Genomic DNA, 115,343 nt, shown 5'->3' on the forward strand with positions numbered 1-115,343 from the left:
AGTAGCGATTAAGAGGGTGAGATGCCCTCTCGCCGAAATTCCAAGGGTTCCTGCTTAAAGCTAATCTGAGCAGGGTAAGCCGGCCCCTAAGACGAGCCCGAAGGGGGTAGTCGATGGGAACCACGTTAATATTCGTGGGCCTGGTGGTGTGTGACGGATGCCGTAAATTGTTCGGGCTTATTGGATTGCTCCGGGCAGTGAAGGGGTCCCAGGAAATAGCCCCACCGTATAGACCGTACCCTAAACCGACACAGGTGGAATGGTAGAGTATACCAAGGCGTTTGAGAGAAGTATCCTGAAGGAACTCGGCAAATTGCCTCCGTACCTTCGGAAGAAGGAGGCCCCATCTTAAGGCAACTTTTGATGGGGGGCACAGGCCAGGGGGTAGCGACTGTTTAGCAAAAACACAGGGCTCTGCTAAGTCGGCTTCAAGACGACGTATAGGGCCTGACGCCTGCCCGGTGCCTGAAGGTTAAGAGGAGGAGTGCAAGCTCTGAATTGAAGCCCAGGTAAACGGCGGCCGTAACTATAACGGTCCTAAGGTAGCGAAATTCCTTGTCGGGTAAGTTCCGACCTGCACGAATGGCGTAACGACTTCCCCACTGTCTCCAGGATATGCTCAGCGAAATTGAATTCTCCGTGAAGATGCGGAGTACCCGCGGTTAGACGGAAAGACCCCGTGCACCTTTACTGCAGCTTCAGAGTGGCATTAGGAAAGAACTGTGTAGCATAGGTGGGAGGCTTTGAAGCATTGACGCCAGTTGATGTGGAGCCATAGGTGAAATACCACCCTGTTGTTTTCTGATGTCTAACCTCGCACCGTTATCCGGTGCAGGGACCCTCTGTGGCGGGTAGTTTGACTGGGGCGGTCGCCTCCTAAAGAGTAACGGAGGCGCGCGATGGTGGGCTCAGGACGGTTGGAAACCGTCTGTTAGAGTGCAATGGCATAAGCCCGCCTGACTGCGAGACTGACAAGTCGAGCAGAGACGAAAGTCGGTCATAGTGATCCGGTGGTCCCTCGTGGAAGGGCCATCGCTCAACGGATAAAAGGTACGCCGGGGATAACAGGCTGATGATTCCCAAGAGCTCATATCGACGGAATCGTTTGGCACCTCGATGTCGGCTCATCACATCCTGGGGCTGGAGCAGGTCCCAAGGGTTTGGCTGTTCGCCAATTAAAGTGGTACGTGAGCTGGGTTCAGAACGTCGCGAGACAGTTTGGTCCCTATCTGCCGTGGGCGTCGAAATTTGAGAGGAGTTGACCCTAGTACGAGAGGACCGGGTTGAACATACCTCTGGTGTACCTGTCGTCACGCCAGTGGCGCAGCAGGGTAGCTATGTATGGACGGGATAACCGCTGAAAGCATCTAAGCGGGAAGCCTCCCTCAAGATAAGATTTCATCGAGCCGTCGTAGACCACGACGTTGATAGGCTGGATGTGGAAGTGCGGTAACGCATGGAGCTAACCAGTCCTAATTGCTCTGTTCGCGCTTAAGAGTCCCACCATCAACGACAATGCTGGAAACAGCAAAAACGCTGATGGCGTGGTGTTAAGCCAGCCCAGATATACGAACATCAAACACACAAAGTTCTTGTTGTTCACTTTCCCAAGTGAAAGTGAATAGTGCACGGTATCGATTAAAAACCCGCAGTTATGCGCCTGCTTCATTGCTTGGTGACCATAGCGTCTGTGACCCACCCGATCCCATCCCGAACTCGGCCGTGAAACCAGTCTGCGCCGATGGTACTATTGCTCAAGCACTGGAAGAGTAGGGCGTCGCCAGGCATTGAAGCACGCGCATAGCAACGGATCAAAAACCCATCACAATGTTACAAAACAGGGCGGCCCGCAAAGCCGCCCTTTTTGCATGTCAGGGCCACACAAAAGCCCAGTGTCGCGGGATGGAGCAGCCCGGTAGCTCGTCAGGCTCATAACCTGAAGGTCGTAGGTTCAAATCCTACTCCCGCAACCACATACTAAAAGACCAAACCGTCTCGGATCATTCCGCGGCGGTTTTTTTATGTCTTTTTTGGCGGATTTGCGTGGTTTCTTGGGGATGCAGCGCCGCCCATCGGATCGCGCCTGATGCCAGGACGTCGATTTGCTTTTGGGGGTGTTTTGGAGGGTAATGCCTGTGCCCAGCAGGAGATACCCCCTATGCCGCTCAAGGAACTCGAGGTTCGCTACGCCAGCCGGCGATCGAAGGATTACAAGCTCGGCGATGGCGGTGGTCTCTATCTACTTGTCCGGCCAACGGGCTCGCGCCTTTGGCGGATGAAATATCGGTTCGACGGCAAGGAGAAGCTGCTCTCCTTCGGTCGCTACCCGGAGGTTACGCTTGCTGAGGCGCGGCTGCGCCGCGCTGAGGCCAAACTTGCTCTTGCACGGGGCGATGATTCCGGCCCCAAGGCTGCATCTCCTGTGACCAGCGACCGAAAGCGCCAACAGAATCCAGCAGGGCCAGAGTGCAATGCCTAGCAGCCCATAACCGCAGATGCGTAGTCCGATGGCGCGTCGGGTCCCAATCCGGCTTCAAATGCAGGTCTCGCCGATGACGCGCCATCGATAAGGCAAATGCCATGAAACCAGCATGAGCCAGAAAGAATGCGAGCAGTATCATAAGCTACTTCTCTGCCTGCATTTGCGCCAGGAGAAGCTCCGACTGCGATCATGCGGCAACGCGCCTGCACTGGGATTTTCGGCTGGAGATCGATGGCGTCCTCAAAAGCTGGGCTGTCACCAGGGGGCCAAGCCTCGATCCGGCCGACAAGCGCCTGGCCGTGCGGACCGAGGATCATCCGCTCGACTATGGCGCGTTCGAAGGGAACATCCCCAAGGGCGAATATGGCGGCGGCTCGGTCATGCTCTGGGACCGCGGTACCTGGGAACCGATCCCCGGCAAGCGTGCCGACGACCTGAAGGATGGTCATCTCCACTTCATCCTGCATGGCGAGCGGATGAAAGGCGAATGGCTGCTTGTGCGGATGAAGGGGCGCCCGGGCGAGAAGCGCGAGAACTGGTTGCTCCGCAAGGTTGAGGATAGCCATGCCAGCGACACCGAAGATCTGGTCGGTCATGCACTGACCAGCGTGCTGACCGACCGCTCAATGGCCCAGATCCAGGCGGACAGCGGCGGCACGCAATCGCTCAAGGGCGCAAGGGGCAAGGCCTTCGCCAACAAGATGCAGGCGGCCAGCGCCCATAACGCCAGGATCAGGACCCGAACGAAAAGCGGCAAGGGGGAGGGGGCATCGATCCCGCGCTTCGTCAAACCACAGCTCGCCATCCTTGTGGACGATGTGCCCACCGGCAACGACTGGTTGCACGAGATCAAATATGATGGCTATCGCGCCATGATTGCGGTCAAGGGCGGGGCGGTGAAGCTGTTCACCCGCAATGGCCTCGACTGGACCGACAAGTTCGGGCCGCTGGTGGAAGCGATCGCCGCGCTCGACCTTCCGCCCGCGCTGATCGACGGGGAGATCGTGGCCTTCGGCGAGGATGGCAATCCCAGCTTTTCCGCCCTTCAGTCCGTGCTGAAACGCGGCCATGGCACGCAGCGGGCGGACACGCCCTTCCATCTTTTCGCCTTTGACCTGCTGTCGCTCGACGGCATTGACCTGAAGCCGCTGACGACCATCGAGCGCAAGGAGCGGTTGGAAGCGCTGCTGGCGGATGGGGCGCCCCCCATCCATGTCGCCGACCATCTGATCGGCTCGGGTGAGGCGCTGTTCCGGTCGATGTGCGATGCCCGGCAGGAAGGCATCATCGCCAAGCGGTCGAGCGCGCCCTATCGCAGTGGCCGAACGCGAAACTGGGTGAAGGTGAAATGCACCCGGCGACAGGAGTTTGTCGTCATCGGCTGGACGAAGAGCAAGGCCAAAGGGCGCGCCTTCTCATCCTTGCTGCTCGCCCAGAATGAGGGCCGCAGGCTCATCTACAAAGGCAAGGTCGGCACCGGGTTCGACGCGACCAGCATGGCGGATCTGGCCGAGGCGATGGCACCGCTCGCCACCGACGTCGCGCCAGCTGAAGTCCCCCAGGCGGAAGCACGTGGTACACAATGGATTAAGCCCAAGCTGGTTGCGGAGGTCGCCTTTGCCGAATTCACTAACGATGGACGCGTCCGCCATGGCAGTTTCCTGGGCCTGCGCACTGACAAGCCGGCGAGGTCGGTGAAGCCGGAGAAGGTCGCGCCAGCGCCCCCCTCGGCCAGCCATATCAAGATCAGCAACTCTGACCGCATCCTGTTTCCCGGCAGCGGCCAGACCAAGGGCGACCTGGCTGATTATTATGCCGGCATTGCGCCCCTGATGCTGCCCTTCGCTGCAAACCGTCCGATCAGCCTCGTCCGCTGTCCGCAGGGACGGGCAAAGAAATGCTTCTTCCAGAAGCATGACAGTGGCGCTTTTGGCGAGCATGTCCGCCAGCTACCGATCCGGGAGAAGGGGGGCGGGGTGGAGGACTATATCTATGTAGAGGACGCCGACGGCCTGCTTACCTGCGTGCAGATGGGCACCATAGAATTCCATGGCTGGGCGTCACGGGCAGATGCGGTGGAAAAGCCGGACCGGATGATATTCGATCTGGACCCGGACGAGGGCATGGACTTCGCGAGGGTCCGGCAGGCGGCTTACGATATCCGCGATCATCTTGGCGACATCGGCCTCGTCTCCTTTGCCATGCTCTCGGGCGGCAAGGGCGTGCATGTCGTGGTGCCGCTGACCCCCGGCCATGATTGGGACACGCACAAGGATTTTGCCGCCCGCTTTGCCCAGGCGCTTAGCACGGCTGAGCCCGACCGCTTCGTCGCGACCATGAGCAAGGCGAAACGCAAGAACCGCATCTTCATCGACTGGCTACGCAACCAGCGCGGCAGCACGGCGATTCTGCCCTATTCTGCGCGCGCTCGGCCGGGTGCCGCGGTCGCAGTCCCGATCGACTGGGGCGAGCTTGCCGACATGAAGGACGCGCATCCCTTTGACATCGACGATGCTGTTATCCTCTTGAAGAGGGCGAAAGGCTTGAAGGGGTGGGGGTTCGCGGCACAGGGCCTCCCGGAAATATGACGGCGGTGGCTGCGAATGGCCAGTGGCGCCGCCTTCTGCCTTGGCGGCGGCGCCCAAATCTTCGCGCGCTAGTCAGAATAGTTTTCGCAGTAGTCCGGCATTGGTCTTGCCAAGTTCGATGATGGCATCGCCGCGGCCGCTCATGATCGCCTTGGCCATATAGAGGGTGAAGCCCTTCATCTGTTCAAGCGTGACCTTGGGCGGGAGCGACAGTTCGGTTCGCGCGGTCACGGCATCCAGCAAGGCCGGGCCGGGATGGGACAGGACGTCCCGCATCGCGCTGTCGAGATCGCCGGGATCGCTCACCCTTACGCCATGGATGCCGATGCTGCGGGCCATGGCGGCAAAATCCGGATTGTCGAGCGCGACACCTGTCTCGACGAGACCGGCCGCCTTCATTTCCATCTCGACAAAGCCCAGGGTGCCGTTGTTGAAAAGGATGATCTTCGCTGGAAGGTCGAGCTGCCGCAGGGTCAGTAACTCGCCCATCAGCATCGCCAGGCCGCCATCGCCGGACAAGGTGACGATCTGCCGATCGGGATAGGTAACTTGCGCGCCGATGGCCTGCGGCAGCGCGTTGGCCATCGATCCATGGTTGAAGGAGCCAAGCAGTCGGCGACGGCCATTCATCTTGAGATAACGAGCCGCCCAGACCGTCGGCGTACCGACGTCGCAGGCAAAGACCGCGTCGTCGCTTGCCTGTTCGCTCAGAACCCGCGCGACATGCTGGGGATGCAGGATCCCGCCCGGCTTGCCATCGGCAAGCTCGTCCAGTCCCTCGCGCGCCCTGGCATAATTGTCCCTGGCTGAAGCAAGGAAGGCGGTGTCGCGATCGCCTTTCAGCAAGGGCAGAAGGGCTTCGATCGTCGCACCGACATCCCCTACCAGCGCCAGATCGATCGGTGTCCTGCGTCCCAGATTTTCAGGGCGCATGTCGATCTGCGCGACCTTCGCCTTCGTCGGATAGAATTGACGATAGGGAAAATCGGTGCCGAGCATCAGCAGGAGATCGCAGGCCATCATCGCTTCATAGCCCGACGAGAAGCCGATCAGGCCGGTCATGCCCACATCATAGGGATTGGCATGTTCGACCCATTCCTTGCCGCCCAGCGCGTGAACGATCGGGGCCTGGAGCGCGCCGGCAATTTGCAGCAATTGGGTATGGGCATCCCTGCAGCCTCGCCCGGCAAGGATCGTGACGCGCCCCGCATCGTTGAGCAGGGTTGCCAGTTTCTCGATCTCGCCGGGTGCAGCCTGGATCAGGGGCCTGGCGGGCAGGAGCGCGTCGATTGATCGCGCGAGTTTTCCCTCGGCGGCCTGCAGCGCCACGTCGCCCGGAATCGATACGACCGCAACGCCACGATGCCCAACCGCAGCACGTATAGCTGTCTCGAGCGTCCGCGGCATCTGGTCAGGATCGGAAATGGTCTCGCAATAGACGCTGCAATCCCTGAATAGGGCTTCAGGCCTGGTTTCCTGAAAATAGTTGGAGCCTATCTCGGCACTGGGGATCTGGGCCGCGATGGCAAGGACGGGAACCCGAGTGCGATGGCAATCATAGAGACCGTTGATCAGATGCATGTTTCCTGGGCCACAAGACCCCGCGCAAACGGCCAGTTCGCCGGTCAGCTGCGCCTCCGCGCCGGCGGCAAATGCACCGGCTTCCTCGTTACGGACATGTATCCAGTCAATATTGCCCTGACGCCGCAGGCTTTCGGTGATGCCATTGAGGCTATCGCCTACCACGCCATAAATGCGTTTCACCCCAGCCAGATGGAGCGTCTGGGTGAAGAGGTCGGAAACGGTCATTTTGGACATTGGCGAGCTCCGGGCAAGGCATCAGGATTTCGGGGCCTCTCCTGGCACGGACCGTTGCATTGGATGTCCCCGCCTCGCACCCGCGCCGTCCTTCCAACACCTGAACGAGGCGATCGTTGCGTGGCTCGACGGGCGATGCGGCCATCATGCCGAGCCAGGCTTCCAACTTGTATCATTCCGCCAGCGGCGGGCGGCTCCATCCGACCTTTTCTGTGGGATGCCAACCGCCCTGGCGGCCATGCCGGCGTCGCCCTCTCATTCGGTCAGGTCGCTTCGCATCTGCCCATGGGCCAGGACCGCGAACAGGCCGCTGCCACCGATGATGTTGCCGATGAGCGCAGGGAGGGAGAAGCCGAACCAGGCCTGCTGGAAACTGACCTCCCCGCTCAGCCAGAGGAAGCTGATCTGGGACGAACCGGTAACGACATGCGAAAAGCCGCCAAGGCCGATGACATAGGTCAGAAGGAAGATCACCCAGAATTCGCTGCCCCTGGCATTGGGCAGGGCCCAGGCAATCGCGGCCATGATGAAGCCCGCCGGAATGCCGAGCATCAGGGTTTTCGACCAGTCCTGCCATTCGAGCTTGGCGAGAATATCCAGCGCCACGATGCGCTGTTCATGCGTGATAATGACCTCACTGGCCATCAGCGCGCTCACGAGCGTGACGCCGACAAGGTTCCCGGCCAGCACGCAGGCCCACAGGCGCGCGAGCCGGCCCAGATTGCCAAGGCTCGGACGGGTCGCGACCGGCAGCACCGCTGTGACCGTGCTTTCGGTAAAGAGCTGCAGCCGTCCCATGATCACGATCAGATATCCGACCGGATAGCCCAGCAGGTAGATGAGGGGCGCCCAGTCTGTGTCGGGCAGCCTTGCCCGCAGGAAGAGTTCTGACATGAGCGACAGGGTGATCGCAAGGCCGGCGGCCAGGCCAGAAAGCATGAGCGCGAGGATCGGTCGATCCAGCTCCTCCTCGCCCTGGAGCCGCACGACCTCATGGACGACCTTTACCGAACCCGTGCTGCGCTCCTCGACATGCGCGGCCTCTTCCTCGTCAAGATCGGGGTGCGGGCTATCCTTGGCTTCATGCATCCGGTCCATTCCCCTGTCTGCCGAGATGACGTCTGCCCTGGTCGCCGCTTTCCTGTCCTTGCTGTCCGGTACTGCGCAGGGCCCCCAGGATGAGCGCACGGTAGCTATGCTCCCTGACGCCATGGGGCGCATCCAGCCCCATGCGCTCGAGCGCGGCGAATTCCGCTTCGTCGGGCTGAGCACCGCGCAGGCCGCGGGCAAGCAGGGCGGCCAGCTGAGCGGGCCTTGCCGCATGGTCTGCCAGATATTGCATCGCCGGCAGTAGCTGCTGCTCGATCTGCGTAAAGTCCGTGCCGAACGGGAAGGACGGAAATGTCTCGATGGGCATGGCCGCGCCGATCCGCTCGGGCAGATTATCCCTGTGCGCTTCGGGAATGTCCCAGTCGGGCGCTATCTTGTCCGCGAACCCTGCCTTCAGATCAACAGGCGTGAAGGGGCCGCCACGCGCTTTCAGAAAAGGCGTGCTGGCGCCATCGACAATATAGACCGGCCGGCTCATTCGGCAGCCTGCGCCAGATCCGATGCAGTGGGATTGCGCCGCAGATCCTCGGGCGCGAAATCATCGACGGCGATGACGTCCGCGACCGCGCGATCGGCTTCTTCAAGCTGCGCCAGTTCAGCGCTCGACAGCAGGCCGAGCTCGCGCGCCTTGGCCCAATCCTTGATCTGCGCCTTGCGCAGCCGGTCGTGGATCGGCTGGGTATCGACCATCAGGCGGAAGGCTTCGGTCAGGCGGGCGACGGGTTCTTCCGGGCCGCCGATGAACACATTGTCGATCAGCCGTTCGCGCGCTGGGCAGGGTTCCAGGATGATCTGCGCGCACTGACGGATGGTCCGGTCCGTCGGGCCATGACGACGGCGGCCAAAGGGGAGGATGAACAGGCGCAGCATCCAGCCCACGGGACGGGCAGGGAAATTCTCGATGATCTCGACGAACCTTTGTTCGATCGTGGCAAAGCCGCTGTCCATGCACCAGGCGAGCAGGGGAAGATCATCATCCTGGCGCCCTTCATCCTCCCACCGCTTGAGCGCGCCCGAAAGAAGATAGAGCTCCGACAGGATGTCGCCCAGCCGGGCGGACAGGAGCTCGCGCCGCTTGAGCTCGCCGCCCAGGGTCAGGAAGGCAATGTCGGATATGAACGCAAAGGCCGCGGCATAGCGGCTCATCTGGCGATAATAGCGGGTCGCGCGCCCGGCTTTGGGCGCCGGCGCAAACAGGCCGCCGGTCCAGTTGCGCGCGAAGGCTCGGATCGCGGTCTTGAGCGCGTGGCCGACATGCTTCCACAGCACATCGTCGAACTGCGCCAGCGCCCGCCCGCGATTGGCATCTGCGACCGCGCGAATCTCCTTGAGAAGATAGGGATGGGAGCGGATCGCGCCCTGGCCAAACACCATCAGGCTGCGGGTGAGGATATTGGCGCCCTCGACCGTGATGCCGACCGGGATCGCGCGATACTGGTTACCCAGATAATTATTGGGTCCGTCGATCACGCCCTTGCCGCCATGCACGTCCATCGCGTCGTTGATGACGGTCCGCATGCGTTCGGTCGCATGCAGCTTGAGGATCGAGGAAATGACGGCGGGGTGGTTCCCCTGATCGAGCCCCGCGCAGGTAAGGCGGCGCGCGCCATCGAGCAGATAGGCATTGGCCGCGATCCGCGCCAGCCGCTCCTGTATCCCCTCGAACTTGCCGATCGGCAGGTTGAACTGGGAGCGGACCCGCGCATAGGCACCGGTCGTATGGGCCGCAAAGGCGCCGGCGGCTGCAGACAGGGAGGGCAGGGAAATGCCCCGGCCGGCCGCCAGCGCGCTCATCAGCATTTTCCAGCCCTGGCCGACGCGATCCGGGCCGCCGATGATGTTGTCGAGCGGGATGAACACGTCATGGCCCTCATTGGGGCCGTTCTGGAAACTCTGCATCGAGGGGATATGCCGGCGCCCGATCGACACGCCGGGCAGGTTGGTGGGGACCAGCGCGACCGTGATCCCGATCTCCTCCTGCCCGCCCAGCAGATGGCCGGGATCGCGCAGCTTGAAGGCAAGGCCCAGCAAGGTCGCGATCGGACCCAGGGTGATATAGCGCTTGCGCCAGTTGAGGCGGATTCCCACCACCTCCTCGCCGTCCCACTGACCCTTGCAGATGACGCCTTCGTCGACCATCGCGGCCGCATCGGAGCCGGCTTCGGGACTGGTCAGGCCGAAAGCGGGAATTTCGCGTCCATCCGCCAGCCGCGGCAGCCAGTAGCGCTGCTGTTCCTTCGTTCCGAAGCGCAGGATGAGTTCGCCCGGACCCAGGCTGTTGGGAACCATGGCAGTGACCGCCGCAGATACGGATCGGGTCGCGATCTTGCGGACAATCTCGCTATGAGCGAAATTGGAAAAGCCAAGGCCGCCATGTTCCTCGGGAATGATGATCCCGAAGAATTTTTCCTGCTTGAGATAGTCCCAGGCTTCCTGCGACAGGTCGTGCGTTTCCCAGGTCATGCGCCAGTCGTCGATCATGCCGCACAGCTGTTCGACAGGGCCATCCATGAAGGCCTGCTCCGTATCAGTCAGCCTGGCGGGCGGCACGGCAAGAAGCTGATCCCAATCCGGATTGCCGGTAAAGAGGGCAGCATCCCACCAGCTGTTGCCAGCCTCGATCGCTTCGCTCTCCGTAGCGGAAAGGGCGGGCAAGGCTGCCTCGACGAGGGAGAAGATCGGGCGGGTGAGGATTTCACGGCGGGCGTTGGCAAGCATCATCTCTGTCCTTTTTGCTTGCCCCATGAACGCGGAAGACCCCGCACATGATCCGTCGTCTGTGGAAGTCGTTGCTGGACGCTGGCCGCAAAATGGCAGTCGCCAGCCGGAGGCCGGCTAGCGCTGTTGGTGATGCTATCGACAGGTGCGTCGGCTGATTGGTCGCGGCTTGCAGGATCAGGGAAGCATATCGCCAATTTTCTTGGCCAGCGCGTCCATCGCGAAGGGTTTGGTCACTAGCGCCATGTTCGGCGCCAATTGTCCGTTCCCGATGACGGCATTTTCCGCATAGCCGGTAATGAACAGGATCTTGAGATCGGGCAGGAGGCTGAGCGCGGCATCGGCCACCTGGCGACCGTTCATGCCACCAGGCAGCCCCACATCCGTGATGAGCAGATCGAAGGCCGCACCATTTTGCAGCAGCCGCATGGCGCCTGGACCATCCATTGCCTCCTGCACATCATAGCCCAGTTCCTGCGCAATCTCGACGACGAGGAGGCGCACCGTGGGTTCATCATCGACCACCAGGATGCTGCCCCGTTTCGTCGCCTTGTCGGCGGCCATCGCGGGCAGGAGAGGGGGCGGCGATGCATCGTCACTCCCTTCGTCCTCCATGAAGTGGCGGGGCAGATAGATGCACATGGTCGTGCCCGTGCCGATCTCGCTATAGATCCGCACATGCCCGCCGGACTGGCGGGCAAAACCATAGATCATGGACAGGCCAAGGCCGGTGCCTTCGCCCATCGGCTTGGTCGTGAAAAAGGGATCGAAGGCGCGCGAAATCACCTCGGGCGTCATGCCTGTGCCGGTGTCGGTCACGCAGATCGAGATATATTGGCCCGGTTCAAGATCACGCTCGCGCGCGGCTGCGTCGTCCAGCCACTTGTTTGCGGTCTCGATCGTGATGCGTCCCCCATCCGGCATCGCGTCGCGCGCATTGATGCAGAGGTTGAGCAGCGCATTTTCAAGCTGGTTGGGATCGACCAGGGTTGTCCAGATACCGGCCTTGCCGACGGTCTCGACCTCGATCTGTGGCCCCACCGTGCGCCGGATCAGCTCTTCCAGATCGAAGATCAGCCGGTTGGAATTGACCGGCTTGGGATCAAGCGTCTGTCGGCGCGAGAAGGCGAGCAGGCGATGGGTGAGCGCCGCGGCGCGGCGCACGGCGCCCTGGGCGGCGACGGAATATTTGTCGATCTCGCCGACCCGGCCCTGCGCGATACGTATCTGCATCATTTCCAAGGCCCCGGAAATGCCCGTCAGCAGATTGTTGAAATCATGCGCAAGGCCACCCGTCAGCTGGCCGACCGCTTCCATCTTCTGCGACTGGCGCAGCGCTTCCTCCGCCCTGTCGCGCTCGGCCGTCTTGGTCTCGACCTCCTCGGCGAGCCTGCGGCGATCCTCCTCGAGCTGACGCTCGATCGCCTTGCGGGCGGACATGTCCTGCATCGCACCGACCATGCGCAAGGGCTCTCCGGCCGTACTGCGTAGGACATAGCCTCGATCGAGGACATCGGCATAGCCACCGTCGCCGCGGGCAAAGCGATATTCGTCGGTCCAGTCGGTGCCTTCGCCATCGATCACCGCATGGATGCTGTCATTGATCCGCTGCCGGTCATCCGGGTGGATATGGTCCAGCCACCATTCGCCGGTCGGTTCGACATTTTCGAGCCTGTGGCCATAGGCATGCTCGAGGGCGATGTTCCAGGTCACATGATCGTCGCGGAAATTCCAGTCCCACACCGCATCATTGGTGGCCCGCCCGGCAAGGCGCAGCCGCTCCTCCACTTCCCGCAAACTGGCCTGCGCCTGACGGTCGGCGGTGACATCCTGCACGGTGCCGATAAGGCGGATCGGGGCCTGGCCCTCGAACATTGCCAGGCCCTGGGCATGGATGTGCCGCTCGACGCCATCCTCGATCCCGATCGTGCGATACTCGGTGTCGAAAATGCCGGTACCGGCCGGATCGAGCGCGGCGCGCACCGCTGCATCGGCCCCTTCCCGATCATCGGGGTGCAGGCCGGCCAGAAAGGCGGTTTCATAGCTGACGGGCGCGCCGGGATGCAGGCCGAAGAGGGCGCGACAGCGATCGTCCCATTCAAGCTGTCCGGTCTGTGGCCAATAGTCGAACTGCCCAAGGCGGGCGGCGCGCGTGGCGAGTTCCAGCTTCTCCCGGCTTGTGGCCAGGGCTTCGCGCGAAAGATGCGATGCCGTCACGTCGGTGGCCGTACCGAACCATTCGAGGATTTGCCCGTCATCGTCAAGAATGGGCACGGCGCGCGACGCGGTCCAGCCAATGGTGCCATCGGCCTGGCGAACCCGATGCTCGAGCACGAAGGGCATTCTGGTTTCGATGGCCTTGGCAATCGCATCCTTCACGATGGCCTGATCATCGGGCGGAATGTAAAGCTCCAGCCAGCGAACCGATGGCGCCTGCGTATCGATCAGGAAACCGCGGCCATCAAGCTGGCGCATTTCCTGCCAGTCGGCGCTCATCTGGTATATGGCGTCGGACGTTGCGCCCACCAAAGCGCTGAAGCGCGCCTCGCTTTTCTCCAGCCGGGACTGTTCTTCCGCGATCCGACGGGCATCGGTAAATTTCTGCGTGACGTCCACCGCGACGTCGAGAACGCCTGCAATCTCCCCCGCGTCGTTGCGCAGCGGGCTGTAGCAAAAGGTCCACCAGGTGTCCTCGGCATAGCCATTGCGGGTCATGACGAGATGCATGTCTTCGACCGAGACCGTCTCGCCGCCAAGCGCCCGGTCGATCAGGGGCGAAAGCTCATGCCAGATCTCGGGCCAGACATCACGCATCGGCTGGCCAAGCGCCGAAGGATGACGGGCTCCGAGGAAGGGCGCATAGGCATCATTGTAAAGGAAGAGCTGTGCTTCGCCCCAGGCGATGAACATCGGAAAATCCGATGCGAGCGCGAGTTCGACCGTGGTGCGTAGCGAAATCGGCCAGTTGGCCCTGGCGCCCAATGCCGTCTTCTCCCAGGGGAAGGAGGACAGCCTCGTCCTGAGCGATTCTGCGTGCGCAGGCGCCGGAGAAAAAATGGAAGCCATGACATCGGGGTAGGGCGACTTGGCTATGCTCTCATCGGGCACGATGGGTGTGCTTCCTTTCATTTCGCGCCCTTAACGTAATCGCGCCCGATTTGATCCATGGATTCAATCTTGTCGGACGGCGGATCGTGCGCTGTTGTCGCTATTGACCTCGTCTGCGCCGGTCTGGTCGGCCCTGAAATAGCCGATCGCAACCACGATGAGCAGAACCGCGATGACCAGCGCAAGGCTTGTCACCAATATCGATCGGGTCACGGTCGTTCGCGATCCGCTGCGTGCCTCGACTTTCGAGAGATGGGTTACCGTTTCGCCGTCTTCCTGTCGTTTCTCCATTTTCTCTCTCCTTGCCCTTTGCCTCATGTCAGCGACGGGTTGGGGCTATCCGCCAGACGCTGTTGGACAGGTCATCGGCGACCAGCAGCGCGCCATGGACCGGATCATAGCTTACGCCCACCGGACGTCCGCGCGCATGTCCATCCTTGATGAACCCGGTCAGGAAATCCTGGGGTTTGCCCACGGGGCGACCATCGGCGAAGGGGATGAAGACCACCTTGTAGCCGGCCAGATCTTGCCTGTTCCAGCTGCCATGCTGCCCGACGAAGGCGCCCTGCGCATAGGCGGGGCCAAGACTAGCGCCGGTTGCGAAGCTGATGCCGAGGGCCGCGACATGGGATCCCAGGGCATAATCGGGCCGGATCGCGCGTCGCACCATATCGGGCTGCTGCGGACGCACCCGCGGATCGACATTCTGTCCCCAATAGCTGTAGGGCCAGCCATAAAAGGCTCCTGGACGAACCGAAGTCATATAATCGGGCACCAGTTGCGGTCCGAGCTCATCGCGTTCGTTCACCACGGCCCAGAGCCGGCGCGTCTGCGGCTCAACGGCAAGGGCTGTCGGATTGCGGATGCCCGAGGCGTAGGTGCGATGCATGCCGGACTGGCGATCAACCTCCCAGATGACGGCACGATCTTCCTCCACCGCCATGCCGCGTTCGCCGACATTGCTGTTGGAACCGATACCGACATAGAGTTTCGATCCGTCCGGGCCGGCTGCCAGTGCCTTGGTCCAGTGATGGTTTATGCGCGAGGGTAATCTGGTCACCTCGACGCCCGGCGTGGTGATGCGCGTCTCGCCCTCGCGATAGGGGAAGCGCAGCAGCGCGTCCGGTGTCGCGACATAGAGCTGGCCCTCGACCAGGGCGAGGCCATAGGGCGCATTCAATCCGGTGATGAGCGCACTGCGCAATTCAGCGCGGCCATCGCCATCGGCATCGCGCAGCAGGGTGACGCGATTGCCACCCTTGACCGATGTCTTCCCCATGGCCTTGATCTGGGTCGCGATGACATCCTTGGGCCGCAGGGCAGGGGCCGAACCGCCCGACCCTTCCGCCACCAGAATGTCGCCATTGGGCAGCACCAGCATCTGGCGCGGGATGGCGAGCCCCGTGGCAAAGGCCGTCACGCTAAAGCCGGCCGGTGCCGACGGCTTTTCATTGCCCCAGCCAGCGGGCGTCGCGATTTTCATCGGCGGCAGCAATGTCTGGCGCTGATCGGGCAGGTCCGGCCGGTCGCCGGTCTGGTCAAGGCCGGGCTGGCTGCGCCCGCAGGCGGCAAGCGCCAGGATACCGGCGCCCAGGATGAAGGCACGCACGGTCATGGTCGAACCTCCCGATAGCCGGCAAAGGCAGTCCAGCCTGCGGCAATGGCTGCCAGGCTGCTGAAGAGGGAAAGGATGAGACCCATAGTCCCGACCGAACTCCAGCCGTCGCGGCTATGCTGAAAGGCGTTGATGAGCCCGCAGACCCACATCAGCGCCAGCAGCAGCAGATAAAGGCCATGCTGCCGGCGTGCAGGCCCTTTGGCGCGCGCCAGTGCGATCAAGGCCCATAGCAGTACCAGCCCGCCGCCGATCAGCGCGCCGGTGATCAGCCAGGCCGAAAAATTGCTCCACTGGATTTCCGCGCTGTTGAGATAGGTGATGTCCGACAGCAGGGCAGCGGGAAAAAGGGCGACCGGCCAAGCGAGCAGCAGGCCGTGAAGCGGATGGAGCAAGGGCCGGGTGCGCGGCGGGGCGCTGGGCAAAACATGTCTCCTTGTCGAAGAATGATCCCTCGCCAATGCGCCGGATGGCTTTTGGTTTCGCCGACACCGGCAATTCATCCACTTGTTACGAAACAGAAATGTTTGAACCTGATGCCGCTTCGCGTGTTGGCACGAAGACGCTGCACACCGGATGCGGCGCGAAAGGGGTGACGCGGGCGCAATGCGCAATCCATGGCTCTGGACCATTTCACTGCTCGGCCTTGGCGCCTGCAATGCGCAGCAGTCGGCCCTCCATGCCTTCGGCGCCGAAGCGCGGCAGGTGCGCGAGATGGCGATCCTGTTGACCATCGGTGCGGCGATCATCCTTTCGATCATGGTCCTCATCTATGGTCGCGCGCTTCGCGCTCCGGAAGGGGCGCTCAGCCATCGTAGCGGCATGCGGATCATCTTGTGGCTGGGCGCCATCGGCCCGGCCCTGATCCTTGGCGCGCTGCTTCTCTATGCTTTGCCTGCCATGCGTCCGCGCGACACGGCGCCTGGCGACCTCACCATTCGGGTCGAGGGCGAGCAATTCTGGTGGCGGGTCGCTTATGGGGCATCACGCGCGGGACCTGGACTTGTTTCTGCCAATGAGATCCGCCTTCCCGTGGGGCGGACGGTGATCCTCGAACTCGGCGCGCAGGACGTGATCCACAGTTTCTGGATTCCCGGTCTTGCCGGCAAGATGGACATGATCCCCGGACGGACCAACAGGCTGGTCGTTCGCGCCGAAAAGGCCGGCCGCTTCAGGGGCATTTGCGCGGAGTTTTGCGGCCTGTCGCACGCGCTAATGGCCTTCGACGTGATCGCGATGAACCCGGCGGATTTCGACGCATGGCTGGCGGGCGCGCGCGGGGCCGGCAGGGGCCTGGGCTCATCGAGGGGCCAGGCCCTCTTCGATGCGCATGGCTGCGGCGCCTGCCATGCCATCCGGGGAACCGCGCATGATGCGGCAATCGGGCCTGACCTTAGCCGTTTCGGGCAAAGGCGGACGCTGGGGGCCGGGATATTGCCACCGACCACCGCCAATATCGCCGCCTTCATCCGTGCGCCCCAGATCGCAAAGCCAGGCGCGCGCATGCCCGCCTACCCGCAGCTGTCCGAGCAGGAGGCCATTGCCATTGCCCATTATCTTGAGGGGCTGAAATGAGCCTCCATGATCAGGATGACCCGGTGCTCCGCGCGGCGCAGGAAAAAAGGTTGCGCGCGGTGTGGGCGCCGCCCAGGGGGATCTTCCTGCGCTGGACCGACTGCAACAATAATCGCGTCGGCGTCTGGTATGTGCTGACCGCCTTCGGTTTCATGCTATTTGCCGGCGTGCTCGCGCTCATCATGCGCACCCAGCTTGCCGTGCCCGACAATGATCTGGTCGGGCCTGGTACCTTCAACCAGCTCTTCACTCTGCACGGCTCGATGATGATGTTTCTCTTCGCCGTGCCGATGTTCGAGGCGGTGTCGATCATCCTGCTGCCGCAATTGCTGGGCGCGCGCGACCTGCCATTTCCCCGCCTGTCGGCCTTTGGCTACTGGTCCTTCCTGATCGGCGGGCTGTTCGTCGGGGGATCGATCTTCTTCAATGCCGCCCCTGACGGCGGCTGGTTCATGTATCCTCCGCTGACCACCCGCACAGACCTGTCGGGGCTCGGAGCCGATATCTGGATGCTAGGCCTTTCCTTCATCGAGGTGTCGTCGGTCGCGGCCGCAGTCGAACTGATTGTCGGCGTGCTCAAATGTCGACCGCCGGGCATGCGGCTCAACCTCATGCCGCTATATGCCTGGTATATCCTGGTCGTGGCGGTGATGATCCTCTTTGCCTTTCCGCCGCTCATCGCCGGCGACATATTGTTCGAAATGGAAAGGCTGCTGAACTGGCCCTTCTTCGATGCGCGCCGGGGCGGGGATCCGCTCCTGTGGCAGCATCTGTTCTGGATCTTCGGTCATCCCGAGGTCTACATCATATTCCTGCCCTCGATCGCGCTGTTCGCGATGCTGGTGCCGACCTTCGCCAACCGCCATCTCCTGGGCTATCCGTGGATCGTGCTGGCGGCCGTGGGTACTGCTTTCCTGTCCTTCGGCCTGTGGGTCCACCACATGTTCACCACCGGGCTGCCGAAGATCAGCCTGGCGTTTTTCTCGGCCGCCTCCGAAGCCGTGGCCATTCCGACCGGCGTCCAGATCTTCGTGTTCATAGCAACGCTGTGGGCGGGGCGGGTCACTTGGTCGACGCCCCTTCTCTATGCGACCGGTAGCCTCGCCATTTTCGTGATCGGTGGTCTTACCGGCGTGATGGTGGCGGTGGCACCGTTCGACTGGCAGGCGCATGACAGCTACTTCGTCGTCGCCCATCTCCATTATGTGCTGATCGGCGGCACGCTGATGCCGCTTTTCGCCGGCCTTTATTATTATTGGCCACTGGTGACGGGCAAGAAGCTGTCCGACCGGCTCGGCCGGATCGCTTTCTGGATGCTGTTTGTCGGTGCCAACCTGACCTTCTTTCCGATGCATCTTTCGGGGCTGATGGGCATGCCGCGCCGCGTCTTCACCTATCCTGCCGAATTGGGGCTGGGCGGGCTCAACATGGCCTCCACCCTGGGGGCCTGGCTGTTCGCCGCGGGGGTGGCGGTGATATGCATCGATCTTAGCCTCTCGCCACGCCGGGTTCGGGCTGTCCGCAATCCCTGGAATGCGGGCACCCTGGAATGGCTTGCCCATCCCGAGGACGAGGATTGGGGCATAAGGTCGGTGCCATTGATCGAGAGCCGCTATCCGATCTGGGACCAGACAGATTTCGTGCGCAAGGTGGATGAGGGCCGCTTCTTCCTGCCCGATGCAGAGGAAGGGCGACGCGAGACGATCGTCACGAGCGTCCTCGATGCCCGGCCAATGGCGGTGATCCGTTTGGGGACGCCGAGCATCAAGCCCATGCTGACGGCGGTCGCGCTCGGCGGGGTCTTTATCCTCACCACCTATCATCTCTATTGGGCTGCGCTCGTCAGTGGCATCGCCACACTCGCGCTCGCCCTGTGGTGGCTATGGACCGGGACGGCTGAAATTCCGGAAAAGCCCAGCAAACCGATCGGACACGGCCTTGAACTGCCGCTATATCTGTCCGGGCCATCGGCGCCGGGCTGGTGGGCGATGTTCATTACGATGATGGCCGATGCGACTGCCTTTTCCGGGCTGGTCTTCGGCTATTTCTTCTTCTGGACCCGCCACGCGGATTTCCCGCCGGTGGCTCTGGCGGACGGACCCGGCTTGGCCTGGCCGATGATTGCGCTCTTCCTGGGCATCGCAAGCTGGCTGCTGACGCTAGGCGCGCGCGAGGTGCATGCCCGCAAGTATGTGGGCATGGCCCGGCTTTTCCTCCTGGTCGCGCTGGTGCTCAGCCTTGCCGGAATTGGGGCGGGTCTGGCCGGACCATGGACCCATGGCATGGACCCGCAGGCGCACAGCTATCCTGCAATCGTGTGGACCCTCGCGATCTGGGCCACGGCCCATGCGGGCGTTGCCGCCATCATGCAGGGCTATGCGCTGGCGCGCAGTCTCGCCGGGCGGATGGACCCGGTGCATGACGCGGATCTGCGCAACGTCACCGTCTACATGCATTTCTACGCGCTGACCGCGATCGTCACCTATGCGACGATCGGCCTGTTCCCGGAGGTCGCATGAGCGAGCGACGCAGATGGCATGAGCGGCTCAAGGTCACGCTCTGGACGCTCATCGTTCCACCAGCGATCTGGGCGGGACATTTCCTGGCGTCCTATCTCTGGGCGGCCATCTCCTGTGCCAAGGCCGGGCGCTTTGCCAGTTTTCCGATGCTGTTCGTCGTCGGCACGATGCTCGCGCTGCTGATGATCGGACTTTCGGGATGGATCGCCTGGGCGCAGGCCCGCCTGCCGGGCAATCCGCCGCCCCATGAGGATTCGACCCGGATCGACCGGCTCCGTTTCCTGGCCAAATCCACCTTGCTGCTGGCGGGGCTGAGCTTCGTCGGCGTGTTGTTCACGGCGCTTCCGGTTATTTTCCTGCGGGATTGCCGATGAAGCGCGCCGCACTTTTCGCCGGTCTGGCGCTGGTTCCGACAGGGTGGCTCCTGGCTGTGCTGCCGCTTGGCATGGTTGGTCATATGGCAGGCCATATGATTGCCGTCGCGATTGCAGCGCCTTTTCTTGCCCTTGGCCTGTCGCAAGGTCGGCTCGATCCTGCGCGTCTCTGGCCCGGCCTTATAACCCCTATGGCGATGATGCTGGTGGAACTTGTCACGGTCTGGCTCTGGCACCTGCCGGCCCTTCGCGCGGCGACAATGACGTCCTTGCCAGTGCTGGGGCTCGAGCAGGTCAGTTTCCTTGGCGTAGGTCTGCTGCTCTGGTCATCGGTGCTCCGCGCCGATCATCGGGCCGCTGGCATCGGTGCCTTGCTGCTGACATCGATGCACATGACGTTGCTTGGTGTCCTGATCGGCCTGGCGCCAAGACCTCTCTACGCGGCCGCGGATCATCATCATCTGGCCGGCATCGACCCGCTGATCGACCAGCAACTGGCTGGTGTCCTCATGCTGCTGGTCGGCGGGGCCAGCTATTTCATCGGTGGTCTTGTCCTGTTGGCGAGCCTCCTTCGCCAGAGGGGGGCGGCATGACCATTCGCATCAGCTTGAAGCGCGCAATTGTCGCGTTGCTCGGACTTGGGATTCTCGGCATGCTGATCGCCTGGTCCGGGGCCATGCAGATTTCCGCTTCGTCGGGCCATTGGCGTATTACCGACTGGTTCCTTCACTGGACGATGCGCAATTCCGTGCGGACTTATGCCTGGCTGGACGCACCGCCCGACCCGCTCGACGATGAGGGCCTGGTCAGTGCAGCGGGGCATTTTCGTCAGGCCTGCCAGGTCTGTCATGGCGCGCCGGGTGTACGGCCATCACCCGTGATGCAGCAGGCAACCCCGCCAGCGCCAGATCTTGCCCGGACCGCAGGGGAATGGCGGGATCGCGAATTGTTCTGGATCATCCGGCATGGCGTCAAATTCACGGGCATGCCGGCCTGGGCGGCGGCTGATCGACCGGACGAGGTGAGGCGCATGACCGCTTTCGTCCGGCGCTTGCCACAGATGACGGCGGCGCAATATCAAGCGCTGACTCAGGCTGGCGAGGAGCGACGTTTGCCCGGCGTTGCTCCGGCAACCTTGTCGGCATGCACAAGCTGCCATGGCGTCGATGGTCGCGGGAGGGGGCAATCCGATATTCCGGTCCTGGCTGGGCAGAGCGCGGCCTATCTGGTTACCAGCATGCGCCAATATATGTCGAGGCAGCGCACCAGTGCAGTCATGCAGACGGCGCTGGCGACGACCGGGCGCGAGGACATGGCGAGGCTCGCGAGCTATTTTTCCGCGATGCCCGGGCTCAAGAATAACGCGACCTCGCCCAGTTCTCCGCGACTGGATCGTTTTGGCCAGCCCCTGCCCGCCTGCAGCAATTGTCATGCAGTCGGCAAGGCGGCGCCCATTCTTGCCGGGCAGAAGCCAGGCTATCTTGCTGCGCGCCTGCGGCTTTGGCAGCAAGACGATAACGTCATCGACGCGCGCCTGCCGCCGGACACCATGGCGATGATCGCAAGACGTATCCCGGTCGATCAGATCGATGAACTGGCACGGACGGTGGCGCAGCCCAGGTCGGACTAAGGGGCTATCGCCCGGTCAGGCGTGCATGTTGACCCAGATGAAAGCCAGGATGGCTGCAACGATGAATGCGAAGACGAGGTAGAGCGCAAGACGACTGGTGGCCTTGCGGGCAGGACGCTCCTTGTGATGGGGCATTTTGATCCTTTCGTGGCGATCTCCTCCTCTCAACGCGTGGAAGCGTCCATGGTGCCCGGTCATGCACGTTGAAGGCTGGAGGGGGGGCATCAACGCTTCCAGTCCTGGCGGTCAGGACAGAGGTTTGGCTGATAGGGCTTGCCGCTGTTCCTTGCGTTCCTTACCGGCCCTCCAATGATGAGCGCAGGATCCATGCCCAGCAGGCCTGAACAGGCAGCGATGAATCTTGATCAGGCGCGTCATCTGCGCGCCATTGGCCTTTCCTACGCCCAGATCCGCCAGAGCTTGGGACTGTCTGCCAGCCAGATCGCCCTGATCCGTCGCAGGTTGAATCTGGCCAAGGCGGCGGAGACCCGCTTGCATCGCAAGGAGCCCGCTATGACGGCGCGAGACCTTCCCATCGGCCAGTGCATATTGCCGCCCGATCTGCGCAAGCGCCTGACGGCAGCGGGCTTTCGCACGCTGGGTGATCTGGAGGCGCGATTGGCGGATCCGGCTCTTCCTGGGCTGGAGACCTTGCCCGCAATCGGCCCTCATCGTGTGGGGCTGATCAGGCGGATGCTCGAGCAGTTCGACCTCCTGCCGGGACGCGACGATCTCAAGGCCGCGATAGAGGATATCTTCCCCGAATTTCGCGATGATGCCGCAACCTCGCTTGTCCTTGCGTCATGAGCTAGGACGCGATCATGGCGAAAGATGCACTTCTGGGCGAACTGGCAGGTTGCGGGTCGGCTGAAACATTGCTTGCGGCGATCCTGAACCACTATCCGGACATCCGTGCGCCCGTTCGTGTCGAGGATATTGCACGGCGCGTCGGGATCACGCAGGTCCGTGACCTGGCGGAGGAAGATTTTACCAGCAGCCTCCTTGTCGATGCGGCAGGCCGAACGGGCATCGTCGGGTGCGCCACGGGCCTGTCGCCCCAGCGGCGACGCGTTGCCATCGCGCATCAACTGGGGCATTTTCTGCTTCGCACCCAGGGCCATGACGGGCATTGTGCCATGCGCGACCTGACTGAGAACCGGCGCGACACGCCGCACCGCAAGCAGGAAGCGCAAGCGAACCGCTTTGCTGCCGGGCTCTTGATGCCCAAACCGTTGATGGCCGCGTCCCTCGACAGTCTTGGCAAGCCCGCAATTGCGCATGTACCCATGCTCGCCAGCACTTATGGCGTCACGATCGAAGCCGCCGCCAGCCGTTATGTCGATGTCACCCCCTCGACCTGCGCCATCCTGTTCATCAAGAACGGCCTCGTGCACTATGCGCGCCCATCACGCAGCTTTCCATCGATGGCCATCGGTCGGGGTGATGCCGCGCCTTCCTCGGTCCCGAGCGCGAAGATCGATGAGCCGACATCCTGGCTTGTCGTCGAGGCGCGCGACTGGCTCGTCCAGTCCCGGGACGTTCGCAGCCCCAAAGTCTCGATGCAGGTGCTGGCCAAGAAGAATGGCCTGCATCTGGTCATGCTTTTCATCAACGCTGCCGCAGAAAGGCGGGCGGATGAGGAGGCCGAGAAATATGCCACCGAGCGCCCGAGCTTTGGCCGTGGATCGGATCGCCGGTAGCACAATCGGGGGATGAAGCAGAACCACCCGCGGTCCTGATCATAGGTCATCGACAGGAGGAACAAGCAACACGGCCAGGGGTTGGGGCACATATTCGCAATCCAGAGGATGGTCCGCTGGCATGACGCTCTCCCTTGCCATCATCCTGGCCTCGGCTTCGACCGGTCCGCAACCGCCCATGGCGCCGTCGAGCGCTGAATATCTGGTTCAATGTGCGATGGGACGGAGCTTCCGGTTTACCGCTGACGCTCGACAGGCGCTGGTCGAGGTAGGCGCGCGTAAGCTGATCCTTGCGCGCACGGACCTTCCCCTGGGCGAATATTTCCGCGGAAAGGACGGCGCCCTGATCATTGATGGCGATTTTGTCGCCTTTGTGCCTCGGGGCGATGAGCGATGGCGCGATTGCCATTTGATGCCTTGAGGCCGAAAATGAGCTTCCCGCGCCACATGTCTCTGATCTTGAGTTGGCAGTCCTAATTCCCGAAATGATGATTTCACTTCTTTCGCCTCTTTCGAAGTAAAGCCTTCCTGAAGCTGACCTCGCCGCAAAGATTTATTGCGATGGGGATTTTCGCCTGATCCAGAAAGATACTGCAACATATGGAGTGCTGATCCAAGATTTGGGCATGTCTGCAATTTCACTGTGTAACATGTCCAATTTTTTGATTTCTTTTCCGAAGAATTGTCCTTTTCCAGAGCCAACGAGATTGACCGGGCACACAGGATGAGCGATTTCCCTTACGGCAAGCGTCAAAAGGCCGCTGCTGGAGAGGATGCCCCATGAAACATGAGCCTCACTGCGTGGCAGTGTTTTTCATCGCCTGTTGCGCGCCTGCTTGTCGGAAACATATCATCCGACGCAGGCTGACATAGAGGCTGTCGCCTGCAAGATATGGCAGGATGGATTCTCATCTATGGAGGGTCGTCCCTGGCATGATCTTGTGCCGGGCAGCGATGACCATTGCAGGATGATCGGGGCAGCACGCATGGCGCTTGGCGTGTAGAACCGGCCCCACCTCCGGGCTGCCGATCCCTGGTCGATGTCATGCATTTGTCTGTGACGGGCAATGTCGCTGACGCATGTCGGAGGTCAGGCTGGTTGAGGCTTCATCCCTGCAAAGATGAACCGGTTGGGCATTCGCTCGTTATGGGGAGAGGAGCTTTCCCATGCGTGCGGACTTCGACATCGTGACGGATCGGACAAATAATCTGGTGAAGGTCAAGCTTTCGGGCTTCTTCACGGTCAAGGATGTCGCCCGCTTTTCCATCGCCTATCGAGACGCATTGCGTCATGTCGCCAATCATGGGCATGTGACCCTGGCCGATATACGCGACATGGCGATCCAGGCGCAGGAGATTGTGGCGGCCTTTTCGGACTTCATGGCGTCCCCCGCAATCCGGTCACGAAAACTGGCTTTTGTCTGCGGCTCCACTCTTGCCCGATTGCAGGCGCAGCGTCTGACGGCACGAGACAATGTTCAATTTTTTCAATCCGCCTTGCTGGCGGAAACCTGGCTGCTCGAATGAAGCCCTGACGTCTGCATGCCTCGCGGCAGACGACCTTGTCAAAAGCACCAGTTCAATGCAGCCTGAAGTCCATGGCCCTGCCGATCCTGCGCCAGGAAGCCCTGATAGGCGAGACGGATGTCAATTCGATCGGCTATCGCCGCATGAATGCCGATATCACCTGCCAGGCTGTCACGCGCGATCGGCAGGCCAGCGACATAGAATGTCTGTCCGACAAGCCTCGCCTCGATGACGGGGCACATCTCCACGGATCAGGCAAGCCGAACTGCCGGTGTCGTCAATGCGGCTCGGTTCCAGGTTTGTCCATCGCTCCTTGACGGAACGGATGCAATGTCCGCCGGTTACCCTTTCCTATGCTGACGATGATCCCATCATGACCAGTGATCCGGCCGCCTTCGACCCGCCGCCAGAGGCGAGGCAATTCTATGCCGATAGCCTCGCAGAGCTGGTGGCTTCGGGTATTCCCTTCATGCTCTCGGGCACTTACGCTTTGGGCTGTCATACCGGGATTTCCCGCCCAACTAAGGATCTTGATGTCTTCTGCAAGGCGGGCGATGCGCCGCGAATCCTGGCCCATTTCCGCCATCTGGGCCATGAAGTGGAATTCGAGGACGAGCGCTGGATCGGGAAGGTCTGGAAGGACGGTAATTTCTTCGACGTCATCTACAATATCTCTTCGGCCAGCCTGCCGGTGACGGAAGAGTGGTTCCGCGACGAATTCTACGCCGAAGTCTACGGGACCCGCGTCCGCATCACCCCGCCCACCGAATTCATCCTGTCCAAGCTCTTCATCCAGGATCGCTATCGCTATGATGGCGCAGATGTCGCGCACATGATCCTCAAGCAGCATGAGACTATCGACTGGCAGCGCATGCTGGACGCGATGGAACTGCATTGGGAACTGCTGCTGATCCATCTGCTCCACTTCCGTTTCGTCTACCCGACCGAACGGCACTGCGTCCCGCTCTGGCTGTTCGAGGAACTGCTTGGTCGACTGGAAACCCGGGCGGAGCTGCCGGTCCCCAAGATCCGCGTCTGCCGTGGACGATTGCTGTCGCCACGCGATTATCTGGTCGACATCACCGAATGGGGATTTGCCGATGTCGTGGGCAAAGGACTGGAGGAAAGCCATGACCGAAACAAATGACACAGTTCCGCCAGGAAAGCTCACCGTGGCCGCGATCGGCGACCTGCATGTGAGCGAGACGTCGGAACATCGATATCGCGAGATGTTCGCGGAAATCTCGGACAAGGCAGATATTCTCGCGCTCTGCGGGGATCTGACCAATTTCGGCAAGACGCGCGAGGCGGAGATTTTGGCAGAAGATCTGCATGCCTGCACGATCCCCACCGTCGCCGTACTAGGAAACCATGACCATGAATGTGGTCAGCCCGAGGAAGTGGTCCGCATCCTTCACAGCGCCGGGGTCACGGTCCTTGATGAACAGGCCGTGGAAATCAAAGGTGTCGGGTTCGCCGGGGTCAAGGGGTTCGTCGGCGGGTTCGGCCGCGGCGAACTTGGGGCATTTGGCGAACCGGCAATCAAGGGATTTGTCGAAGAGTCGATCAATGAGGCGCGCAAGCTGGAAAATGCCCTGCGCACGCTGAGGACGGACCGCGTCGTGGCGGTGCTGCACTATTCCCCCATCTCTGGAACGGTCATGGGCGAGCCGCCCGAGATATTTCCATTTCTCGGTTCCTCCAGGCTCGCGGACGCCATCGACCGGTTCGATAATGTCCGCTTTGCTGTGCATGGGCATGCACATCGTGGCGCATTTGAAGGGAAGACTCCCCGTGGCATACCTGTCTATAATTGCGCACAATTTGTCGTTTCAGAACAATTTGGTCGGCCCTACGCCCTGATCGCGGTCTAGCGCCGATCGAACGGGCCTCCTGAAGATGCGATGCCATTGTCAGAAGATCAGGGCGCTATCTTGTTTCCGGGGATTCGTGGTCGCGCGTGTCGGTCAACCAGCAGCTTGCGCTCAGGCCGACAGGGGCGTGTCTTCCTGCCTGCCAATAATGGCGGTCGCCTCCGCTATCCTCGATTGGCCCTCGATTGGCCCTCGATTGGCGACGCATGGATCTTTTGCGCTGCCGGACGTTATCCGTCAGCAACAATCCGGTAGGATCGCATGGCGCACCCCACGACAGGCCTGAGTGAAGGGCGTAATCTGCGTAGCGGCAGCGTTCCCTGGCGTGAGGCGGACTGGACGCTGCCACCTGCCGGAGGCCTGTCGCGGGACCCCGTCGATATCGCCATCATCGGCACCGGTATCATGGGCGCCATTCTGGCCGAGCGGCTGAGCGCGGGTGGGCGGCGCGTTGCGCTCCTGAATCGGCGGCCGCCCGGTTGTGGCAGCACCGCCGCATCAACCGCGCAGCTCATGTGGGCGATGGATGTGCCGATGCTGACCTTGGCCGGCCAGATCGGGGAAACCGAGGCGGCGCGACGCTGGACCAGGGTGCTGGGCGCCGTGCGCCATCTGTCGGAACGCATCGAGTCAATGGGGCTGAGCGCCCTCAAGCAGGACTGTCCCACACTCTATCTCGCTGGCGGGCTGCTCGATGATGAAGCCCTTGCGGCTGCGGCCGCCATGCATCGTCGCCATGGCCTGCCATCGCAATGGCTTGATGGAAATCAGGTACGCGAGCGCTTCGGCATAGCGCCGCGTGCCGCAATCCTCTCGGACGGTGGTTTCACGGTCGATCCGGTCCGATTATGTCACGCGCTGATAGAGCTGGTCGTGTCGCGCGGTGCGGCCCTTGTATGGCCAATTAATGTTATCGGCATGCACCCGGACGGGGACGGGGACGGGGTCCATATCGAGATGGAGGGTGGCGACAGCCTGCACGCGGGCGAGGTTATCCTTGCCACCGGCTATGAGCGGCCCACATTATTCCTGCCGCCGGCCTTCTCGCTCTTGACCAGCTTTGCCATGGCGACGCCGCCGGGCATGGCACCGCTTTGGAAGGGCAATGCCATGATCTGGGAAGCGAGCGATCCCTATCTCTATCTGCGCACCGACGCGTCCGGCCGGATCATTGCAGGCGGCGAAGATATCGAGGAGGCAGATGCCGACACACGCGACGCCCTGATATCGCAAAAGGCCGGGGTGATTGCCGCCAAGCTCGAAACGCTGCTCGGCGCGCCGGTGACGATCGATCGCCAATGGGCTGCCACCTTTGGCGCTTCGCCCGACGGGTTGCCATCGGCAGCGGATCCTCCCCAAAGTCGCACGCTAAGAAAATTTGGAGCATCGGGCTGAACCCGTAAGGCGATCGTTACCGACCCACCTCGCCAACCAGGAGTGGCCGGTGGGTTGAGAATGATCCCGGCCTGACTGAGAGGGCCTGGGGTGACGATGGCGTTCGACAGTGAGTAGCGCTCAACAGTAGTCCGATCCGTCAGGGATGGCACGATCTGATCGACGACGCGGGCCTCGCCAACGGATGGTATCGCTGCCAAGGCCAGGCAGGCTGATGCGATCGCGATCTTGGGCATGGGATGGTTCCTGTGCTGACTGGAAATGTCGTGCGGTCAATCGCTGGCGTCATGCAGCAGGATTGAAACGGCCAAGAGGGTGGCAATTGAGCCGAACGCCCGCGCTAATGGCACGGAAGAGACGCCTCCAAGCAACGAGGGTGCAAATTTCGCAAGGCATTCTCTCACATGCTGATATCGATAACCTAGTCACCTCAGGGTTTCAATATGCTCTCTTTTCAGAAGCAATGAGATAATCCGCTTTCGATCCAGAAGCGGCTGTCACGCGGATCGTGTTCGTTGTTCACTGGCATTTCGAACAATGTGTCTCCGGCTTGTTTGAATGGCGCAGTGGCAAAGACACTTGACGGACAAACTAGCCGCGAGGATAAGGATATCGATAACAATTTCTGATTGCTATCGCGATCAGCTTGATTTGCGACCGCCTTGGTAGTGGCGAGGCAAACCAGGTTATCGCATCCGTTTGCGATCCTGCCGACGAGTTAGGGGGGGAGGGCGCGAGCTTTGCTTGGTAGCATGACTTGATCAGATAGTACGAAACTAATCAAATCGCATTGTAGGTGAGGAAAATGAACGTTTCTAAATGCTTGGTAAGTTCTGCGGCTCTTATGCTTTCAACGATCGCCGCCTCCGACGCTGTGGCAGAAGTTTCCGATAACTTGCGAGTGTATGATCCCCCACGAGAGTTGATCTATAAAGCGCACAACGATGATTACACCGTTCGCGTGCGCGCTCCAGGAGGGGAGTGGAAAAACCTGTATGAATATCGGATAAAAGTTGACACTGATACATTGCAGAACGCATCGCTCGTATATTTCGACTTTGATGGTAAAGTTGAATTGGAAATACAGAAAAATAACGGAAAATTCGACACTGCCGAGATTCTGCCGCTGAAGCCCGGAATAAGTTTCAAGCGGGATGGAGCGATCGTCCGGTTGACACTGGATAAGCCTGAGCGCTTCTCCGTCCAGTTTGACAATGACCGGCTACACAATCTCCATATTGTCGCGGGCGCCCTGGTACCCGAGCAATCCCAGTCCGACGGAATTACCTATTATGGACCTGGGCTTCACATCCCCGCCGACGGAAGCAATCGGTTTCCGGTGAAATCGGGTGATCGTATCTATCTGGCAGGAGGCGCAGTTCTCCAGGGCTCGTTTGCCCTGGATCATGTCAAAGACGTCAAAATCTCTGGTCGGGGCCTTCTCTACAATCCCGGTAGCGCCATCGACCTGGACGGGGCTAGCGGCGTCGATGTTCGCGATCTGATCATCGTCAATGACGATCGCAGCGATGCAGCTCGCGTCATGAATATCCGGAATTCAGAGAATATTTCTGTCAGCCAGATCAGCGGCTTTACCGCAGGTAAATGGTCGGACGGCTTCAACATCTCCACTTCCCAGCATGTGCGCATTGATGGCGGATATCTGCGCGTGTCGGATGATGGTGTCGTTGTATATGCGACCACAGATTGCCCGATTTGTCGAGACCGACCAATCCGGCCAGTCGGACCGCCCAATGCGCCTCAACCGGCAGATACTTTCGACATCAAGGTCAGCAACCTGACGATCTGGAACGACGTCGCCCATTCATTGTTTGTCGGGCATTTCGGGGACGTGGATGCACCTCGCACAATACGCGACGTGACATTTGAGAAGATCGATATCGTCAATTTCGACGAGGATGACCCTATGTGGGACGGCGCGATTGCAATTTACTCCGGAAACGGGACCGTCACCAAAAACGTGACTTTTAGTGACATCAACGTTCATCGTATTGAGGAAGGTCGGCTGTTCAACATCGTGGCTGGCCAGACCAAGCTCACCATCGCGAGCGCTCAAGCCAATAAGCTTCCCGGTCGCGGTATAGAAGGGCTAACTCTGCGAAATATCAGTTTCGCTGGCAACGGGATGCCACACAACTCGATTATCAGCGGCATGCAGGCTGGCACTGAGGTTAAGAATGTCCGGATCGAAAATCTTCGAATTCGCGGGCGCCGCATGAAATCGGTGGACGAAGCTGGGATCGATGTTGGTCCGTGGGTATCTGATCTCACTATTCAATGAGACGGATCAAATGCTTTGATGGCCTTGCACCGGAATGGTGCAGGGCCATCGTCCTGATAACATGGTGGTAGCCGACGAGATCTCGATACTAGCCGAGGAGGGCAGTACCGGGTGCCTTGCGCCGCTTACCTGTCGACCAGAGGAAGCGGAGCTCCGGGTGCGATCAGCGCCGCGTCGCGAAGCTCACGCCAAAATGCTTCTGGAATTGGAAACTCGAGCATCTGGACGGTTTCCAACAAGCGTTCGGCGCTACTGATTCCAGGGATGACGCTGCAGACAACTTCATGCGCGAGTGGAAATTGGAGAGCCGCTGCCGTGATAGGAACGTCATGCCTGTCGCAGATAGCTTCAATTTTCATGACGTTAGCGTCCGCGCTCGTGGTGTAATTTCCGGTGTAGATTGAGGTGATCGCATGGGGTTGGGCATGCCCAACCCCATGCGATTTCGAACTCGGTGGCCACCGGGCTCATCGGTAAGGTGGAGTTACCACACTTCACACGCCCACCGAGGAGTTGATCCCGATGACCGACGACAGACTACCGCTTGCCGAACTGATGGCGAAGACCGGAGATGGAGATTTCCTGCGTACGATCGCCGAGAGCGTATTGCAGATCATTATGGAGGCCGATGTCGACGGCCTGGTCGGCGCTGGCCGCCATGAACGATCGGGCGAACGCACGACCTGGCGCAATGGCTACCGCGACCGCAGTCTCGATACCCGGCTCGGCACGCTCAACCTCAAGATCCCCAAGCTGCGGACCGGCGCCTACTTCCCCGGCTTCCTGGAGCCGCGCAAGACTGTTGAGAAGGCGCTGGTCGCAGTAATCCAGGAGGCGTGGATTGCCGGGGTCAGCACCCGGCGCGTCGATGAGCTGGTGCAGGCGATGGGCATGACCGGGATATCCAAGTCCTCCGTGTCAAAGCTGTGCAAAGACATCGACGAGCGCGTCCATGCCTTCCTCAAGCGCCCGCTCGCCGGTGACTGGCCCTACCTCTGGCTAGATGCCACCTACCTCAAGGTGCGCGAGGGGGGACGGATCGTCAGTGTCGCCGCGATAATCGCCGTCGCCGTCAACACTGAGGGCAAGCGCGAGATCGTCGGCCTGCACATCGGCCCTTCCGAAGCCGAGCCCTTCTGGTCGAGCTTCCTCAAGGACCTCTCCCGCCGCGGCCTGACCGGCGTGAAGCTGGTCATCTCCGATGCCCACGAGGGCCTCAAGGCAGCGATCACCCGCGTGCTCAGCGCCACCTGGCAGCGCTGCCGCGTCCACTTCATGAGGAACGCGCTCGCCTACGTGCCCAAGGGCCAAAACACGGTTGTTGCTGCTGCGATCCGCCAAGTCTTCCTCCAGCCCGATCATGCGGCCGCAACTCAGGTCTGGCGTCAGGTCGCCGATCAATTGCGCGCCAGATGGCCCAAGCTCGGCGCCTGCATGGACGATGCCGAGCACGACGTGCTCGCCTACATGACCTTCCCCGAGCAGCACCGGGTCAAGCTTCACAGCACCAACCCGCTGGAACGCCTGAACAAGGAAGTGAAGCGCCGCGCCGATGTTGTCGGCATCTTCCCGAACGAGGACAGCATCATCCGCCTCGTCGGTGCCGTCCTGCTCGAGCAGAACGATGAATACCAGCTCCAGCACCGCTACATGCAGATCGAGGGCATGGCCGCCCTTGCCACACCCATAACCGAGGAGGTTCAGCCGCTACAGATTACACCCAAGGCCGCCTGAAAATGCAGCCCGATGGCCAGCACCGAAATTACACCACATTGACGGACGTGACCTTCATGACCCGCTCGAGTATGGCCTGAGGAGCGGGGCCATAATCATACCGTAACTCGCCTGACCGTCGAGTGCCGCCGGCGAGCAGGCCTGAATTATACGGTCCGCCAACGATGATTGCTGTACCTCGGGCAGCGCAGGTCGGAAACAGGGTTTCCATTCCTGCCTGCTCCAAAAGGGTATAGCGACCGGCAAGCAATATGCAGTCAAGGTCCGCATGTTTAAGGATATCATCGCAAATCTCGATCTCATTCACTCCGAGGCCGACTGCAGATATCAGTTGATTTGAGCGTAACTCCTGAAGGGCGCGCATCCCTCCGTCCAGTAACGCAGAGAGATGGCCCCCGTTAGCGCTGCCATGGGCGAATGAACCGATATCATGAACAAGAAGCATGTCGATCCGGGCAAGGCCCAATCGATGCTGGCTGGCTTCGAATGAGCGCATAATGCCATCATAGCTATAGTCGAACTCCGGTCGGAACGACATGCTACTATGAAAGCCGTTTCGGGGGCTACTTGTGTCGAGGCTCACATCCGGAACCATCAATCGCCCAACCTTGGTGGACAAGATTGTCTGATGGTTGCGTATATCTCGAATGGCATCCCCCAAGCGCCGCTCGCTCAGTCCAAAGCCGTAATATGGCGCCGTATCGAAATAGTCCGCACCCACGGCGAAGGCAGCGTCAACGGTGGCTTTGCACTGTTCGTAAGGCAATTTACGGGCGCGGTCGCCGAAGGTGCTGCAGCCAATGCCTAGAATGGGAACAGTCAGGTTCGTTTTACCAAGTGGCCGGCGTTGAAGCATGGTCAATTCCAATGGGAATGATTGAATATAGGAGAGCAGAGTCTCTGGTTCTATCGCATTATGATCGAGGCTGAGCTGGATAGGGCGCGTGCCTTATGCTTTGCCACGCTACCGCTAAGGTTCGTCATGATGATCGAGAGCCTGCTTTTGGCCATCTCCCTGGATGCTGGCTGGCGCACGCATGCGATCATCATTTGACGATTTTGCCTTCTGTGTGATTTCGGCTGGTGTTGGCGAAAGCGTGAACCAGGATGCCAGCCAGAATAGCGAAGCGAAGCCTGCTATCACGATATAGGTGTTCTGAAATCCGATATGGTCATAAAGTAGGCCGGCGATGGGCGACAGAAACGCCAGGCCCAGCGAGTGGCCAAAGCTTACACCAACCAGATAAAGCGTCGACGATAGGCGAGCTTCAAAATGGTATGCGATGTAGCGGAAGATCGATACCAAAAGTATTGGCAACTCCAGAGAATGAAGCATTTTGCACATCGAGATCGTTATGGGGCCGATCGCAAATGCTGATGCAGCGATCCGAACGATCATGATGCCTGAAGCGAGCAGAAGCCCATATGTAGCGCCGGTGCGTCGAACGATGATCGGAGCGACGAACATCATTCCTGCCTCGATGAAAATCTGTGCTGAGTTGAGATACCCGAACATCGCAGTCCCCTCCGCTTTGGTGGGAAACTGCGATGAAAAGTAAAAGGGGAATTGCTGATCATAGACAAGGTACAGGTTCGTGACGCCAAGGATCAGGACCATGAATCCCCAGAATTTTCGTAACTTGAGGATGGAAAAAGAGTCTGCGGGACGCAGCGTCGGCTGAACTTTTTCCTCGCCAGTGGTAGGTTCCTGCGAGCGCGTGGCCAGGATCAACGGAAGAAGAACTATCCCTGCGATCGATGCGAGATAGAAATTGATACCCGGTTCGATGTTGTACAGCCTGCCAGAGAAAAGCGCAGCCGACGCAAAGCCAAGCGATCCCCAGAGTCGGGCGCGGCTATATTCAAAACCTTCACGCCGGCTAATTCGGTCGACGTAGGATTCAACGGCGTAACTGCCGGCGACGTAAGTGCCGCCGAGAAAAATGCCTCCGATTGCAGCCCCGACTATCACGTTCGCTTGCAGCAGTGGCGCATATATGAAGCTGAAGAAAAAGCCTGTCAGCACTACGAGACCGGCGATTGTGGCGGGAACGATGCGGCTGAATCCGAGGCGGTCGGATAGATAGCCAAAGATTGGTTGTGCGATCATCGCCGCGATGAAATTGGCGGAAAATACCGTTCCTGCTTCAACGCCATTAAGCCCAATTTTTTGCGTCAACCATATGGACAGCAGTGAGATCGCTGCAGCCTGAGCGAAAAAGAAGAAAAAAACGAAGGAACTGAGGAGGATGTAATTGCGCCGGTTCTTCAAGCTGAGCATTTTTCCTCTTCCCTTCGTATCTATTTGGCAAAGAAGCGCCGTGCCCGCACGGCGCTTCCTCATCTGCGGCTATCGCGCCAGCCAGCCGCCATCGACGGCGAGGATATGGCCATGGATGTAGTTCGCCGCCGGCGAGGCCAGGAACATGGCGGCGCCGCCAATGTCGCTCGGGTCGCCCCAGCGGCCGGCCGGGATGCGTTCCTGGATCTGGCGGTTGCGGGTCTCGTCGGCCTGCAGCGCGGCGGTGTTGTTGGTGGCGATATAGCCCGGCGCAATCGCGTTGACGTTGACGCCCCTGGCCGCCCACTCGTTCGCCAGCAGCTTGGTGAGGCCGGCGACGCCGCTCTTGGACGCGGTATAGCTCGGCACCCGGATGCCGCCCTGGAAGGACAGCAGCGAGGCGATGTTGACGATCTTGCCGCTGCCCTGTGCCAGCATGTGCCGCCCGGCCGCCTGGGCGAGGAAGAAGGTGGACTTCAAATTGGTGTCGATCACCGCGTCCCAGTCTTCCTCGGTGAAGTCGACGCTGTCGGCGCGGCGGATGATGCCGGCATTGTTGATCAATATGTCGAGCCCGCCCAGCTTGGCGATCGTCTCGTCGACGACGCGCTGCACCGGTTCGATGCTGGAAAGATCTGCCGAGACGATCTCCGCCTTGCGGCCGAGCGCCCGGACCTTCTCGACGGTCTCTTCCGCCGGGGTGCGGCCGACCGCCGCAATGTCGGCGCCGGCCGCCGCGAGCGACAGCGCGATCGCCTGGCCGATGCCGGTATTGGCGCCGGTGACGATGGCGACCTTGCCGGTCAGATCGAAGATAGTGCTCATGTCAGGACTCCCTGGCCCCTCCCGCTCGCGCGGAAGGGGCGAAAAACCGTCAGGCCAGCTGGCAGATGTCCAGCACGTTCATGTCGGTATAGTCCTGATTCTCGCCGGCCATCGCCCAGATGAAGGCATAGGCCTTGGTGCCCGAGCCCATATGGATCGACCAGGGCGGCGAGATCACCGCTTCCTCATTGGCCATGATGATGTGACGCATCGCGTCGCCCTCACCCATATAATGGAAGACGCGGTCGGCATCGCCATCCAGCTCGAAATAGAAATAAATCTCGCTGCGGCGCTCATGGATGTGCGGCGGCATGGTATTCCACACCGAACCGGGCTTGAGGACGGTCAGGCCCATGACCAGCTGCGCGCTGTCGCAGATGCCGGGGATGACGAGCTGGAAGATGGTGCGTTCGTTGGATTCCTCCAAGCTGCCGCGCTCCAGCGCATTGGCGTCGGCGATGCCGAGCTTGCGGGTGGTGAACGCCTTGTGCGCCGGGCAGGAGGCGAGATAGAAACGCGCGCCGGCGCCGGCGAACTCCACGTCCTTGGCGCCCATCGTCACATAGAGGCAATCCTTGTTGCCCAGCGTGAAGACTTCGCCGTCGACGGTCACGGTGCCTTCCACGCCCGAGACATTGACGATCGCCAGTTCGCGCCGCTCCAGGAAGGGATGGCCCGCCGCCGAGGCCGGCTCGGTCTGCGCCGGCAGCTTCACCGGCGCATCGGCCACCGCCACGCCGCCGATCACGAAGCGTTCGGCATGGGTATAGTTGAGCACGCATTCGCCGTCACGGAACAGCCCGCCGATCAGATAGCGATCCCGCAGTTCCTCGTTCGACACGCACTCCATCATGTCGGGGTGGGTCGCATAATAGGATTTGTCGAACATCATCTTGTCTCCGGTTTAAGAGGGTGAAGCGGCGCAATCGCGATGCGAACTGCAGAAAATGATGCGCTTGTAGCGCGTGATGGCCGGAGTACCCCGGTCCCGCACGGCGAGGATCAGGTGCAGGACTGAGAGGCCGTCCTCCGGCATCTTGAAGCTAACTCTGGCGCTGTCGGCCCCAGTAAGGGCCGGAGGGGCAGTATGGGGAGTTCCAGAGGCTTCAGGGTAGAAGAACCATTGGAAGGTGAGGGCATCTCCGTCCGGATCGCTGCTTTCACTAGCGTCCAGCTCCACAAGCTCATCTGGCTCGGCTCGGATGCTCAGTATCGCGTCGGAGTTGTCGCCGCGAACGATCGGTCGTGGTGGATGATTTGCTGACTTGAAGTCAGGTGAAACCGTCCAGGCTATCCGAGCAGCGAAATCATTTTGATATGCCTCTCGCCATCTCCAGATGGTTGCCTGATTGTCGCGATATCGCTGGCCATCTTTTCCCATGACGCTGTCTGAAGCATCGGTAAAAAGCCCGTCGGCGGACGAGATTTTGCCATATCTTCCACCCCATCCGCCCCAGTCGGGATGGGCTGGATCTGACAGGCCGTTGCGCACCAGATTCAGGAATGAAGGCGTGTCTCCTTCCATGGCATAGAGCCAAGGCGGATATTTCTCGCCCAGGGGACCTCGCCGGATATTTGCTTCCAACCAGGCATTCGTCACCAGCCTGCCATCTGGTCCCGCGACCGGCGGGTTGGCTTCATTAGGCTTTCGATAAAGGTCGCCGGACAAGCCTCGCCATGTGGCAAGGGAATAGTCGTTGAAGGCGTGAATGCTGCCTACCCAGAAAAGCTGGGGGAAGTTGCGTCTTATCCAGGGGCCGGCATCGTCCTGATCGGAGATGGCATATATCCGCAGTTTTCCAACTGCGCGCTTGATGGCTGCAGGATCACGTGTTGCCTTGATGTCCCAGAGAGCCTGAGCGAGATCGACCGCTCCTCCCCAAAGCGCGATCCACAAGGGACGCGGATCATCCCGATCAATCGCTGAGATGATCGCACGTGAGCCTTCGGTTCCCCTTCCAGCTCCAACCCCAACCATCCCATATTGGGCAGAGCCCACTTTGACCGCTGCTTTGAACATGTTGGCTTCGGGAAAGCGACAGTCGTGAGTACGTAAGTTGGGGAGGATCTGCGCATATGCATCTATGCGTTCGCGCATGAGTTCGGGGCGCGTGCGTTCACGTTGCCAAACCGATGTTGAAGCCACCAGGCCTTCGACGTCGATCTCGTTGGTGTACAGGAGCAGGCGGACAAGAGATTCTGCATCGTCCGGTTCGTTTCCAATGTCCGAAACCACCAAGAGTCGCGAGTTTCCAGCCGATCTGGTGCAATCCATACCTTGTGCAGACGCTCGGACCGGACTGAGCATCGCCATGGCAGCCAGGACGACCAATGAGCGATGCATTATCCCTGACGTGAATGATTTGAATGTCGATCTACAGAACATCATTGCGCTGTCGCGCCATGATCGGGATGCCATGCTATGAAAAAGTGGGCATCGCCATCCGCGCTGACTACGCACGGAGCGTCAAGATACCAACATTCACCGGCAGACCAATCGGTGCCGTCGACCTTACCCGTTCCTTCCAAGGGAATGAACCAGGCCGGAGCAGTGCTGACCTTGAAGCTCTCACCCTTTGCGAGGGCGACAGTGTCGAGCACGAACGGTGATTGTGTGCGCTCGACAAGGCGCTCGCTCAGCTTGGCAGAAACGAGCTTCTCGCGAATATGGTATGGTGTGGGGAGGGAGACAGCCAGGCCGTCGTCCAGATGCAATTCGCGTGGGCGCCCATAGTCGAACAGGCGATAGGTCACATCGTTGTTTTGCTGGACTTCAACGAGTGTGATGCCGCCGCCGATCGCATGAATTGTCCCGGCCGGGATATAGAAAAAGCTTCCGGGGCGGACGGGCTTCCAATCGATCAACTCTTCGATCGAGCCGTCGAGAGCCGCCTTGCGAAGGTCGCCGATGACCGCATGGTCTCGCAGTCCGATACCAAGCCGCGCATCCGACTCGGCATTCAGGACATACCAGCATTCGGATTTCCCACCGCTAAGACCGACATGCTTGGCTTGTTGATCGTTAGGATGGACTTGAATCGAGAGCTTTTCGCTCGTGAAGAGATACTTCACCAGCAAAGGGAGAGGCGGTGCCGATGCATCGGTGAACCAAATCTCTCCGATCCTACGGTCACTGCTTCCGCCAAAGCGGGCAGGGACATCCCACCGACCCCATGGTTTTTCTACGACCACCGACTGCAGTTTGTGTGCGCTCATGGTCAGGCCCAATATGGCTGCCAGGGACGCCGCAGGCGCATCAAGGCTTCGAGATAGAAGTAATCGCCCCAGATGCAGGCTTCATCTACGCCGGCTTTGTTCGGCATATGATAGACAGCATGAAGCAGGACCGCGTTTGAACCTTCGACTGGCGCCAGATATTGCGCCCCCAAAGTCCGCACGATCGAGGTTGCCCATGCCTCATATGTCTCGCGCATGGTATCGGACAGCGGCAATGCTTGAGCGAGTTCGAGTAATCCGCACGCTGCGATAGCTGCTGCGGAACTGTCTCGGGGCGTTTCTTCCTCATGCGTGAAAATGAGATCCCAACAGCATATCCCGTCGGAGGGAAGGCGATTAAGGAAATGATTGGCCAGCTTCGACGCCAGTTCGAGATAGGTCGGGTCGCCGGTATGCCGCCAAGCCAAGGCGAAGCCGTAGATGCCCCATGCCTGACCACGGGCCCAACTGCTGTCATCCGAATGACCTTGGTGCGTGCTGCCGTACCTGGGCTTGCCGGTCTTGGTATCGACATAATAGGTATGGAAGGTCGATGCATCCGGTCGAACGAGAAGCTTAGCGGCTTGCGCCAGATGCTGGCCTGCAGCAGCAGCAAAGTCCTTGTTACCTGTTTCGCGCGTAGCCCAATAGAGTAGCGGGACGTTTAGGTTACAGTCGATGATCATGCGACCGCGCTGCTTGGGGTCTTTCATGTCGCCCCAGGCCTGGATCACCTGCGCTACCGGATCAAAGCGCTTGAGCAGGAGACGTGCAGCTTCGAGGCCGGACGAGCGCGCCAGGGTATCGCCGGTAAGTTGGTATCCCGCGCACGCCGACAGGGTATAGAGAAAGCCGAGGTCGTGATGGTCAACGTTCACCAGCCGCTCGACGCGCGTCGCAAATGACTGGATGTTGCGATCGGCAACAGTGCGGTATTTGTTGTCGCCGGTGAGCTGCCAGGCAAGCCACAGCATTCCCGTCCAAAAACCGTTGGTCCATTCGACATTGTCGATCGGGGCATAAATGCCGCTCTCGCTCGAAGGCGCCGGAAAATAGTCCCCGAACTGCGGCAGCATCCTATCGACCCGAGCCAGCACCGCGTTGATCTGCAAGTCGAGATCGTGGCTGGTGATAGGCTCAAGTTTGCGCGCAGCCAAAGGTTCATTGTAAGCGCGAAAACCTCCCCACATTTTCGTAGGCGCTGATCTGTCTATGTTTCGCCCCTCGTCTGAGGGGTATCGTAGTGGCTGATGATGTAAGAACATTCGAAACAGGTTTCGAAAGGCAGGAGGGCCAGCGGCCCTCGCGTATGGACGTCATTCCAGCAGGACCGATGCGGCGGCGCTGGTCGGCCGAGGCCAAGGCACGGATCATCGCGTCGAGTTTTGAACCCGGCGCCAACATCGCGGAAATTGCACGAACGCATGGACTGCTACCGCAGCAGCTCTACGCATGGCGGCACGACAGCATTCCGGGCAAGCGGCTGTCCAGCAAGAAGCTGGGCTTTGTCCCGGCGGTGATCGAAGATGCGGGCGGCACCGGCTCCGCTGATGGTGGAGGCGATGAGATCGTGATCCGCACGACCGCCCTCGCGATCCATGTGCCGCCGGGCGCGAGCGAGGAACATATCGCCCGGGTGCTCGCTGTTGTGAGCCGGTCTGGATGATCATCCCGCCAGGGCCACTCAAGGTGATGGTGGCGACAAAGCCGGTCGACTTCAGGAAAGGAGCCGTCAGCCTGGCGGCGCTGGTCGAGCATGAACTCGGACTCAAGCCTTTCTCGGGGGTGGTCTTCATCTTCCGCTCGAAGCGGGCGAACAGGATCAAGCTGCTGGTCTGGGACGGCACCGGCCTGGTGCTTGTGAGCAAGGTCTTGCAGACCGGAGGCTTTCATTGGCCCCGGGCGCACGATGGCGTGATGCGGCTGTCGGCATCGCAGGCTTCAGCCTTGTTCGAAGGGCTGCAATGGTCGAAAATGCACACGCCGCGCACCCAGGTTCCGGTGACGACGCGATAGGTCGCACGCCTGATTCCCCTGATCGAAAGGCCATTGCGGACCGCTCCAAAACTGCCAGAAATGGGGCATGTCCGCCACGGCAGCCGACCTTCCTGACGATGTCGCCACCCTCAAGGCGATGGTCCTGGCCGGCCTCGAGCGTGAAGCTCGGATGCAGCATATCATCGACCAGATCACCCGCACGACATTCGGGAAACGGTCGGAGAAGCTGAGCGAAGATCAGTTGGCGCTTGCCTTCGATGATCTCGACGTCGCCCGTGCTGAACTGGAGGCGCTTGGTGAGCAGGCAGCAGGCCAGAAGAAGGAACGGGCGCGAAGGGAAAGCGGGACAGCGCGGGCGTCGCTGCCGGCGCACCTGACCCGCATTGAGGAAGTGATCCTTCCAGACGAGCAGGAATGTCCCTGCTGCGGAGGCACGCTGCACTGCATAGACAGCGATATATCGAGCCGGCTCGATGTCATCCCGGTCCAGTATCGCGTGATCGTCACGTCCCGACCGAGAATGGCGTGCCGCGCATGCAGCGAGGGGGTGTTCCAGGCGCCCGCGCCTAAGCATGTGGTGCCAGGCGGCCTGCCCACCGAGGCGTTGATCGCCGATGTTCTGGTCAGGAAATATGCCGATCACATGCCCTTCTATCGTCAGGCGCAGGCGCTTGTGCGTCAAGGTATCGAGATCGACCGGGGAACCATGTGCAACTGGGCGGGCCGAGCCGCGGGTTGGCTCGGGCGCCTGACCGGCCGGATGAAAGCGGACCTTCTGACGGGCGCCAGGCTGTTCGTCGATGAGACCACCGCCAAGGTCCTGGCGCCCGGCACGGGCAAGGTGAAGACGGGATATCTCTGGGCGATCGCTCGTGATGATGGCGCACATGGCGGCAGCGATCCACCGGCGGTCGCCTACACCTATATGCCGGGGCGCGGGAAAGTCTGGGCGGAAAAGCTGCTCGGGGACTTCACCGGCATTGTCCAATGCGATGGCTATGGCGCCTACAAGCATATCGAGGCGCCGGACCGGAAGGGCGGCCCGGGAACGCTCGCCTTTTGCTGGGCGCACGTTAGGCGTGGCTTCTTCGACGATGCCAAGGGCGGCAACGCCCCCGTCGCCGATGAGGCGCTAAGGCGGATAGCCAACCTCTACAAGATCGAGGGTCGTATCCGAGGTTCCAGTCCCGAACACAGGTTGGCGATCCGCCAGGCTGAATCCGCTCCCATCATCGCCGGCATGCGCCCCTGGCTCGAGGAGATGCTGCCCAAGCTGCCCCGAAGCTCCAATACGGCCGAGGCCATCAGATACACCCTCAACCACTGGAACGGCCTCGTCCGCTTTCTCGACGATGGGCGGATCGAGCTGGACAACAACACCGTCGAGCGATCAATCAGGCCCATTACGCTCCAGCGGAAAAATGCCCTGTTCACTGGCCATGACCTGGGAGCTGAAAACTGGGCGACCTTCGCCAGCCTCATCGAAACGTGCAAACTGGGCGGCATCAACCCTCAGGCCTACCTCACCGATGTCCTCACCCGTATCGTCCTGCGCGGCGACGCAGATCCGATCGATGATCTGCTCCCCTACAACTGGGTAGATAGCCGCCCCGCCGCCAACACCGTCATCGATCAGGCCGCCTAACGCCTTCAAGTGAGGCTGTTTTAGCGCTTACGGTTCATTGATGATCGAAGTCATTAAAGGATTTCCTCAAAGAGCTAGAAACCTTGCGCGGCTGCACTCGCGCTATTGGGAGCATTTTCTACAACACGCCTCGAAACATGTTCGGGCGGGGTCGGAGCAAGGGCGAAGAATGACCAAATCCAGAACAGCATCGCAAAGCCTGCGATCAGGAAATAGGTATGCTGGAAACCGAACCGGTCGTAACTGATGCCGACAATCGGCGAGAGGACCGCAAGTCCTAGCGAGTGCCCGAAGCTGACACCGACCATATAGACGGTGGCTGAAAACCTCGCCTCGAAATGATGCGCGATGTAGCGAAACAACGATACTGCCAGAATGGGCAATTCAACGGCATGAGCCATTTTGCACATCGAGATTGTTATCGGTCCGACCGCCAACCCGGATCCAGCAATGCGCAGGATCATGATCATGGCCGCGAGCAATAGGCCGCGCGTAGCTCCGATCCGTCGTACAATGAGAGGAGCGATAAACATCCCTCCTGCCTCCACGAATATCTGGGCGGAGTTGAGATATCCGAACATTGCGTTCCCTTCCTCAGGTGAAGGGAAAAGAGAGGAAAAGTAGAAGGGGAACTGCTGATCATAGACCAAGTAGAGATTGGTCACCCCGAGGATCAGGATCATGAATCGCCAGAATTTCGGTTGCGATAGCAGCGAAAGCGAATCCTTTAGCGTCAGCCTGTCCGCAGCTGCCTGGGCATCTGGATCAGGCTCAATTTTCGCGAGCCTGATCAGTGGAAGCAAGAGTAGGCCTGCTGCACTGGCCAGGAAGAAATTGATGGACGGATCGATATTGTACAGTCGGCCTGAAAAAGCGGCGGCCGTAGCAAAGCCAATCGATCCCCAGAGGCGAGCCCGACTATATTCGAACTTATACCTGCGTCCGACGCGGTCGATATAGCTCTCCAGGGCGTAGCTGCCCGCCATGAAAGTGAAACCAAGATACAGGCCGCCGATGACCGCGCCTGCGGCGAGATTATGATGCAGCAGTGGCGCGTAAACGTAGAGGAAAAAAGGACCTGCAAGGATCACCAGCAGGGCGATGAAGGTTGGAACGACTTTGCGGAACCCCATCCGATCCGAGAAAAATCCGTAGACCGGCTGCGCGAGCATCGCGCCAACCGAATTCACGGCGAAGATGGTGCCAGCCTGGGTTCCATTCAGATGGAGCGAACGCGTGAGCCATATCGACAGCAAGGAGATTGCCATCGCTTGCGCGAAAAAGAAGCAGAAAAGGAATGCGCTTAACGCGACATAATTTCGCTGACGAAGAAGGGGCACGACATCCTCATAATCTGTTATCGATATCAAATATGCCTCGTTGGAAATCGCTTGGCAAGCGCTATTGATTGACAGACCCGACGAATGGGTTATCGATATCAATAAGCGCCGGCTTGCAATCGCCGGGGGCTGTGGTGAGGAAGTCTCGTCGAATGGCTGGTGATAAAGAGGATAAAGACGGAGGTGTTAAGAGCGCTCACCGTCCAGTGGTGACGATCCATGACGTGGCACGTCATGCCGGTGTCTCGTCCATGACTGTTTCCCGCGTGATGACGGGGAAGCGACATGTGAGTGAGGCGATGCGTGACAAGGTCAACGCTGCCATCGCTGAGCTTGATTACTCGCCCAATCTCACCGCCCGGAGCTTCTCGAGCGCGGTTCGCGTGGGCGCGATATATTCCAATCCTTCTTCGTCGAACCTTGGTGCGTTTTTGATGGGGGCGTTTCGTCAAAGCGGTGAGAGCGGTTGTCAGTTTCTGATCGAATCAGGTCGTAACGAAAAGGAGGCTCTGGAGGGGCTAAAGCGGCTCATAGAGTCGCGAATTGGGGGGGTAATCCTTCCGCCTCCCTTGTGTGACTCCCAAGCCGTACTGGATCTCGCCCTTAGCTCGGATGTCATACCTCTTGCGTTTGCGACCGCCATTCCACGAGAGGGCGTTTCGGCGATAATCGTGGATGACTACAAAGGCGCGTATGACATGACGCGCTACCTTATTGGTCTCGGCCATCGAGCAATAGGATTTGTTCAGGGGGATCCCCAGCATTCACCGTCGCAGCGCCGCGAGCAGGGCTACAGAGCGGCTATGGCTGGCGCATCGCTGATGATTCGAGATGACTGGATCGCCCCTGGCCTTTTTACCTATCGTTCCGGCCTTGATGCTGCCCATCAATTATTGGCGGGGCCGGACAGGCCGACCGCTATTTTCGCAAGCAACGACGACATGGCTGCAGCTGTCACGGCGATTGCGCATGGAAAAGGGCTATCCATTCCGGACGATTTGTCGGTCGTCGGGTTTGACGACGCGCAGATAGCGTCGACAGTTTGGCCTGAACTTACGACAATCCGTCAGCCAATCTCAGACATGGCATCCCGTGCAGTCGCGCTGCTTAGCGATCAGGTTCGCCAGGCTCGCACCGGCGTGAAGCCGGAAGTTCGGCATGTGCGTGAAATGTTGACGCTGGTGAAGAGGGCCTCGGCAGACGGCGTGCCCGGTTAGCCAGAAAACTTTCCCTTAACCGAGGAAAATTCATGACGATTTATGGCGCCATTGAAGCGGGCGGCACTAAGTTCGTGTGCGGGATCGGCAGCGCTCAGAGCGGTTCGATCGAAACAAGGACCATAGCAACCCGCGATCCCGACACGACATTTGGTGAAGTGGCGGACTTTTTCAAAGAAGCTGGTCGGCATGGGCCGATTGCTGGCCTTGGAATAGCAAGTTTCGGTCCTGTCGAGCTGCGGGCTTCTTCAAGCCGCTACGGCCAAATCCTGGCAACGCCCAAACCATATTGGGAAGGGGCGGATATGCTCGATCGGACGCGGGCCTTTCTCGACGTGCCGATGGTGATCGATACGGACGTCAACGCAGCAGCTTTGGCAGAAGCCGCCGCGGCTGGCCCTGATATTACCCAATTGGCCTACGTCACCGTAGGGACTGGAATCGGTATCGGCTTAGTGAGCGGTGGTCAGCCGGTCCATGGTCTTAGTCATCCTGAGGCCGGTCACATCCTGCCCCGCAGGCATCCCTTTCATGAAGGGTTTGCTGGCGTTTGCCCATTCCATGGAGATTGCCTTGAAGGCCTTGCCAGCGGTCCGGCAGTGGCTGCGGCTTGGGGTGAGACACCTTCGCATTTTCCCGATGATCATCCGTTCTGGGACGTGGAAGCGCATTATCTCTCACAGCTCTGCATGACCTTGTTTCTCACAGTGTCGCCGGAACGCATCGTGCTTGGGGGAGGGGTGATGAAGCAGGAGCGTCTCTTCCCACTCATCCATCAAAAGACGGCAGATCTGTTGGCAGGCTATTTTGGGGCAGTGACGAACGCAGAGCAAATGGCCGAGCGAATTGTTGCGCCGTTATGCGCCGAACCTCCAGGTCTCATTGGAGCATATTTGTTGGCTGAACGCGGTCACAGCTAAAAGCGGGAGATGGCAGGGATCATGGTCTACCGGCTAAAGGTGGGGCTTTCGTTATTCTCGTTAGCCTGCTGCGTCTCCCCGCAGCTGCTTGCCGCAGATGGAAGGTGGTTTGCAGATCAAGGCGATGGAACCTATCGAAACCCGGTGTTGATCGGAGACTATTCCGATCCAGATGTAATTCGGGTTGGCGATGATTTTTATCTAACAGCTTCGTCCTTCACGGATGTGCCCGGCCTGCCGATTCTCCACAGTCGCGATCTCGTAAACTGGACAATCATCGGGCACGCGCTAGCAAAAATACCGCCAGATGCGCATTTTGCCGTGCCACGGCGCGGAGGGGGTGTTTGGGCGCCCGCAATACGCCATCGTAACGGCCGGTTCATGATTTACTATCCCGATCCCGATGGAGGGATTTATGTTGTCTCAGCAGTTGATCCCCGTGGACCATGGACTTCACCGGTGCAGGTCGACGCAACCCCTGGAGTAATCGATCCTGCTCCGTTCTGGGATGATGATGGGAAAGGATGGCTCGCCTATGCATATGCGAAAAGCAGATCCGGGAGAGCGAATATAATTGCGCTCAAGCGACTGAACAAAGAAGGAAATTCGACCGAAGGAGCAGAGCTGGTCATCATAGACGGCGACAAGCAGCCGCCTGTGATGACGAGCTTAGGAGCTCGGCCTTGGCAAACGACAGAAGGGCCGAAGCTCTATAAACGAGACGGTTACTATTATGTCTTTGTGCCGAGCGGCAGCGTGAAGGGCGGCTGGCAAGGCGTCTTTCGAAGTCGATCGATTACCGGCCCCTATGAAGGGCGGAATGTCATGGATCAGGGGCGAACAGAGACCAACGGCCCTCACCAAGGGGCCTGGGTTGCGACTTCTCAAGAGGAAGACTGGTTTCTGCATTTCCAGGACCGAGACAGTTACGGCAGAGTTGTCCATCTTCAACCAATGCGTTGGGTGAATGGCTGGCCGGTCATCGGTGAGACCTCTGAAAATGCGAGCCGGGGTCAACCTGTTTTTCGGCATCAAAAACCTAAAGTCGCAGCGCAGCCGATAGCGGCGCCGGTGTCTGACGACGATTTCGCTGACAGGATAAGCTTAGCCTGGCAATTTGGTAGCAACCCCTCAGCAGACTGGATGTCCGTCGAAAGCGGGTGGCTTCGGCTCAAATCGGTGACAGGATCTCAGGATCTCTATGAGAATGGAGCTATCCTCTCCCAAAAGCTGCCCGCAACCTCGTTTACTGCGACAACCCTTATGCGCCCCGAGTTCAAACGTGAAGGCGAGCGGGCAGGCATTTCGGTCCACGGTACTAATTTTGCGTGGATTGGCGTTGAGCAAGGAAAGGCCGGCTTGCAGCTTGTTCAGGTCACAAAAGACAAGTCGATCCCAGGTAGCCCGATTAGCGAATACGCTGGACCCAAGCTTTTAACCGACAAAGTCTGGCTCCGCATGCAGGTGAAGCCAACCACGGTCGAGGTGCCACCGCCCGATTTCTCACCGTATTGGCCGTCGATGTTGCGAGAGACACACATGCATGTCGTGTTCAGCTACAGTCTTGATGGGATCATGTTCACGCCATTGGGGTTGCCGTTTCAAAGCCGGCCTGGGCGTTGGGTTGGAGCGCAGATTGGTTTGTTCGCTCAAGCCGCCTTTGCGAAGCCGGCCGGAGTAGCAACGACGGTAGGCTACGCCGATTTCGACTGGTTCAAGATCACGCCGTGAGAAGACCACTCCCTCGTTCGTGCAGCTAGGCTAAGGTGATCAAGCGGTCTGGTCCCCGCCCAAAAGAAAACGGGCCGCCGGAGAGGGGCGGCCCGATGAGTTAAGGGAGGGTGAGGGGGAAGTGTTCGTGCAGAAACCCTGCCCCCTCGCATCGACTCAGATGATCAGACGAAATCCCTTGGCTGAAAGCCGGCGATGAGGCGAATGCAGCTTTCACGTCGTGGCACTGAAAGCTCATTCGGATAGGTCTGAAGCATCTGATATCGATAACAATCTTCTACCGCTTCTTGGGATGTCGCGCAATCAAAATCAGCTGTTTCTCTCGAATTATGCTGCGCGCTGACAGGTTTAGGGGGCATCATACAAAGTCCGCATGACCAGGCTCTCACGCGACAGATGCGGACACCAAACGCCACCGGCCCTGAGATGGTCAGCCAGAGATTTTATGATGCGTGACCGCGCGATGATCTTAGCCCAGCCATCAGTCAGCGCTGTGATCAGTTGCTCGAGATGAGTGTGTAGCCGTCCTTACAAGCGACAGCTTTTCCTTCAATCGATAGCGACGTGCTGCATTTAAGACGAATGTTCGCGTGCGGCTGGTTATTCAGTTCAACCTTTCCACCCCGTCCTAGGTCGATATGCATCGATAATTTCGACAGAGAGTCGAGCAGGGCTGAGCCATCCTTGCGGACATAACTGCCGTTGACGATCAGCATTTGGTCGGGAGCCGTCGCGGGCGATGTGCCGCGCGACAATCAGGATGAGAGAGCAGCGTCAATCAAGATGAGAATCGCCACCTGCTGATCCGGCGTAGGGCGTAGCCCGGAGCCGGATCAGCAGGTGGCGATTGCGCCCTTTCTGGGGGCGTTTCTGGTGGTTGCGGCCGGTCAGGTACTCAGAGGCATAACTTCGAGAGAGGGGATGCCGCGGATGCCGGGCCGCCACGTCAACGATCATCAGATGAGGCTCTACATGAAGTTCCGACATACCCATGCCGTGCCGGTGGCCGCTGCAAAGGCCGGGATCAGCACGGCGACAGCCTATCGCATTGAGGGAGATCCTCGGCTTCCATCCCAGAAACAGGCCCAGCGAGAGCGGCGGCGCCCGGATCCGTTAGCCGGGATATTCGAGGAAGAGGTCGTGCCCTTGCTTCAGGCGGCGCCTGGCATCAGGGTGGTTGCCATTTTCGAGGAGATGCTGCGCCGGCATCCTGATCTCGATGCGGGCATCCGACGAACATTGGAGCGACGTATCCGGGCGTGGCGGGCCATTCATGGCCCTGAACAGGAAGTGATCTTCCGACAGACGCATGAACCAGGACGGCTCGGCCTGTCGGACTTCACCGAGATGAAGGATGAGGAGGTAACGGTCGCTGGCGTGCCGCTCGACCATCGCCTCTACCATTTCCGTCTGATGTGGTCGGGCTTCGAACACGCCCATGTCATTCTGGGCGGCGAGAGCTATGTCGCTTTGGCCGAGGGGCTGCAAAACGCCCTGTGGGCCGTCGGCGGCGCCCCGACCGAGCATCGCAGCGACAGCCTGTCGGCCGCGTTCCGTAACCTGGATGCCGACGCCCGGCAGGATCTGACGCTGCGCTATGACGCCCTGTGCGAACATTATGGCATGACGCCGACGCGCAACAACCGCGGCATTGCCCATGAGAATGGCGGGATCGAGAGCCCGCACGGGCATTTGAAGGCGGCTATAAAGGACGCGCTGCTGATGCGCGGATCGCGGGACTTCGATGATCTGGCGAGTTACCGGCACTTCATCGACGAGGTCGTCAGCCGCAAGAACCGCCGCAATGGCCCGCGCATCGACGCCGAGCGTGCGGTATTGCAGCCGCTGCCTGGCGCGCGCACCAGCGATTATGAGGAGACGATCGTCACGGTCACCTCGAGCAGCAGCTTCACCCTTCGCAAGGTGTTCTACACCGTGCCCTCACGGCTGATCGGACACAGGCTACGGGTCCGGCTTTACGATGACCGGCTCGATCTCTTCATCGGCGGCACCCACCTGATGACGTTGCGGCGCGGACGGTCCTTCAACAATGGCGCCCACGGCCATGTGGTCGATTATCGGCACGTCATCCATAGCCTGCGGCGCAAACCCATGGCGCTCCTGAAGCTGGTCTATCGTGACCAGCTGTTCCCAAGGGAGCCGTATCATCAGACCTTTGACCGGCTCATCGCCGCGTTGCCCGAACGGACCGCTTGCCGGCAGATGGTAGAGCTGTTGGCAATGGCGCACGAAAGAGCCTGCGAAGCGGAACTCGCGGAACTGCTGGCCGCTGACGTGGCTGCCGATCGTCTCCCTGACATGGATGCCTTGCGGAAACGCTTTGCTCCAGATCCAGCGGCGCTTCCCGATGTGGTGGTGGAACTGGTCCCCCTTGCCACCTACGATGTTCTCCTGACGGGAGAAGCCGCATGAGCCGGAACGCACCCGCTATCGACGCCCAGCGCCTGAGCCTCATCCTCAACGACCTGCGCCTGCCGGCGATCAAACTGGTCTGGTCCGACTTCACCACGCGGGCCGATAAGGAAGGCTGGCCTGGCGCCCGTCTGCTCGCGGCGCTCGCCGAGCATGAGATCGCAGAACGGGATCGTCGCCGGATCGAAAGGCATCTGGGCGAAGCCCGCCTGCCACCGGGCAAGACCCTCGACAGCTTCGCCTTCGACGCGGTGCCGATGATCTCGCGCGCCCAGGTCACAGCGCTGTGTTCCGGCGATGGCTGGCTCGAAAAAGGCGCCAACCTCATCCTGTTCGGTCCACCGGGCGGGGGTAAAACCCATCTGGCAGCGGCAATCGGTCTCGCGCTGATCGAAAATGGCTGGCGTGTCCTGTTCACTCGCACCTCCGATCTGGTCCAGAAACTTCAGGTCGCCCGCCGCGAACTGGCGCTCGAGGCCGCGATCGCCAAGCTCGACAAATATCATCTGCTGGTCCTCGACGACCTCGCATATGTGACCAAGGATCAGGCCGAAACGTCCGTCCTGTTCGAGCTGATCAGCGCGCGGTACGAACGGCGCTCCACGCTCATCACCGCCAACCAGCCCTTCGGTGAATGGAACCGGGTCTTCCCCGATCCCGCCATGACGCTCGCCGCCGTGGACCGCCTTGTGCATCACGCGACGATCTTCGAAATGAACGTCGAGAGCTACCGCCGCCGCTCGGCGATCCAGCGACAATCACGCGCTGGCCGGCCAGCGACCTTCGCGACAATCAAGTCCACCGAGGAAATGTCGCGCAGCGACAATCAAACCTGCGAGTAGCGCTTGCCAGCGTCAATCAAAGCAGGCACCACATGAACACCGCGACGATCAGTTCTCATCCTGATTGACGCCAGCTTCTCATCCAGATCGCCGCGCTATAGGCGATGCGCCCCGAGGCCAGCTGATCGCGAATAGGTATGCATCGGTCTCATATCCCGCGAGCGTGGTGTTCGCATTGCGATGTCGCAGGCGCCCATCTGCGAGCTTGTTCATATAGACTTCGGTCGTGCGATCCGGACCCAGAATGCGCACCCCAATCCAGTCGAGGCCCTCAAGCTTCTCGATTTTGGATACCGGACGGTTCTCCCGTAGCGGCTGAATGGCCACCAGGAATTTCTCGCGATCAGTTTTGCCTGCCGGCTGAAACCCGAGGTAGCTTTGCTTGACCTGCGTTTCACCATCCTTGAGGCCCTCATGTTCGGACAGCCTCATCGCATAAGGATAGTCAGTAGGGAGACCGCCATCCGGCAAGGTGTTTGGGAAAAGTGGGGTCACGTCTGCCGCGGCGGTGCCGTTATGGATTCGAATTGCCTTGCCAGTTTTCTTGGCATTCCCTTGATAGTGGAACAACCATTCGAACTGACCGATCTCCCAGCTGCGCAGGTCATCAATGATCAATATGGTGTCGCCGATCCAGAGAATATTGCGGTAGTTGCGCTGGAAATAGCGAGAGGTCGGGCCGGTCGCGTCGGCCCAGGCGTACCGTATGTCAGGCGTGCTCAGGACATGGTCGATCGCTCCCATGAAATGGGATCCATCATAGAGGTCCGACGGCGGTTCAGCCTTGCCATCGATCGTCACGACATTGTGCGCGACGCTCTGGCGGAAATACCCGTCATATTCTGGGGTCGAATAACTTGAGTGACCCGAGTCCACGATCAGGCTTTGCCCTTTGTGATACAGGTTGAAGCTACCTGCGTCGGCGTGGTTGTGGTTCCAAGTGAACCCCGACTTGAGGGCAAACAGGGTGGCATCTTCGTTCCAGCTGTCACGCATCGAAAGCAGTCCCTGACTTGGGAATGCCGTCGTTGTGCCCTTGCTAATAGGCGCTCTTGCTGCCTGGCGCTCTGCGGCGCTTGGGAAATAGGGGAGGTTGATTGCATCTTTCCAGGCATCTTTTTCCGCCACGCCTGAGAAGCCTGCTATATAGGTCAGATAGGCTGGATTTCGATCGCCCAAGGCCCAGAAGTCGGCGAGGGTGTGGCATCCGCAACTTGGCGGCCTGCTGTCACCAAAATTGAGAGAGCTCCACCCGCTGGTTTTTGGATAGGCGGCGGCGATGAAATAGTCTGCTGTCTTCTCAAGGTTGGCGATCGGAGATGGCTGAGCCCCGAACGCTTCTACCCAGGAGCGGCGGAAGAGCATGAGGCTGTGAAGGCCGAGTTCGGCGTAGCCAATCGTTTCGGAATAGGCGCCATCCGTTCCAAAGGTTGCAGGCTTACTTTCGATCCGCGAGCCGGTGAATGAGAACCATTCGGTGCTCGCTTGATCGATCCGCTTGGCCCATTCGAGAGCGCGCGAGTCATCATCCTTCAAAGCAAGCGCGGCAACGCCCGCGCCAAAAACAATATGTCCCCACCAGTTATGGCCCATTGTGTCCAAGGCATGGATACGCTTGCGACCATCAATCCAGTCGTCAACGATCGGCTCGATCGCACCATTGATGATGCCTTGGACAATGATATTTCGATCGGCGGAAGACAACGTCGGTCGTATTGCATCATAGGCTATGCCGCTGCTTGCGGCTGCGAAGCCCATTCCCAGATCGGACTTCCAGGGCGGGTCTCGGCGCGCTAACGGAAGATCTGTGAGCCAGTCCTTTTTTTGGGCTCGAGCTATCAGAAGATCGCGGGCGGCCCTGGCATATTTGCCGTCATCTGTGACGCGATAAGCTAACGCTAGAGCTTCAAGAGCTGCATCGATATTGCGGTCGCCCTTGGGTTGGGTGGCGATGGCATCATCGGCGATTTTCTTCTGCACATTCCAGCGAGCCGCCGCCTCACTGTCTGATGCCAGCAGCTGTTTCACTCTGGCCATGTTAGCAGGATTGAATGCCAGGGTCGGCACATCCGCTGCCATGGCTGGCGTCAGACCGGCCGCTAGGGCGGCTGCAGAGAGCGTGAGGAAGAACTTCTTTCTGATCATGATGTCAAAAACGCACTGCCATGGTGAGGAAGTAAGAGTCCGTTTGGAAAATCAGGGATGAGCGTTTCGGCGTAGTAGGTTTCCACCCATGGCGACGAGGATCATCGCCTGTGAGACGTCGATGCGCTTTTCGTAGTCGCGGACCAGACGGCGCCATCGGGTCATCCATCCGAAGGTGCGTTCGACGACCCAGCGGCGCGGAAGCACCTTGAAGCCCTGCTGGCGATCGCTTCGACGGATGACCTCCACGACAAAGTCGAGGTAGCTGGCCTTGTCCATGAGCTTGAGGCGATCATAGGCGCCATCGGCAAAGAGATGCTTCACCCACGGCCAGCGCTTGCGGATGCCATCGAGGATCGCCTGAGCGCCTGCACTATCGGAGATATCGGCGGTAGTGAGGTTGACCATCAGCAAGCGTCCATCGGTGTCGACTGCGATATGCCGCTTGCGACCGACGATCTTCTTGCCTGCGTCAAAACCGCGCTTTTCTGCGGAAGGCGCCTTGACCGACTGGCTGTCGATGACCGCCGCACTGGGGCTGGCTTCTCGCCCCTCACGTTCTCGGTCCAACATCAATTCGATGTCGTGGATCGTCTGGAACAGGAACCTGCGTGCCAGCTCCCGAAACCAGCCATAGACCGTCTGCCAGGCGCCAAAATGGATCGGCAGCATCCGCCAACCACACCCCGATCGCACCAGATAGCGGACCGCGTTGATCACTTCGCGGAAATCCACCTCGCGGGGACGGCCTCGACGACCCGGCTTGGGCATCAACGGCGCAAGGCGATCCCATTCCTCATCGGTCAGGTCACTGGGATAACGCTTCGTCTTCTTCGCAATCTGGGCCATCCGCCCCCGGCTCTGCTGCGTCCACATCCAGAGCCTGAATCACGCAGATACGCCTATGACAACCCCTGCCGCCGATTTCCCAAACAGCCTCTAAGATCGAGGGGCGTTGGTCTGCACTTGCGAGAGCGCGTTTGGATATAGCTCCAGGAACTGCTCCTCCGTGAGATTGGACGGCCTTGTGCCGACTTGAGAGACCTGCGTGGGATTGATGTCGTTGAACAGATTGTTGATGTTGAACGATATCTGGATTGCGTCTGACGCATCGAGGCGAAGTCCGAAGTCAGATAGTTTTTGCGCCGGCAGGCGGAATGTATTTCGGACTGTCACCGGCCTGGAACTGATGTAACGGAAGCGATAATAGGCTGTGAGTGGACCGAAATGGAAGTTGGCCGTTCCATTATATGTGACCCTTGCCGCACGCTCCTGGGGACCTGAGATATATTCGGCGAAATCATCATCCTGCGGCTGAATGCCGTTGGGGCATTTCTCAGGGGTGGGGACGCCATTGCAGGTGCCAAGGTTTATACTGGCGAAGGACACTGACCGGCCCCAGTTAAGCGTGAGGACGTTACGGATGTCAAACCACCGTGCGAAACGGATGCTGTTGTCCAGTTCCAGACCGTAGGACCGATAATGGCTGAAGAATGGGCGAGTGGTATAGCGCGTCGCTCCATCGGCCAACAATCCATCGTTCCGTCGAACTGGCACGTTTGTTAGGTCGGTGTAGAACAGCACCGGATTGAACGTTAGCCAGCGATTTCTGTACTGCAGCGACAGCTCCATCTGTTCGATGGTGGGCAGCGGATCGAGCGTATATTCGTCTGCGAGCTTCTGGGAGACATTGAAGCCGTCCCAAAACGCATCCTGGTTTTTTCGCCCCTTTGTGTAGCGGAAATACACGGCGGCCTGATTGCTGAACATATAGCTCACCGCCCCGCTATATTGGAGGTATGATACTCGCTTATCGAAGGTGAAGCGCGTGGCGCTGCTTTCGATTGCGTAGAGATTATCGTAAAGCGTGAGCGGGTCTCCATCCAGGCCGCCGAATGTCCGTGACGTTGCGTCAGGATTGGTGGCAAAGCGGCGATTTTCGCCCCATCCGCGATAGAAAGTGTAGCGGGCTCCGAAGTCGAACAGCAGTTTGTCGTTTGGCTCCCACGTGATCCCAAACAGAGGCGAGATTTCGCGCGTCTTAGCGCGGTCTTGAAGCGTCAGGCCGACAGAACTTCCCAATGCGCCAAAGCCTGCCGGGTCGGTCAATTGGTAAACTGTACCAGCGGCGCCTCCGGCAGTGGTGCTGGTCGTCGTCTGGAATGTCACGTCCAGCGGCGACGGTCCATTTTGCAAGGGCATAACCCCTCGGCCGCCATAGGCGAAATCGCGAGAGAAGCGGCTCTGGCTGAAGTAGACGCCACCGGTTACCGTGATCGTTGAAAAGCTCTTGGTGAGCGTGAAGAGGTCCATGAAATCACGGCTTCGAATGATGCCGTTTGCGTTACTGGAACCTACTGTCAGAATGAGGTTGGTACTATCGATCGGTGCTTCGTTGACGATCGTCTGATTGGGAAGGAGGTTAGGCGTAGTGCGATCGATGCAGTAGCCGTTGGACACTGGAGTGACGCAGATTCCTGACTGGCTTGCAGCGGTAACACGATAGACACGGGCCAGGGTTTGCCCCGTGGACCTGTCACTCAAAGTGAAGAAGCCCGGGGTATTAGCGAGGCCGGCAAGCTGCGTCCTCATCAAGCGGAACGTGTCGGCATTGAGCAGGCTTTGATACCCAATGTCGGTTGCGTAAGTGTGCTCAACCTTATTTTGCTGGACGCGCAGGTTGTTGGATATCTTCCAGCCTCCGCCAAAGTCGTGGTCCCACTTGAGCCCGGCAGCGAGGCTTTCCTCATGGCTGAAATCGCTTGGGTTCCAATAGCGGGAGTCATCCGCTCCGAAAGGGACGGAGTGGGCGATATTCTCGGTCGGAAGAAAGTTGACCGATCTGCCGAAAACATCCGTAAACTGCGGATTATCGAAGCCGTAGGCAAGGGGCCTGTAGCTATCAAGATTGCCGGTATGATCGTTAAGATACTTCAACGTGAATAGAAGTCCGCCAGACCCGAATTTGCTGTCGTAGAGGGCGTTCACGTTACCCTTTATCTGGCCGCCCTTGTTGAGCGGATAGGGGATTTCGCGATAGCCGAAGCTACGCCGATAGTTGCCACCCAAAGACCAGCCAAAAGTTTTGGCGTCGTTACGCGCGCCATAATAAGCGTCGAATTTCTGATAGACATTATCATCACCTTCCAAGCCCAGGCGAGCGATGATCATCCCACCAGGATCAGTGAGGCCGGTCTTCGAGATATAGTTGAACAGCCCGCCCGGCGCATTAGGGCCCGTCACTGCTGCGGACCCACCGCGCACAGCCTGAACCCGCTTGGTCGTGACGTCCGCGCGCAGGAACATGTCAGGTTGGAAATTGGAATAGAGGCTGGGCACGACGGGCATGCCGTCTTCGAGGATCTGAGTCCAATAATAGCCAAAGGTTCCTGAGGCCGTACCGTTAGACAGGCCGCGCGCATACACCGAGTTTTTCGTCTCGCCATTGTCGCTGTTCACAACGACCCCGGGAATTTCCGTCAAAAGGTCTGCGGCGCTTACTGGAACGACGTCGCGGATCTTCTGATCGTTGACGTTCGTAAGTGCGATGGGCGCTTTGCTCGCGAGCGTATCTCGAAGAACGCCTGTCACGACGATATCTGCATCCGAAGCGGGCTGCGTCTGTTGAGATTGAGCCCATACGGGACCTGCGGCAGCCAGGGCTACGACGGAAACGCCTGCCGACGCCGCTGCTGTGAATTTCGAACATCCCTTCATCCCATTCTCTCCCAAAAATAGGTATCGATACCATTTTATGTTTGATCGTCGGGACTGCCGACCGATTTTTCAGCTCGGCAGTCCCCCGAGTCTTAATTCAACTCTTCGAAAAGGATTGCTTGTCCGCCTGACGGTTTGAGATCCAGGGGCAGCACATCTTCTGCCGTAACTGTTCGCGTCAGGATCGACACAGGAGTCAATCTGGGCTGAGCGCCCGCCGCGCCATCTGCAAAGATCGTGGCCTTCCACTTGCCCGTACCAAGGAAGGAGAGAGGCGCAGATATGGTGCGTGGGTCCTCATTGGTCATAGCGCCCAGGAACCAACGGCCTTTGTGGCGCCGCGCCACCGCAACAAAGAGGCCCGGCTGGCCATCGATAGCGCGTGTCTCCTCCCAGGTGGTGGGGCACTCATCAAACCACTTGAGCGGAGGCCACGCGCCGATCGCGTATTTTGACGGGATATCGTACCAATAGAGGAAGGTAAGCGGATTATAATAGACCGCAGCCATCGCCAACTGATGAGCATTGGTCGTCTTGTTCATATAGTGGTCGTAGCAAATCGTGTAGTCGATCGGGCCGGACAAAGCGCGAGTAAACGGAAGGGTGACGTTATGCCGCGCCGTGGGGAACTGTTCATTCCCGCGAACCCCCTCAAGCGCAACATAATTTGGCAAGGTTCTTTCGAGGCCCGCCGGCCTTAAGTTGTCGTGCAGATTTACTAGCAGCTTGGCCTCGCCGCAGGTCTTCACAAGCTGGTAGATAAAATCGACATCTTCTTGCCGTCCTTCCCAGATGAAGCCGAACTTGATCCCGGCAATGCCCCATTTCTGGTAAGTCGCGACGATGTCATCGAGCTGCCGCATGGCAGGTACGCGGTCGACATAGACGATCGTGCCGATGCCTTTTTCGCGTGCCCGCGCTACGATAGTCGGGAGGTCGAATCCGTCAATAGGACGGGTTGCATCGCTGGAGTCGGTTCCATCGCCATACCAGTGAACGTCGAACTCTATGAAATCGAGCTTGCGCTTCTCGGCAAAGGCCAAGCCATCCATGGCGCTCTGGAAGCTATAGGGCGCGCGGATCCGGAATGCTCTGCCGGGCTTGATCCATGATGTGTCCCCGAGACGATTGGGGGTGGCAAGCGTCGGGATTAGCCCAGCCTTTTCGAGCAACCCCGCCGGCTTGTCGCTCACCAGAATGAGCCGCCATGGTGTCGTGAAAGGCGCCTCGACTTCAAAAATAGGGGCGGCATGCGTTTCGCCGGGGCCGGAATAGCCAGTCGCTCTCCCAGGGAAGTGCATGAGTTTCGTCACGACGCTGAGAGGATTGTCGCCGCCGGTAAACATCAGCCGGGGATAATGAAGGCGATCAGATTCGCTTATCGAAAGTGACAACCCATCCTTGGTCAGGGCAAGAAGGGGAGTGTCTGCGAAATTGCCCTTATCGGTGCTATTGGTGAGCTCAGGGTGAGGAACGGGCGCAAGCGCGCCGGGCTTTGAGATGGCATATTCGCCCTCATCCCGGCTGCTCCATATTTCGGTGCCGTCAGCGAAGCAAAATTCGATAGCTTCGCCACCGAGTTTTACCTTCTTTTTCGGGGCCGAAAGAAGAACAAATCGTACCGCTACGCCGTCATTATGCGCAAGCAGATGGATTGAGAACTCGATCTTGGAGCGCCGATCTACAAAGTCCGCCTCGATCTGATTGGCTTTGCCATCATAATTTGAGGCAATTCCATAAGGTGGAGACCAGCTACTATCCACGGCGACTATGCGCTGCCCCTTGAGCCGCGCGCCTGGTCCCAGCAAACGCCCATTGTCCAAGACTAAAGCTAGCTTGGACGGAGAGAGAATAGAAGTGGCTCGGTTTGTCTGAACAGCCTTTGACGTTTGATAAGTGGATCGTCTGCGGTTTGGTTGTTCAAGCTGCTGCCTGCGGGGCGTCATGGAGGTCGGGCGTAGCCCGGCCGGAGTGACGCCCCGCAAGTCGCGGCCAATTCACGCTGCCACGGCCTGTGGCAGATTGTCAAAGTAGGTTTGATCGGGCGTACGTCCGCCGAGGCTCGAGTGAGGTCTCCGGGCGTTGTAGAAGCCCAGGTATCGGCCGATCGAACTGCGCGCTTCGCTGACGCATGCGTAGGCGTGCAGGTAGACTTCCTCGTACTTCACTGAGCGCCACAGCCGCTCGACCACGACATTGTCGCGCCAGGCGCCGCGGCCGTCCATGCTGATGGCAATCTTTTCTCGCATCAGCACACTGGTGAAGGCCTGGCTCGTGAATTGGCTGCCTTGGTCCGTATTGAAAATCTCCGGTTTGCCATAGCGCGCCAGGGCTTCCTCGAGCGCTTCCACGCAAAAGTCGGCCTCCAGCGTGATCGAGATCCGGTGGCTGAGAACCTTGCGGCTGAACCAGTCGACGATGGCGACGAGATAGACGAACCCCTTGGCCATGGGGATGTAGCTGATGTCTGTCGCCCAAACCTGATTGGGCCTCACGATCGGAAGCTTGCGCAGGAGATAGGGGTAGATCTTGTGTCCTGGTGCCGGCTTGGAAGTGCTGGGACGGCGATAGACCGCCTCGATCGCCATCTTCTTCATCAGGCTCGCGACATGGCAGCGGCCGATCGTGATGCCCTCCTGACGAAGAAAGTCGCGCATCATCCGGCTTCCTGCGAACGGGAACTCCAGATGCAACGCGTCGATGCGACGCATGATTGCGAGGTCTTCGGATGAAACCGGCCGCGGCAGATAATAGACACTGCCCCGGCTGATCCCCAGTTCCTTCGCCTGCCGCTTCACCGGCAAGGTGTGCGTTCGATCGATCATCGCTTTGCGCTCGGCAACAGACCTGCCTTGCCGAGCGCGCCTTCCAAAAAATCATTGGCCAGCGTCAGTTCGCCGATCTTGGCGTGAAGCGTCTTCACGTCGACGGCCGGTTCGTCCGACGCCTTCTCCGAGCCGAACACGCCCGCCGCCCCTTCGAGCAACTGCGTGCGCCACGTCGTGATCTGGTTGGGATGCAGATCATAGTCGTGCGCCAGCTCTGCCAGCGTCTTCTCGCCCTTGATCGCGGCAAGCGCCACCTTCGCCTTAAATGCCGGGCTGTGGTTGCGCCGGGGTCGTCTGCTCATTCTCTGCTCCTGTCTCGCAGCCTTCCTGGCTGCTCCGAGGCAGAAAATCCAATTATCTCAGTGTGCAGATTCTCCAGGCCACCTCTAATGACGCGGTCGTTCGCTTTCGCGGACCATTTGGGATAATCGGCGGATTGCTTCGGAAGAGCTAGCGCAATGCTGATAGCGCCGTTCGGAGAAGAGACCGTTAAGGTCTGGTCCGGCTTTGGTTCTGCCGCCGATGCCGACAAGGACGCGCCCGAGCAGCTGATTGCCGATACCGTCGCACCTGCGAGGAATGTTCGGCGGGAGGTGGCAGCGGTCATTCAATCTCTCCTGTTATCAGTATAATCTAACGATATCCCATTTAGAGTTGATATCGATAACAGATTATCCTTGCAAGCACTTGGTGCGCATCGATCGCTCGATAAATTCAGTTCGTTTATGAGGTTCGGGACGGCTGTTGCGTTGGCGTCATTTGCGACAGCATGCTGCAACTGGACCACTTTTTGCCGGGCGCAATTTGAACGGGACGTGGGGAAGGGCGATCAAAATCTCATACCCTTTCATAATCTCGCCCATGGCAAGGTCTGCTTCGCTGCCGCAGCGACTGCGAACAGCTTCAAGCAATCTTGTGTAATTGCCTAAGGTAACGTCTGTGCAGGGCTTTTCGGGGATAATCCAGTACAAGATCGATATGAGACCGGCGCCCAAATTGGCCAGAGCGTCATTGCCGATCGATCGGTGTAGCCGAGCATGAAATTGCGCTTGGGGGCAGAGGAGAGGGGGGGCAGGAGTTGCAACGCCCATTGCTCTGAGTTGATGGTCTAATTCAGTCAGATCTCGTTGAGATCGTCGTTCGGCTGCGAGGCGTGCGGCTCGAGGTTGAATGATCATCTGAAGCTCAAAAATGTCGTGTAGAAATTCGCGATCAGGAGCGCTCGAAAAGGCCCAGGTTAAAAGCTCGGGATCGAGCAGGTGAACCGCACCGGGATTGCCGGAGGCCCTAACTCCTGAGAGGAAGGGTCTACGATGAGCAAGACGACGAACAAGTTTGCACCCGAGGTTCGCGAGCGGGCGATCCGCATGGTTCTGGATCATGAAGGTGATTATCCTTCCCGCTGGGCGGCGATCACATCGGTGGCCGAGAAGATCGGGTGTTCCGGGCACACGCTGCTGGAATGGGTGAAGAAGTCCGAGGTGGACAGCGGCAAGCGCGGCGGGGTGCCGACGGAGACAGCCGAGAAGCTCAAGGCGCTTGAGCGTGAGGTCCGCGAACTGCGGCAAGCTAACGAGATCCTTCGCAAGGCGTCGGCATATTTTGCTCAGGCGGAGCTCGACCGCCCGTTCAAACGATGATCGCCTTTATCGATGAACATCGCGATGCCTATGGGGTCGAGCCGATCTGCCGGGTTCTGCCGATCGCCCCATCCACCTATCATGAGCGCGTCGCCAAACGACGCGACCCCGCACTGCAGTCCGCACGCATTCGACGAGACGAGGCTCTGAGGCCCGAGGTTTTGCGCGTGTTTGCGGAGAATTTCGGCGTTTACGGCGTGCGCAAGGTGTGGCGGCAGATGAAGCGCGAGGGTTTCGATGTTGCTCGCTGCACCGTGCAACGGCTCATGCGAGATCTTGGCTTGCAAGGGGTGATCCGGGGCAAGCCGGTGCGCACCACGATTGCCGATAAGGCAGCACCATGCCCGCTGGATCAGGTCAATCGCCAGTTTCATGCTCCGGCACCGAACATGCTCTGGGTCTCGGATTTCACCTATGTCGCGACCTGGGCGGGGTTCGTCTATGTCGCCTTCGTTATCGACGTCTACGCCCGCTACATCGTGGGCTGGCGCGTCAGCAGAACCGCGCACGCCGGCTTCGTGCTGGATGCGCTGGAGCAGGCTATCCACGATCGGCGGCCTGTTCACCGAGGCGGCCTGGTTCATCACAGCGACCGCGGATCGCAGTACGTGTCCATCAAATATACCGAGCGTCTCGCCGAAGCTGGCATCGAGCCGTCAGTTGGAAGCGTTGGAGACAGCTACGACAATGCTTTGGCCGAAACCATCAACGGTCTCTACAAAGCCGAGGTGATCCACCGTCGAGGGCCTTGGCGGTCGTTTGAGGCCGTTGAGTACGCTACGCTGGAATGGGTGGACTGGTTCAATAATCGGCGGCTCTTGGAGCCCATCGGAAACATCCCACCGGTCGAAGCCGAGCAGCGATATTATGCCATGCTGGACGACGTCCCACTGGCAGCCTAATTTAAATGAAATGGCCTTCGGCAATCCCGGTGCGGTTCATACCCAGACCTGAATGATGAACTCTTGAGCTTGCAAGCCAATATAATCCGGCAACGGCTTATGGGTCAGTCATTTGACCAAATTGACACCCTGCTAGGTTTCGTGGACAAAGGTTGACAGCAGGATCGGGCGTTGATTCAAGGCTGCCTTTTGGAGGTGGCGTTGGGCGAGCGTATTGGGCTGACGGAGGACGAGTGGGGGATCATCGGCACATTACTGCCATCTGAGCGTGGTCGTGGCTGTCGTCCAGCACAGGACAACCGGCTGTATTTCGAAGGCATGATGTGGATCGCCCGCACAGGTTCGCAATGGCGCCACTTGCCGGATGAATATGGCAAGTGGAACAGCGTTTTCCGCCGCTACCGGCGCTGGGTTACGACCGGGGTGTTCGAGGCGATGCTCGAGACACTGGGCGAAATGGTGGCTCGTGATGCCACTGCGGACATGATCGACAGCACCGTGGTCCGAGCACATCATTGTGCCGTCGGCATAAAAAAGGGACTCAGGAAACCGAGGCGCTTGGCCGATCGCGAGGCGGATTCAGCACAAAGCTCCACGCCCGCTGCGATGCCAAAGGCCGACCGCTCGGCTTTGTCCTGACGCCGGGCCAGAGCCACGATATCCAAGGCTTTGGCCCGCTGTTCCGTTTGATTGCTCATAAGATCGAGGCATTGTTGGCGGACAAGGGCTACGATGCAGATGCCATCCGCGAGGAATTGGCCAATGCTGACGTTGAGGCTGTCATTCCCGCCAAAAGCAATCGGCGCGATCCAATCCCACACGATCGCGAAAAATACCGTTGGCGCAATCTTGTCGAACGCCTCTTCAACAAACTCAAGAACTGGCGGCGTATCGCAACTCGATACGACAAAACCAAAGAGTCCTACCTCGGCTTCGTCAATCTCGTCTCAGCCCTGCAATGGATACCCTTTGTCCACGAAACCTAGAAGGATTAGAGCCTGAGCCGGATGCGGTTCGTTCACTAGCCACCTATATTAGTTCGGCACTATCTATAACGGAGATATATTTCGATAATCTCGCTGTAGCAATGCTGGAACCACACCAGCATGTGCTAGTATCTATCCCCCTTCTTGCCGACATGATGCAGTAGCCATGGGCGCACCGAAAGGGTCGCAAAACGCTCGAGACCACCAGAACTCGCTAATGGCGACACCGTCGGAACTGATAACCCACCAGATAACAAAACTGGAGCGATCGCAGATGAGATTTGCGAACATATCCGAATTGGCAAAGTATCTGTCTCCACATGTCAACGGTATCGCTCCGGTGAGGGCCGCCTTGCGGTGATCGGCTGATATTTTGACATGGCACCGGTGCAAGCGCCGGTGTTTGCACCGATACTAAGGACGGTGCGATGAGCCAGATCACATTAATTTCAGGGCCGGAGCGGCGCCGGGTGTGGAGCGACGAACAGAAGCGAGAACTGGTCGCGGCAGTCTCGGCGCCGGGGGCGAACGTAGCGGAGATTGCCCGCCGTGCTGATCTTCGGTCGAACCAGATCTACTGGTGGCGGCGACAGATGGAGCAGGCAGCGCAAGGCTTTGCCGAGGTGCAGGTGCAAGCTGACCCGGCGCCAGTGATCGGATCGGCGATCACCGTCGAGTTCGAGCGGGCGATTGTGCGCATTCCCGCTGGCGCCTCGCCCGGGCTGGTGTCGGCAGTGCTGCGGTCGGTCAAGCCGTGATCCCAGTCCCCTCCGGCGTTCGGATATGGATTGCAACAGGGCACACGGACATGCGGCGCGGTATGCGCAGTCTGGCCCTGCAGGTGCAGCAGAGTTTCGGACGTGATCCCTACGCGGGCGGCCTCTACATTTTCAGGGGACGCCGCGGCGACCTCTGCAAGATCATCTGGCATGATGGTGTCGGCATGTCGCTTTATGCCAAGCGTCTCGAGCGCGGGAAGTACATCTGGCCTTCGGCCGTGGACGGTGTGATTGCCATCTCCCCCTCGCAGATGGCCTGCATGTTGGAGGCGATCGACTGGCGTAATCCGCAGGCCGCATGGCGCCCGACATTGGCCGGATAAAAGCCCCGGCATGGCCTAATAAGCTAGGGATTCCGGTGATTTTCGGCTATGCCTTTGGCCATGGGGACCGAAGCGCAAGCAGAGATCGACAGCCTTCGCGAGCGGCTTGCCGCTGCCGAGGCTGTCGCTGCTGAAGTCGCCCGCATCAAGGCCATCAACGCTGACCTGGAAGCCCGCAACGCCCTTCTCGAACTGCAGAACGAGAAGATGCGTCGTACCCTTTTTGCCAGCGATCCGAACGCACGCGCCATCTGCTCGACCAGATGGAACTGACCTTCGAGGAGTGCGAGACCGCTGCCAGCGAAGATGAGCTTCTGGCTGCCCTGGCAGCGGCGAAGACCAACGTCGCACCGTTTGAACGCAAGCGGCCCGCCCGCAAGCCCTTGCCTGAGCATCTGCCACGCGAACGCGTCGTCATCGTCGCGCCCGATGCCTGCCCGTGCTACGGCTCGGATCGGCTGTGCAAGCTGGGTGAGGATATTACCGAGGCACTTGAGGTCGTGCCGCGCCAGTGGAAGGTGGTCCAGACCGTGCGGGAGAAGTTCTCCTGCCGCGATTGTGAGAAGATCACCCAACCGCCGGCGCCGTTCCACGCCACGCCCCGCGGGCTCTTTGGCCCCAGCTTCCTGGCGATGCTGCTGTTCGAGAAGTTCGGCGCGCATCAACCGCTCAGCCGCCAGCGTGATCGCTATGCTCGGGAAGGCGTGGACCTGAGCCTTTCGACCCTGGCCGATCAGGTCGGCACCTGCACCGCGGCGCTGATGCCGCTCTATCTGCTGATCGAGGCGCATGTCCTGGCCGCCGAGCGGCTGCATGGCGACGATACGACGGTGCCGGTGCTGGCAAAAACCAAGACCGATACGGGCCGGATCTGGACCTATATCCGGGATGATCGACCTTTTGGCGGACCCGCGCCGCCCGCAGCGATCTTCCATTATTCCCGCGACCGGCGGGGCGAGCATCCTGTGGGCCATCTGCGCGGTTGGAGCGGCATTCTTCAGGCTGATGCCTATGCCGGCTATAATGCCCTGTTCCATGGCGACCGCCTGCCGGCGCCGCTAACCCGCGCCCTGTGCTGGAGCCATGCGCGCCGTTATTTCTTCGAGTTGGCCGATATCGCCGCGCAGCTCAAGAAGCGCCGCAAAAAGGCCGTCATCTCGCCGCTGGCAGTGGAGGCGGTCCGCCGCATCGACGCGATCTTCGATATCGAGCGCGCCATCAACGGCAGACCGGCCCAGGAGCGCCTCGCCCTTCGGCAGGAACTCAGCGCCCCGCTGGTTGCCGATCTAGAAGAATGGATGCGGGAGAACAGGTCCAAGCTATCGAAGAACAGCGATGTGGCCGAGGCCATGGATTACATGCTCAAGGCATGGCCCGCCTTCGCAGCCTTCCTCGACGACAGCCGCATATGCCTCTCGAACAACGCGGCGGAACGCGCGCTCAGAGGTATAGCCCTGGGCAGAAAATCATGGCTATTCGCCGGTTCAGACCGCGGCGGCCAGCGCACTGCCTTCATGCTGAGCCTTATCGGCACGGCAAAGCTCAACGACATCGATTCACAGGCTTGGCTCGCCGACGTCCTCGCGCGCATCGCCGATATAGCCAGGCGCGCGGGCGCTCTGCGCGCCACCTTCATGGACGCGCCCAAACAATTCGAGGCATACAAGGCCGACGCCATTGAAGCGCTCGAAGCATTCGAGCCGGGTAAGACGCTCGACCGCGCCACTGCCGCGCATGATTTTGATTTTGCGCGGCTCAAGCATGAACCGCATACCGTCTATCTCATCACCCCGAGCGAAAGGCTCGGCGTGATCGCGCCGTGGATCAGTCTTATCGTCAATTACGCCATTGAGGCGATTGCCCGCGAGCGCGGGCCGCTCACGACAACTTTCATCCTTGATGAGTTCCCGCAATTGCCGCCTGCGCCTGCGATTATGAAGGCGCTGCGCCTTTATGCTGGACGCGGCGTCCAGCTTTGGTTCTTCTCACAGGGGCGCTATTCCATGGAAGCCCGCTGGTCGAAGGAAGCCGTGAAAGAAATCGAGGATCAGGCATCCATCTTCACCATGACAGGCGTGGAAGACCCGGACCTTATGCGCGATGTGGAGAAATGGTCGGGCAATCGCACCATCGTCACCCATGGCCAGAATGTCGGCGGCGGGGCGGTGGAAAGCTCGGGCCGCAATCGAGGCGAGAGCCGCCGCGCTGTCCTGCAAAGTGAGGACATTCGTGCCATCGGCGCGGGCAAACAGATTATCAAGGTTGCAGGCCTGCCCACGCTCATAGCCTGTGACCGTGTGCCGTTCTACACCGTCGATCCTTGGAAGGACCAAATCCGCGATGTGCGGGAGATGCACAAAGGTAACTCGCGCAAAAGTTGAGTTTTTACGGGAAATATCGTTATAATATAATTATATTTGTTTATATTTTTATTATAAATTTGAGCGCGTAGCGGAATAAAGATTCATGTTCTTCCCATGGATGGCGAGAAGGTCGTTTAATTAAATCCCCGCGCGTCGATGTTGAGGCGCTGCAATTTGCAGCAGGGGGATGGCGTGACGCCATTGACGCGGGAGCAGATGGAACATTTCAGGGGTGTGATCGCCTCTCTGGACCTGTCGGACGCTCGCAAGGATGAAATGATCCGCATGGTCGATAGTATCGCCATATCCTTCATAGATCAGGCATTTGGCATTGATTCCATTCAACTTTCCTTGTCCGCGAGAGCCAACTTTAGATTCCTCGGAGTCGGTGAATATGCTAAACTAAAACCTAGAAATAGACGGGTGAAATCAGGCGTTTCGCTCGCAGATTCAAGCAACAATTCGACCCCTGAAAGTTCATAGCATGACTGGAAAATCTGAAAAGAAAGCCATCATTTATTGCCGCGTTTCTTCCAAGAAACAGGCTAAAGAGGGTAATGGTCTTGAAAGTCAGGAAGCCATGTGCCGGGACTATGCCGACCGCAAGGGTTATCATGTGGTGTCCGTGTTCAGCGACGACCTCACGGGCAAGACCGCCAATCGCGGTGGCCTCAAGGAAATGCTGGCTTTCCTGCGCGCCTCCAAATCCGAAATCATCGTCCTGATTGATGACCTGAACCGTCTCGCCCGTTCGCTGCGGACGCATTACGCCATTCGCGACGCTGTGGCCAAAGCGGGCGGCAAGCTGGAATCTCCCAAGCGCGTCTACGCCGACGATCCCGACGACGATCTGCTGGAAATCATGGAAGCGGCGTTTGCCAGCGAACATCGGCGCAAGAACGCCGAACAGGCAAAGGACCGCATGAAGGGCCGTATGCTCAATGGATTCTGGGTGTTTCATGCGCCGCTTGGCTATCGCTATGAGAAAAGCCCTACGGGCGGCTCCGTCCTTGTGCGTGTGGAGCCTGTCGCCTCGATCATCGGTGAGGCGCTGAACGGCTATGCTTTCGGGCGCTTCAATTCACGCGCGGAAGTCAAAAGGTTCATGGAGAGCCATTCCGGCTTCCCGCTCTGCCGCCATGGGTTTCTGACGAATGAGCAGGCCAACCGCATCCTGACCAATCCGGTTTATGCCGGGTATGTCGAAAGCAAGATGTGGGGCGTCTCGCTTCGCAAGGGCCACCATGAAGGGGTGATCTCTCTTGAAACCTTCCAGCGCAATCAGGATCGCCTTGCCGGAAAGACCTATGCGCCTGCCCGCGTCGATGTGAGCGAGGATTTTCCGCTGCGCGGCTTCGTGACCTGCGGCTGTTGCAATCACTCTATGACCGCAAACTGGGTGCAGGGCCGGAACAAGAAGTTCCCTTATTACATTTGTCGCCATCGCGGCTGCGAGAAGTTCGGCAAGTCGGTTGCTCGCGGCAAGATCGAAGATGCTTATGAAGCGCTCTTGCGAGCGCTGACGCCCAGCCATGAACTTGTCGAACTGCTTGCGGGGCTGTTCCGCCTGCGGTGGGATGAACGCGCCAAGACTCGCAAGGACGAAGCCGCGACGCTCAAGCTGGAAGTGGCTGCGACCGAAAAGAAGATCGGCCAATTCCTCGAACGGATCGTCGAGTCAGACAGTCCCGCCGTGATCGGTGCTTATGAGCGCAAGGTGGAAGAACTGGAACGCGAGAAACTGGTTCTGGCCGAAAAATCTGCTCGCTGCGGCACGGTCGCGAAAGACTATGACGCAAGTTTTCAAACCGCTTTTTCGTTTCTCTCAAGCCCTTGGAATCTTTGGGAGAACGGCACTCTTGAGGACCGTCGAATAGTCCTCAAACTGACACTGGACTCTCATTTGGAATATGACTGGAATGAGGGTGTTCAAACCGCTGAATATCCTTGCCTTTCAAGGTCTTACAGGATGCTTCGGACCGCAAAGCGGTGATGGCGGGCGGGGTGGGATTCGAACCCACGGTGGGCGCGAACCCACGGCGGTTTTCAAGACCGCTGCCTTAAACCACTCGGCCACCCGTCCAAACGCGGCGTTCCTAGAATCAAGAGATAGAAATAGCCAGCCCAAATTGATTTCCCGAGCGCCGCGAAGCGGCAAGAGTCGGCATTTTTTGAACGCCACAGCCGGAATGAACACCTCCCAGCCATGCTCTCGATCATTCCAACGGATTTCTCCGCGCTTCAAACTTTCCAATTTCCGTTCGGATCTCGGAAGTTGGTCTCGGGGACAAACCAGGAGTTGCCGCAAATTCTTACGTAAGCCCAGATGCAATCCCAGGCGGATAAGCAGAAATGACCGTACAGATTCCGCCGCCCGGCGTGGATAGCGATCGCAGTTAGGCGCATGTTTGAGGATTTCGTCGGCGATCTTGCGATATTCCGCGACCGGACTGTGCGCTTCCAATATAGGCAGGATCGGTTCGAAAGGATCGCGATGAATACGCGCTACCCGTTCAATTTCCTTCGATCGTGCTGCGGCATGCGCATGCGCCCGATCGCGGGCCGCACCCCAGTCAGACTGGGCAACCTCGATATCCGCCGGTGCAATCAATCCCTCCACAGGCTGCAAGCGATCCGCCATATGCGGTTGCTGTCTCAACCACCCCGTCTTCTCACGGGTCAGCGCCATTGCGAGGTGAAGCATTTCCACCTCCCAGCGGGTATAAAATCCGCGACGTCGCTCACGCCACTGCACATACCAGTCCCACACAGCCGGGAAAATGAGCATCGCGAAACTCAGTTTTTCCAAGGGGATGCCACACCCCGCGACAATGCTCTCCGGACGTGAAACCAGCGCCCCGAACATCAGCGCCATATGCTCAATCCTCTGGGCCGCAGTTTCCTCCCCCCAAACACCGCTGCGCTGGAAACCGATCTCGGTAAGCGTCGATGATTTGAACTGCACCAGTGCCGCCATTTCGCTGACCAACTGAGGCGAGGCGTCGACAACAGAAACGGCGATGCCGTCCATATCGTTCGCCGGAGCTGTCACAATGGCTGGTATCTTACGGCTCTTGCGACCGGTCAAGGACGGAAAGCGAACGGCGTAGATCTGCTTGGCAGCTTCTGACTGGTATCGGCGGTATTCGGTGGCGCCGGATATCACGACAGTACGGATCCACTTCAGGATTTCTGCCTGTTCCCTCTTGGGCCGGCTACTGAAATCCTCCGGGAGATGGCATGCTAGACGACGCTGCTCCGAGCGAGCGACGTTACGCAAGGGATGCCGCGTAGGCGCCCTGTCTGAAGCGGGAATTTTCGCCTCCGGCAACCCGTAACGCTCCTCGATCCGCGCCAAGGCCTGCATGCTCTTGATGTTTCGCGGTAGTTTGAGACCCGAGGCCCATACCTTAGTTGTAGCGGAATTGATCTTGATATCAGCCTGGGCGAGCGCGCGTTGGAGGGCGATGCAGGATTCCTGATGTCGCTTCATGTGCAGACTGAGCGCTTCGTGGAAGCTATTGGGATCTACCCAATCCTGCGAGATGGGCTTGGGTTCCAGCGAGATCATCAATCGCTTGCGCCCGCGCTTGCTCCCGCTGGAAGCAGGAGCCATATCGAAATCAGTCGGCATTGAAGGCATTAATATTTTCCGAAGTATCTGAATTTTATAGAGTTTCACCCTGTTTCACAGGGCTTGCCCTTTTGACGCTTCCGAAACAAATTGCACTATTTGAGAAACTTAATTGCGCCGCCACGCGCGCTCTAGGACTATGTTAAAAAGCCATCGCAATTGGCCACTGCAACTCGGCAAATAAAATCCACGATTCAGAAATTTCTCTGGAAAAGATCTACGGTAGCGGACAATGTCCGCGCGGCCAAGGCGGGATCATAGCGCGGCCCTTCATCCCGCATAAACGCATGAGCCGCATTGAACTCGACCCATTCATACTTGGCGCCTACGGATTCAAGCTTCGCTCGGATCCGCTCACGCCCTTCAAACGGAATATGTGGATCCTGCCGCCCCCAAACGAATAGAGCTTCTGCTCGAAGCTCCTGCATGCGCTCGAACGTATCATCTGCTCGCCCCTCTCCTAGTGTGCCGCTGTGGACATCGGTAGGGTAAAAGCATGCTGTCGCTTTCACCCTTGGATCGAACGCGGCACGTAGTGCGAGATGCCCGCCCAGACATTTCCCGACCGTACCAAGCTGCCCGGTCGCTGTAGGATGAGAAGCAAGAAAATCGAGGGCTGCCATCGCATCCTGATCGAACGAGGCCATCGATTTTGTTATTTTAAGCAGATTGCCGCGATCCGTCCCAGCAGGACTATATGAAAGAGCCACCCCAGGCTCTTCATACTCATGATAGACCTCGGGAACCCCCACCACGAAGCCGTGCCCTGCCAAGCTTGCAGCGATGCGAGCAATCGGCCCCGTAACCTGATAAATTTCTGAAAAGAATAGGATCGCCGGAAATCTTCCATCGCGAGCAGGCCGGAACAGATGCATGCGCATTGATCCGTCACTTCCAACAGGAATGTCTTCGAACTCGCCGCTAACAATGATCATACTATTATCCTGATAAAATTGTATTGTACCGTTGCATCGACAAATCAAGAGTAAGGCATAGCGGATATCCCGACCACGCCGGACCGCTCTTCAAGCTGCCCCCACCGATGAAAAGAACGCAGACCATTCTGCGCGCTGTGCAGTGATCGCTATGAATTCAGCAGCCGAGGAAGTGCGCACGGGTCATCGGGCATATCAGCGGGTGGCGCATTAGCCTTCCATAGGTGGCAGCCTCCTTCAAATTTCAATGCATTTCAACATCTCGAACGTCGTAATAATCGAACTTGCAAGTTTCAACTGATATCGATATCACACTGCTATCGATAACAGAGAAGCTGCCCGGGTTTGATTCGCCTTGGACGGACTGCAAACAAATCGATGCAAATAGGAGGGGATATGAGGAAGGTTGTCCGTTACACGGCCGCACTGCTTGCAACGAGCGCGGCATTTCCGATCGCAGCACAGACGGTTTCGCCGCCCCAGGAGGCCAGCGAGACAACGACCGCCGACATCGTGGTCACAGGGTTGAAAGCCAGCCTTCAGAACAGCGCACAGATCAAAAAGAACACGATGGAAATCGTGGACTCGATCACGGCGGACGATATCGGCAAGCTTCCCGATCCAAACGTTGCAGAAACTCTCACGCGCGTACCAGGCGTTCAGGCATATCGCTTCGGCGGTGAAGCAGCCTCCCCGGTCGGCAATGGTTCCGGTCTTACAATCCGCGGCCTTACTGGTCAGACGGGCTCCCGTGTCGATGGCCGAGCTTACTTCACCGCAGGTTCGCGCGAATTCAATGTTGAAGGTGCGAGCCCCGGCATGGTCGCCGGCCTTGATGTGTACAAGAACCCATCCGCCGACCATATCGAAGGCGCAATCGGGGGCTTGGTCAACATCCGGACGCGCAAGCCGTTCGACTTCAAAGACACCGCAGTATCGGCCGCTGTCGGCGGGCGCTACAATGATCTGGGCAAAAAGCTGACCCCGGAATATTTCGGCATGCTGTCAAAGCGCTGGGATATCGGTGACGGCGGGGAGATCGGTTTCCTCGTGGCGGGCAGCTACTCCCAAAGCTTCAATCGCGGGGACAACACGCCATCTGTTGGCGGAACGCAGTTCCGCCGGGCCATTCGTGGCGATAGCGCTGAATATGCAGCCAATGTGGGAAGCGGGCTAAACCTCAACCCCGCCTATGTCGGTAGGTCTGATGTGACCTATCTGGCGGATGTGAACCCTACGACTGTCGCCGCCGCGGATCGGCAAAATTTGCTCTCTTCCGTGGGCGTACAGAATAATATTTCTCAGGAAGATTATAAGCGCACGCGTAAAGGTCTGAGCGCCGCGCTGCAGTGGAAACCCAATCCCGATCTCGAATTCACGGTCGAGGGAAATTACAACGACTATCTGTACAATCAGAACTATCGCTTCCTGAACGCGACGGACAGCCGCTACGCACAGGGGCTTACCACAGAAGCGTTCACGATCGATGAGATGCTTGCCAACCGCAACGCCAACGGAGGCTCGAACGATGTGCTCTCCGGGCAGCATATCACCGGTGGCACTTTCCTGAATTCGACCTTCACAACGACTGGCGGCGATGAACATCGTCGCTACAAGACCTACGTGATCGCCGGCAACGTAAAGTGGCAAACCACAGATCACCTCGAGACGAAGTTTGACTTCGCTTATGTGAAGGCTGATCAATATCAGGACAACCGATCGGTGACCCTGGCTTCTGCTGCCGGCCTTACCTGGAACATCTCTCGCGACCTCGGCACGCCGCAAAAAGTGTCGATCTCTGGGCCTGATCTGGCGTCTCCCTCGACTTGGGTGTTCAACAGCTACGCCAACGGCACAAATCAGGTCTGGGACGACAGCGGCATCGCAGCGTCGTTGGATCTGAAATATTCCTTCGATGATTCCTTCCTGAAATCCATTCGCGTGGGCGGACGTTATGCCACGCAAAAGGATCACTATAACAATTACAGCTTCTCCGGGAAAAACCTGACTACCAAGTAAGCATCCGGTGAGAGCCGCAGGCGCTCAAGCAGTTTCGCGGTTTGGCCAAAGGAACGGTGCAGAACCGAGAACGAAACCCAGAAACGCGGCCTGGAGTGGTAATGCGACTTTGAAGCCCGGAATGCCAAGCACGAAGAATCCGTAAGAATTTGCAGCGACGTCGGAGATCATAATCGCTACGGCAAGCGCCAGACCAACCCGAAGTTTGCCGAGCAGCAGCAGGCCTATAGTGGCCAGGTCGAGGAAGAGCAGCGCAGACCAGAATGCTTCCAACAGGGCCGGAGCCCAGTTGTAGGGCCGCGCGCCGTAGCTGAGAAAATCCCTGCCATGATCGAAAGCGCCAACGGCAAAGCATGCGACGTAAACGCCAAGTACGGCTCTTTGCGTCAAGGAGTGCTTTCTAATGGTTTGGCTCAATGTTTCCAGTTCCATATGTGGACGGCTCCCTCTTGCAAGGGCTGAACGGAAAATTTGATCGGATCGCTTGCTTCCATATGTCCGGCCTTTCGGTGCGGTCGCACGTGACCGCTGGCCAAGATGGTTTCCGCGGTGTGTGTTCCCAACACGGCAGCGGCCTGTGATGGCCACTGGAACTGACGGAGTGTCACACGCCTCGGATCGATCGATCGCACCATCTGCTCTCTTCATGCAAGATCACGGATCAGCTCAGTACGATAGCATTGATATTCTGCTCATCGCTCCTGGCTAATTCTTATGCTGCTACCGCAGTAAGGGCGGGCGGCGCGACGCATTGGTATCGCTCGCCGCTCACCATGAGTTTCCACGCGACACGTGCGGCTTTGTTAGCAACGGCAACCGCAACGAGCTTAGGTGATTTTCGTCCAATCAAGCCGATAAGCCATGGTGTGAGATTCCTACCTCGCCCATTGCGGGCGTGCTGAACGACTGCGGTAGCTCCGACCACGAGCGTGCTTCTGAGAAGTTCATCACCAGCGCGAGTGATAACGCCGTGTCTTGTCTTGCCGGCGGTCGAGTGATCTTTAGGGGTCAGGCCCATCCATGCCGCAAAATCCCGACCGGATTTGAATAGATGCGGATCGGGCGTTTTCATCATGAGCAAGGTCGCGCCGATAGGCCCAACGCCGGGAATTTTGGCCAGTCGCTGACTACATTCGTCGTTGCGATGCCATTCCATCAGCTTCGCGTCGATCCGTTCGATCTCGCACTGGAGCTGCGCATATTCCTTTCCCTGCAGGGCAAAAAGTTCGCGCGCCAATTCGGGTATCGTTTCATCTGCCGCGATGCGCTCGAGAAGCGGTACGACGCGACATGCACCCGTCGCCGCAGTGATGCCGAACTCCGCGCCATACCCTCGTATAGCGTTGACGAGCTGGGTGCGCTTCTGGATGAGCCTTTCGCGCACCCCGACCAACATGAGCGCCGCCTGTTGTTCTGCAGTCTTTACTGGAACGAAGCGCATTGTTGGGCGGCTCACCGCTTCGCAGAGAGCTTCGGCATCCGCCGCGTCGTTCTTGCCGCGCTTGACGTAGGGCTTCGCTAATTGCGGCGCGATCAACCTTACGTCATGCCCGAGCGATCCGAGAAGACGAGCCCAATGATGTGAACTGCCGCATGCCTCGATAGCGACGACGGTGGGTGGCAGCTTTTCGAAAAACCGAACCATTTCCCGGCGCATCAACTTCTTGCGCAGCACTGCCTTCTCCGCTGCATCGACGCCATGCAGTTGAAAAACGTTCTTTGACGTATCCATGCCTATGCGGGTAATTTGCTCCACGGGCGGCTCCCTTGATTAAGTCTTGCAACGTACTCACTCTGGCACATTGCGATGCCGTTGGGAGCCGTCCACCCCAACATGGCAGCAGTTCGTCGATCCGGTTGACCGGATGCTCTGCGATGCGCGCAAGGACATCGGCCAGCCAGGCCTGCGGATCGACATCGTTAAGACGGGCGGTCTGGATCAGCGAGTAAAGCACGGCGGCGCGCTGTCCACCGCGATCGGAGCCGCAGAACAGCCAGGCCTTGCGCCCGAGGGGCACGCAGCGCAGCGCCCGTTCGGCCGCGTTGTTCGTGAGGCAGATCCGGCCATCGCCCAAGAACCGGGTGAAGGCATCCCAGCGCCGGAGCATGTAGTTTATCGCCTTAGCCAGATCGTGGCTGCGCGACAGCTTCGCGAGCTGGGCAGTGAGCCAGGCGTGCAGGTCCGTCATCAGTGGCGCGCTGAAGTCCTGCCGGACGGCGACACGCTCTTCGGCCGCCTTGCCGTTGATGCCACGCTCGATCTCGAACAGGGCATCAAGGCGCTGCACGGCTTCCAGCGCAATCGGATAGATCATGCCGGTACGCTGACCGCGGCTCTTCCGGCGCGCGGCAGCCTCGACGTCGGCCAGTTCGAAGAACTTACGCCGTGCGTGTGCAAAGCAGCCCGCCTCGATCACGGGGGCAGGCTGACGGCCGGGCGCGTAGAGCTCGTTGTAGCCGCCATAGGCATCGGCTTGCAGAATCCCTGCCCATGACGCCAGGTGCGCCCGAGGATGCTCGCCGCGCCGGTCGCGGGAATAGTGGAACAGGGCTGCGGGCGGATCGCTGCCGGCGAAGGGCCGGTCATCGCGAACGTAGACCCACAGGCGCGCGGTATCCGTCTTGCCCGTGGCCAGGACCGGCACAGTCGTATCGTCGCCATGCAAACGCCGGGCGGCCAGGACATGGGCCTCGATCCTTAGATAGAGCGGCATCAGGGCGAAGCTCGCCGCGCCCACTTGGTCGGCCAGCGTCGAGGTGCTGAGCGGGACGCCTTCGCGGGCGAAGCGCTCGGCCTGGCGGTTGAGGGGCTGGTGCTGGCCATACTTCTCGAACAGCAGCATGGCGAGGAAGCTGGGCCCGGCCCATCCGCGCGGCACGACATGGAACGGCGCCGGGGGCTGTGTGATCGCCTCGCAATCCCGGCACGAGAACTTCTCGCGCACCGTCTGGATCACCTTCCACTGGCGCGGGATCACCTCGAGAGTCTCGGTCACGTCCTCGCCCAGCTTCGACAGGCGCGCGCCACCGCAAGCCGGGCACGAACATGGCGCAGGAATGACGACACGCTCGCGCGGGAGATGTTCGGGGAACGGCTTGCGGCTCGGCCGCTTGCGCGCAAAGGCGGCGACATCGGCGGTCCTGGCCGCGGCGACTTCGGCGGCCAGGTCATCCTCGCAGGCATCGGCCTCAAGGTCTTCCAACTGTAGCTCAAGTTGGTCGAGTAACCGGCGGCTGCGCTCAGCGCTGGCGCCATATTGCTCGCGGCGCAGCTTGGCGATCTGCAGCTTGAGGTGGGCGATCATCGCCTCGGTCGCGCTCTCGCGGGCCATGGCATTGGCGAGGCGCGCTTCGGCATCGTCGGCGCGTTCGAGCGCGGCGGACAGCAGCGCCCTGAGCGCTTCGACGTCGTCCGGGAGGGGCGATACGGCCGTGTCCATGACGGGCATGGAATCACAGATCATCCCAGGGTTGAAGCCGAAAATGCCTCGGGAAGCGAAGAAAGTGCGCGGCCTATCCCGCGCTCTGCGGGCGCCAGGAGTACTGCGGGTTACGCCAGTCTATCCCCTCCAGCAGGCAGGACAATTGCGCGTTGGTCAGCGAGACGATCCCGTCCTTCGCCGAGGGCCACACGAAGCGTCCCTTCTCGAGCCGCTTGGAATAGAGGGACATGCCGATCCCGTCGTGCCAAATGATCTTAATCAGTGATCCGGTCCGTCCGCGAAACACGAACAGGTCGCCTCCGTGCGGGTCGCGCTTCAGACCCTGCTGGACCTGCAAGGCCAGCCCTTGCATCCCTTTGCGCATATCCGTGTGACCCATGGCGATCCACACCCGCGCGCCCGCTGGGATCACCGCAGCGCCTTCAAGGTCGCCGCTACCAGTCCGGCGGGCGCCTCGGCCGAAATGCGAACGAGCCGGCCGTCGCTTAGTTCGACGGTGATCACGGCGCAGCGATCGCAACCGTCCACCTTCTCGTCCTCGGCGAGGACCGCCCGGGCAAAGGTCATGTCTGCCATCGGGAGAGCAGTCCGTTCGGCTTGTTCGCGTCGCAGATTGCGCCGCCAGGTGTAGATGAGGCTGGTCGATACGTCCCGCCGCCGGGCTACGTCGGCGACACATGCGCCCGGCGCGAAGGCTTCGGCCAGGATCTGGAGCCGTTCCTCGTCTCGCCACTGACGCCGCCGCTCCGGCCCCGTCATCACCGTGATCTGCCCCATGCTGCGCTCCTAAGCTCGCTCATACGAGCGCTCTTAAGACCGGTCGTTCACCCACCGGACAAGGCGGGCCTCACCGGATGGGTACACTACCAACGGCCTCGCGCTGGCTGCAGATCGCTCTAATGCAATCTCAGTTGGCTCGATGGTCGACCTCGTAGAGGGTTCACCAACGAACTTCATGAATGGCGACGCGGGATATCGCGGCGGCTTCCTGGTGTTCTCGCCGGACGCACTTTTGGGCGACAATGTCCGTGGCCGCTTCCCTCTCGCCGGCATCCAACCTGAAGACTCGCTGACCGAGACCATCCTTAACAGGCGCTACTTCAGCGAGAAGACCTATGCCGGATATGCGCTTGCGGACTTTGGGTTCCTCGATGACAGGATCAAGGGCAACGCAGGCGTACGCGTGGTAAAAACCGACACCTATGTCCGCGCCATGATCACGCAACCAGGTACAACCAACATCATACCGAACGGCAGCTCGTCGTCCTACACGGATGTCCTGCCGAGCTTTAACCTGACCGGCTACATCACGCCCGATACGCTGGTGCGCCTAGGCTATGGCAAGGGCATCACCAGGCCGGACCTGGGGACGCTCAATCCGAGCATCGTGCTTGACGTGAATGCGGGCGTCGGTTCAGTCGGCAATCCCGATCTGCGCCCGCAAAAAGCAGACAGTTACGATCTCTCGTTCGAGCATTATTTCTCTCCGATAAACTACGTGTCCGCAGCCCTGTTCTATAAGAAGATCGATGGCTTCTTCAGCGGACTCACCTCTTGTCAAACCGTGGCAGGCGCGCCTACGCCGATCTTCAACAACAGCTGCACCGGCAGCCAGTATTTCATTACCCAGACGATCAATGCGGAGAAGGGAACCGCTAAGGGCATCGAACTCGCGGCACAGACATTCTTCGACTATGACTTCATGCCAGACTTCCTGAACCATTTCGGCGTGGTTGGGTCTTTCACCTACGTCAAAACCAAGAACCCGCTGACACTCAACGGCCAGAGGGTCACCACCATGCAGCCGCTGACTTCCGAGTTCGCCTATTCGGTTGCGGGTCTATACGAGGACAAGGTCGTTTCGGCCCGCGTCGTATACACCTGGCGATCGAAAGCCGTACTATTTGGCGTAGCCGCGAACCCCATCGATGGTCGCTACATCCGTCCATTCGGTCTTCTGGACGCGTCACTGAACTTCAAACTGCCGCACAACTTCTCTGTGTCCCTGACTGCATCGAACCTGACCAACCAGGCTGCGGACCGGTTCGTCGGGGAGCCAGGGCTTGCGACAGGGATTGAGCGTCAGCACTTCGTGAACGGACGCAATTTCGGCGCAACGCTTCGCTACAGCTTCGGTAGCTGAATCACCGCATATGGGGGATGCTGGGCAACTCGGCATCCCCCCTTGCAATGCCGAGCAAGAGGCAGCTCACATCCTGATTGAATTGGCTACGCCTGCCCGAATGAGGAGAAATCTGGGCGATGCCCTCCATAGCCTCCCTGACAAAAGGTTCCGCACGAGATCGCGGACGGCGCCTTAACGGATCATTGGTTGCCAGCCTGGGCAAAGATATCGTTGATGGAAGATTTCGTCCCGGAGAGCGCTTTTCGTGCGAGGCAACAAACCATCGGAACCTGAATGTGTCACGCAGTTCATATCGGGAAGCCGTAAAAGCGTTAGAAGCAAAAGGTTTGGTGGAGACGAAGGCGAGCTCCGGCACGATTGTCCGGCCACGAAAGCACTGGAACCTTGAACCGCACCGGGATTGCCGAAGGCCATTTCATTTAAATTAGGCTGCCAGTGGGACGTCGTCCAGCATGGCATAATATCGCTGCTCGGCTTCGACCGGTGGGATGTTTCCGATGGGCTCCAAGAGCCGCCGATTATTGAACCAGTCCACCCATTCCAGCGTAGCGTACTCAACGGCCTCAAACGACCGCCAAGGCCCTCGACGGTGGATCACCTCGGCTTTGTAGAGACCGTTGATGGTTTCGGCCAAAGCATTGTCGTAGCTGTCTCCAACGCTTCCAACTGACGGCTCGATGCCAGCTTCGGCGAGACGCTCGGTATATTTGATGGACACGTACTGCGATCCGCGGTCGCTGTGATGAACCAGGCCGCCTCGGTGAACAGGCCGCCGATCGTGGATAGCCTGCTCCAGCGCATCCAGCACGAAGCCGGCGTGCGCGGTTCTGCTGACGCGCCAGCCCACGATGTAGCGGGCGTAGACGTCGATAACGAAGGCGACATAGACGAACCCCGCCCAGGTCGCGACATAGGTGAAATCCGAGACCCAGAGCATGTTCGGTGCCGGAGCATGAAACTGGCGATTGACCTGATCCAGCGGGCATGGTGCTGCCTTATCGGCAATCGTGGTGCGCACCGGCTTGCCCCGGATCACCCCTTGCAAGCCAAGATCTCGCATGAGCCGTTGCACGGTGCAGCGAGCAACATCGAAACCCTCGCGCTTCATCTGCCGCCACACCTTGCGCACGCCGTAAACGCCGAAATTCTCCGCAAACACGCGCAAAACCTCGGGCCTCAGAGCCTCGTCTCGTCGAATGCGTGCGGACTGCAGTGCGGGGTCGCGTCGTTTGGCGACGCGCTCATGATAGGTGGATGGGGCGATCGGCAGAACCCGGCAGATCGGCTCGACCCCATAGGCATCGCGATGTTCATCGATAAAGGCGATCATCGTTTGAACGGGCGGTCGAGCTCCGCCTGAGCAAAATATGCCGACGCCTTGCGAAGGATCTCGTTAGCTTGCCGCAGTTCGCGGACCTCACGCTCAAGCGCCTTGAGCTTCTCGGCTGTCTCCGTCGGCACCCCGCCGCGCTTGCCGCTGTCCACCTCGGACTTCTTCACCCATTCCAGCAGCGTGTGCCCGGAACACCCGATCTTCTCGGCCACCGATGTGATCGCCGCCCAGCGGGAAGGATAATCACCTTCATGATCCAGAACCATGCGGATCGCCCGCTCGCGAACCTCGGGTGCAAACTTGTTCGTCGTCTTGCTCATCGTAGACCCTTCCTCTCAGGAGTTAGGGCCTCCGGCAATCCCGGTGCGGTTCACTTCTGCGCGCATGAGCGCTTCGGCAACAATGCTATTTGTCCCGGCGGCGGCCGACGCCACTGCGCCAGACAGAAGGTTCTGGCGGAAATGGCGCAATGCTCTGCGGAATGGTGGCGTGAGCTTCCCTGATAGAAAGATTATGTCTGAGCCGAGATTAATCATGGCTCAAGCTTTCGATCTTGAGAGCCTCACTCCTCAACCTATCGGTGATTAAAATAGGAAGCTTTTGTCAAGCCTCATCTACGCTATCATAATATTCATCTGCGAAAAGGAGCTTTGAATCGAGAATAATCCTCTTCTCGCGCACGTAATGAGCTGTGGCGGTTTCTGTTAGATGCCCCATCAGGTCCATAACTTCCGGCCGAGCAAGGCCAAAGCCGCCTGGGACCGGCAGATCATTCAACATATAGACGCCATATAGGTGACGAAGGCTATGCGGAGTCCAATGTCTACCACTCCGCTTGCATGGAATGCCTGCTCGTTTGGCTGCGGATGTAAAAGCCTTGATCCGTGCTGTATCACTCACCTTGTAAAAGGGGCGCCCCATATCGGGTCCGGGTCGAATGTCCTGAAACACAAAATCATGCCCAGAGCGCACGACATATTCCTCGTTTCGATACTCGGAGAGCACTGCGAAGAATGCAGCTTTTAGAAACGGAATGAAAAAGGTGCGGGCCGTGGCGCGTCCTTTGAATCTCATGCGCTCATCATCGGGCACCTGCATATTTGGACGGATCACATTCGGATCGTCGACAAACACCTCTAACTTCGCGAAATCAATCTGATGCCAGCGCAAGCCACATGCTTCAGACATCCGGATTCCTGTGCCAGCCAACAGAAGCCAAAGCGCGGCATCACGCTTTGATGTCGCGCATCCGAGAATCCTCGAAAGATCCAGAATCGGAAAGTCCAAGAAATCTTCCCGGGCGCGTGATTGTCTCGGAGCAGAAATTCCGTTGCGCCTAGTGAGCGGCCGACTTGCTGCGCGACGGGCAAAAGCTGCAAATGCAGAACCCTTGCAAAGTGCCTTGACCTGATTTTGCGGCAATTTGTTGTATCCGAAAACCGCCTTCAGCGCAGGGGATGATAGCTCGCCAGATAACTCGACCCCGGCCTGCCTCAACTTATCAATCTCGATTTGCTGACGATCGTTCGAAATTGTGAGGAGGAGGTTGATCGGCGCTGCGATACCACTGGCAGACGTGATGGCAGAATAGCCCATTTTCTCGACAACTGCGGGCGCCCAGTTTTCGAATGCGAAATCGTCATTCTCACGCGGTTGCAGCCGACGGATGGCATCGGGATTCAGGCGAATGCGAATATAATTGTCGATAGCTTGGTTTAGGCGGCTAACCGTAGTTAGCCGGCCATAGACACCCGCTTCGACCAAGTAATCGAGAAAACAGGCGGCCGTCTGAAGGTATTTTTTCTGCGTAGCTAAGGCGTAGCCTTTGGTCTGCATATGTGCCCGGTAAGCCGCAAAATACGGATCGATGTCTCCATCCTCATCGATGAGGTCGAAAATTTCCGATGCATATGGCTGCACCGCAACTCTCGAGAAATGGATCATTGCGACACTGCCTTTAGCGGAACGCCAATGACGGCACCATGGTGGGGTGATTGCCTTCCGCCGCCGTGTCTCAAATGGTGCGCGCTATGTAGGTCCAGAACTTGCAACATCCGCATCAAAGAGTACCTCACGGCGATAATCAGTTTTAATGATAACGGCATCGCGAACGACAAATGATAATCAATAGTGTCACCTGATACAATCACATTGTCTGATTCTCGTTTAAAAAAACATATTATCGAAATTATCAATAGATCTTTTGATTCTTATTTAGGCTACGGACGCCTAATATTAATCACGTATTATTTGGCTAATTGGGCATTGACGTCCGATGCATGGTTAAACATGTCCGATTATATAGATATATTTTACGCGCAACGTCCGATTGTTTAATTGTGAGGCTTGGTCCGAGGCCAAAGTTGTAGCTGGCGGATTTCAGCCTTGAAAGGGGTGGTTGTATCGATTTCAGACGCGATCACCCCCTTCGCTCAACACTGAAGGGTAGCCGAAGATGGGATTAATGAATGCCTTCAGGGCGTGGACTCATTACGCGTTGCACCACAGCCTCACGCAGATGAGCTTGATGGCCGCAAGATAGTTGGCAGCATCCTTGTCATGTCGGGTGGCGATGCCCCGGAACTGCTTGATCCGATTGAAGAAGCTCTCGACGAGATTACGCTGGCGGTAGAGCCATAACGACAAGCCGAGGCGCTGCTTACGGTTGGAGCGGTTGGGAATGTTGGCCCAGATATTTCGGGCCGCGACCGCCTCGCGAATGGCATCAATCAGTACTTCAATCGCATGCACTGATCGCCAGCAACGGCTCGGTGATGAGCCATTGCTTGTCCGTCAGTTCATACCGCCGCCGCGTCATACGCCCTCCGTATCCGAGGGGCGCCTGAATCACGCCAAGGGCGACAACTTCAACCAGATTCATGAGTTTGCGCCCTAGTCAGGCAGCAGCTTTTAGATAGGAGGCTCTGGGCCTGCCGGCTTGCTTAGGCGGAATGAAGTAAGCTTGGCCTGAGCGCCTCGCTATGTAACTTGAGCGATGTCCCGCTCGTTTGGTCACCATTTCTACGACATGATTCTGGACAGAAAATTAGGTGTTGCAATCAGAGCAGCAACTCAATCTTGCGCCGATCTCGAGGTTTGACCGGGCCGGCGGCAGAGCCGCCGGCTATCGCGCATCATCGCCCGTAGGGGCTGCTGCGCTTCGCTACGCCGATGGCTACGCTACGCAGCCCCACTCCGTTGCATGTGGGGCAGGCGGGTTAATGCGCATCCAGGTGCGGTTGAGATAAGAACCCACGGTGAGCTTGCACCCACGGCGGTTTTCAAGACCGCTGCCTTAAACCACTCGGCCACACTTCCGTTGCGACGCTTCCTAGCGAAGCGGGCGAACAAGCCAAGGGCAAAAATGACAATATTGAAGGGAATGGTCGCCCATTCGCGACTTCGTATCGGATAGGGGTTTCGCCGGTTGCCCTGGCTGTGCCACAAAAGGCCATGGCAGATTCTCGGTTCAATTCGCTGGCCATTGCGCTGATGATGGGTTTTTCGACGGTCGTGGCGGGATTGGCTGCGCCACAGGTCGCAGTTGCGCAGGATGATGGGGATTTTCGCGCCTATCTGGAATCCCTGCGGCCCAAGGCACGGGCCATGGGCATTCGCGACGCGACGCTGGACGCCGTCTTCCCGACCCTGACGATCAACCCGCGCGTCGTGGCGCTTGACCAGAGCCAGCCGGGCGGCGGCGCCTATTCGCCCATTCCCAATTTCGAGCCCTATCGGGTCAAGCACGTCGATGTCGCGCGGATCAGCCGCGGGCGGGCGGTCTATGCCGCCAATCGCGCGCGGCTGGCCCGGATCGAGGCCGAAACCGGCGTGCCCGAAGAAATCATGGTCGCCATTTTCGGCCATGAAACCAATTATGGCTCCTATACCGGCGATTTCGACCTGATCCGGTCGCTGGCCACGCTCGCGCATGAGGGGCGCCGACGCACCTTGTTCGAGCCGGAATTGCTGGCGACGCTCAAGATGCTGAACGATGGCGTGCCGCGCAGCCGGCTGGTCGGCAGCTGGGCCGGAGCGACCGGCTATCCGCAATTCCTGCCCTCGGTCTATCTCAAGCTCGCCAAGGATGGCGACGGCGATGGCCGGGCGGATATTTGGACCAGCCAGGCGGATGCGCTCGCCTCGATCGCCAATTATTTCGTTGCGGCCGGATGGCGGCGGGGCCAGCCCTGGGGCGTGGCCGTCAGCGTGCCGACCAGCTTCAATCGCGCCTCGGTGGCGGCGCGCACGACGGCGCCGCGCTGCCCACGGGTGTTCAACCGCCACAGCCGCTGGCTGACCATGGCCGAATGGCGCAAACTGGGCCTGTTCCCGGCCAGTGGCATCTGGCCGGCAGACACTGTCATGGCGACCCTGCTGGAGCCGGATGGGCCGGGCAAGACCGCCTATCTGCTGACCAGCAATTACCGCGCGATTCTCGACTATAATTGCTCGAATTTCTACGCTCTTTCCGTGGGGTTGCTGGCCGATGCGGTCAAGCAATAGGAACTGGCTCGCGCTGGGCGGCGCGGCGTCTCTGCTGGCCTCCTGCGGCAGCGAGCAGGCCGTTGCGCCGCCGGCGCCACGCCCCGCGACACCTGTAACGGCGCCAGCGGTTGCGGACGAGCCGGTCAAGATCGGCGAACCCTATAACGTGGGCGGCAAGACCTATGTCCCTGCCGATCCGGTCAATTATGACGAGGTCGGCTATGCCAGCTGGTATGGCGAAGAGGCGATCGGCAAGCCGACGGCCAATGGCGAGGATTTCGTGCCGTCGGCGATCAGCGGCGCCCACAAGACCTTGCCTCTGCCAAGCTATGTCGAGGTGACGGCATTGGATAGCGGTCGCACCATCCTGGTCCGGCTCAACGATCGCGGCCCGTTCAGCGACGACAAGCTCATCGACCTGTCGCGCGGCGCGGCCGAGCAACTGGGCATTACCGGTGACGGTGCCGCGGCCGTTCGCGTCCGCCGGGTCAATCCGCCCGATCAGGAAAAGGCGTTGCTGCGCGCTCATCACCGCGCGCCCGAGCGGATCGAGACGCCGCAGCCCTTGCTCAAGGTGCTGCGCGGGCGTCTGGCGCAAGTGCCGGCAAGCCCGCCAGCGCAGGTTCAGACCGCACGCCCCGTCGTTCAGGCGATCCCGGTCGCGAGCCGTTCCAGCCGTCCCGGCGCATCCTTCGATACGCCCGCACCGCCCACTCCCAAGCCGGCCCCGAAGGCCACGGCACCGACAAAACCGGTATCGGCAAAACCGGTGTCTGGCAGCTATGTCGTTCAGGTTGCAGCTCTTTCCTCGCAGAGCCGGGCCGAAGCGCTTGCTAGGCAGATCGGCGCCCATGCCGTGGCGGCCGGTCCGGTCTGGCGGGTGCGCTATGGTCCCTATCCCTCGCAGGAGGCTGCGCAGGCCGGCGTGAAGGCGGCGGCAGCGAAGGGCTTTGCGAATGTCCGTGTCATGGCTAATGACGCGCGCTAATCATAGCGATGCGTCCAGCGAATCTATCCAGTCGAAGGCTTGAGTTCATGAAGAAAACCGTTGCCGCCACTCTCTTGGTCGGTCTGCTGGCCCAGCCGCTGGTTGCCGCGGCCCCGCCCTATACGAGCGAGGCGCCGATCGCCTATCTCAAGGATCTTTCCTCGGGCGCCGTCCTCTATGACAAGGGCGGCGAAACCCGGATGCCGCCGGCCTCGATGGCCAAGATGATGACGGCGCATGTTGCCTTCCGCCTGATCCAGAAGGGCGAACTGAAGCTCGACACCAAATTCACGGTCCGTCCGGAAACCTGGCAGCAATGGCACGGCCCCAAGGCCGGATCGACCATGTTCCTGTCGGTGGGCGAGCAGGTGTCGGTCGAAAACCTGCTGCACGGCATCGTCACCCTGTCGGGCAATGACGCCTGCGTCGTGCTGGCCGAGGGCATTGCCGGCACCGAGCAGGCGTTCGTCGCACTGATGAACGAAGAGGCCAAGCGCATGGGCCTCAAGAACAGCCATTTCGGCACCAGCAATGGCTGGCCTGACGAGGGCGTGACCTATGTCACCGCCGAAGATCTGGCCAAGCTTGCCGAAGCCACGATCGTCGAAACGCCGGACCTCTACAAGAAATTCTACGCCACCCGCTCCTTCACCTGGGGCAAGACCATGGGCGGCTCCGACATTGCGCAGGCCAATCGCAATCCGATCCTGGGCAAGATCGCAGGTGCCGACGGCCTCAAGACCGGCCATACCGAAGAAGCCGGCTTCGGCTTCACCGGATCGGCCGAGCAGGATGGCCGCCGCCTGGTGATGGTGGTCGCCGGCCTGACCAGCTTCAACGGCCGGATTACCGAATCCGTCCGCTTCATGGACTGGGGCTTCCGCGCCTGGAAGGCGCAGCCGCTGTTCAAGAAGGGGCAGATGGTTGAGACCGCCGCGGTTCAGCTCGGTAGCGCATCGACCGTGTCGCTGGTCGCGCCGCAGAATATGGCGGTCACCATGCCGCGTACCGCGTCGGCCAATGTGAAGGTGAAGGTCGTCTATACCGGCCCGATCAAGGCGCCGATCGCCAAGGGCCAACAGATCGCCCAGCTCATCGTCCAAACCCCGGATACGCCGCCCCAGGTGTTGCCGCTGGTTGCCGGTGAAGATGTCGCGGAAGCCGGCATTTTCGGTCGTTTGTGGAATGGTCTGAAGTCCTTCTTCGGGTGATAACAGGCCGTTTCATCACGCTCGAAGGCGGCGAGGGCGCCGGCAAGTCGACCCAGCTTCGTGCGCTGGCGTCGGCCTTGCGCGCGCGCGGGCTGGAGGTTGTCGAGACCCGCGAGCCGGGCGGCAGCGAAGGGGCGGAAGCGATCCGTGCCATGCTGCTGACCGGTGGTGCGGACCGCTGGAATGCCCGCGCCGAAGCTTTGTTGTTCGCCGCCGCGCGGGCCGACCATATCGAAAAGACCATCCGCCCGGCGCTGGCCCGTGGCGCCTGGGTTCTGTCCGATCGTTTCCTCGACAGCAGCCGTGCCTATCAGGGGCAGGGCGAACTTAGCGATGCCGACATATTGGCGCTGCACCAGATCGGCAGCGCCGGCTTCCTGCCCGATCGCACCTTGTTCCTGACCCTGCCGGAAGCCGAGGCGGAAGCCCGCGCCCATGCCCGTGACGGCGACGTGTCGGACCGAATCGGCGGCCGCGATCGCAGCTTCCACCGTGCCGTGGCCGATGCGTTCGTCCGCTTTGCCGCCGATGAGCCGGCGCGGGTCCGCGCGATCGACGCGTCGGGCGCGGCAGACGATGTCACCGCCCGACTGCTCGCGGCACTGGACGACCTGTTGTCATGACGTCACTGGTTGGGCATGACGCCCAGGCGCAGACCCTGCTGGCGGCGGCAAGCAGCGGCCGTATGCATCATGGCTGGATCTTGAGCGGCCCGCGCGGCATCGGCAAGGCCAGCTTTGCGCGCGCCATGGCGATGCGCCTGCTGGCGGATGCGGCCGGCCCGAAGATCGAGGGTGAGGGGCTCGCTGTTCCCGAAAGCCACCCGATCCGCCGCCTGATCGAGGCGAGCGCGCATCCCGATTATGCCGAACTGGCGCCGCTGGAGAAGGATGGCGTTACCGCGCGCAACATCAGCGTCGATCAGGTGCGCGGCCTGCAGCGGCTGATCCAGTCGGCGCCGTCGCTCTCCTCGCGGCGTATCGTCGTGATCGACAGCGCCGATGATCTGGAGCGCGGCGCCGCCAACGCCCTGCTCAAGACGTTGGAGGAGCCGCCCGCAGACATGGTCTTCCTGCTGGTCAGCCATGCGCCGGGCCGGCTGCTGCCCACCATTCGCTCGCGCTGCCGCACGATGCGCTTCGATCCGCTGTCGGACGGCGCCATGGCGACGGTGCTCCGGCGCGAGGATGAAAGCCTGTCCGGGCCGGAACTGGATGCGCTGCTGCGTGCGGGCGAGGGCTCACCCGGTCGCGCGCTGCGCTATGCGGGGCTCGACCTTGCGGGCCTCGAAAAATCGCTGCTCGCGATCGTGGCCGACGGCGATCCGGGCAATCGGGAGCGCCTGCGCCTGGCCAAGGCGTTGGCGGGCAAGGCGGCCAAGCCGCGTTACGAAGCCTTTCTGGAGCGCGCGCCCGCCTTCATTGCCCAGGCTGCCCGGACCCGCCATGGCCCGGCACTGGGTAGCGCGCTCGATCATTGGGAAGCGGCCCGGCATCTGGCGGGCGGTGCGGTGATCCTGTCGCTGGACCCGGCCTCGGTCGTTTTCGAGCTGGGCGGCCATGTCGCGGCACTGGCTGAGGCCAGACCCTGAAAAGCGGCTTTGCGGCGACGCGAACAGCCGCTAGGGAGGCTGCATGTCGCAGCCTTACACCATCACCACCGCCATCTCCTATCCCAACGGCCGTCCGCATATCGGCCATGCCTATGAGGTGATCGCCACCGACGCGATCGCCCGTTTCCAGCGCATGATGGGCCGCGATGTCTTCTTCCAGACCGGAACCGACGAACATGGGCTGAAAATGGCCCAGACGGCGCGCAACCGCGGCATCGAGCCGCGCGAGCTGGCTGATGAGATGTCGTCCTATTTCAAGCAGATGAACGATAGCCTGAACATCAGCTATGATCGTTTCATCCGCACCAGCGAACCCGATCACCACCGCGCCAGCCAGGCGATCTGGCAGGCGATGGAGGCCAATGGCGACCTGTATCTGGGCCGCTATGAGGGCTGGTATTCGGTCCGCGACGAAGCTTTCTATGATGAGAAGGAAATCACCGAGGGCGAAGGCGGCGTAAAGCTCTCGCCCCAGGGAACGCCGGTGGAATGGACCGTTGAGGAAAGCTGGTTCTTCCGCCTGTCCAAATATCAGGACAAGCTGCTCGACCTCTATAACAGCCAGCCCGATTTCATCCGCCCGGAAAGCCGGCGCAACGAAATCCTGCGCTTCGTCGAGGGCGGCCTGTCCGATCTCAGCATTTCGCGCACCAGCTTCGACTGGGGCGTCCAGGTGCCCGGCGCCGACGGTCATGTCATGTATGTCTGGGTCGACGCGCTGACCAATTATATCACCGGCTGCGGCTATCCTGACGATGCCGAGCGCATGGCGCGCTATTGGGCGGAGGGTGGCGATATCACCCATATCATCGGCAAGGATATCGTGCGTTTTCATACGGTGTACTGGCCGGCTTTCCTGATGAGCGCGAAGCTGCCGCTGCCCCGGCAGGTGTTCGGCCATGGCTTCCTGCTGAACCGCGGCGAGAAGATGTCGAAGTCGGTCGGCAATGTCGCCGATCCGATGGAACTGGCCGAACGCTTCGGCGTCGATCAGCTGCGCTATTTCCTGCTGTCCGAAGTGACCTTCGGCAATGACGGCAGCTATAGCGCCGAAGCGATTGTCCAGCGTTCGAACAGCGATCTGGGCAACGCGTTCGGCAACCTCGCCCAGCGCACGCTGAGCTTCATCGCCAAGAATCTGGAAGGGCGCCTGCCGGCAATCAATGGCCATGACCCCGCCGATACAGAGCTGTTCGCGCTGATCGACAAGGTCGTGCGCGGCGATATGCCGGCGGCCATGGCCGATCTGGCGCCGTCGGTGGCGATCGATGCCTGGCTGCGCGCTGCCTTTGCCTGCAACCAATATATCGACGCGCAGGCGCCCTGGTCGCTGCGCAAGACCGATCCGCAGCGGATGGAGACGGTGCTGGCCACCCTCTATATCGCCATCGCCCAGCTGGCGGTCGCGATCCAGCCGGTGATCCCGGCGAGCGCCACGGCCTTGCTCGACCATATGGGCGTGTCGGCGGACAAGCGCAGCTATGGCGCGATCGGCGATCATTGGTATAGCGACCTGGCCGAAAGCGATTTCGTGCTGGCCGCGCCCAAGCCGCTCTTCCCGCGCCTGGAACTGACCGAAGCGGACGCCTGAACCCATGTTGATCGACAGCCATTGTCACCTCAATTACAAGGGGTTGATCGAGGATCAGCAGAATGTGCTGGAACGCGCTCGCGCGCGCGGCGTCGACCTGATGCTCAACATCGCCACCCGCGAAAGCGAGTGGGACGATGTGTTGGGCACGGCGGTGCGTGAGGCGGATGTGTGGGCGACCGTGGGCATTCATCCGCATGAGGCGGACGAGCATCCTCACGTCGACACCGCCAAGCTGGTCGAGCGCGCGGCCCATCCGCGCGTCGTTGGCATCGGCGAAACGGGCCTCGATTATTATTACGACCATAGCGATCGCGAGCGGCAGCAGAAGAGCTTCCGCAGTCATATCGCCGCCTGCCGCGAGACCGGCCTGCCGCTGATCGTCCATACCCGCGAAGCGGAAGAGGATACGCTGGCGATCATGCGGGACGAAATGGGGAAGGGGGCCTATAGCGGCGTCATCCACTGCTTCACCGCCAGCGGTGCCTTTGCTGATGCGGCGATGGACCTTGGCTTCTACATCAGCATTTCGGGAATCGTGACCTTCAAGAGCGCGAAGGATCTGCAGGAAACGGCGGCGCGCCTGCCGCTCGACCGGCTGCTGGTGGAAACGGACTCGCCCTTTCTCGCCCCGGTGCCCCATCGCGGCAAGTCGTGCGAACCGGCCTTCGTCGCCGACACGGCGCGCTTCCTGGCTGATCTGCGCGGCGAGAGCATCGAGCATCTGGCGGCGGCCACCTCGGCCAATTTCCTGCGCCTCTTTGCCAAGATCGAGGGCCGGCCGCAGCCATGAGCCTCAAGCTGACCATCCTTGGCAGCGGCACATCCTCCGGCGTTCCCCGGATCGGCAATGATTGGGGCGCCTGCGATCCCACCGAGCCGCGTAACCGCCGCAGCCGCGTCTCGATCCTGATGGAAAGCGCGACGACCCGGATATTGGTCGACACATCCCCGGACCTACGGGCGCAATTGCTGGCCGCCGACGTGATCGACATCGATGCGATCCTGTGGACCCATGACCATGCCGATCACAGCCATGGCATCGACGATGTTCGCCAGTTGTTCCACCATCGCGGTAGCCCGATCCCCGGCTATGCCCGTGCCCAGACGATGCGCCTGCTCCAGGCCCGCTTCGCCTATGCCTTTGCGGGGAGGGGGGGCTATCCCCCGATCATCGTCCCGCATGACCTGCCCGATGGGCTGCGGATCGGCGATATCGACATTGCCTGCACCGACATGCCGCATGGCGACATTTATTCGACTGGATTTCGTTTCAGTCATGATGATAGTCATGTCGGATATGCGACGGATTTTCATGCCATAACCCCAGATATGCTGGCGCTGTTCGATGATCTCGACATCTGGGTGGTCGATGCGCTGCGCGCCCGGCCGCATCCCACCCATGCCCATCTGGAGATGACATTGGCGGGGATCATGGCAACCCGGCCCGGTCGCGCGATCCTCACCCATATGGACCAGAGCATGGATTATGCCACTCTATGCGCCACGCTCCCCAAAGGCGTGGAGCCGGGCTATGACGGGTTGGTCATCGACCTCAACGACGGAGCACCCCACTGATGGACGGCACGGATCAGGCGATGTCCAGCATCTGGTATCTGCTCGCCCTGGTCCTGGTTGGCTCTGCGCTCATTGGCCGCCGCATCGCTCTGGGCAGCTTCGTGCGGATGGCGCTGCTCTGGGTGCTGATCTTCGGTGCGCTGCTCGGCCTCTTCACCTTCGCCCAGAAGGCGGGGCTGATGCCGGCACGGTTCGCGGCGGAGGAGGGGGCCTTGCTCCAGCCGCAGAACAGTGCCGAAGCCATATCACAGCCCGCGCCGCCGCCGGCCCCACCGCCGATCCAGTCCGATGGGCAGGTGGTGCGCATTCCGGTCGCGCCGGACGGCCATTATTGGGTGGAGGGCATGGTCAACGGCATGTCCGCGCGCTTCCTGATCGACAGTGGCGCGACCATCACCGCCCTTTCGGAAAATACCGCCCGCGCCACCGGCCTCAATATCGACATGAATGCGCCCGCGATCCCGCTCAACACCGCCAATGGCAAGATCGACGCGCGCCGCGCCAGCATCTCGACGCTGACGGTTGGGCCGCTGCGCGCCAATGATGTCGAGGTCGTCGTCTCGCCGGCGCTGGGCGACGTCAATGTCATCGGCATGAACATGCTGTCCCGTCTCAAAAGCTGGAGCGTTGAAAATGGTGAAATGGTGCTGACGCCATGACGTCACATGAGGGGCAGGGTGGCGCACCCGACAAACGAGCCCGGCTCAAGGCGATCATCGGCGGCTCCACCGGCAATCTGGTCGAATGGTATGACTGGTATGCCTATGCCGCTTTCACCCTCTATTTCGCGCCGCATTTCTTCCCGAGCGAGGATCGCACCGCCCAGTTGCTGAGCGCGGCCGGCATTTTTGCCGTCGGCTTCCTGATGCGACCGATCGGCGCCTGGCTGATGGGCGTCTATGCCGATCGCCATGGCCGCAAGAGCGGCCTGACCCTGTCGGTCTCGCTGATGTGTGCCGGATCGCTGCTGATCGCGGTGACGCCGGGCTATGAGGTGATCGGCGTCGGCGCGCCGTTGCTGCTCGTGCTGGCCCGGCTGATGCAGGGGCTGTCGATCGGCGGCGAATATGGCGCCAGCGCGACCTATCTCACCGAAATGGCCGGCAAGGACCGGCGCGGTTTCTATTCCAGCTTCCAATATGTGACGCTGATTGCCGGGCAGTTGGTGGCGATCTGCGTGCTGCTACTGCTCCAGTCTATCCTGACGGAGGCGCAGCTTGACGCCTGGGGCTGGCGCATTCCCTTCGCCATTGGCGGCGCGCTGGCGGTCATCGTCTTCTGGCTGCGGCGCGGTCTTGCCGAAACCCAGAGCTATGAAGTGGCCAAGGCCGAAGGCGCCCCCAAGTCCGGCTTCATCGAACTCATCACCAACCATCCGCGCGAGACGCTGACGGTGATGCTGCTGACTGCCGGCGGCACGATCGCCTTCTATGCCTATTCCATCTACATGCAGAAATTCCTCGTCAATACGGCCGGCTTCGGTCGTGAAACAGCGTCGGAAATCAATGGGATAACATTGTTTATTTTCATGTTGTTGCAGCCTTTGGCTGGCGCCTTGTCCGATCGCATCGGGCGCAAGCCGCTGATGATCGGCTTCGGCATCATGGGCGTGCTCTGCACCTATCCGATCTTCGCCACGCTGGCGGTGACGCGCGATCCGCTGGTCGCTGGGCTGCTGGTGATGGCGGGCCTGGTGATCGTCACCGGCTATACCTCGATCAATGCCGTGGTGAAGGCCGAGCTGTTTCCCGCGCATATCCGTGCGCTCGGCGTCGCGCTGCCTTATGCGCTCGCCAATACCTTGTTCGGCGGCACGGCCGAGTTCGTCGCGCTCTGGTTCAAGCAGTCTGGGATGGAATCCGCTTTCTATATTTATGTCAGCGTCATGATCGCGATCTCGTTGACGGTCTATGTCCGCATGCGCGACACCAAAGCCCATAGCCGCATCCTGGAGGATTGAGATGAATGAGGAGGAATATCTCCCATCCATCCAATCCGTGATTTAACATAATATATATTATCATCCATTTTATTTGTAAGCGCCATTTAGAAATGACACACCCCCGCTAGATAGAGATGACACAGTTTGGATCATCGGCGGAGCGCTGCTGTCATGTTCATCCTTCGCGTTGGAGGATGTGCGATAATGGCGGTGCTGGTGATGAGCGATGGCGAGCTTTCGCGTTTCGATACCTTGATGCGCGTGGATCGTGGGGAGCTGCGGCCGACGGATGCGGCGCGGCTTTTAGGCATTGAGCGGCGGCAAATTTATCGGCTGTTGGATCGGTTAAGAGCCGAAGGTGCTGCCGGCTTGGTGTCAGCCAAGCGCGGCCGGCCCAGCAACCGGCGCTATGCCGATGATTTTCGGGAGCGCGTGGTCGCGATCGTGCGTGAGCATTATTATGATTTCGGCCCCACGCTGGCCCGTGAGTATCTGGCCGAACGGCACGATATTCATCTGGCCTGCGAGACGTTGCGCCAGTTCATGATCAAGGCCGGGTTGTGGAAGGATCGCGAAGCCCGGCGCCCTCGCCCATATCAGCCACGCTACCGGCGCGACTGCCGGGGCGAGCTGATCCAGATCGACGGGTCGAAGCACTGGTGGTTCGAGGATCGCGGGCCGCAATGCACCCTGCTCGTCTATATTGATGATGCGACCAGCGAACTGATGCACCTCAAAATGGCCGAAAGCGAGAGCACCTTCGCCTATATGGATGCGACGCGGGAGTATATCGAGCGGCACGGCAAACCGGTGGCCTTCTATTCCGACAAGCACAGCGTGTTTCGGAACGCCAAAGCCAGCGCAGCACGCGGCGATGGCATGACGCATTTCGGACGTGCGCTGGATGCGCTGAACATCGAGATTATCTGCGCCAACTCGCCGCAGGCCAAGGGCCGGGTCGAACGGGCCAATGCCACATTGCAGGATCGCCTAGTCAAAGCGATGCGTCTGGAAGGCATATCGTCGATCGAGGAGGCCAACGTCTTTCTCGACAGCTATATGGCCCGGCATAATGCGCGGTTCGCTCGCCCCGCCTTTGACGTGCGCGACCTGCACCGTCCCCTCGCCCCGCATGACGATTTGCGCTCGATCATGGTCTGGCGGGAGCAGCGGACAGTAACGGCGGCGCTGACGCTCCATTACAACAAGGTGATGTTCATTCTGGAGCCGACAGCGATCAGCAAAGCATTGGCGCGCAAGCGGGTGACAGTGTGCGAATATCCTGACGGTCGGCTGGAGATTGAACATGAGGGCCATGTCCTGCCCTATCGTCCGTTCGATAAGATGCGGCACGTCAACCAGCCTGCTATTGTCGAGAATAAGCATCTGGACGCGGCGCTGATGTTGGCCAAACAGATGCAGGCCATCATGCCGCATCACCGCAAGCGCAATAACGACGCCCCTGCCCGCCGCGACCAGCCCCTGCATCTCTTCCCCGAGCCAGAACCGCCGCCAAAGATTGACCGCCGCAAACTGGGTGGTTCAAAGCTCAAACGCGGTCCCAGGCTCAGTGACGAGGCGTTGCGCGAACGCGGCACGCTCAGCTTCGTGCAAAGGGCATGACCGGGCCCACTGCAGAGCAGCGGGTCCATGGTCCACTACCCCAAGGTCAGCGCATCAGCAGGGTCTGCGCTGCGCTGTGTGGATGGCTCCACGCAGCCCCTGCTGTCCACGAGCGTGTGACATTTTTAAATGGCAGAGATTGTGACTTCTCTAAATGGCAGGAACATTATTTGTAGGAGCTAGTTCGAAACCGGACTCCTGCGCAACTTCGAAACTGGACTCTGGCTTCCCACCGCCCCGGACATCCAACCGGGCTTGAGGAGGTTTGAGAATGTCGAACGACGACCAATGCGAGCCTCTAAATGATGAGGAAACATACGAAAACAGTGCGATCCGAGCTTATCTCCGCCAGGAATGTTGATTTCCACTGAGAAGTGACCCGGGTAGGGCGTAAATTTCCACTAAGAATTGACCCATGTTGAACTCGTCCCTGGCTTTGGCAAGCGAGGGTATATGGAGTGTTGGACATGGCGTTATTGAGCGTTATCCGGCGCTGGCATTTTCGCGATCATCTACCGATCCGGGAGATAGCGCGGCGCACCGGACTATCACGCAACACGATCCGCAAATATTTGCGGTCCGAGACGATCGATCCGCGATTCAAGGTGCCTGATCGACCAAGCAAACTGGATCCATTTGCTGAGCATCTGGCGGCCTGGCTGCGGCGCGAGATGGGCCGATCGCGCAAGCAGAAGCGCACGATCAAGCAGTTTCACGCCGATCTGGTGAGCCTGGGTTATGAAGGATCCTACAACCGGGTTGCCGCTTTTGCTCGGGACTGGCGCGAAGATTATCGGCGCCAGCAACAGATTGGCGGGCGTGGGACATTCGTGCCCCTGTCGTTCGCGCCGGGGGAAGCTTTCCAGTTTGATTGGAGTGAGGACTGGGCAATCATTGCCGGGGTTCGGACCAAGCTGCAGGTCGCGCACTTCAAGCTCAGTTACAGCCGGGCATTCATCGTGCGCGCCTACCTTCTGCAAACCCATGAGATGCTGTTCGACGCCCATAATCACGCCTTCCGCGTGCTGGGCGGCGTGCCGCGCCGGGGTATCTATGACAATATGCGCACGGCCGTCGACAAGGTCGGGCGTGGCAAGGAACGCACCGTCAACGCACGCTTTCTGACGATGGTCAGCCACTATCTGTTCGAAGCCGAGTTCTGTAACCCGGCTGCGGGATGGGAAAAGGGGCAGGTCGAGAAGAATGTCCAGGATGCGCGGCACCGTCTGTGGCAACCCACGCCGCAGGCCGAGAGCCTTGATGCGCTGAACCTGTGGCTGGAGGAGCGCTGCAAGGCGTTATGGGAGGACATCTCTCACGGGATCGAACCCGGGTCGGTTGCCAATGCCTGGGCCGATGAATTTGAGTGTCTGATGGTTGCGGGCAGGCCCTTCGATGGTTTTGTGGAATATCGCAAACGGGTATCGCCGACCTGCCTCATCCACTTTGAGCGCAATCGCTACAGCGTACCGGCCTCTTTCGCCAATCGCACTGTCAGCCTGCGCGTCTATCCTGATCGCTTCCAGGTCGTCGCCGAGGGGCAGCCAATCTGCGCACATCAGCGCATCATCAACCGCTCTCACGACGGTCCAGGTCATACGGTTTATGACTGGCGCCATTATCTGGCGGTCGTGCAGCGCAAACCCGGCGCCCTGCGCAACGGAGCGCCCTTCCTTGAGCTACCCGATGCGTTCCAGCGTCTGCAGCGACATCTGTTGCGCAATCCCGGCGGCGACAGGGAAATGGTCGAAATACTGGCGCTGGTTCTTCATCATGATGAGCAACTGGTGCTGACGGCGGTCACCATGGCGCTGGAGGCTGGCGTTCCGACCAAGACCCATATCCTCAATCTGCTCTATAGGCTGGTCGACGGAAAACCGATCTCCACGCCGCCGGTGACGGCGCCCCAGGCGCTCAAACTGGTCAGCGAGCCGATGGCCAATGTCGAACGCTATGATGATCTGCGCAAGGAGAAGCGTCATGCGTCATGACCCTGCCAGCGGCGCCATCGTCGTCATGCTCCGCAGCCTCAAGATGCATGGCATGGCGCAGGCCGTCACCGATCTCATGGAACAGGGATCTCCAGCCTTCGAAGCCGCCATCCCGATCCTCTCCCAGTTGCTCAAAGCCGAGACAGCAGAACGGGAGGTTCGGTCTGTGGCCTATCAGCTCAAGATCGCGCGCTTCCCTGTCTATCGCGATCTGGCCGGCTTCGACTTTACCAGTAGCGAGGTCAATGAAGCTCTAGTGCGTCAGTTGCATCGCTGCGACTTCATCGACATCGCCGACAATATCGTGCTGGTCGGCGGTCCTGGCACCGGCAAGAGCCATGTGGCAACGGCGCTGGGCATCCAGGCCATCGAACATCATCGAAAGCGCGTCCGCTTCTTCTCGACGGTCGAACTGGTCAATGCGCTCGAGCAGGAAAAAGCACAGGGCAAGGCCGGTCAGATCGCCAATCGCCTCCTGCACTCCGATCTCGTTATCCTGGATGAGCTTGGATATCTGCCGTTCAGTGCTTCAGGTGGCGCGCTGCTCTTCCATCTGCTGAGCAAACTCTACGAGCGCACCAGCGTCATCATCACCACAAACCTGAGCTTCAGCGAATGGGCCACCGTGTTCGGCGACGCCAAAATGACCACGGCGCTTCTCGATCGGCTTACCCATCACTGCCACATCCTGGAGACCGGCAACGATAGCTTCCGCTTCAAAAACAGCTCTGCCAAGCAGGCCAGAACCCAAAGGAGAAAACCACGGGTTGACCCACCCATGACACCCGAAACATAATCCGCAGACGGGTCACTTCTCGATGGAAAACCCGGGTCACTTCTCAGTGGAAATCAACACCAGGAACTCAAAGCGTCCGATTTGATGGCATCGCTGGGTGTGTCACGATCGCACATGTTCGCACTCATCAAGCGGTTCCGGGAGTCTGGTCAGGAAGCACTGATCTCGAAAAAATAGGTCACGTCCGTCAATGTGGTGTAATTTCGGTGCTGGCCATCGGGCTGCATTTTCAGGCGGCCTTGGGTGTAATCTGTAGCGGCTGAACCTCCTCGGTTATGGGTGTGGCAAGGGCGGCCATGCCCTCGATCTGCATGTAGCGGTGCTGGAGCTGGTATTCATCGTTCTGCTCGAGCAGGACGGCACCGACGAGGCGGATGATGCTGTCCTCGTTCGGGAAGATGCCGACAACATCGGCGCGGCGCTTCACTTCCTTGTTCAGGCGTTCCAGCGGGTTGGTGCTGTGAAGCTTGACCCGGTGCTGCTCGGGGAAGGTCATGTAGGCGAGCACGTCGTGCTCGGCATCGTCCATGCAGGCGCCGAGCTTGGGCCATCTGGCGCGCAATTGATCGGCGACCTGACGCCAGACCTGAGTTGCGGCCGCATGATCGGGCTGGAGGAAGACTTGGCGGATCGCAGCAGCAACAACCGTGTTTTGGCCCTTGGGCACGTAGGCGAGCGCGTTCCTCATGAAGTGGACGCGGCAGCGCTGCCAGGTGGCGCTGAGCACGCGGGTGATCGCTGCCTTGAGGCCCTCGTGGGCATCGGAGATGACCAGCTTCACGCCGGTCAGGCCGCGGCGGGAGAGGTCCTTGAGGAAGCTCGACCAGAAGGGCTCGGCTTCGGAAGGGCCGATGTGCAGGCCGACGATCTCGCGCTTGCCCTCAGTGTTGACGGCGACGGCGATTATCGCGGCGACACTGACGATCCGTCCCCCCTCGCGCACCTTGAGGTAGGTGGCATCTAGCCAGAGGTAGGGCCAGTCACCGGCGAGCGGGCGCTTGAGGAAGGCATGGACGCGCTCGTCGATGTCTTTGCACAGCTTTGACACGGAGGACTTGGATATCCCGGTCATGCCCATCGCCTGCACCAGCTCATCGACGCGCCGGGTGCTGACCCCGGCAATCCACGCCTCCTGGATTACTGCGACCAGCGCCTTCTCAACAGTCTTGCGCGGCTCCAGGAAGCCGGGGAAGTAGGCGCCGGTCCGCAGCTTGGGGATCTTGAGGTTGAGCGTGCCGAGCCGGGTATCGAGACTGCGGTCGCGGTAGCCATTGCGCCAGGTCGTGCGTTCGCCCGATCGTTCATGGCGGCCAGCGCCGACCAGGCCGTCGACATCGGCCTCCATAATGATCTGCAATACGCTCTCGGCGATCGTACGCAGGAAATCTCCATCTCCGGTCTTCGCCATCAGTTCGGCAAGCGGTAGTCTGTCGTCGGTCATCGGGATCAACTCCTCGGTGGGCGTGTGAAGTGTGGTAACTCCACCTTACCGATGAGCCCGGTGGCCACCGAGTTCGAAATCGCATGGGGTTGGGCATGCCCAACCCCATGCGATCACCTCAATCTACACCGGAAATTACACCACGAGCGCGGACGCTAACAAAAAATACGGCAATAGGAACCGAGCGCGACCCGACGGCGAGAAAGAGCGCATTCTCGGAATTGTTCGGTCGCAATACGCGGACTTCGGTCCGACCCTAGCACACGAAAAGCTGGTCGAAGATCATGGCGAAAGGCTTTCGGTCGAGACGCTCCGTAAATGGATGAAGGCGGATGGCCTTTGGAAAGATCGTGCCGGTCGGAAGCCCAGGATCCATCAATCGAGAAAGCCCCGCCCCCGCCGTGGCGAACTCGTACAGGTCGACGGCTCTTATCATCGCTGGTTTGAAAAGCGTGGTCCTGAATTGATCTGCCCCCACCGAGTGGCCCGATTGGTTTGTTAGTGGATTAAGCCCATCGCCGCCATATCCGGACGGAGGTGGAGCGAAGCGGAACCGGAGGCCGGATATGGCGGTGTCGCCGTTTCCGGTGCCGGCGGTCGGTAGCCCAAGCTGCTGTGAGGGCGAACGGTGTTGTAATGCCGCCGCCATGCCTCGATCAGCACCTTGGCCTCAGCGAGGCTGTAGAAGATCTCGCCGTTGAGCAGTTCGTCGTGAAGCGACCCATTGAAGCTTTCGTTATAGCCATTCTCCCATGGTGATCCCGGCGTGATATAGAGCGTCTTCACGCCGATCTGCCCCGACCATTTCTGGACGGCGGTCGCGATAAACTCGCTACCATTATCGGATCGTATATGCGCTGGTGGCCCACGCGAGATGAACAGGTCAGCCAGCGCCGCCAGCACATCCTCGTGTTTGAGCTGCCGGGCAACGATGAGTGCCAGGCATTCCCAGAAGTGGCTCGGTTTGTCTGAACAGCCTTTGACGTTTGATAAGTGGATCGTCTGCGGTTTGGTTGTTCAAGCTGCTGCCTGCGGGGCGTCATGGAGGTCGGGCGTAGCCCGGCCGGAGTGACGCCCCGCAAGTCGCGGCCAATTCACGCTGCCACGGCCTGTGGCAGATTGTCAAAGTAGGTTTGATCGGGCGTACGTCCGCCGAGGCTCGAGTGAGGTCTCCGGGCGTTGTAGAAGCCCAGGTATCGGCCGATCGAACTGCGCGCTTCGCTGACGCATGCGTAGGCGTGCAGGTAGACTTCCTCGTACTTCACTGAGCGCCACAGCCGCTCGACCACGACATTGTCGCGCCAGGCGCCGCGGCCGTCCATGCTGATGGCAATCTTTTCTCGCATCAGCACACTGGTGAAGGCCTGGCTCGTGAATTGGCTGCCTTGGTCCGTATTGAAAATCTCCGGTTTGCCATAGCGCGCCAGGGCTTCCTCGAGCGCTTCCACGCAAAAGTCGGCCTCCAGCGTGATCGAGATCCGGTGGCTGAGAACCTTGCGGCTGAACCAGTCGACGATGGCGACGAGATAGACGAACCCCTTGGCCATGGGGATGTAGCTGATGTCTGTCGCCCAAACCTGATTGGGCCTCACGATCGGAAGCTTGCGCAGGAGATAGGGGTAGATCTTGTGTCCTGGTGCCGGCTTGGAAGTGCTGGGACGGCGATAGACCGCCTCGATCGCCATCTTCTTCATCAGGCTCGCGACATGGCAGCGGCCGATCGTGATGCCCTCCTGACGAAGAAAGTCGCGCATCATCCGGCTTCCTGCGAACGGGAACTCCAGATGCAACGCGTCGATGCGACGCATGATTGCGAGGTCTTCGGATGAAACCGGCCGCGGCAGATAATAGACACTGCCCCGGCTGATCCCCAGTTCCTTCGCCTGCCGCTTCACCGGCAAGGTGTGCGTTCGATCGATCATCGCTTTGCGCTCGGCAACAGACCTGCCTTGCCGAGCGCGCCTTCCAAAAAATCATTGGCCAGCGTCAGTTCGCCGATCTTGGCGTGAAGCGTCTTCACGTCGACGGCCGGTTCGTCCGACGCCTTCTCCGAGCCGAACACGCCCGCCGCCCCTTCGAGCAACTGCGTGCGCCACGTCGTGATCTGGTTGGGATGCAGATCATAGTCGTGCGCCAGCTCTGCCAGCGTCTTCTCGCCCTTGATCGCGGCAAGCGCCACCTTCGCCTTAAATGCCGGGCTGTGGTTGCGCCGGGGTCGTCTGCTCATTCTCTGCTCCTGTCTCGCAGCCTTCCTGGCTGCTCCGAGGCAGAAAATCCAATTATCTCAGTGTGCAGATTCTCCAGGCCACCTCTATATCCGTCGCTCGGACACCCGGATCGGCAAATCTCGTCGCAACTGATCGATGCAGCGCCGCCGCCGCGCGGGGCTCAGAAGTTTCCCTTGGCAGCTTCCTGCAAGATCAGCTTGTCCAACGTCAGATCCGAAATCGCCCGGCGTAGCCGCTGGTTCTCTTTCTCCAGATCCTTCATCCGCCTCGCCTGGTCGGTCTTCAGGCCACCATATTCCTTGCGCCAGCGATAGTATGTCTGCTCGCTGACTGCGATCCCGCGGCACGCCTCTGCTGTCGAGGCTCCCTGCGCCAGAACAATCTCAACTTCACGCAGCTTGCCGATAATTTCTTCCGGCTTGTGCTTCTTGCTCGGCATTCATCGTCCCTTTCGTGGTCCAGACTATCATAGTCTCTGGGCCACTCAGCGGCGGGCAGATCAATGCCCTCGCCAACGTGCGGGATTATCCCCCTCTCTAAACCCATTCACCTTGGCCCAATCCAACACAGATTCGATACGCCCCCTTAATCGAGACGCTGTTCCGGTCTTCGCTTCCCAAAATATTTTTCCGCTCCCCACCGACTGCAATAAAACGTCCTGAACCATCTTAGTGTCTATCGCGCGCACATCAGTGTTGCCAATGTATGGGAACGCATATGTAGTGAGAGTGCTAATCCATTGCTGTCGATGCTTAGAATTCTTCCACCCCACTTGCTGGGCAGATATATAGTTTGAAGCGCACTCTTTGAAGCTATGGGTGCTCGCTTGAGGTTCACAGTTAGAGATTGCCGGACCTTCCAGCAGTTCACCCTTTGCCTCGGTGGGCGACATGAGAATACCAGCGGCCCTGTAATGCAGCCGCAGCTTTCGGGCGACAACCCGAGCCTCGGCGAGCGAAAGGCCGTCTAGCTTGGCCATCTCATTGGAAACAGCGCTCGGCGGCAATTGATCAAGCCAGGCCTCGGCACTCCGCTTACCAAACTTTGATAAGTATCTACCGAGCCCGATATCCCGCCGCTTCTCTCCCACCTTAATGCGCAGAGCCCAAACCTTAGATTTCCCTTCTAGCCTGATATGCAAGCCTTCGCAGCGCTCACCGCCGACCATGACCCGTCGATTGCCTTGCTGGTTGGGTTTCAACGCTTCGACGGCACTCGCTGTCAGCGGCTTGATCTGCAAAGGCACAATTAATTCCCGACCAACATAAAATCCTAAATGCGCCCAGCCGTCAAGGCACCTCACAAGACGAATATGGCATTTAACTATCTGTATATTAGGGCATATTTTAAAATCATGGAACTTTTTGAAACCTCAAGAATGCGGACACCGCTTCCGCTATCACCATGCAAATCATGCAAAAAAAACGCCGCCGATCGAGAGACCAGCGGCGCCATCTTTCCGTTAACGATGATCGCTCATTCGCAATAGACGTTGCCGCGATCAATCTCGCGGCCCAGCGCGCCACCAACGCCCGCGCCCAGGATCGTGCTCAGCACGCCGGAATCGCCGTCACCCAGCGCATTGCCCAGCAGGCCGCCGACGGCGGCGCCCACGATCAGGCCAGTCGATCCATCATTGCGACGGCAATAATAGCGCCCATTACCACCACGATAGACCCGCGTGTTCCGGTCGATGCGATAGCGATCGCGCGACGAACCGGGGCGATAATGCTGGTCGGGGTAATATTTGCCGCCATGGGAGGCGGAATGGGACGGCTTGCCATGGGACGCGCCAGGGCCAGGTCGGCCATTATGGCCCGGCGGCTTGTTACCGGGACCGTTGCCATTATTGTGCGAAGGCTTGTTCTGCCCATGGCCGGGCGGATGTTGAGCAGTTGCCGCAATCGGGGCCGCGATCACAGCCAAGGCCAATACCATCGCAAATTTTCTCATGCCCTTCTCCTTCCGCCGGAACATCCGGTCCGCATCGCACAGGCGCAATGCGCAACGGCCTGTCAGCGCAAGAGTTCCCCATTTTCATTGCAGGACCAAAACAAAAAAAGGGCGCTGCCATCGGCAACGCCCTTCCCTGTTTCTCGCCTGTGGTCGCGCCTTAGCTCAGCGCACCATGGCAATGCTTGTATTTCTGACCCGAACCGCAGGGGCAAAGCGCGTTGCGGCTGATGTCGAGATTGGTGAACTCGCCCGGCGCGACATTGTCCACCGGCGCGCGCGGAATGGTGGTGGTGATCCCCGCCAGCTGGCTGCCATCGATATCCGCGCTGTTATCCTCGCCCGAGAAGGGGTCGATATGGGTGGTGATGAAGTCCGGCAGCACCGGCAGGTCGAACTGCGGCTGCGGCGCTTCCATGCGGAACTGCACCCGCGCGATCGAGCTGGTCACGTCCTCGCGGATATTTTCCAGCATGCGCTCGAACAGGGCGAAGGCTTCCTGCTTATATTCGTTGATCGGCGTCTTCTGCGCATAAGCGCGCAGATGCACCACTTGGCGCAGCGCGTCGAGCGTCGAGAGATGCTCCTTCCAGTGATGGTCGAGGCTCTGGAGCATGATGCTCTTCTCAATCATGTGCCAGTCGGCCGCCTCAACTTCCTGCGTCTTCTCGGCAATGGCCGCGTCGGCCAGACCGGCAAGCCGTTCCTCGATCATTTCCGGATCGACGGCATCTTCAGCCAGCCAAGCGTCGAAATCGGGCTCCAGACCCAGCACTTCGGCGGTGCGCAGCTTCAGCCGCTCCATATCCCATTGTTCGGGATAGGTGCCCGGCGGGCAGGATGCGCCGACCAGGTCGTTGACCGTCTCATGGCGCATGTCGGTGACGACATCGTCCACCGTTTCGGCGTCCATGATGTCGCTGCGCTGCTCGTAGATCACCTTGCGCTGGTCGTTCATGACATCGTCATATTCGACGACCTGCTTGCGGATGTCGTAGTTGCGGGCCTCGACCTTGCGCTGGGCGGTCTCGATCGCCTTGCTCAGCCACTTGGACGGGGGCAGCGCCTCGCCATCTTCCAGGTTGGAACGGATCATCTTGGCGAACATCGTGTCCGGCCCGAAGATGCGCATCAGGTCATCGTCGAGGCTGAGGTAGAAGCGCGACAGGCCGGGATCGCCCTGACGGCCCGAACGGCCGCGCAGCTGATTGTCGATACGACGGCTTTCGTGCCGCTCGGTCGCCAGCACGAACAGGCCGCCGGCGGCTAGCACTTCCTGCTTCTCCGCTTCGATCTCGACCTCGATACGGGCGATCGCCGCCTCGCGCTCGGGGCCTTCCGGCATATCACGCAGCTCATCCTCGACCCGCATCTCCAGATTGCCGCCCAGCTTGATGTCGGTGCCGCGGCCAGCCATGTTGGTGGCGATCGTCACCGCGCCCTTGCGGCCTGCCTGGGCAACGATATGGGCTTCGCTCTCGTGGAAGCGCGCGTTCAGGACCGCATGCTTGACGCCTTCCTGATTGAGGAATTCCGACAGCATTTCCGACTTTTCGATCGACACGGTGCCGACCAGCACCGGTTGACCCTTTTCAGCATGTTCCTTGATGGTGCGCGCGATGCCCCGGAACTTGTCTTCCAGATTCTTGTAGAACGTGTCTTCCTCGTCGACGCGCTGCACCGGACGGTTGGTCGGGATGGTGACCACGTTCATCTTGTAGATTTCGTAGAATTCGGTCGCTTCGGTCGAAGCGGTGCCGGTCATGCCCGAAATCTTGGGGTACATGCGGAAATAATTCTGGAAGGTGATCGACGCCAGCGTCTGGTTTTCCGGCTCGATCTGGACGCCTTCCTTGGCTTCCACTGCCTGGTGCAGGCCATCCGACCAGCGGCGACCGTCCATCATGCGACCGGTGAATTCGTCGATGATGACGACCTTGCCGTCCTTGACGATATAGTCGATGTCGCGGCGGAACATCACCACCGCGCGCAGCGCCTGGTTGACGTGATGGACGACCTGGGTGTTTTCGAAATCGTAGAGATTATTGCCCTGAAGCAGGCCGGCGGCCTCCAGCAGGCGCTCGATCTTCTCGGTGCCGTCTTCGGTCAGCGTGATCGTGCGCTGCTTCTCGTCCTTCTCATAATCCTCCTCGATCAGCTGCTTCACGATCGCGTCGACCGCGACATACAGCTCCGACTTGTCGTCGGTCGGACCGGAAATGATCAGCGGCGTGCGCGCCTCGTCGATCAGGATCGAATCGACTTCGTCGACGATCGCATGGTTGAAAGGGCGCTGGACCATCGCACCGCGATCGAACTTCATGTTATCGCGCAGATAATCGAAGCCGAGTTCGTTGTTGGTCGCATAGGTGATGTCGGCATTATAGGCCTCGCGGCGCTGGTCTTCCGACAGGTTGGGCACGATCACACCGGTGGTGAGGCCCAGGAAGCGATAGACCTGACCCATCCATTCGCAGTCACGGCTGGCCAGATAGTCGTTCACGGTGACGACATGGACGCCCTTGCCTTCAAGCGCGTTCAGATAGGTGGCGAGCGTCGCCACCAGCGTCTTGCCTTCGCCGGTGCGCATTTCGGCGATTTCGCCGCGATGCAGGACGATGCCGCCGATCATCTGGACGTCGAAGTGACGCATGCCCAGCACGCGGACCGACGCTTCGCGGACGGTCGCAAAAGCTTCGGGCAGAAGGCCGTCCAGCGTTTCGCCATTGGCCAGGCGCTCACGGAAGCGCGCCGTCTGGCTCACCAGTTCATCATCGCTCATCGCCTGGATCGTCGGTTCGAAGGCGGCGATCTGGTCGATGACCTTGCCCAGCGATTTCACATAACGTTCGTTGGACGATCCGAAGATAGACTTGGCGAGTGCGCCGAACATGCAAATTCCTGACAATGAGGGGGCCATGGGTCCAACGGACACATGGGCAGATATGCGCCGCGATTTAGGCACGGCACAGCCGATAGTCAATCAATGCGACGGACTGTCGCACGGCTGTAACGGCTTTGCCCGATGCGGTTTTGCCATAGCCGCGCCGTCCTGCCGTCGTGCAGGCGCGACGCGCCGCCGAAAATATTTTGCGTTTGGGCGCACGCCGCCGCAAGAGCGCCACGACAACAAGGGTCGCAAACAGGGTGTATCGTTCCATTTCCATGGCGCCGTCGCGCCGATTGCGCCTGCCTCTGGCGGCGCTGCTGGTCAGCGCATTGACCGGCTGGTTCCTGATCGCCGCGATTGCCGCACCCTTCGATCATGACGAAAGCCAATATGTCGCAGGCGCCTATTTCAGCGGCCATGCGGTCATGTTTCGCGACTTTCTCTATCTTCAGCCGCCGCTGCACGCCTGGGTGCTGGCACCGCTGAGCCTATTGGCATCGGGCCATATGGTACTGGCGATGCGCCTTGCCACCGCCGTCATGGCACTCGCGACGCTTGCGCTCATCTGGGCGGCCCAGCGTGCGGCAGGCATATCCCGCTCCAGCGCTACCCTGGCCATGCTACTGATGGCAGCAACAGCCGCGTTCCAGTTCAGCGGCTCCGTTGTCCGCAACGATATGCTGGCGACCCTGCTGGCCTCCGCCGCAATGCTGCTGACCTTGCTTGGCCTGCGCCATCGCTCGGACCGCCACTGGCTTGGAGCCGGCCTGCTGTACGGCCTTGCCATCGCGACAAAGCTCAATTTCGCCCCGCTCGGCGCGACCGTCGGCCTGTTCGTCATTGCCAGCGGCGGCCGGCACGCTATTCGCGCCGCCCTGTTCCTGGCACTCGGCGCGCTGCTGGGCATGGCGCCCATGGCCATCGCCTGGATATCGGGGCCGGACGGCTTTCTGTACGGCATCCTGACCTATGGCATGACCGCGCCCCACGCCTGGTATGCCGCCAACGGCGCCGCGCAGGAGCTGGCGACGGCGGAAAAGCTGCGCGACCTTCTCAAATATCTCTGGAAGGGGCCGGCGCTTGTCGCCTTGCTGCTGCTCATCGCCAACTGGATCGCGACCCGTGGCCGCACGCGCTCATCCGGGCGTCGGCTGGCGATCTGGATGAGTGGCGGCGCGCTGATCGGGGCCGCGCTGCCGACCCCTACGCAATTGCAATATCTGATGCCGCTGTTGCCGCCGCTCGCCCTTGCCCTCGGCTATCTGCTCGACGATGCCCGTCACTGGCGGCCGCTGCGGCGCAAGGCGATGCTGGCGCTGCTCTGCCTGGCAGCGATCCCCGGTCTCATTCCCTCGATCCGGGATCTGGTAACGGCCGCCCGTGCCGGATCGCCGCTGCTGGCCGTGCAGGCCAATGCCGATTGGCTGGGCATGACGGTGCGCGCCGCGGGCGGCGCCGATATCCTCACCCTCTCCCCGCATCTCGCAATCGACAGCGGCCTGGCGCTCGATCCGCGCCTTGCAACCGGCCCGTTCGTCTATCGCACCGGCTGGACGCTCCGCCCCGAGCAGGCGCGCCGGCTCCATGCGCTGACGCCTGCCACCCTGCCAGGCCTGGATCGCGCCATGCCGGCGGCGATCCTTACCGGCTATGAACATGGCACACGGAAATTGCCGCTGCGGCCCGACGACAGCCTGGAAAATTATGCCCGTGGCCATGGCTATCGCATGGTCCCGATGCCCGATGGCGTCGGGCGCCTCTATCTGCGGGACTAGCGCCCGATCGAGCCATTGACGCAAAGGGGGATTTCGCTCATGCCGCGCCCCATGACCGACCGTTCCCCCCTTGCCCCCGCCACCTTTCCCGCCCTGCCCGCCATTGCCGGCGTGACGTTGCGTGTCGCCAAGGCGCGATACAAGAATTGGGACCGGTGCGACCTTACCTATGTCGAGCTGGACGCAGGCACGGCGGTCGCCGGCGTGACGACGCAGAGCAAATGCCCCTCGCCCGAGGTCGAATGGTGCCGGGACGCCATCCCGATGGGCCAGGCCCGTGCCGTCGTCGTCAATGCCGGCAACGCCAACGCCTTCACCGGCCATCGCGGCCGCGCCGCCGTGGAGGCTATCGCCGCCAAGGTCGCCAATCACCTGTCGTGCCAGCCGTCGGACATCTTCGTCTCCTCGACCGGCGTGATCGGCGTGCCGCTGCCGATCGACAAGGCCGAGGCGGGCCTGGAAGCGGCCTTCGTCGCCGCGCCCTGCGGTTGGGAGGATGCGGCCAAGACCATTGGCACGACCGACACCTACGCCAAGGGCGCCCATGTCTCGGCGATGATCGGCGACACACGCGTCGATCTGGTCGGCATCATCAAGGGATCTGGCATGATCGCGCCCGACATGGCGACGATGCTGGGCTATATCTTTACCGACGCCGCGATCGATCCGGCGCTGCTGCAGCAGATGCTGTCGGCTGCCAACAAGCGGACCTTCTCCTGTATCACCGTCGACAGCGACACCTCGACCAGCGACACGGTGCTAGCCTTCGCCACCGGTAAGGCCGGCAATGCCCCGCTCGCGTCGATGGAAGATGCCGGCGCCGACGCCTTCGCCGCCGCGCTCTCCGACCTCTGCCGCCAACTCGCCCATCTGGTCGTGCGCGACGGCGAAGGCGCCAGCAAGTTCATCGAAATCACGGTCGAGGGCGCCGAAAGCGACGCCAGCGCCCATCGCATTGCCCTCTCCATCGCCAATTCGCCGCTGGTGAAGACCGCGATCGCCGGCGAGGACGCCAATTGGGGGCGCGTCGTCATGGCCGTCGGCAAGGCCGGCGAACCGGCCGAGCGCGACAAGCTCGCCATCCGCTTCGGCGCGACCCAGGTGGCGGCCGGCGGCCTAGCGCTCGACGGCTATGACGAGGCACCGGTGGCGGCGCATCTCAAGGGGCAGGACATCGTCATCGGCGTCGATATCGGCCTGGGCGAAGGCCGCGCCACGGTGTGGACCTGCGACCTGACCCACGGCTATATCTCGATCAACGCGGACTATCGCAGCTAAGGGGGCCGGCGCATGATGGTGGAACTGCATGATCCCGTCGTCGCGCTGATGCGGCAGGTGGGGCGCGACATCGTCATGCCCCGCTACCAGAATCTGGCGGCGGAAGAGATTAGCGAGAAGGCGGCGAACGACTTCGTCACCATCGCCGACAAGGAAAGCGAAATCCGGCTGGCCGAAGGGCTGACCTCGATCCTGCCCGAAGCCGGGGTCATCGGCGAAGAGGCCTGCGCAGCCGACCCGTCGATCCTCGACCGCGCCGGCGACGGCCTCAACTGGATTATCGATCCGATCGATGGCACGGGCAATTTCGCGTCGGGCAAACCGCCCTTCGGCATCATGATCGCGCTGGCCGACAATGGCGCCACTTTGGCCGGCTGGATCCTCGATCCGCTGACCGGGCGGTTGTGCCATGCGACCCTGGGCGGCGGCAGCCATGTCGACGGCGAACGGATCATGGCGAAGGAAAGTAGCGGCGACCTGCCGATTGCTGCCATTTCCACCATCTTCATGGAGGCGGAGGAACGGGCCGAAATGGAGCGCAAGTCGCAGGCCATTTTCACCATGGTGGACATTCCCCGCTGCGCCGCCGAGCAATATCCCCGGCTGGTGCTGGGCCAGAATGACGTGTCGATCTTCGCGCGCGTGCTGCCCTGGGACCATGCGGCCGGCACCCTGTTCGTCAATGAGGCAGGGGGCTGCTGCCAGCGGCTCGACGGCAGCGCCTATCGGGTCGGTGAACAGCGTCGGGGCCTGATGGGCGCGTCCTCGCCGCGCCTGTGGGATCTGGCGGCCAAGACCTATTACGCCTGACCGAAGGAAGACCGAACATGCTGACGATCTGGGGCCGCCTCAATTCGCATAATGTGAAGAAGGTCGCCTGGTTCGCGCAGGAAATCGGCCTGCCCTTCGTCCGCCATGATGTCGGCATGGAACATGGCATGTCCGACGCCTATCTGGCGATGAACCCCAATCGCCTGATCCCGACGATCGAGGATGGCGATGTCATACTGTGGGAGTCCAACGCGATCCTGCGCTATCTCGCCCATCGTTATGCGCCGGACGAGATGTATCCCACCGACCCAGCGCCGCGGGCGCAGGGCGACAAATGGATGGACTGGCAGTTCAGCTTTGCCGACGCCCAGCGCGACGCCTTCATCCAGTTGGTGCGACGCCAAGATGGACAGCGAAATTTACAGGTCGTCGAGCAATCGGCGCAGGCGTCCGGCGCGGCGATGACGATCCTCGACCGGGCGCTGGCGGATCAAGAATGGCTTTCGGGTGTCAATTTCGGTGTCGCGGATGTGCCGATGGGCGTCTACGCCCATACCTATTTCACGCTCGACATGCCGCGGCCCGACCTGCCGCATCTGCGCGCCTGGTATGATCGGCTGCGCGAAAAGCCGGCCTATGCCGAACTGGTAATGATCTCGCTCAGCTAATAAAAAGGGGACGGCAGCCGGGCTGCCGTCCCCTTTTTAGATTTACCAGCGACTTAGAGGACGCTTTCGATCCAGCCCTTGAGCGCGCTCTTGGGCGCGGCGCCGACCTTGGTCGCGGCGACTTCGCCATTCTTGAACAGGATCATCGTCGGGATGCCCCGCACGCCATACTGGCCCGGCGCATCGGGATTTTCGTCGATATTGATCTTGGCGATCGTGACCTTGTCGGCCAGCTCCTCGCTAATCTCTTCCAGAGCCGGGCCGATCATCTTGCACGGGCCGCACCATTCCGCCCAGAAGTCGACAAGCACGGGCTTGTCGGCGTCGATCACGTCCTGCTTGAAGCTGACATCGGTAACTGCCTTGGTGGCCATAACTGCAAACTCCTTAAGTTGGTCAATATCTAGGATGGCTGCGCCCGCTGCTCAACGGGTCACAGCAGCAAATATTGCTGCGTGGGCGAAAAGCCCGGCTTGTAGGGCGCCAGTTGCGCCGCCGGCAGCGCGATGAGGCGCGCCACGCTGGTATAGAGCAGGGCTGCTTCCACCGCGCGGCCGGGGAAGATCACTTCCAGCGCGGCGACATAGGCCGCCATCTGCCGGACATGGGGGACTGGCACTTCCTCCGCATCGCGCGGCGTCATCCGCCCGGTCTTGAAATCGACCAGCTGGACCCGGTCGGCCTCGACCCGCAGCCGGTCGACGCTGCCGGCAATCACCGCTTCGCCCACGACCGCGGCGATCGGCGCTTCGGCCAGCGCACCCGGCGCGAACAGGGCGGCGAAATGCGGATCCTCGATCACGCGCAGCGCATGGTCAATCACGTCTCGGCGCAGAGTGACATCCCCTGCCCCCTGCTGCTCCAGCCAGCGTTCGGCTCCTTCGCGCCGTCGCTCCGCCGGCAGATCGGGCAGTCGCTGGAACAGGGCATGAAGCCAGCGACCGCGTTCGGCCGCCTGGCGCATCGCGGCGGTCGGCGGCGGGTTGGGGACATCATCCTCGACCGGCGCGGACGGCGCCAGCGGCCGGGGCGGACGCTGTTCCGCCGGCGCCTGCGCGCGCAGCCACTCCGGCTCGACCACCACCGGCTTGTCCTCGGCGCTTTCGGGCTGCGCGGCCTTGGGCGTCAGCACCTCGGCCCCGCGCCAGCGCCGGCGGGCGCCCCAGAGCGGATCGGCCTCCCAATCACAGCCCATGTCGACCATCGCCGCATCGACCGCGCCATACCAGCTTTGCGGCTTGACCTCGCCCTTCGCCCTTGGCCCGAGCGATCCGGCGACGATCAGCTTTTCCTCGGCGCGGGTCAGGGCGACATAGAGAAGGCGCCAATGCTCCTCGCGTTCGATCGCGGCGGCATCGGCCGCGACCTCGCCGACCGGTCCCAGTCGCTCGCCCTTGCGCGGGGCCAGGATCGGCAGGCCGTTCCATTCGAGCGAATCCATACGGTTGCCGGCGTCGGGATCAAGACAGGCATCGGCGAGGATCACGATCGGCGCCTGCAGCCCCTTGGCGCCATGCACGGTCAGCAACCGCAGCGCATCGCCCTGTGCCGCCGCGTCGCGGACGATTTCGACTTCGCCGCGATCGAACCAGTCGATGAAGCGCTGGAGCGAGGGATGGTCGTCCGCCTCGAAGCCCAGCGCGGCGTTCAGCAATTCCTCGATCGGGTCGGCCGCTTCCGCCCCCAGCCGCTCGATCAGCCGGCGACGGCCGTCCATCGGGCCGGACAGGATCGCCTCCAGATAGCGATAGGGGGTGGTGAAGTCCGCCTGCCCCAGCAATTGGCGCAGCGGCTGTAATTGCGCGTCGTCCAGCCGCTGGAGCAGATGGCGCCACAGGCCACCCTTGCGCCCGATGGCCCGCTCCATCAGTTCGTTCTGGGTCCAGCCGATCAGCGGCGACACCAGCAGGGCGGCAAGGTTCAGGTCATCGTCGGGCTGCGTGGCAAAGCGCAGCGCGGCCAGCAGGTCGCGCACCGCCAGCGGCGCATTGAGGCGCAGGCGGTCGATGCCGGCAACCGCCACCTTTTCCTCATAGAGGCGCGCGACGATCAGCCGCGCAAGTTCGCTGCGGCGGCGGACCAGGATCATGATGTCGCCAGGGCGGACCGGGCGCCCCCGCGCTTCCAGCATCATCTTCTCGTCGATCCATTGCCGGATCTGGCGCGCGATCTTACCGGCCAGTTCCCGTTCCTGATCGGCGACCCAATCCTCCTCGCCCTCGACCTCGTCGGCCAGGCCCGCGATCGTCGGCTTCCACAGCAGCACCTCGCCGGGATGGCGATTGGCGCTGATATGACGCACTTCGCCCTCGGTCAGGCCCAGCGATTGCGCTCGCAAGGTCGCGATCGTCCGGTCGACCAGGTCGAGAACCGGCGGCGTCGAGCGGAAGCTGCGATCGAGCGATAGGTCGTGGAAGGCATGGCCGGCCATGTCGGCATGGCGGGCGAACACCATCTGCGCGGCGGCGAAAGCCTGAGGGCTGGTGCCCTGGAAACCGAAGATCGCCTGCTTGAAATCGCCCACGGTGAAGATGGTGCGGACCTTGTCGGCCTTGGAACCGTCACCGGCGAAAAACTCGGCGGCCAGCGCACCGACGATCGCCCATTGATGGACATTGGTGTCCTGCGCCTCGTCGACCAATATATGGTCGATCCGCTGATCCAGCTTGTAGCGGATCCATTCGGCGATCCCCTCCTTCTGGAGCAGGGACGCCGTGCGCGCGATCAAATCATCGAAATCAACTGCGCCGGCGAGCCGCTTGGCCTCGTCATAGGCGCGGGCATAGGCGCGGCCGGCATGGAGCGCGCGGGCCAGCAGTGCGGCATATTCGGCCTGCAGCTTGACACCGATCAGTTCGGCGCAACGGGCATGGAGCCGCGCCGTCGCCTCGCCATAGCCGTCGATCGGTGGCACCCAGCCCTTGGCGGAGATGAGGTCGCCATCCGCCTTCGCCCAGGCGCTATGCAGGTCGGTCAGGGTTGCGGCACGCGCGGCGGGATCGCGGCCGCGCCAGGCGGCGATCCTGTCGCAGCGCTCCAGTGCCCGCCCTGTGCCCCAGTCGGCATTGGCCTGCGCCACCCAGGCCAGGCTGCGCATGTCGAACATGGCGTCGCTGCACTGGTCCGCCAGCCAGGCGTCGATATCGCCTTCGGGCAGGCCCAGTTCGCGTGCCAGCCAGGGGCCGATATCGCCGGGTAGCTCTGCCAGCGCGGAAAGGCGCGCGGCACAGCGCAGCAGGAACGTCTCGGCCGCGCCCTCGCCCAGCCGCAGGCTCAAAGCCTGCAAGGCGTCGATCAGGTCGCCATCGCCCAGTTCCTCGGCGCGGATGACCATGTCGGCCAATGTCTGGCGGGCCAGCACGCCCTGTTCGCGCGCGTCGAGCGGGCGGAATCCGGGGGCCAGGTCCGCCTCCAGCGGGAAGGAGGCGAGCAATTGCTGGCAGAAACCATGGATGGTCTGGATGCGCAGGCCGCCGCCGGTCGATTCCAGCACTTCGGCGAACAGGCGGCGGGCGCGGTCGCGCGCCTCCGGCCCGCTCTCTTCACCCAGCGCCTCCAGATCGTTGAACAGGTCGCGCTCCTCGGCCTGCACCCAGGTCGCGAGTCGATCATGGATGCGGTCGGCCATTTCCGCCGCGCCGGCCTTGGTAAAGGTCAGGCAGAGGATATTTTCCGGCCGCACGCCCTGGAGCAGCAGGCGGAAGACACGCGCGGTCAGCACATGGGTCTTGCCGGTGCCGGCGGAGGCCGACAGCCAGACATGGGCGTCGGGCGCAGCGGCCAGCGCCTGCGCGCCGGCCAGCGGTTGCAAAGGGCTGGAGCCTTTAGCCATCGTCGCGCCCATACCATTCCTCCAGCCGCATCAGCTGGTCATAATCGCCATAATTGGCCACTTCCGGATTGACCTGCGCGGCGAAGGGCGCGGTGCCGGTGAGCCAGGTTTCGGCCGCGTCGCGGAACTGGTCATAAACGAAGGCGGTGAAATCGGCGGTGACGATCTTGTCGCGCTTGCCCGCCACATCGACCGGACTTTCGCGATAGCCGAAAGCGTCGCCCTTCTTGGCCAGCGACCAATATTCGAAACTGCCCGCCACCCGCGCGCCGGCCACGCCGGGAAAGGCGCCATCGGCGGATTCCGCGATCAGGCCGAGCAGGCCGAGTTGTAGCGCGTAGCCGCCGCGCACCTGTCGCGCGCTGGGTGGCTTGCCGGTCTTGTAGTCGACAATGCCGATGCTGCCGTCGGGCATGCGGTCGATGCGGTCGGCCTTGCCGGTCAGCAGCACGCCGGCAATCTCCGCCTTGCCTTCCGTCTCCACCGCCAGGATATGGCGGCCCGCCGCCTGGTCCTTCGCGACTTCGGCCGCAATCCAGCGGATCGCCTCGATCAGGCGCGGCTGCCATAGCGCGCGCAGCAGTGGATGAACATCGGGCCGGGCGAACATGGCGCGGGCGCGCGCCTCCAGATCGGCCGGATCGCGACTGCCGCCCTGCGCCCAACGCTCCAATATCTCATGCACGATCGTGCCGCGCCAGGCCGGCCCGGCATCGGCATCGACCGGATCGAGGCGATTGAGCTTCAGGATACGCCGGGCATAGAAAGCGAAGGGATCGGCCTTCAGCCGGTCGACATCGGTGACCGGAATACGGGTCGGCCGGGCGGCGAGCGGCGGCACCGGCGCGGGGCGCGCGGACGGCCGATGGCTGGGCGGCAGGTCCAGCGCATCGGCCAGCAGGCGATAGCGATCGGCCGTCTTCCATTGCGGCCCCGCCATCGCCTTCAGCCGCAGCCAGAAGCGCGAAGCAATCGCC

General features: G+C 60.3%; 91 protein-coding genes, 2 tRNA genes, 2 rRNA genes, 10 pseudogenes and 2 other annotated features (2 of these 107 cut by a window edge). Of the genes and pseudogenes, 59 read left to right on the plus strand and 46 right to left on the minus strand.

The features are described from left to right. The 4 genes from VHN57_RS07095 to VHN57_RS07110 form a co-directional block, all read left to right on the plus strand. Nucleotides 1-1,495: ribosomal RNA gene (locus VHN57_RS07095) — 23S ribosomal RNA — on the plus strand (it extends 1,297 nt beyond the left edge of the window). A 176-nt stretch (nucleotides 1,496-1,671) separates the two neighbouring features. After that, nucleotides 1,672-1,786: ribosomal RNA gene (rrf, locus tag VHN57_RS07100) — 5S ribosomal RNA — on the plus strand. A 110-nt stretch (nucleotides 1,787-1,896) separates the two neighbouring features. Next, nucleotides 1,897-1,973: transfer RNA gene (locus VHN57_RS07105), tRNA-Met, on the plus strand. A gap of 185 nt (nucleotides 1,974-2,158) precedes the next feature. Next, complete coding sequence (locus tag VHN57_RS07110) at nucleotides 2,159-2,479, plus strand: Arm DNA-binding domain-containing protein (RefSeq protein ID WP_423283275.1); 321 nt, start codon at nucleotides 2,159-2,161, stop codon at nucleotides 2,477-2,479. Between the two features lie 28 nt (nucleotides 2,480-2,507). Here the strand turns inward: VHN57_RS07110 and VHN57_RS07115 are convergent. Further along, nucleotides 2,508-2,621 (minus strand): annotated as a pseudogene (locus tag VHN57_RS07115) (DUF3325 family protein); the annotation flags it as partial. A 49-nt stretch (nucleotides 2,622-2,670) separates the two neighbouring features. On the opposite strand from VHN57_RS07115, the pseudogene ligD reads away from it, so the two are divergent. After that, nucleotides 2,671-5,070: pseudogene (gene ligD / locus VHN57_RS07120) on the plus strand (DNA ligase D); the annotation flags it as partial. 72 nt (nucleotides 5,071-5,142) lie between these two features. Here the strand turns inward: ligD and poxB are convergent. The 8 genes from poxB to VHN57_RS07160 form a co-directional block, all read right to left on the minus strand. Further along, nucleotides 5,143-6,888, minus strand: a complete 1,746-nt coding sequence (gene poxB, locus VHN57_RS07125; RefSeq protein WP_278988032.1) for a ubiquinone-dependent pyruvate dehydrogenase — start codon at nucleotides 6,886-6,888, stop codon at nucleotides 5,143-5,145. A gap of 255 nt (nucleotides 6,889-7,143) precedes the next feature. Beyond that, complete coding sequence (locus VHN57_RS07130) at nucleotides 7,144-7,977, minus strand: formate/nitrite transporter family protein (RefSeq protein WP_423283277.1); 834 nt, start codon at nucleotides 7,975-7,977, stop codon at nucleotides 7,144-7,146. Continuing rightward, a complete protein-coding gene (locus VHN57_RS07135) occupies nucleotides 7,970-8,476 on the minus strand; it encodes a hypothetical protein (RefSeq protein ID WP_423283279.1) in 507 nt (168 codons plus the stop codon). Before VHN57_RS07135 ends, VHN57_RS07130 begins: the two co-directional genes overlap by 8 nt. Further along, on the minus strand, nucleotides 8,473-10,719 hold the full coding sequence (locus VHN57_RS07140; protein ID WP_423283281.1) for an acyl-CoA dehydrogenase: 2,247 nt from the start codon (nucleotides 10,717-10,719) through the stop codon (nucleotides 8,473-8,475). Before VHN57_RS07140 ends, VHN57_RS07135 begins: the two co-directional genes overlap by 4 nt. Nucleotides 10,720-10,893: 174 nt before the next feature. Beyond that, nucleotides 10,894-13,845 (minus strand): PAS domain-containing protein, encoded by a 2,952-nt coding sequence (locus VHN57_RS07145; RefSeq protein WP_278988380.1) that lies wholly within the window; start codon nucleotides 13,843-13,845, stop codon nucleotides 10,894-10,896. Between the two features lie 42 nt (nucleotides 13,846-13,887). Next, complete coding sequence (locus VHN57_RS07150; RefSeq protein ID WP_048939665.1) at nucleotides 13,888-14,115, minus strand: hypothetical protein; 228 nt, start codon at nucleotides 14,113-14,115, stop codon at nucleotides 13,888-13,890. A gap of 28 nt (nucleotides 14,116-14,143) precedes the next feature. Further along, the gene (locus VHN57_RS07155; RefSeq protein WP_423283284.1) at nucleotides 14,144-15,439 is read right to left on the minus strand and encodes a PQQ-dependent sugar dehydrogenase; all 1,296 of its coding nucleotides are present in this window, start codon (nucleotides 15,437-15,439) and stop codon (nucleotides 14,144-14,146) included. Then, nucleotides 15,436-15,864, minus strand: a complete 429-nt coding sequence (locus VHN57_RS07160; protein WP_423283286.1) for a DUF2231 domain-containing protein — start codon at nucleotides 15,862-15,864, stop codon at nucleotides 15,436-15,438. The genes VHN57_RS07155 and VHN57_RS07160 overlap by 4 nt, the downstream gene beginning before the upstream one ends. A gap of 181 nt (nucleotides 15,865-16,045) precedes the next feature. On the opposite strand from VHN57_RS07160, the gene VHN57_RS07165 reads away from it, so the two are divergent. From VHN57_RS07165 to VHN57_RS07230, 14 genes are all read left to right on the plus strand, one after another. Then, entirely contained in the window at nucleotides 16,046-17,014 is a 969-nt protein-coding gene (locus VHN57_RS07165; protein WP_063976107.1) for a cytochrome c oxidase subunit II, read from the plus strand. Continuing rightward, a complete protein-coding gene (locus tag VHN57_RS07170) occupies nucleotides 17,011-19,533 on the plus strand; it encodes a cbb3-type cytochrome c oxidase subunit I (RefSeq protein ID WP_423283288.1) in 2,523 nt (840 codons plus the stop codon). Before VHN57_RS07165 ends, VHN57_RS07170 begins: the two co-directional genes overlap by 4 nt. Next, nucleotides 19,530-19,907 (plus strand): hypothetical protein, encoded by a 378-nt coding sequence (locus VHN57_RS07175; protein ID WP_063976105.1) that lies wholly within the window; start codon nucleotides 19,530-19,532, stop codon nucleotides 19,905-19,907. Before VHN57_RS07170 ends, VHN57_RS07175 begins: the two co-directional genes overlap by 4 nt. Next, entirely contained in the window at nucleotides 19,904-20,500 is a 597-nt protein-coding gene (locus VHN57_RS07180) for a cytochrome c oxidase assembly protein (protein ID WP_069339014.1), read from the plus strand. Before VHN57_RS07175 ends, VHN57_RS07180 begins: the two co-directional genes overlap by 4 nt. Beyond that, nucleotides 20,497-21,537: a c-type cytochrome gene (locus VHN57_RS07185; protein ID WP_423283291.1), complete on the plus strand. Its 1,041-nt coding sequence runs from the start codon at nucleotides 20,497-20,499 to the stop codon at nucleotides 21,535-21,537. The genes VHN57_RS07180 and VHN57_RS07185 overlap by 4 nt, the downstream gene beginning before the upstream one ends. A 327-nt stretch (nucleotides 21,538-21,864) precedes the next feature. Next, on the plus strand, nucleotides 21,865-22,344 hold the full coding sequence (locus tag VHN57_RS07190; RefSeq protein WP_423283293.1) for a hypothetical protein: 480 nt from the start codon (nucleotides 21,865-21,867) through the stop codon (nucleotides 22,342-22,344). Nucleotides 22,345-22,358: 14 nt separating this feature from the next. After that, nucleotides 22,359-23,237, plus strand: coding sequence for an ImmA/IrrE family metallo-endopeptidase (locus VHN57_RS07195; protein ID WP_423283295.1), 879 nt, complete (start codon nucleotides 22,359-22,361; stop codon nucleotides 23,235-23,237). A gap of 121 nt (nucleotides 23,238-23,358) precedes the next feature. Then, nucleotides 23,359-23,658 carry a hypothetical protein gene (locus tag VHN57_RS07200; RefSeq protein ID WP_278988481.1) on the plus strand — a complete coding sequence of 100 codons (300 nt, stop codon included), beginning with the start codon at nucleotides 23,359-23,361 and terminating at the stop codon, nucleotides 23,656-23,658. A 746-nt stretch (nucleotides 23,659-24,404) separates the two neighbouring features. Then, entirely contained in the window at nucleotides 24,405-24,764 is a 360-nt protein-coding gene (locus VHN57_RS07205) for a hypothetical protein (protein ID WP_188083443.1), read from the plus strand. 71 nt (nucleotides 24,765-24,835) lie between these two features. Beyond that, nucleotides 24,836-25,081 carry a hypothetical protein gene (locus tag VHN57_RS07210; protein WP_423283297.1) on the plus strand — a complete coding sequence of 82 codons (246 nt, stop codon included), beginning with the start codon at nucleotides 24,836-24,838 and terminating at the stop codon, nucleotides 25,079-25,081. A 56-nt stretch (nucleotides 25,082-25,137) separates the two neighbouring features. Beyond that, nucleotides 25,138-25,911 carry a nucleotidyltransferase family protein gene (locus VHN57_RS07215; RefSeq protein WP_423283299.1) on the plus strand — a complete coding sequence of 258 codons (774 nt, stop codon included), beginning with the start codon at nucleotides 25,138-25,140 and terminating at the stop codon, nucleotides 25,909-25,911. Continuing rightward, entirely contained in the window at nucleotides 25,895-26,638 is a 744-nt protein-coding gene (locus VHN57_RS07220) for a metallophosphoesterase family protein (protein ID WP_423283301.1), read from the plus strand. Before VHN57_RS07215 ends, VHN57_RS07220 begins: the two co-directional genes overlap by 17 nt. A 261-nt stretch (nucleotides 26,639-26,899) precedes the next feature. Next, nucleotides 26,900-28,033, plus strand: a complete 1,134-nt coding sequence (locus VHN57_RS07225) for an NAD(P)/FAD-dependent oxidoreductase (RefSeq protein ID WP_423283303.1) — start codon at nucleotides 26,900-26,902, stop codon at nucleotides 28,031-28,033. Between the two features lie 805 nt (nucleotides 28,034-28,838). Further along, nucleotides 28,839-30,335, plus strand: a complete 1,497-nt coding sequence (locus VHN57_RS07230) for a glycosyl hydrolase family 28 protein (RefSeq protein ID WP_423283305.1) — start codon at nucleotides 28,839-28,841, stop codon at nucleotides 30,333-30,335. A gap of 125 nt (nucleotides 30,336-30,460) precedes the next feature. Here the strand turns inward: VHN57_RS07230 and VHN57_RS07235 are convergent, their stop codons facing one another. Beyond that, entirely contained in the window at nucleotides 30,461-30,694 is a 234-nt protein-coding gene (locus VHN57_RS07235; RefSeq protein WP_423283307.1) for an aldo/keto reductase, read from the minus strand. A gap of 163 nt (nucleotides 30,695-30,857) precedes the next feature. Between VHN57_RS07235 and VHN57_RS07240 the strand changes: the two genes are divergently transcribed. Beyond that, entirely contained in the window at nucleotides 30,858-32,069 is a 1,212-nt protein-coding gene (locus tag VHN57_RS07240) for an IS256 family transposase (RefSeq protein WP_099231114.1), read from the plus strand. 28 nt (nucleotides 32,070-32,097) lie between these two features. Here VHN57_RS07240 and VHN57_RS07245 read toward each other — a convergent pair whose 3' ends face one another. The 7 genes from VHN57_RS07245 to VHN57_RS07275 form a co-directional block, all read right to left on the minus strand. Beyond that, nucleotides 32,098-32,925 (minus strand): aldo/keto reductase, encoded by an 828-nt coding sequence (locus VHN57_RS07245; RefSeq protein ID WP_423283309.1) that lies wholly within the window; start codon nucleotides 32,923-32,925, stop codon nucleotides 32,098-32,100. A 114-nt stretch (nucleotides 32,926-33,039) separates the two neighbouring features. Beyond that, complete coding sequence (locus VHN57_RS07250; RefSeq protein ID WP_423283311.1) at nucleotides 33,040-34,350, minus strand: oligosaccharide MFS transporter; 1,311 nt, start codon at nucleotides 34,348-34,350, stop codon at nucleotides 33,040-33,042. 69 nt (nucleotides 34,351-34,419) lie between these two features. Then, a complete protein-coding gene (gene kduD, locus VHN57_RS07255; RefSeq protein WP_423283313.1) occupies nucleotides 34,420-35,175 on the minus strand; it encodes a 2-dehydro-3-deoxy-D-gluconate 5-dehydrogenase KduD in 756 nt (251 codons plus the stop codon). Between the two features lie 49 nt (nucleotides 35,176-35,224). Next, on the minus strand, nucleotides 35,225-36,064 hold the full coding sequence (gene kduI, locus VHN57_RS07260) for a 5-dehydro-4-deoxy-D-glucuronate isomerase (RefSeq protein ID WP_423285991.1): 840 nt from the start codon (nucleotides 36,062-36,064) through the stop codon (nucleotides 35,225-35,227). 15 nt (nucleotides 36,065-36,079) lie between these two features. Then, nucleotides 36,080-37,411: a DUF1593 domain-containing protein gene (locus VHN57_RS07265; RefSeq protein WP_423285993.1), complete on the minus strand. Its 1,332-nt coding sequence runs from the start codon at nucleotides 37,409-37,411 to the stop codon at nucleotides 36,080-36,082. A gap of 149 nt (nucleotides 37,412-37,560) precedes the next feature. Further along, the gene (locus VHN57_RS07270) at nucleotides 37,561-38,391 is read right to left on the minus strand and encodes a class I mannose-6-phosphate isomerase (protein ID WP_423283315.1); all 831 of its coding nucleotides are present in this window, start codon (nucleotides 38,389-38,391) and stop codon (nucleotides 37,561-37,563) included. A gap of 2 nt (nucleotides 38,392-38,393) precedes the next feature. Next, nucleotides 38,394-39,548 (minus strand): glycoside hydrolase family 88 protein, encoded by a 1,155-nt coding sequence (locus tag VHN57_RS07275; protein WP_423283317.1) that lies wholly within the window; start codon nucleotides 39,546-39,548, stop codon nucleotides 38,394-38,396. Nucleotides 39,549-39,724: 176 nt separating this feature from the next. On the opposite strand from VHN57_RS07275, the gene tnpA (VHN57_RS07280) reads away from it, so the two are divergent. The 3 genes from tnpA (VHN57_RS07280) (at nucleotide 39,725) to tnpC (VHN57_RS07290) (ending at nucleotide 42,034) form a co-directional block, all read left to right on the plus strand. Continuing rightward, nucleotides 39,725-40,057: an IS66-like element accessory protein TnpA gene (gene tnpA / locus VHN57_RS07280; protein WP_423282480.1), complete on the plus strand. Its 333-nt coding sequence runs from the start codon at nucleotides 39,725-39,727 to the stop codon at nucleotides 40,055-40,057. Continuing rightward, nucleotides 40,054-40,407, plus strand: a complete 354-nt coding sequence (gene tnpB, locus VHN57_RS07285; RefSeq protein WP_037487421.1) for an IS66 family insertion sequence element accessory protein TnpB — start codon at nucleotides 40,054-40,056, stop codon at nucleotides 40,405-40,407. The genes tnpA (VHN57_RS07280) and tnpB (VHN57_RS07285) overlap by 4 nt, the downstream gene beginning before the upstream one ends. Nucleotides 40,408-40,474: 67 nt before the next feature. Then, nucleotides 40,475-42,034, plus strand: coding sequence for an IS66 family transposase (tnpC, locus tag VHN57_RS07290; RefSeq protein WP_423282483.1), 1,560 nt, complete (start codon nucleotides 40,475-40,477; stop codon nucleotides 42,032-42,034). Between the two features lie 74 nt (nucleotides 42,035-42,108). Here the strand turns inward: tnpC (VHN57_RS07290) and VHN57_RS07295 are convergent, their stop codons facing one another. Further along, a complete protein-coding gene (locus VHN57_RS07295; protein ID WP_423283319.1) occupies nucleotides 42,109-43,374 on the minus strand; it encodes an oligosaccharide MFS transporter in 1,266 nt (421 codons plus the stop codon). Nucleotides 43,375-43,526: 152 nt separating this feature from the next. On the opposite strand from VHN57_RS07295, the gene VHN57_RS07300 reads away from it, so the two are divergent. Genes VHN57_RS07300 through VHN57_RS07310 form a run of 3 tightly spaced genes read left to right on the plus strand, consistent with a single transcriptional unit; the run spans nucleotide 43,527 to nucleotide 47,242 of the window. Continuing rightward, nucleotides 43,527-44,591, plus strand: coding sequence for a LacI family DNA-binding transcriptional regulator (locus VHN57_RS07300; RefSeq protein WP_423283321.1), 1,065 nt, complete (start codon nucleotides 43,527-43,529; stop codon nucleotides 44,589-44,591). 32 nt (nucleotides 44,592-44,623) lie between these two features. Beyond that, on the plus strand, nucleotides 44,624-45,511 hold the full coding sequence (locus VHN57_RS07305; RefSeq protein ID WP_423283323.1) for an ROK family protein: 888 nt from the start codon (nucleotides 44,624-44,626) through the stop codon (nucleotides 45,509-45,511). Between the two features lie 9 nt (nucleotides 45,512-45,520). Next, complete coding sequence (locus tag VHN57_RS07310; RefSeq protein ID WP_423283325.1) at nucleotides 45,521-47,242, plus strand: glycoside hydrolase family 43 protein; 1,722 nt, start codon at nucleotides 45,521-45,523, stop codon at nucleotides 47,240-47,242. Between the two features lie 497 nt (nucleotides 47,243-47,739). Here VHN57_RS07310 and VHN57_RS07315 read toward each other — a convergent pair whose 3' ends face one another. Further along, a complete protein-coding gene (locus tag VHN57_RS07315) occupies nucleotides 47,740-47,958 on the minus strand; it encodes a hypothetical protein (protein ID WP_423283327.1) in 219 nt (72 codons plus the stop codon). A 214-nt stretch (nucleotides 47,959-48,172) separates the two neighbouring features. On the opposite strand from VHN57_RS07315, the gene istA (VHN57_RS07320) reads away from it, so the two are divergent. Together istA (VHN57_RS07320) and istB (VHN57_RS07325) are read left to right on the plus strand one after the other, a co-directional pair. Continuing rightward, nucleotides 48,173-49,675, plus strand: coding sequence for an IS21 family transposase (gene istA / locus VHN57_RS07320; protein WP_380799335.1), 1,503 nt, complete (start codon nucleotides 48,173-48,175; stop codon nucleotides 49,673-49,675). After that, nucleotides 49,672-50,517 carry an IS21-like element helper ATPase IstB gene (istB, locus tag VHN57_RS07325; RefSeq protein ID WP_380798881.1) on the plus strand — a complete coding sequence of 282 codons (846 nt, stop codon included), beginning with the start codon at nucleotides 49,672-49,674 and terminating at the stop codon, nucleotides 50,515-50,517. Before istA (VHN57_RS07320) ends, istB (VHN57_RS07325) begins: the two co-directional genes overlap by 4 nt. Nucleotides 50,518-50,595: 78 nt before the next feature. On the opposite strand, the gene VHN57_RS07330 is transcribed toward istB (VHN57_RS07325), so the two are convergent. The 5 genes from VHN57_RS07330 to VHN57_RS07350 form a co-directional block, all read right to left on the minus strand. Continuing rightward, entirely contained in the window at nucleotides 50,596-52,662 is a 2,067-nt protein-coding gene (locus tag VHN57_RS07330) for a heparinase II/III domain-containing protein (RefSeq protein ID WP_423283329.1), read from the minus strand. Between the two features lie 51 nt (nucleotides 52,663-52,713). Then, nucleotides 52,714-53,538 carry an IS5 family transposase gene (locus VHN57_RS07335; RefSeq protein ID WP_125990377.1) on the minus strand — a complete coding sequence of 275 codons (825 nt, stop codon included), beginning with the start codon at nucleotides 53,536-53,538 and terminating at the stop codon, nucleotides 52,714-52,716. A 63-nt stretch (nucleotides 53,539-53,601) separates the two neighbouring features. Next, nucleotides 53,602-56,379, minus strand: a complete 2,778-nt coding sequence (locus tag VHN57_RS07340) for a TonB-dependent receptor domain-containing protein (RefSeq protein ID WP_423283331.1) — start codon at nucleotides 56,377-56,379, stop codon at nucleotides 53,602-53,604. A gap of 92 nt (nucleotides 56,380-56,471) precedes the next feature. Beyond that, nucleotides 56,472-58,325 carry a glycoside hydrolase family 97 protein gene (locus tag VHN57_RS07345; protein WP_423283333.1) on the minus strand — a complete coding sequence of 618 codons (1,854 nt, stop codon included), beginning with the start codon at nucleotides 58,323-58,325 and terminating at the stop codon, nucleotides 56,472-56,474. Between the two features lie 51 nt (nucleotides 58,326-58,376). After that, nucleotides 58,377-59,509, minus strand: a protein-coding gene (locus VHN57_RS07350) for an IS3 family transposase (protein WP_148564904.1) whose coding sequence is annotated in 2 segments (ribosomal slippage) — nucleotides 58,377-59,248 and nucleotides 59,248-59,509 — 1,134 coding nt in all. Because the reading frame shifts where the segments join, the coding sequence is not laid out codon by codon here. A gap of 156 nt (nucleotides 59,510-59,665) precedes the next feature. On the opposite strand from VHN57_RS07350, the gene VHN57_RS07355 reads away from it, so the two are divergent. Next, nucleotides 59,666-59,839 (plus strand): hypothetical protein, encoded by a 174-nt coding sequence (locus VHN57_RS07355; RefSeq protein ID WP_423283335.1) that lies wholly within the window; start codon nucleotides 59,666-59,668, stop codon nucleotides 59,837-59,839. 123 nt (nucleotides 59,840-59,962) lie between these two features. On the opposite strand, the gene VHN57_RS07360 is transcribed toward VHN57_RS07355, so the two are convergent. Further along, nucleotides 59,963-60,589 carry an FCD domain-containing protein gene (locus VHN57_RS07360; RefSeq protein ID WP_423283337.1) on the minus strand — a complete coding sequence of 209 codons (627 nt, stop codon included), beginning with the start codon at nucleotides 60,587-60,589 and terminating at the stop codon, nucleotides 59,963-59,965. On the opposite strand from VHN57_RS07360, the gene VHN57_RS07365 reads away from it, so the two are divergent. From VHN57_RS07365 to VHN57_RS07400, 8 genes and pseudogenes are all read left to right on the plus strand, one after another. Continuing rightward, nucleotides 60,521-61,749, plus strand: a protein-coding gene (locus VHN57_RS07365; RefSeq protein ID WP_423282422.1) for an IS3 family transposase whose coding sequence is annotated in 2 segments (ribosomal slippage) — nucleotides 60,521-60,809 and nucleotides 60,809-61,749 — 1,230 coding nt in all. Because the reading frame shifts where the segments join, the coding sequence is not laid out codon by codon here. The two genes, VHN57_RS07360 and VHN57_RS07365, sit on opposite strands and share 69 nt — an antisense overlap. After that, nucleotides 60,802-60,918 (plus strand) — a sequence feature (AL1L pseudoknot). Its footprint overlaps the gene before it by 117 nt. A gap of 195 nt (nucleotides 61,750-61,944) precedes the next feature. Further along, nucleotides 61,945-62,735 (plus strand): annotated as a pseudogene (locus VHN57_RS07370) (IS5 family transposase). A gap of 428 nt (nucleotides 62,736-63,163) precedes the next feature. After that, a complete protein-coding gene (locus VHN57_RS07375; RefSeq protein ID WP_423283339.1) occupies nucleotides 63,164-63,493 on the plus strand; it encodes a transposase in 330 nt (109 codons plus the stop codon). Further along, nucleotides 63,490-63,837, plus strand: a complete 348-nt coding sequence (gene tnpB / locus VHN57_RS07380) for an IS66 family insertion sequence element accessory protein TnpB (RefSeq protein ID WP_423283340.1) — start codon at nucleotides 63,490-63,492, stop codon at nucleotides 63,835-63,837. Before VHN57_RS07375 ends, tnpB (VHN57_RS07380) begins: the two co-directional genes overlap by 4 nt. A 60-nt stretch (nucleotides 63,838-63,897) precedes the next feature. After that, nucleotides 63,898-65,438, plus strand: a pseudogene (gene tnpC, locus VHN57_RS07385) (IS66 family transposase); the annotation flags it as partial. A 60-nt stretch (nucleotides 65,439-65,498) separates the two neighbouring features. Next, nucleotides 65,499-66,218: pseudogene (locus tag VHN57_RS07390) on the plus strand (type IV secretory system conjugative DNA transfer family protein); the annotation flags it as partial. 156 nt (nucleotides 66,219-66,374) lie between these two features. Continuing rightward, nucleotides 66,375-66,683: a hypothetical protein gene (locus tag VHN57_RS07395; RefSeq protein WP_423283341.1), complete on the plus strand. Its 309-nt coding sequence runs from the start codon at nucleotides 66,375-66,377 to the stop codon at nucleotides 66,681-66,683. A gap of 1 nt (nucleotide 66,684) precedes the next feature. Next, on the plus strand, nucleotides 66,685-68,193 hold the full coding sequence (locus VHN57_RS07400; RefSeq protein WP_423283342.1) for a recombinase family protein: 1,509 nt from the start codon (nucleotides 66,685-66,687) through the stop codon (nucleotides 68,191-68,193). Here the strand turns inward: VHN57_RS07400 and VHN57_RS07405 are convergent. Further along, a tRNA-Ser gene (locus VHN57_RS07405) sits at nucleotides 68,194-68,283 on the minus strand. A 697-nt stretch (nucleotides 68,284-68,980) separates the two neighbouring features. Between VHN57_RS07405 and VHN57_RS07410 the strand changes: the two genes are divergently transcribed. After that, nucleotides 68,981-69,193, plus strand: a complete 213-nt coding sequence (locus tag VHN57_RS07410; protein WP_423283343.1) for a hypothetical protein — start codon at nucleotides 68,981-68,983, stop codon at nucleotides 69,191-69,193. A gap of 835 nt (nucleotides 69,194-70,028) precedes the next feature. Here the strand turns inward: VHN57_RS07410 and VHN57_RS07415 are convergent. Next, a complete protein-coding gene (locus VHN57_RS07415; RefSeq protein ID WP_423283344.1) occupies nucleotides 70,029-70,769 on the minus strand; it encodes a dienelactone hydrolase family protein in 741 nt (246 codons plus the stop codon). Nucleotides 70,770-71,165: 396 nt separating this feature from the next. On the opposite strand from VHN57_RS07415, the gene VHN57_RS07420 reads away from it, so the two are divergent. Beyond that, the gene (locus VHN57_RS07420) at nucleotides 71,166-72,788 is read left to right on the plus strand and encodes a TonB-dependent receptor plug domain-containing protein (protein WP_423283346.1); all 1,623 of its coding nucleotides are present in this window, start codon (nucleotides 71,166-71,168) and stop codon (nucleotides 72,786-72,788) included. Between the two features lie 24 nt (nucleotides 72,789-72,812). Here the strand turns inward: VHN57_RS07420 and VHN57_RS07425 are convergent, their stop codons facing one another. From VHN57_RS07425 to tnpA (VHN57_RS07445), 5 genes and pseudogenes are all read right to left on the minus strand, one after another. Beyond that, nucleotides 72,813-73,220: a hypothetical protein gene (locus VHN57_RS07425; RefSeq protein WP_423283348.1), complete on the minus strand. Its 408-nt coding sequence runs from the start codon at nucleotides 73,218-73,220 to the stop codon at nucleotides 72,813-72,815. Nucleotides 73,221-73,500: 280 nt separating this feature from the next. Further along, nucleotides 73,501-74,544 (minus strand): IS110-like element ISShsp1 family transposase, encoded by a 1,044-nt coding sequence (locus VHN57_RS07430; protein WP_423283350.1) that lies wholly within the window; start codon nucleotides 74,542-74,544, stop codon nucleotides 73,501-73,503. A 55-nt stretch (nucleotides 74,545-74,599) separates the two neighbouring features. After that, nucleotides 74,600-76,228 (minus strand): annotated as a pseudogene (gene tnpC, locus VHN57_RS07435) (IS66 family transposase); the annotation flags it as partial. A gap of 73 nt (nucleotides 76,229-76,301) precedes the next feature. Beyond that, nucleotides 76,302-76,643 (minus strand): IS66 family insertion sequence element accessory protein TnpB, encoded by a 342-nt coding sequence (tnpB, locus tag VHN57_RS07440; RefSeq protein ID WP_079731921.1) that lies wholly within the window; start codon nucleotides 76,641-76,643, stop codon nucleotides 76,302-76,304. Continuing rightward, nucleotides 76,640-77,008, minus strand: coding sequence for an IS66-like element accessory protein TnpA (gene tnpA, locus VHN57_RS07445; RefSeq protein ID WP_270094171.1), 369 nt, complete (start codon nucleotides 77,006-77,008; stop codon nucleotides 76,640-76,642). Before tnpA (VHN57_RS07445) ends, tnpB (VHN57_RS07440) begins: the two co-directional genes overlap by 4 nt. A gap of 142 nt (nucleotides 77,009-77,150) precedes the next feature. Here tnpA (VHN57_RS07445) and VHN57_RS07450 point away from each other — a divergent pair, with 142 nt between their 5' ends. Further along, nucleotides 77,151-78,374 (plus strand): TonB-dependent receptor domain-containing protein, encoded by a 1,224-nt coding sequence (locus VHN57_RS07450; RefSeq protein WP_423283353.1) that lies wholly within the window; start codon nucleotides 77,151-77,153, stop codon nucleotides 78,372-78,374. 119 nt (nucleotides 78,375-78,493) lie between these two features. After that, nucleotides 78,494-78,805, plus strand: coding sequence for a FadR/GntR family transcriptional regulator (locus VHN57_RS07455; RefSeq protein ID WP_423283355.1), 312 nt, complete (start codon nucleotides 78,494-78,496; stop codon nucleotides 78,803-78,805). On the opposite strand, the gene VHN57_RS07460 is transcribed toward VHN57_RS07455, so the two are convergent. The 4 genes and pseudogenes from VHN57_RS07460 to VHN57_RS07475 form a co-directional block, all read right to left on the minus strand. Continuing rightward, nucleotides 78,802-80,030, minus strand: a protein-coding gene (locus VHN57_RS07460) for an IS3 family transposase (protein WP_423282422.1) whose coding sequence is annotated in 2 segments (ribosomal slippage) — nucleotides 78,802-79,742 and nucleotides 79,742-80,030 — 1,230 coding nt in all. Because the reading frame shifts where the segments join, the coding sequence is not laid out codon by codon here. The genes VHN57_RS07455 and VHN57_RS07460 overlap by 4 nt on opposite strands. Beyond that, nucleotides 79,633-79,749: a sequence feature (AL1L pseudoknot), on the minus strand. It overlaps the preceding gene by 117 nt. 283 nt (nucleotides 80,031-80,313) lie before the next feature. Continuing rightward, nucleotides 80,314-81,654 (minus strand): tyrosine-type recombinase/integrase, encoded by a 1,341-nt coding sequence (locus VHN57_RS07465; protein ID WP_423283357.1) that lies wholly within the window; start codon nucleotides 81,652-81,654, stop codon nucleotides 80,314-80,316. A gap of 546 nt (nucleotides 81,655-82,200) precedes the next feature. Beyond that, nucleotides 82,201-82,437, minus strand: a pseudogene (locus tag VHN57_RS07470) (transposase); the annotation flags it as partial. Nucleotides 82,438-82,447: 10 nt separating this feature from the next. Beyond that, a complete protein-coding gene (locus VHN57_RS07475) occupies nucleotides 82,448-82,591 on the minus strand; it encodes a hypothetical protein (protein ID WP_169860921.1) in 144 nt (47 codons plus the stop codon). Between the two features lie 572 nt (nucleotides 82,592-83,163). Between VHN57_RS07475 and VHN57_RS07480 the strand changes: the two genes are divergently transcribed. The 13 genes from VHN57_RS07480 (at nucleotide 83,164) to istB (VHN57_RS07540) (ending at nucleotide 97,530) form a co-directional block, all read left to right on the plus strand. Then, complete coding sequence (locus VHN57_RS07480) at nucleotides 83,164-84,216, plus strand: lytic murein transglycosylase (protein ID WP_423283359.1); 1,053 nt, start codon at nucleotides 83,164-83,166, stop codon at nucleotides 84,214-84,216. Beyond that, entirely contained in the window at nucleotides 84,200-85,186 is a 987-nt protein-coding gene (locus VHN57_RS07485; protein ID WP_423283361.1) for a septal ring lytic transglycosylase RlpA family protein, read from the plus strand. The genes VHN57_RS07480 and VHN57_RS07485 overlap by 17 nt, the downstream gene beginning before the upstream one ends. 47 nt (nucleotides 85,187-85,233) lie before the next feature. Beyond that, nucleotides 85,234-86,397 (plus strand): D-alanyl-D-alanine carboxypeptidase family protein, encoded by a 1,164-nt coding sequence (locus VHN57_RS07490; RefSeq protein WP_423283363.1) that lies wholly within the window; start codon nucleotides 85,234-85,236, stop codon nucleotides 86,395-86,397. Beyond that, a complete protein-coding gene (gene tmk, locus VHN57_RS07495; protein ID WP_278988640.1) occupies nucleotides 86,394-87,020 on the plus strand; it encodes a dTMP kinase in 627 nt (208 codons plus the stop codon). Before VHN57_RS07490 ends, tmk begins: the two co-directional genes overlap by 4 nt. Next, nucleotides 87,017-87,988, plus strand: a complete 972-nt coding sequence (locus VHN57_RS07500) for an AAA family ATPase (RefSeq protein ID WP_278988642.1) — start codon at nucleotides 87,017-87,019, stop codon at nucleotides 87,986-87,988. The genes tmk and VHN57_RS07500 overlap by 4 nt, the downstream gene beginning before the upstream one ends. 43 nt (nucleotides 87,989-88,031) lie before the next feature. Further along, nucleotides 88,032-89,600 (plus strand): methionine--tRNA ligase, encoded by a 1,569-nt coding sequence (metG, locus tag VHN57_RS07505; RefSeq protein ID WP_423283366.1) that lies wholly within the window; start codon nucleotides 88,032-88,034, stop codon nucleotides 89,598-89,600. Between the two features lie 4 nt (nucleotides 89,601-89,604). After that, entirely contained in the window at nucleotides 89,605-90,393 is a 789-nt protein-coding gene (locus tag VHN57_RS07510; RefSeq protein WP_423283368.1) for a TatD family hydrolase, read from the plus strand. Further along, nucleotides 90,390-91,178 carry an MBL fold metallo-hydrolase gene (locus tag VHN57_RS07515; RefSeq protein ID WP_278988437.1) on the plus strand — a complete coding sequence of 263 codons (789 nt, stop codon included), beginning with the start codon at nucleotides 90,390-90,392 and terminating at the stop codon, nucleotides 91,176-91,178. Before VHN57_RS07510 ends, VHN57_RS07515 begins: the two co-directional genes overlap by 4 nt. Then, nucleotides 91,178-91,837 carry a retropepsin-like aspartic protease family protein gene (locus tag VHN57_RS07520; protein WP_037523265.1) on the plus strand — a complete coding sequence of 220 codons (660 nt, stop codon included), beginning with the start codon at nucleotides 91,178-91,180 and terminating at the stop codon, nucleotides 91,835-91,837. Before VHN57_RS07515 ends, VHN57_RS07520 begins: the two co-directional genes overlap by 1 nt. Further along, on the plus strand, nucleotides 91,834-93,138 hold the full coding sequence (locus VHN57_RS07525; RefSeq protein WP_278988435.1) for an MFS transporter: 1,305 nt from the start codon (nucleotides 91,834-91,836) through the stop codon (nucleotides 93,136-93,138). The genes VHN57_RS07520 and VHN57_RS07525 overlap by 4 nt, the downstream gene beginning before the upstream one ends. A 186-nt stretch (nucleotides 93,139-93,324) precedes the next feature. Further along, the gene (locus VHN57_RS07530) at nucleotides 93,325-94,743 is read left to right on the plus strand and encodes an ISNCY family transposase (protein ID WP_063976827.1); all 1,419 of its coding nucleotides are present in this window, start codon (nucleotides 93,325-93,327) and stop codon (nucleotides 94,741-94,743) included. Between the two features lie 467 nt (nucleotides 94,744-95,210). Continuing rightward, on the plus strand, nucleotides 95,211-96,734 hold the full coding sequence (istA, locus tag VHN57_RS07535; protein ID WP_423283371.1) for an IS21 family transposase: 1,524 nt from the start codon (nucleotides 95,211-95,213) through the stop codon (nucleotides 96,732-96,734). Next, on the plus strand, nucleotides 96,724-97,530 hold the full coding sequence (istB, locus tag VHN57_RS07540; RefSeq protein WP_069338825.1) for an IS21-like element helper ATPase IstB: 807 nt from the start codon (nucleotides 96,724-96,726) through the stop codon (nucleotides 97,528-97,530). The genes istA (VHN57_RS07535) and istB (VHN57_RS07540) overlap by 11 nt, the downstream gene beginning before the upstream one ends. A gap of 229 nt (nucleotides 97,531-97,759) precedes the next feature. Here the strand turns inward: istB (VHN57_RS07540) and VHN57_RS07545 are convergent, their stop codons facing one another. Next, nucleotides 97,760-98,971 carry an IS256 family transposase gene (locus tag VHN57_RS07545; protein ID WP_099231114.1) on the minus strand — a complete coding sequence of 404 codons (1,212 nt, stop codon included), beginning with the start codon at nucleotides 98,969-98,971 and terminating at the stop codon, nucleotides 97,760-97,762. A 232-nt stretch (nucleotides 98,972-99,203) separates the two neighbouring features. Here VHN57_RS07545 and VHN57_RS07550 point away from each other — a divergent pair. Further along, a pseudogene (locus VHN57_RS07550) lies at nucleotides 99,204-99,431 on the plus strand (ISNCY family transposase); the annotation flags it as partial. Nucleotides 99,432-99,469: 38 nt separating this feature from the next. On the opposite strand, the pseudogene VHN57_RS07555 reads toward VHN57_RS07550, so the two are convergent. From VHN57_RS07555 to secA, 6 genes and pseudogenes are all read right to left on the minus strand, one after another. Beyond that, a pseudogene (locus tag VHN57_RS07555) lies at nucleotides 99,470-99,919 on the minus strand (integrase core domain-containing protein); the annotation flags it as partial. Nucleotides 99,920-100,065: 146 nt separating this feature from the next. Further along, nucleotides 100,066-101,198 (minus strand): IS3 family transposase gene (locus VHN57_RS07560; protein ID WP_148564904.1). Its coding sequence is split into 2 segments (ribosomal slippage): nucleotides 100,066-100,937 and nucleotides 100,937-101,198, totalling 1,134 coding nucleotides; the frame shifts between segments, so codons are not numbered across the junction. Between the two features lie 87 nt (nucleotides 101,199-101,285). Next, nucleotides 101,286-101,638: pseudogene (locus VHN57_RS07565) on the minus strand (transposase); the annotation flags it as partial. A 60-nt stretch (nucleotides 101,639-101,698) separates the two neighbouring features. Further along, entirely contained in the window at nucleotides 101,699-102,445 is a 747-nt protein-coding gene (locus VHN57_RS07570) for a phage integrase central domain-containing protein (protein WP_287429804.1), read from the minus strand. Nucleotides 102,446-102,675: 230 nt separating this feature from the next. Further along, nucleotides 102,676-103,152 (minus strand): glycine zipper 2TM domain-containing protein, encoded by a 477-nt coding sequence (locus VHN57_RS07575; protein ID WP_278987356.1) that lies wholly within the window; start codon nucleotides 103,150-103,152, stop codon nucleotides 102,676-102,678. Nucleotides 103,153-103,312: 160 nt separating this feature from the next. Continuing rightward, the gene (gene secA / locus VHN57_RS07580; RefSeq protein WP_278987358.1) at nucleotides 103,313-106,045 is read right to left on the minus strand and encodes a preprotein translocase subunit SecA; all 2,733 of its coding nucleotides are present in this window, start codon (nucleotides 106,043-106,045) and stop codon (nucleotides 103,313-103,315) included. Nucleotides 106,046-106,299: 254 nt separating this feature from the next. On the opposite strand from secA, the gene VHN57_RS07585 reads away from it, so the two are divergent. From VHN57_RS07585 to VHN57_RS07600, 4 genes are read left to right on the plus strand one after another with little or no spacing between them, the layout of a single operon-like run. Then, entirely contained in the window at nucleotides 106,300-107,817 is a 1,518-nt protein-coding gene (locus VHN57_RS07585; RefSeq protein ID WP_278987360.1) for a glycosyltransferase family 39 protein, read from the plus strand. A 51-nt stretch (nucleotides 107,818-107,868) separates the two neighbouring features. Next, nucleotides 107,869-109,095: a bifunctional glutamate N-acetyltransferase/amino-acid acetyltransferase ArgJ gene (gene argJ, locus VHN57_RS07590; RefSeq protein WP_278987361.1), complete on the plus strand. Its 1,227-nt coding sequence runs from the start codon at nucleotides 107,869-107,871 to the stop codon at nucleotides 109,093-109,095. Nucleotides 109,096-109,107: 12 nt separating this feature from the next. Then, nucleotides 109,108-109,905, plus strand: a complete 798-nt coding sequence (locus VHN57_RS07595; RefSeq protein ID WP_069336035.1) for an inositol monophosphatase family protein — start codon at nucleotides 109,108-109,110, stop codon at nucleotides 109,903-109,905. Between the two features lie 17 nt (nucleotides 109,906-109,922). Continuing rightward, on the plus strand, nucleotides 109,923-110,534 hold the full coding sequence (locus VHN57_RS07600) for a glutathione S-transferase family protein (RefSeq protein WP_278987638.1): 612 nt from the start codon (nucleotides 109,923-109,925) through the stop codon (nucleotides 110,532-110,534). 53 nt (nucleotides 110,535-110,587) lie between these two features. On the opposite strand, the gene trxA is transcribed toward VHN57_RS07600, so the two are convergent. The 3 genes in view from trxA to addB are tightly spaced (at most 32 nt apart) and all read right to left on the minus strand, a layout consistent with a single transcriptional unit that may run on beyond the window. Next, nucleotides 110,588-110,935, minus strand: coding sequence for a thioredoxin TrxA (gene trxA / locus VHN57_RS07605; protein ID WP_257011054.1), 348 nt, complete (start codon nucleotides 110,933-110,935; stop codon nucleotides 110,588-110,590). 32 nt (nucleotides 110,936-110,967) lie between these two features. Then, nucleotides 110,968-114,378: a double-strand break repair helicase AddA gene (gene addA, locus VHN57_RS07610; protein ID WP_278987640.1), complete on the minus strand. Its 3,411-nt coding sequence runs from the start codon at nucleotides 114,376-114,378 to the stop codon at nucleotides 110,968-110,970. Beyond that, nucleotides 114,359-115,343: the end of a double-strand break repair protein AddB gene (addB, locus tag VHN57_RS07615; RefSeq protein ID WP_423283376.1), read on the minus strand. It continues 1,994 nt past the right edge of the window; the window shows 985 of its 2,979 coding nt (coding positions 1,995-2,979); its start codon lies off the right edge, out of view; it ends in the stop codon at nucleotides 114,359-114,361. Before addB ends, addA begins: the two co-directional genes overlap by 20 nt.

The organism is Sphingobium salicis subsp. salicis (assembly GCF_049472635.1).
In the GTDB taxonomy this organism is placed as follows: Bacteria; Pseudomonadota; Alphaproteobacteria; order Sphingomonadales; family Sphingomonadaceae; genus Sphingobium; species Sphingobium yanoikuyae_A.

Excerpts from the sequence above, each read along its gene's own strand:
- VHN57_RS07110 (WP_423283275.1), top strand. The coding sequence starts at position 2,159 with ATGCCGCTCAAGGAACTCGAGGTTCGCTACGCCAGCCGGCGATCGAAG.
- poxB (WP_278988032.1), bottom strand. The coding sequence starts at position 6,888 with ATGTCCAAAATGACCGTTTCCGACCTCTTCACCCAGACGCTCCATCTG.
- VHN57_RS07130 (WP_423283277.1), bottom strand. The coding sequence starts at position 7,977 with ATGCATGAAGCCAAGGATAGCCCGCACCCCGATCTTGACGAGGAAGAG.
- VHN57_RS07135 (WP_423283279.1), bottom strand. The coding sequence starts at position 8,476 with ATGAGCCGGCCGGTCTATATTGTCGATGGCGCCAGCACGCCTTTTCTG.
- VHN57_RS07140 (WP_423283281.1), bottom strand. The coding sequence starts at position 10,719 with ATGATGCTTGCCAACGCCCGCCGTGAAATCCTCACCCGCCCGATCTTC.
- VHN57_RS07145 (WP_278988380.1), bottom strand. The coding sequence starts at position 13,845 with ATGAAAGGAAGCACACCCATCGTGCCCGATGAGAGCATAGCCAAGTCG.
- VHN57_RS07150 (WP_048939665.1), bottom strand. The coding sequence starts at position 14,115 with ATGGAGAAACGACAGGAAGACGGCGAAACGGTAACCCATCTCTCGAAA.
- VHN57_RS07155 (WP_423283284.1), bottom strand. The coding sequence starts at position 15,439 with ATGACCGTGCGTGCCTTCATCCTGGGCGCCGGTATCCTGGCGCTTGCC.
- VHN57_RS07165 (WP_063976107.1), top strand. The coding sequence starts at position 16,046 with ATGCGCAATCCATGGCTCTGGACCATTTCACTGCTCGGCCTTGGCGCC.
- VHN57_RS07170 (WP_423283288.1), top strand. The coding sequence starts at position 17,011 with ATGAGCCTCCATGATCAGGATGACCCGGTGCTCCGCGCGGCGCAGGAA.
- VHN57_RS07175 (WP_063976105.1), top strand. The coding sequence starts at position 19,530 with ATGAGCGAGCGACGCAGATGGCATGAGCGGCTCAAGGTCACGCTCTGG.
- VHN57_RS07180 (WP_069339014.1), top strand. The coding sequence starts at position 19,904 with ATGAAGCGCGCCGCACTTTTCGCCGGTCTGGCGCTGGTTCCGACAGGG.
- VHN57_RS07185 (WP_423283291.1), top strand. The coding sequence starts at position 20,497 with ATGACCATTCGCATCAGCTTGAAGCGCGCAATTGTCGCGTTGCTCGGA.
- VHN57_RS07190 (WP_423283293.1), top strand. The coding sequence starts at position 21,865 with ATGCCCAGCAGGCCTGAACAGGCAGCGATGAATCTTGATCAGGCGCGT.
- VHN57_RS07195 (WP_423283295.1), top strand. The coding sequence starts at position 22,359 with ATGGCGAAAGATGCACTTCTGGGCGAACTGGCAGGTTGCGGGTCGGCT.
- VHN57_RS07200 (WP_278988481.1), top strand. The coding sequence starts at position 23,359 with ATGACGCTCTCCCTTGCCATCATCCTGGCCTCGGCTTCGACCGGTCCG.
- VHN57_RS07205 (WP_188083443.1), top strand. The coding sequence starts at position 24,405 with ATGCGTGCGGACTTCGACATCGTGACGGATCGGACAAATAATCTGGTG.
- VHN57_RS07210 (WP_423283297.1), top strand. The coding sequence starts at position 24,836 with ATGGCCCTGCCGATCCTGCGCCAGGAAGCCCTGATAGGCGAGACGGAT.
- VHN57_RS07215 (WP_423283299.1), top strand. The coding sequence starts at position 25,138 with ATGACCAGTGATCCGGCCGCCTTCGACCCGCCGCCAGAGGCGAGGCAA.
- VHN57_RS07220 (WP_423283301.1), top strand. The coding sequence starts at position 25,895 with ATGACCGAAACAAATGACACAGTTCCGCCAGGAAAGCTCACCGTGGCC.
- VHN57_RS07225 (WP_423283303.1), top strand. The coding sequence starts at position 26,900 with ATGGCGCACCCCACGACAGGCCTGAGTGAAGGGCGTAATCTGCGTAGC.
- VHN57_RS07230 (WP_423283305.1), top strand. The coding sequence starts at position 28,839 with ATGAACGTTTCTAAATGCTTGGTAAGTTCTGCGGCTCTTATGCTTTCA.
- VHN57_RS07235 (WP_423283307.1), bottom strand. The coding sequence starts at position 30,694 with ATGAAAATTGAAGCTATCTGCGACAGGCATGACGTTCCTATCACGGCA.
- VHN57_RS07240 (WP_099231114.1), top strand. The coding sequence starts at position 30,858 with ATGACCGACGACAGACTACCGCTTGCCGAACTGATGGCGAAGACCGGA.
- VHN57_RS07245 (WP_423283309.1), bottom strand. The coding sequence starts at position 32,925 with ATGCTTCAACGCCGGCCACTTGGTAAAACGAACCTGACTGTTCCCATT.
- VHN57_RS07250 (WP_423283311.1), bottom strand. The coding sequence starts at position 34,350 with ATGCTCAGCTTGAAGAACCGGCGCAATTACATCCTCCTCAGTTCCTTC.
- kduD (WP_423283313.1), bottom strand. The coding sequence starts at position 35,175 with ATGAGCACTATCTTCGATCTGACCGGCAAGGTCGCCATCGTCACCGGC.
- kduI (WP_423285991.1), bottom strand. The coding sequence starts at position 36,064 with ATGTTCGACAAATCCTATTATGCGACCCACCCCGACATGATGGAGTGC.
- VHN57_RS07270 (WP_423283315.1), bottom strand. The coding sequence starts at position 38,391 with ATGAGCGCACACAAACTGCAGTCGGTGGTCGTAGAAAAACCATGGGGT.
- tnpA (WP_423282480.1), top strand. The coding sequence starts at position 39,725 with ATGCGGCGGCGCTGGTCGGCCGAGGCCAAGGCACGGATCATCGCGTCG.
- tnpB (WP_037487421.1), top strand. The coding sequence starts at position 40,054 with ATGATCATCCCGCCAGGGCCACTCAAGGTGATGGTGGCGACAAAGCCG.
- tnpC (WP_423282483.1), top strand. The coding sequence starts at position 40,475 with ATGTCCGCCACGGCAGCCGACCTTCCTGACGATGTCGCCACCCTCAAG.
- VHN57_RS07300 (WP_423283321.1), top strand. The coding sequence starts at position 43,527 with ATGGCTGGTGATAAAGAGGATAAAGACGGAGGTGTTAAGAGCGCTCAC.
- VHN57_RS07305 (WP_423283323.1), top strand. The coding sequence starts at position 44,624 with ATGACGATTTATGGCGCCATTGAAGCGGGCGGCACTAAGTTCGTGTGC.
- VHN57_RS07310 (WP_423283325.1), top strand. The coding sequence starts at position 45,521 with ATGGCAGGGATCATGGTCTACCGGCTAAAGGTGGGGCTTTCGTTATTC.
- VHN57_RS07315 (WP_423283327.1), bottom strand. The coding sequence starts at position 47,958 with ATGCTGATCGTCAACGGCAGTTATGTCCGCAAGGATGGCTCAGCCCTG.
- istA (WP_380799335.1), top strand. The coding sequence starts at position 48,173 with ATGCCGGGCCGCCACGTCAACGATCATCAGATGAGGCTCTACATGAAG.
- istB (WP_380798881.1), top strand. The coding sequence starts at position 49,672 with ATGAGCCGGAACGCACCCGCTATCGACGCCCAGCGCCTGAGCCTCATC.
- VHN57_RS07330 (WP_423283329.1), bottom strand. The coding sequence starts at position 52,662 with ATGATCAGAAAGAAGTTCTTCCTCACGCTCTCTGCAGCCGCCCTAGCG.
- VHN57_RS07335 (WP_125990377.1), bottom strand. The coding sequence starts at position 53,538 with ATGTGGACGCAGCAGAGCCGGGGGCGGATGGCCCAGATTGCGAAGAAG.
- VHN57_RS07340 (WP_423283331.1), bottom strand. The coding sequence starts at position 56,379 with ATGAAGGGATGTTCGAAATTCACAGCAGCGGCGTCGGCAGGCGTTTCC.
- VHN57_RS07345 (WP_423283333.1), bottom strand. The coding sequence starts at position 58,325 with ATGACGCCCCGCAGGCAGCAGCTTGAACAACCAAACCGCAGACGATCC.
- VHN57_RS07355 (WP_423283335.1), top strand. The coding sequence starts at position 59,666 with ATGCTGATAGCGCCGTTCGGAGAAGAGACCGTTAAGGTCTGGTCCGGC.
- VHN57_RS07360 (WP_423283337.1), bottom strand. The coding sequence starts at position 60,589 with ATGATCCAGAACCATGCGGATCGCCCGCTCGCGAACCTCGGGTGCAAA.
- VHN57_RS07375 (WP_423283339.1), top strand. The coding sequence starts at position 63,164 with ATGAGCCAGATCACATTAATTTCAGGGCCGGAGCGGCGCCGGGTGTGG.
- VHN57_RS07400 (WP_423283342.1), top strand. The coding sequence starts at position 66,685 with ATGACTGGAAAATCTGAAAAGAAAGCCATCATTTATTGCCGCGTTTCT.
- VHN57_RS07410 (WP_423283343.1), top strand. The coding sequence starts at position 68,981 with ATGAGCATCGCGAAACTCAGTTTTTCCAAGGGGATGCCACACCCCGCG.
- VHN57_RS07415 (WP_423283344.1), bottom strand. The coding sequence starts at position 70,769 with ATGATCATTGTTAGCGGCGAGTTCGAAGACATTCCTGTTGGAAGTGAC.
- VHN57_RS07420 (WP_423283346.1), top strand. The coding sequence starts at position 71,166 with ATGAGGAAGGTTGTCCGTTACACGGCCGCACTGCTTGCAACGAGCGCG.
- VHN57_RS07425 (WP_423283348.1), bottom strand. The coding sequence starts at position 73,220 with ATGGAACTGGAAACATTGAGCCAAACCATTAGAAAGCACTCCTTGACG.
- tnpA (WP_270094171.1), bottom strand. The coding sequence starts at position 77,008 with ATGGGGCAGATCACGGTGATGACGGGGCCGGAGCGGCGGCGTCAGTGG.
- VHN57_RS07450 (WP_423283353.1), top strand. The coding sequence starts at position 77,151 with ATGGTCGACCTCGTAGAGGGTTCACCAACGAACTTCATGAATGGCGAC.
- VHN57_RS07455 (WP_423283355.1), top strand. The coding sequence starts at position 78,494 with ATGCCCTCCATAGCCTCCCTGACAAAAGGTTCCGCACGAGATCGCGGA.
- VHN57_RS07465 (WP_423283357.1), bottom strand. The coding sequence starts at position 81,654 with ATGATCCATTTCTCGAGAGTTGCGGTGCAGCCATATGCATCGGAAATT.
- VHN57_RS07475 (WP_169860921.1), bottom strand. The coding sequence starts at position 82,591 with ATGAATCTGGTTGAAGTTGTCGCCCTTGGCGTGATTCAGGCGCCCCTC.
- VHN57_RS07480 (WP_423283359.1), top strand. The coding sequence starts at position 83,164 with ATGGCAGATTCTCGGTTCAATTCGCTGGCCATTGCGCTGATGATGGGT.
- VHN57_RS07485 (WP_423283361.1), top strand. The coding sequence starts at position 84,200 with ATGCGGTCAAGCAATAGGAACTGGCTCGCGCTGGGCGGCGCGGCGTCT.
- VHN57_RS07490 (WP_423283363.1), top strand. The coding sequence starts at position 85,234 with ATGAAGAAAACCGTTGCCGCCACTCTCTTGGTCGGTCTGCTGGCCCAG.
- VHN57_RS07500 (WP_278988642.1), top strand. The coding sequence starts at position 87,017 with ATGACGTCACTGGTTGGGCATGACGCCCAGGCGCAGACCCTGCTGGCG.
- metG (WP_423283366.1), top strand. The coding sequence starts at position 88,032 with ATGTCGCAGCCTTACACCATCACCACCGCCATCTCCTATCCCAACGGC.
- VHN57_RS07510 (WP_423283368.1), top strand. The coding sequence starts at position 89,605 with ATGTTGATCGACAGCCATTGTCACCTCAATTACAAGGGGTTGATCGAG.
- VHN57_RS07515 (WP_278988437.1), top strand. The coding sequence starts at position 90,390 with ATGAGCCTCAAGCTGACCATCCTTGGCAGCGGCACATCCTCCGGCGTT.
- VHN57_RS07520 (WP_037523265.1), top strand. The coding sequence starts at position 91,178 with ATGGACGGCACGGATCAGGCGATGTCCAGCATCTGGTATCTGCTCGCC.
- VHN57_RS07525 (WP_278988435.1), top strand. The coding sequence starts at position 91,834 with ATGACGTCACATGAGGGGCAGGGTGGCGCACCCGACAAACGAGCCCGG.
- VHN57_RS07530 (WP_063976827.1), top strand. The coding sequence starts at position 93,325 with ATGGCGGTGCTGGTGATGAGCGATGGCGAGCTTTCGCGTTTCGATACC.
- istA (WP_423283371.1), top strand. The coding sequence starts at position 95,211 with ATGGCGTTATTGAGCGTTATCCGGCGCTGGCATTTTCGCGATCATCTA.
- istB (WP_069338825.1), top strand. The coding sequence starts at position 96,724 with ATGCGTCATGACCCTGCCAGCGGCGCCATCGTCGTCATGCTCCGCAGC.
- VHN57_RS07545 (WP_099231114.1), bottom strand. The coding sequence starts at position 98,971 with ATGACCGACGACAGACTACCGCTTGCCGAACTGATGGCGAAGACCGGA.
- VHN57_RS07575 (WP_278987356.1), bottom strand. The coding sequence starts at position 103,152 with ATGAGAAAATTTGCGATGGTATTGGCCTTGGCTGTGATCGCGGCCCCG.
- secA (WP_278987358.1), bottom strand. The coding sequence starts at position 106,045 with ATGTTCGGCGCACTCGCCAAGTCTATCTTCGGATCGTCCAACGAACGT.
- argJ (WP_278987361.1), top strand. The coding sequence starts at position 107,869 with ATGACCGACCGTTCCCCCCTTGCCCCCGCCACCTTTCCCGCCCTGCCC.
- VHN57_RS07595 (WP_069336035.1), top strand. The coding sequence starts at position 109,108 with ATGATGGTGGAACTGCATGATCCCGTCGTCGCGCTGATGCGGCAGGTG.
- VHN57_RS07600 (WP_278987638.1), top strand. The coding sequence starts at position 109,923 with ATGCTGACGATCTGGGGCCGCCTCAATTCGCATAATGTGAAGAAGGTC.
- addA (WP_278987640.1), bottom strand. The coding sequence starts at position 114,378 with ATGGGCGCGACGATGGCTAAAGGCTCCAGCCCTTTGCAACCGCTGGCC.